Annotated in this window: 83 protein-coding genes and 1 tRNA gene (1 of these 84 cut by a window edge); 40 read left to right on the top strand and 44 right to left on the bottom strand. The window is 64.4% G+C overall.

Translation table 11 applies throughout. The features are described from left to right. The first annotated feature begins 191 nt into the window (after positions 1-191). From GXY01S_RS03755 to spt, 4 genes are all read left to right on the top strand, one after another. A complete protein-coding gene (locus GXY01S_RS03755) occupies positions 192-1325 on the top strand; it encodes a hypothetical protein (protein WP_061272039.1) in 1134 nt (377 codons plus the stop codon). A 53-nt stretch (positions 1326-1378) separates the two neighbouring features. Then, positions 1379-3121, top strand: a complete 1743-nt coding sequence (locus GXY01S_RS03750; RefSeq protein ID WP_174520904.1) for a fatty acyl-AMP ligase — start codon at positions 1379-1381, stop codon at positions 3119-3121. A gap of 198 nt (positions 3122-3319) precedes the next feature. Further along, positions 3320-3571: an acyl carrier protein gene (locus GXY01S_RS03745; RefSeq protein WP_007400085.1), complete on the top strand. Its 252-nt coding sequence runs from the start codon at positions 3320-3322 to the stop codon at positions 3569-3571. A 6-nt stretch (positions 3572-3577) separates the two neighbouring features. After that, positions 3578-4780 carry a serine palmitoyltransferase gene (gene spt / locus GXY01S_RS03740; RefSeq protein ID WP_061272037.1) on the top strand — a complete coding sequence of 401 codons (1203 nt, stop codon included), beginning with the start codon at positions 3578-3580 and terminating at the stop codon, positions 4778-4780. Here spt and GXY01S_RS03735 read toward each other — a convergent pair. Both GXY01S_RS03735 and GXY01S_RS03730 read right to left on the bottom strand, forming a co-directional pair. Further along, a complete protein-coding gene (locus tag GXY01S_RS03735; RefSeq protein ID WP_061272036.1) occupies positions 4764-5735 on the bottom strand; it encodes a hypothetical protein in 972 nt (323 codons plus the stop codon). The two genes, spt and GXY01S_RS03735, sit on opposite strands and share 17 nt — an antisense overlap. A 3-nt stretch (positions 5736-5738) precedes the next feature. Continuing rightward, positions 5739-6719 (bottom strand): diacylglycerol/lipid kinase family protein, encoded by a 981-nt coding sequence (locus GXY01S_RS03730; protein WP_061272059.1) that lies wholly within the window; start codon positions 6717-6719, stop codon positions 5739-5741. A gap of 78 nt (positions 6720-6797) precedes the next feature. On the opposite strand from GXY01S_RS03730, the gene GXY01S_RS03725 reads away from it, so the two are divergent. From GXY01S_RS03725 to GXY01S_RS03690, 8 genes are all read left to right on the top strand, one after another. Then, the gene (locus GXY01S_RS03725; protein WP_255210351.1) at positions 6798-7751 is read left to right on the top strand and encodes a metallophosphoesterase family protein; all 954 of its coding nucleotides are present in this window, start codon (positions 6798-6800) and stop codon (positions 7749-7751) included. A 44-nt stretch (positions 7752-7795) separates the two neighbouring features. Next, complete coding sequence (locus tag GXY01S_RS03720; protein WP_061272035.1) at positions 7796-9028, top strand: LptF/LptG family permease; 1233 nt, start codon at positions 7796-7798, stop codon at positions 9026-9028. Then, the gene (locus GXY01S_RS03715) at positions 9025-10131 is read left to right on the top strand and encodes an LptF/LptG family permease (RefSeq protein WP_061272034.1); all 1107 of its coding nucleotides are present in this window, start codon (positions 9025-9027) and stop codon (positions 10129-10131) included. The genes GXY01S_RS03720 and GXY01S_RS03715 overlap by 4 nt, the downstream gene beginning before the upstream one ends. Further along, the gene (locus GXY01S_RS03710; protein ID WP_061272033.1) at positions 10128-10910 is read left to right on the top strand and encodes a sterol desaturase family protein; all 783 of its coding nucleotides are present in this window, start codon (positions 10128-10130) and stop codon (positions 10908-10910) included. Before GXY01S_RS03715 ends, GXY01S_RS03710 begins: the two co-directional genes overlap by 4 nt. A gap of 8 nt (positions 10911-10918) precedes the next feature. Beyond that, positions 10919-11692 carry a nucleotidyltransferase family protein gene (locus tag GXY01S_RS03705; RefSeq protein ID WP_061272057.1) on the top strand — a complete coding sequence of 258 codons (774 nt, stop codon included), beginning with the start codon at positions 10919-10921 and terminating at the stop codon, positions 11690-11692. Positions 11693-11710: 18 nt separating this feature from the next. Next, positions 11711-12211: an MmcB family DNA repair protein gene (locus tag GXY01S_RS03700; protein WP_061272032.1), complete on the top strand. Its 501-nt coding sequence runs from the start codon at positions 11711-11713 to the stop codon at positions 12209-12211. 27 nt (positions 12212-12238) lie between these two features. Next, positions 12239-13027 carry an inositol monophosphatase family protein gene (locus GXY01S_RS03695; RefSeq protein ID WP_061272031.1) on the top strand — a complete coding sequence of 263 codons (789 nt, stop codon included), beginning with the start codon at positions 12239-12241 and terminating at the stop codon, positions 13025-13027. A 126-nt stretch (positions 13028-13153) separates the two neighbouring features. Further along, on the top strand, positions 13154-13969 hold the full coding sequence (locus GXY01S_RS03690; protein ID WP_174520903.1) for a lipid-binding SYLF domain-containing protein: 816 nt from the start codon (positions 13154-13156) through the stop codon (positions 13967-13969). A 101-nt stretch (positions 13970-14070) separates the two neighbouring features. Here GXY01S_RS03690 and mltG read toward each other — a convergent pair whose 3' ends face one another. The 10 genes from mltG to GXY01S_RS03640 all read right to left on the bottom strand — a co-directional run bounded on the left by mltG (position 14071) and on the right by GXY01S_RS03640 (position 23135). Beyond that, positions 14071-15075 carry an endolytic transglycosylase MltG gene (gene mltG, locus GXY01S_RS03685; protein ID WP_061272029.1) on the bottom strand — a complete coding sequence of 335 codons (1005 nt, stop codon included), beginning with the start codon at positions 15073-15075 and terminating at the stop codon, positions 14071-14073. Between the two features lie 57 nt (positions 15076-15132). After that, positions 15133-16416, bottom strand: a complete 1284-nt coding sequence (gene fabF, locus GXY01S_RS03680) for a beta-ketoacyl-ACP synthase II (protein WP_082770707.1) — start codon at positions 16414-16416, stop codon at positions 15133-15135. 74 nt (positions 16417-16490) lie between these two features. After that, a complete protein-coding gene (locus GXY01S_RS03675) occupies positions 16491-16730 on the bottom strand; it encodes an acyl carrier protein (protein ID WP_003618476.1) in 240 nt (79 codons plus the stop codon). Positions 16731-16986: 256 nt separating this feature from the next. Continuing rightward, a complete protein-coding gene (gene fabG, locus GXY01S_RS03670) occupies positions 16987-17742 on the bottom strand; it encodes a 3-oxoacyl-[acyl-carrier-protein] reductase (RefSeq protein ID WP_061272056.1) in 756 nt (251 codons plus the stop codon). A gap of 67 nt (positions 17743-17809) precedes the next feature. Then, the gene (fabD, locus tag GXY01S_RS03665) at positions 17810-18736 is read right to left on the bottom strand and encodes an ACP S-malonyltransferase (RefSeq protein ID WP_061272027.1); all 927 of its coding nucleotides are present in this window, start codon (positions 18734-18736) and stop codon (positions 17810-17812) included. 117 nt (positions 18737-18853) lie between these two features. Then, on the bottom strand, positions 18854-19381 hold the full coding sequence (locus GXY01S_RS03660; protein WP_061272026.1) for a YdcF family protein: 528 nt from the start codon (positions 19379-19381) through the stop codon (positions 18854-18856). Positions 19382-19387: 6 nt separating this feature from the next. Beyond that, positions 19388-20662, bottom strand: coding sequence for a class I SAM-dependent methyltransferase (locus GXY01S_RS03655; protein WP_061272025.1), 1275 nt, complete (start codon positions 20660-20662; stop codon positions 19388-19390). Positions 20663-20670: 8 nt separating this feature from the next. Further along, complete coding sequence (locus GXY01S_RS03650) at positions 20671-21429, bottom strand: glycine betaine ABC transporter substrate-binding protein (protein WP_061272024.1); 759 nt, start codon at positions 21427-21429, stop codon at positions 20671-20673. Positions 21430-21466: 37 nt separating this feature from the next. Next, positions 21467-22276: a Dabb family protein gene (locus GXY01S_RS17935; protein WP_370664422.1), complete on the bottom strand. Its 810-nt coding sequence runs from the start codon at positions 22274-22276 to the stop codon at positions 21467-21469. 34 nt (positions 22277-22310) lie between these two features. Further along, entirely contained in the window at positions 22311-23135 is an 825-nt protein-coding gene (locus GXY01S_RS03640) for an acyl-ACP desaturase (protein ID WP_061272022.1), read from the bottom strand. 185 nt (positions 23136-23320) lie between these two features. Between GXY01S_RS03640 and sucC the strand changes: the two genes are divergently transcribed. From sucC to GXY01S_RS03605, 7 genes are all read left to right on the top strand, one after another. Continuing rightward, the gene (gene sucC / locus GXY01S_RS03635) at positions 23321-24520 is read left to right on the top strand and encodes an ADP-forming succinate--CoA ligase subunit beta (protein ID WP_061272021.1); all 1200 of its coding nucleotides are present in this window, start codon (positions 23321-23323) and stop codon (positions 24518-24520) included. Positions 24521-24525: 5 nt separating this feature from the next. Next, entirely contained in the window at positions 24526-25398 is an 873-nt protein-coding gene (sucD, locus tag GXY01S_RS03630) for a succinate--CoA ligase subunit alpha (RefSeq protein WP_061272020.1), read from the top strand. A gap of 109 nt (positions 25399-25507) precedes the next feature. Continuing rightward, positions 25508-26518 carry a biotin synthase BioB gene (bioB, locus tag GXY01S_RS03625; RefSeq protein ID WP_061272019.1) on the top strand — a complete coding sequence of 337 codons (1011 nt, stop codon included), beginning with the start codon at positions 25508-25510 and terminating at the stop codon, positions 26516-26518. An 87-nt stretch (positions 26519-26605) separates the two neighbouring features. Further along, positions 26606-27241 (top strand): 7-carboxy-7-deazaguanine synthase, encoded by a 636-nt coding sequence (gene queE, locus GXY01S_RS03620; RefSeq protein WP_061272055.1) that lies wholly within the window; start codon positions 26606-26608, stop codon positions 27239-27241. A 2-nt stretch (positions 27242-27243) separates the two neighbouring features. After that, positions 27244-27984, top strand: coding sequence for a 7-cyano-7-deazaguanine synthase QueC (queC, locus tag GXY01S_RS03615; RefSeq protein ID WP_061272018.1), 741 nt, complete (start codon positions 27244-27246; stop codon positions 27982-27984). Then, entirely contained in the window at positions 27977-28504 is a 528-nt protein-coding gene (locus GXY01S_RS03610) for a 6-pyruvoyl trahydropterin synthase family protein (protein ID WP_061272017.1), read from the top strand. The genes queC and GXY01S_RS03610 overlap by 8 nt, the downstream gene beginning before the upstream one ends. A 32-nt stretch (positions 28505-28536) precedes the next feature. Beyond that, a complete protein-coding gene (locus GXY01S_RS03605; protein WP_061272016.1) occupies positions 28537-29997 on the top strand; it encodes a SulP family inorganic anion transporter in 1461 nt (486 codons plus the stop codon). A 255-nt stretch (positions 29998-30252) separates the two neighbouring features. Here the strand turns inward: GXY01S_RS03605 and GXY01S_RS03600 are convergent, their stop codons facing one another. The 10 genes from GXY01S_RS03600 to GXY01S_RS03555 form a co-directional block, all read right to left on the bottom strand. After that, complete coding sequence (locus GXY01S_RS03600; RefSeq protein ID WP_061272015.1) at positions 30253-30684, bottom strand: DUF4304 domain-containing protein; 432 nt, start codon at positions 30682-30684, stop codon at positions 30253-30255. Between the two features lie 50 nt (positions 30685-30734). Continuing rightward, positions 30735-31637 (bottom strand): hypothetical protein, encoded by a 903-nt coding sequence (locus tag GXY01S_RS03595; RefSeq protein ID WP_061272014.1) that lies wholly within the window; start codon positions 31635-31637, stop codon positions 30735-30737. After that, positions 31634-32584, bottom strand: coding sequence for an MlaD family protein (locus tag GXY01S_RS03590; RefSeq protein WP_061272013.1), 951 nt, complete (start codon positions 32582-32584; stop codon positions 31634-31636). The genes GXY01S_RS03595 and GXY01S_RS03590 overlap by 4 nt, the downstream gene beginning before the upstream one ends. Beyond that, the gene (locus GXY01S_RS03585) at positions 32584-33279 is read right to left on the bottom strand and encodes a P-loop NTPase family protein (RefSeq protein ID WP_061272012.1); all 696 of its coding nucleotides are present in this window, start codon (positions 33277-33279) and stop codon (positions 32584-32586) included. The genes GXY01S_RS03590 and GXY01S_RS03585 overlap by 1 nt, the downstream gene beginning before the upstream one ends. Before the next feature lie 2 nt (positions 33280-33281). Continuing rightward, the gene (locus GXY01S_RS03580) at positions 33282-34178 is read right to left on the bottom strand and encodes an MlaE family ABC transporter permease (protein WP_082770705.1); all 897 of its coding nucleotides are present in this window, start codon (positions 34176-34178) and stop codon (positions 33282-33284) included. Continuing rightward, positions 34175-36517, bottom strand: a complete 2343-nt coding sequence (locus tag GXY01S_RS03575) for an adenylate/guanylate cyclase domain-containing protein (protein ID WP_061272011.1) — start codon at positions 36515-36517, stop codon at positions 34175-34177. Before GXY01S_RS03575 ends, GXY01S_RS03580 begins: the two co-directional genes overlap by 4 nt. A gap of 96 nt (positions 36518-36613) precedes the next feature. After that, a complete protein-coding gene (gene dnaQ / locus GXY01S_RS03570; protein WP_061272010.1) occupies positions 36614-37294 on the bottom strand; it encodes a DNA polymerase III subunit epsilon in 681 nt (226 codons plus the stop codon). After that, a complete protein-coding gene (coaE, locus tag GXY01S_RS03565; protein ID WP_061272009.1) occupies positions 37291-37920 on the bottom strand; it encodes a dephospho-CoA kinase in 630 nt (209 codons plus the stop codon). Before coaE ends, dnaQ begins: the two co-directional genes overlap by 4 nt. Before the next feature lie 5 nt (positions 37921-37925). Further along, on the bottom strand, positions 37926-38795 hold the full coding sequence (locus GXY01S_RS03560) for a shikimate dehydrogenase (RefSeq protein WP_061272053.1): 870 nt from the start codon (positions 38793-38795) through the stop codon (positions 37926-37928). Positions 38796-38823: 28 nt separating this feature from the next. Further along, on the bottom strand, positions 38824-39642 hold the full coding sequence (locus tag GXY01S_RS03555) for an N-formylglutamate amidohydrolase (RefSeq protein ID WP_061272008.1): 819 nt from the start codon (positions 39640-39642) through the stop codon (positions 38824-38826). Positions 39643-39891: 249 nt separating this feature from the next. Between GXY01S_RS03555 and argH the strand changes: the two genes are divergently transcribed. Together argH and GXY01S_RS18485 are read left to right on the top strand one after the other, a co-directional pair. Continuing rightward, positions 39892-41322 (top strand): argininosuccinate lyase, encoded by a 1431-nt coding sequence (gene argH / locus GXY01S_RS03550; protein WP_061272007.1) that lies wholly within the window; start codon positions 39892-39894, stop codon positions 41320-41322. Continuing rightward, positions 41319-41480, top strand: a complete 162-nt coding sequence (locus tag GXY01S_RS18485) for a hypothetical protein (RefSeq protein ID WP_165165702.1) — start codon at positions 41319-41321, stop codon at positions 41478-41480. Before argH ends, GXY01S_RS18485 begins: the two co-directional genes overlap by 4 nt. A 12-nt stretch (positions 41481-41492) precedes the next feature. Here GXY01S_RS18485 and cdd read toward each other — a convergent pair whose 3' ends face one another. Beyond that, complete coding sequence (gene cdd, locus GXY01S_RS03545) at positions 41493-41891, bottom strand: cytidine deaminase (protein ID WP_061272052.1); 399 nt, start codon at positions 41889-41891, stop codon at positions 41493-41495. Between the two features lie 79 nt (positions 41892-41970). Here cdd and lysA point away from each other — a divergent pair, with 79 nt between their 5' ends. Together lysA and GXY01S_RS03535 are read left to right on the top strand one after the other, a co-directional pair. After that, on the top strand, positions 41971-43341 hold the full coding sequence (gene lysA / locus GXY01S_RS03540; RefSeq protein WP_061272006.1) for a diaminopimelate decarboxylase: 1371 nt from the start codon (positions 41971-41973) through the stop codon (positions 43339-43341). After that, complete coding sequence (locus tag GXY01S_RS03535) at positions 43338-46088, top strand: DUF4175 domain-containing protein (protein ID WP_061272005.1); 2751 nt, start codon at positions 43338-43340, stop codon at positions 46086-46088. The genes lysA and GXY01S_RS03535 overlap by 4 nt, the downstream gene beginning before the upstream one ends. Positions 46089-46191: 103 nt before the next feature. Here GXY01S_RS03535 and GXY01S_RS03530 read toward each other — a convergent pair whose 3' ends face one another. The 8 genes from GXY01S_RS03530 to GXY01S_RS17930 all read right to left on the bottom strand — a co-directional run bounded on the left by GXY01S_RS03530 (position 46192) and on the right by GXY01S_RS17930 (position 55145). Next, a complete protein-coding gene (locus GXY01S_RS03530; protein WP_061272004.1) occupies positions 46192-48813 on the bottom strand; it encodes a cation:proton antiporter in 2622 nt (873 codons plus the stop codon). A gap of 226 nt (positions 48814-49039) precedes the next feature. Further along, positions 49040-49663, bottom strand: a complete 624-nt coding sequence (locus GXY01S_RS03525) for a thiamine phosphate synthase (RefSeq protein ID WP_061272003.1) — start codon at positions 49661-49663, stop codon at positions 49040-49042. Beyond that, positions 49660-50436: a thiazole synthase gene (locus GXY01S_RS03520; RefSeq protein WP_174520901.1), complete on the bottom strand. Its 777-nt coding sequence runs from the start codon at positions 50434-50436 to the stop codon at positions 49660-49662. Before GXY01S_RS03520 ends, GXY01S_RS03525 begins: the two co-directional genes overlap by 4 nt. After that, positions 50436-50636 carry a sulfur carrier protein ThiS gene (gene thiS, locus GXY01S_RS03515; protein WP_061272002.1) on the bottom strand — a complete coding sequence of 67 codons (201 nt, stop codon included), beginning with the start codon at positions 50634-50636 and terminating at the stop codon, positions 50436-50438. Before thiS ends, GXY01S_RS03520 begins: the two co-directional genes overlap by 1 nt. A 21-nt stretch (positions 50637-50657) precedes the next feature. Then, positions 50658-51653 carry an FAD-dependent oxidoreductase gene (locus tag GXY01S_RS03510; RefSeq protein WP_061272001.1) on the bottom strand — a complete coding sequence of 332 codons (996 nt, stop codon included), beginning with the start codon at positions 51651-51653 and terminating at the stop codon, positions 50658-50660. Positions 51654-51721: 68 nt separating this feature from the next. After that, the gene (gene glmS / locus GXY01S_RS03505; RefSeq protein ID WP_061272000.1) at positions 51722-53545 is read right to left on the bottom strand and encodes a glutamine--fructose-6-phosphate transaminase (isomerizing); all 1824 of its coding nucleotides are present in this window, start codon (positions 53543-53545) and stop codon (positions 51722-51724) included. Further along, complete coding sequence (gene glmU / locus GXY01S_RS03500; protein WP_061271999.1) at positions 53545-54912, bottom strand: bifunctional UDP-N-acetylglucosamine diphosphorylase/glucosamine-1-phosphate N-acetyltransferase GlmU; 1368 nt, start codon at positions 54910-54912, stop codon at positions 53545-53547. The genes glmS and glmU overlap by 1 nt, the downstream gene beginning before the upstream one ends. A gap of 62 nt (positions 54913-54974) precedes the next feature. Then, positions 54975-55145: a hypothetical protein gene (locus GXY01S_RS17930; protein ID WP_156470287.1), complete on the bottom strand. Its 171-nt coding sequence runs from the start codon at positions 55143-55145 to the stop codon at positions 54975-54977. A gap of 132 nt (positions 55146-55277) precedes the next feature. On the opposite strand from GXY01S_RS17930, the gene gph reads away from it, so the two are divergent. Next, a complete protein-coding gene (gene gph / locus GXY01S_RS03495; protein ID WP_370664421.1) occupies positions 55278-55955 on the top strand; it encodes a phosphoglycolate phosphatase in 678 nt (225 codons plus the stop codon). 6 nt (positions 55956-55961) lie between these two features. Here gph and gyrB read toward each other — a convergent pair whose 3' ends face one another. From gyrB to mutM, 6 genes are all read right to left on the bottom strand, one after another. Continuing rightward, positions 55962-58430, bottom strand: a complete 2469-nt coding sequence (gyrB, locus tag GXY01S_RS03490; RefSeq protein WP_061271998.1) for a DNA topoisomerase (ATP-hydrolyzing) subunit B — start codon at positions 58428-58430, stop codon at positions 55962-55964. A gap of 90 nt (positions 58431-58520) precedes the next feature. Continuing rightward, the gene (recF, locus tag GXY01S_RS03485; RefSeq protein WP_061271997.1) at positions 58521-59645 is read right to left on the bottom strand and encodes a DNA replication/repair protein RecF; all 1125 of its coding nucleotides are present in this window, start codon (positions 59643-59645) and stop codon (positions 58521-58523) included. A gap of 22 nt (positions 59646-59667) precedes the next feature. Beyond that, on the bottom strand, positions 59668-60792 hold the full coding sequence (gene dnaN, locus GXY01S_RS03480; protein WP_061271996.1) for a DNA polymerase III subunit beta: 1125 nt from the start codon (positions 60790-60792) through the stop codon (positions 59668-59670). A gap of 108 nt (positions 60793-60900) precedes the next feature. Continuing rightward, positions 60901-62358 carry a chromosomal replication initiator protein DnaA gene (gene dnaA, locus GXY01S_RS03475; protein ID WP_061272049.1) on the bottom strand — a complete coding sequence of 486 codons (1458 nt, stop codon included), beginning with the start codon at positions 62356-62358 and terminating at the stop codon, positions 60901-60903. Positions 62359-62725: 367 nt separating this feature from the next. Continuing rightward, the gene (rpsT, locus tag GXY01S_RS03470; protein WP_061271995.1) at positions 62726-62995 is read right to left on the bottom strand and encodes a 30S ribosomal protein S20; all 270 of its coding nucleotides are present in this window, start codon (positions 62993-62995) and stop codon (positions 62726-62728) included. A 130-nt stretch (positions 62996-63125) separates the two neighbouring features. Beyond that, entirely contained in the window at positions 63126-63980 is an 855-nt protein-coding gene (mutM, locus tag GXY01S_RS03465; RefSeq protein WP_061271994.1) for a bifunctional DNA-formamidopyrimidine glycosylase/DNA-(apurinic or apyrimidinic site) lyase, read from the bottom strand. Positions 63981-64009: 29 nt separating this feature from the next. Between mutM and GXY01S_RS03460 the strand changes: the two genes are divergently transcribed. From GXY01S_RS03460 to GXY01S_RS03440, 5 genes are all read left to right on the top strand, one after another. After that, positions 64010-64807, top strand: a complete 798-nt coding sequence (locus GXY01S_RS03460; protein ID WP_061271993.1) for a class I SAM-dependent methyltransferase — start codon at positions 64010-64012, stop codon at positions 64805-64807. Further along, positions 64807-66036 (top strand): bifunctional phosphopantothenoylcysteine decarboxylase/phosphopantothenate--cysteine ligase CoaBC, encoded by a 1230-nt coding sequence (coaBC, locus tag GXY01S_RS03455; protein ID WP_061271992.1) that lies wholly within the window; start codon positions 64807-64809, stop codon positions 66034-66036. The genes GXY01S_RS03460 and coaBC overlap by 1 nt, the downstream gene beginning before the upstream one ends. Continuing rightward, positions 66033-66494 carry a dUTP diphosphatase gene (gene dut, locus GXY01S_RS03450; RefSeq protein WP_061271991.1) on the top strand — a complete coding sequence of 154 codons (462 nt, stop codon included), beginning with the start codon at positions 66033-66035 and terminating at the stop codon, positions 66492-66494. Before coaBC ends, dut begins: the two co-directional genes overlap by 4 nt. 71 nt (positions 66495-66565) lie before the next feature. Next, positions 66566-68209 (top strand): ABC transporter permease, encoded by a 1644-nt coding sequence (locus GXY01S_RS03445; RefSeq protein WP_165165727.1) that lies wholly within the window; start codon positions 66566-66568, stop codon positions 68207-68209. Between the two features lie 9 nt (positions 68210-68218). Beyond that, on the top strand, positions 68219-69580 hold the full coding sequence (locus tag GXY01S_RS03440) for an ABC transporter ATP-binding protein (RefSeq protein ID WP_061271989.1): 1362 nt from the start codon (positions 68219-68221) through the stop codon (positions 69578-69580). A gap of 89 nt (positions 69581-69669) precedes the next feature. Here GXY01S_RS03440 and msrA read toward each other — a convergent pair whose 3' ends face one another. The 3 genes from msrA to GXY01S_RS03425 all read right to left on the bottom strand — a co-directional run bounded on the left by msrA (position 69670) and on the right by GXY01S_RS03425 (position 73365). Beyond that, complete coding sequence (gene msrA / locus GXY01S_RS03435) at positions 69670-70224, bottom strand: peptide-methionine (S)-S-oxide reductase MsrA (RefSeq protein ID WP_061271988.1); 555 nt, start codon at positions 70222-70224, stop codon at positions 69670-69672. A 127-nt stretch (positions 70225-70351) separates the two neighbouring features. Further along, complete coding sequence (locus tag GXY01S_RS03430; protein ID WP_061272048.1) at positions 70352-73045, bottom strand: valine--tRNA ligase; 2694 nt, start codon at positions 73043-73045, stop codon at positions 70352-70354. A 246-nt stretch (positions 73046-73291) separates the two neighbouring features. After that, positions 73292-73365, bottom strand: a tRNA-Cys gene (locus tag GXY01S_RS03425). A gap of 181 nt (positions 73366-73546) precedes the next feature. Between GXY01S_RS03425 and GXY01S_RS03420 the strand changes: the two genes are divergently transcribed. Next, a complete protein-coding gene (locus tag GXY01S_RS03420; protein WP_061271987.1) occupies positions 73547-74233 on the top strand; it encodes a protein-L-isoaspartate O-methyltransferase family protein in 687 nt (228 codons plus the stop codon). Between the two features lie 93 nt (positions 74234-74326). Next, positions 74327-75748, top strand: coding sequence for a TolC family outer membrane protein (locus GXY01S_RS03415; RefSeq protein WP_061271986.1), 1422 nt, complete (start codon positions 74327-74329; stop codon positions 75746-75748). 156 nt (positions 75749-75904) lie between these two features. Here the strand turns inward: GXY01S_RS03415 and GXY01S_RS03410 are convergent, their stop codons facing one another. Beyond that, a complete protein-coding gene (locus tag GXY01S_RS03410) occupies positions 75905-76267 on the bottom strand; it encodes a hypothetical protein (RefSeq protein ID WP_110570347.1) in 363 nt (120 codons plus the stop codon). Positions 76268-76329: 62 nt separating this feature from the next. Then, positions 76330-76785 (bottom strand): hypothetical protein, encoded by a 456-nt coding sequence (locus GXY01S_RS17925; RefSeq protein WP_146222741.1) that lies wholly within the window; start codon positions 76783-76785, stop codon positions 76330-76332. Between the two features lie 58 nt (positions 76786-76843). Here GXY01S_RS17925 and GXY01S_RS17920 point away from each other — a divergent pair, with 58 nt between their 5' ends. From GXY01S_RS17920 to GXY01S_RS03390, 4 genes are all read left to right on the top strand, one after another. Beyond that, complete coding sequence (locus tag GXY01S_RS17920) at positions 76844-77257, top strand: hypothetical protein (RefSeq protein ID WP_129551792.1); 414 nt, start codon at positions 76844-76846, stop codon at positions 77255-77257. A gap of 303 nt (positions 77258-77560) precedes the next feature. Then, on the top strand, positions 77561-78154 hold the full coding sequence (locus tag GXY01S_RS03400) for a hypothetical protein (protein WP_061271983.1): 594 nt from the start codon (positions 77561-77563) through the stop codon (positions 78152-78154). A gap of 103 nt (positions 78155-78257) precedes the next feature. Further along, positions 78258-79610 carry a purine-cytosine permease family protein gene (locus tag GXY01S_RS03395; RefSeq protein WP_061271982.1) on the top strand — a complete coding sequence of 451 codons (1353 nt, stop codon included), beginning with the start codon at positions 78258-78260 and terminating at the stop codon, positions 79608-79610. Between the two features lie 257 nt (positions 79611-79867). Beyond that, positions 79868-81064, top strand: a complete 1197-nt coding sequence (locus GXY01S_RS03390; protein ID WP_061271981.1) for a pyridoxal phosphate-dependent aminotransferase — start codon at positions 79868-79870, stop codon at positions 81062-81064. Positions 81065-81128: 64 nt separating this feature from the next. Here GXY01S_RS03390 and GXY01S_RS03385 read toward each other — a convergent pair whose 3' ends face one another. Both GXY01S_RS03385 and GXY01S_RS03380 read right to left on the bottom strand, forming a co-directional pair. Further along, positions 81129-83264, bottom strand: coding sequence for a beta-N-acetylhexosaminidase (locus GXY01S_RS03385; protein ID WP_061272047.1), 2136 nt, complete (start codon positions 83262-83264; stop codon positions 81129-81131). Positions 83265-83307: 43 nt separating this feature from the next. After that, positions 83308-84597, bottom strand: coding sequence for an MFS transporter (locus tag GXY01S_RS03380; protein WP_242501249.1), 1290 nt, complete (start codon positions 84595-84597; stop codon positions 83308-83310). 166 nt (positions 84598-84763) lie between these two features. Between GXY01S_RS03380 and GXY01S_RS03375 the strand changes: the two genes are divergently transcribed. The 5 genes from GXY01S_RS03375 to GXY01S_RS03355 form a co-directional block, all read left to right on the top strand. Further along, entirely contained in the window at positions 84764-86131 is a 1368-nt protein-coding gene (locus tag GXY01S_RS03375; RefSeq protein WP_061271980.1) for an aminotransferase-like domain-containing protein, read from the top strand. A 78-nt stretch (positions 86132-86209) separates the two neighbouring features. Beyond that, positions 86210-86506, top strand: coding sequence for a putative quinol monooxygenase (locus tag GXY01S_RS03370; protein ID WP_061272044.1), 297 nt, complete (start codon positions 86210-86212; stop codon positions 86504-86506). A gap of 34 nt (positions 86507-86540) precedes the next feature. Continuing rightward, on the top strand, positions 86541-87671 hold the full coding sequence (locus GXY01S_RS03365; protein ID WP_061272045.1) for an arabinose transporter: 1131 nt from the start codon (positions 86541-86543) through the stop codon (positions 87669-87671). Then, positions 87668-88876 carry a Tm-1-like ATP-binding domain-containing protein gene (locus GXY01S_RS03360; protein ID WP_061271979.1) on the top strand — a complete coding sequence of 403 codons (1209 nt, stop codon included), beginning with the start codon at positions 87668-87670 and terminating at the stop codon, positions 88874-88876. Before GXY01S_RS03365 ends, GXY01S_RS03360 begins: the two co-directional genes overlap by 4 nt. After that, positions 88876-89393 carry the 5' portion of a phosphoenolpyruvate hydrolase family protein gene (locus GXY01S_RS03355; protein WP_061271978.1) on the top strand. The gene runs 313 nt beyond the window's last position, so 518 of the gene's 831 nt are visible here — the first part of the coding sequence; it begins with the start codon at positions 88876-88878; its stop codon lies off the right edge, out of view. Before GXY01S_RS03360 ends, GXY01S_RS03355 begins: the two co-directional genes overlap by 1 nt.

Raw genomic sequence — 89393 nt, 5'->3', positions numbered from 1 at the left:
GTTCTGTTATTCAAGACCTAACAGGCCCTAACTCCGCTTCGAATTGATTTATCGCAAGGCAGATTTCATTAAATGTCACACCCTTATAGGTGGCAGACTGTGCTACCCTGCAAAACCTTCCTTGTAGGGTTGGCAAACAGGGATAGAACTATGTCATCTTGTTTTTAAGCGCGCTGACAGGCTTACTTTAAGTGTATCATATCCTTTTCCCGTATATTGCCCAGCCGCACCAGGAGTTCCATTCACTCCCGGTCGCGCTGGAAATGGCGCGCCTGTATAAAGATGTCCGGGTTCACATTGCCAGCCTGACAGATGAACGCGCTGAACGCCTTCACCAGCTTTCGCGTCTCTATCCGGAGTCTTCCGTTACCTTTGATACGCTGGCCATGCCCCGGTGGATCCGCAACCACATAAAGCAGCATGGGCCGACCCCCCTGAGCAAAATGGCCGTGCTTTTTCTGAACAGGAATTATTTCAACAAGTTTCAGGCTATCGTCATTCCTGAGCGCACCTCGCTCTATTTACGCAAGATGGGGGTGCACAATCCCCGCCTTATCTGGACCCGACATGGCGCCGGAGACAGGGCCATCGGCTTTACCAATGATGTGCGGAAATTCGACTATATCCTGATGGCGGGCCATAAGGTTGAAGAGCGGCTGCTCCATGCGGGCACGTTGCGCAAGGGCCATTATACTACTGGAATCTATGCCAAATTCGACATGGTGCGCCGACTTCATGTTCAGGCGCGCCCGCTTTTTGATAATGGGCGCCCCACGGTCCTCTATAACCCGCATTTCAGTCGCAGCCTGTCTTCATGGCCACGATTTGGCATGAAATTGCTGGAATATTTTGCCCGGCAGGGAAAATATAATCTCATCTTTGCCCCGCATTACCGGCTTTTCGATACAAATCGTGAGAAAAGCATGGAAATCCTGGCGCCTTTTACCCGATCTCCCCACATGATCATTGACCTTGGCAGCGACAAAAGCGTCGACATGACCTATACCATGGCCGCTGATCTCTATTTGGGTGATGTCAGCAGTCAGGTCAGTGAATTTCTTATCAAACCGCGCCCGTGCCTGTTCCTTAACGCGCACCGGGCCGCATGGCGCGGCGACCCCAATTATGAGAGCTGGACCCTTGGCCCGGTCTTGGAAAACGTGGAAACAGCAGGCAATGACCTTGACAATGCTTTCCTGTCACATGCAAATTTCCTTGATCGGCAAAAAGAGTATATACACGACACATTCGGGTTTGAGCCGCCGGCAGATACGGCGGCCAAAGGCGCGAAATCGATTATTGACTTTTTGAGGGTAATTGGTTGAACACCGCCCATTCGCCGTTTCAAGATACGTCTGTGGAAGTCAAATTACCGGAAATGATAAGCCTCCCGACCCCCTCCGATTCTGGTCTGCCTCGTCGTTACGGCGATTTTTCGTCGTTCCCGGCTGCGCTGGACTATGCCGCCCAGGGCAAGAGCGGCTTCAACATCTATTCCGGCAAGGGCGTCCTGCTCGAAACGCTGCCTTACAGCACGTTGCGCGAACAGGCGATCGAGACCGGCAGGCGCCTGCTGTCACTCGGGCTGGAACCGGGCGACCGGGTGGCCATCGTGGCGGAAAGCGATGGTGACTTCGCCCGCATCTTCTTTGGTTGCCAGTATGCCGGGCTTGTGCCCGCCCCCCTGCCGCTGCCTGTCGCCTTTGGCGGGCGTGAAGGATATGTCGGCACCCTGCGCGGCATGATCGAGGGCGCCGCGGCATCAGCCGTGGTCATCGCCTCGATCATCGCATCATGGACAGACGAGATCACGACCGGGCTGGACCTGAAATTCTCCGGCACGCCAGCCGAACTGCTGCAAACGCCCATTACGGTCGAAACCCTGCCCACGGTCGGGCCGGATGACCTGTCCTACCTGCAGTTTTCCTCGGGTAGCACGCGCTTCCCCATGGGCATTGCCGTAACCCAGCGTTCGGGCATGGCCAATGCGCACGCGATTGCGCTCAACGGGCTCAAGGTACGCGAAACCGGCGATCGCTGCGTGTCGTGGCTGCCGCTCTATCATGACATGGGACTCGTTGGTTTTTTCTTAACGCCCATGACCTGCCAGCTCAGCGTTGACATGCTGCCCACGCGTGAGTTCGCCCGTCGCCCCCATGTGTGGCTGGACCTGATCAGCCGCAATCGCGGCACGATCTCCTACAGCCCGTCCTTTGGCTATGAGCTGTGCGCGCGCCGCGCAACCTCGATCGAGCTTGACCTCTCATCGTGGCGCGTGGCGGGCATTGGCGGCGACATGATCCGCTATCATATCCTTGAGGATTTTGCCCAACGCTTCGCTTCCGCCGGTTTTGACAGCGGTGCCTTTACCGCCAGCTACGGCATGGCCGAGGCAACGCTGGCCATCAGCTTTGCCCCGCTTGGCGCGGGCATCTGCACCGATACGATTGACCTGCGCGCGCTCGAAACACAGGGCAAGGCCGTACCCTCCAATGATCCGGCACGCGCACTGCGCACCTTCGTGCTGTGTGGCGAAGTGCTGCCGCAGCATGAACTTGAAGTCCGTGATGCGCAGGGCCATGTGCTCCGCGACCGCGAGATCGGCACCGTCTATGTGCGCGGCCCGAGCCTGATGCAGGGCTACTTCCGCCGCCCGCAGGAAACCGCCCGCGTGGTCGATGCCGAAGGCTGGCTCAATACTGGCGATCTTGGCTACATGCTCAACGGGCAGGTTGTCATTACCGGACGCGCCAAGGATCTGATCATCATCAACGGCCGCAACATCTGGCCGCAGGATCTGGAATGGTCAGCCGAGACCGAGATCAGCACCCTGCGCAGCCGTGACGTGGCCGTCTTCTCGGTTGATGAGGACGAAGGCGAGAAGATCGTGGCCCTCGTGCAGTGCCGCGCGACTTCGCCCGAAGCCCGTGAAACGCTGAAAACCGAAACGGCCAGCCTGTTCCGCCGGCAGCATGGGGTGGATGTGTCCATCATCCTGGTCCCGCCCCACACCCTGCCGCAGACCTCATCGGGCAAGCTGACGCGGGCGCGGGCACGGGCCATGCTGCTTTCGGGGGCGTTCCAGCCGCTGGAAGCATCATCTTCCGTTTCCGTGGTCTGACACTCTGGCGCACCCCCATCGCCGTTGCCACGTCAGTTCAGGGTAGAAAGCAGGACTGGTCAAAAACCTGTTTTTCGCGCATAAGGCTTTGCAATTAAGGGGACCGATTGCAGTCCCCGTCCCCGCCGCATGCGCGGGGCGACCATTCATGCTGATCCGCTGCCACGGGCAGGCTGGACATGCCATAAGGATGTAGGAATGAGTGAAACGGTAGCGAGCGTCTCCGCGCTGATCGTGAAGACGCTGCTGGCGAACCCCAAGGTTCCCCGTGATATCAATGGCAGCAGCAAGATCGTTGAAGATCTGGCCTTTGATTCACTGGCCGTCATGAATTTCGTCATGGAAATCGAGGATACCCTTGATGTTTCCGTGCCGCTTGACCGGCTGGCCGATATCCGCACCATTGATGACTTGGCTGCCTGCATTGTTTCCCTTAAGCAGGCTTCCTGACGCATCATGTCGATTTTTTCCAAATATGAAGGTCTGGCCTCCGCCCTTGCATCCGTAACCGCTGGCGGCGGCCGCAACCCCTTCGATGTCGTGATCGAAAAGCCCATTTCCTCAACGGTAGGGCTGATCGAAGGACGCGAGACGCTGCTGTTCGGCACCAATAACTACCTTGGGCTGAGCCAGTCACCCGCCGCGATCAATGCCGCGGTCGAGGCAGCAAAGGCCTATGGCGTGGGCACGACCGGCTCGCGCATTGCCAATGGCACGCAGGGCCTGCACCGCCAGTTGGAGGAACGGCTTTCCGCCTTCTTCCGGCGCAAGCACTGCATGGTATTCTCCACGGGCTATCAGGCCAATCTTGGCACCATTTCTGCCCTGGCGGGCAAGGATGACTACCTCCTGCTCGATGCCGACAGCCATGCCAGCATCTATGATGGCAGCCGCCTTGGCCATGCGCAGGTGATCCGCTTCCGCCATAATGATGCTGATGACCTGCACAAGCGCCTGCGCCGCCTTGAGGGCACGCCGGGGGCGAAGCTGGTTGTGGTTGAAGGCATCTATTCCATGATGGGCGATGTGGTGCCCATGGCGGAATTTGCTGCCGTCAAGCGCGAGACCGGGGCCTGGCTGCTGGCCGATGAGGCCCACTCCGTTGGCGTGATGGGCAAGCATGGACGCGGCGTGGCCGAAGCCGATGGCGTGGAAGACGATGTCGACTTCGTCGTCGGCACGTTCTCCAAAAGCCTGGGCACGGTGGGGGGCTACTGTGTCTCCAACCATGACGGGCTGGACCTGATCCGCCTGTGTTCACGGCCTTACATGTTCACGGCCTCGCTGCCGCCGGAAGTCATTGCCGCGACCATGGCGGCCCTGACCGAACTGGAAAACCACCCCGAGTTGCGCATCCGCCTGATGGACAATGCCCGCAGGCTGCATGCGGGCCTTCAGGCAGCAGGCCTGCGCACCGGCCCGCAGGCAAGCCCGGTCGTATCGGTCATTCTGGATGACGTGGCGGTTGCCGTGGCGTTCTGGAACCGGCTGCTTGACCTTGGGGTTTACGTCAACCTCAGCCTGCCGCCCGCCACGCCGGACCAGCACCCGCTGCTGCGCACCTCCGTCATGGCAACGCACACGCCAGCGGAAATTGACAAGGCTGTTAACGTCTTCGCAACAGTAGCGCGCGAGATGGGACTCAGCCACGCCGCCTGAAGAACCCTGCCTGCCGTAGCTTCCATAACAGGTATGGCAGGCAGATCAGCGGATGCCGCTCGGAAAATGGTCCAAGCGGCAGTTCAATGCCGGAATGCCGCCTGATTTTCCAGGCAATATAGCGCGCGCCCCCTTCAAACGTGAAGGCGCCCTTGAACAGGCGGCTGACATTGAGCACCCGCCCCAGCCGCCCGCGCAGCCACCAGCCTTCATGCATGCTGCGCCGCAGTTGTGGTGTCAGGCGCGGGGCAAGGCAATCTCCCTCTCGCGAGAACGGCAGCCCATCGGCCAGCCATATATCAGGTAGCAGCGCGCGATAACGCTCTTCGCGCCCCTCAAGCAGGGCAGATGGCCTGCGCCCGTTTTCCACCCGCAATTCCGCGCCATAGGTATGCGCGAACAGCGCCAGCCAGAATGCATCCGCCGTGCCCTGTTCAGGGCCAAGGGCAGCCGCCCAGCGCCCGGCCTGCCCCATGGCGCGCACCAGGCAGCCCAGTATGGCGTCGGCCGCCTCCGGCCCGCGCACCCAGACCAGCCTGACCGGCTGGCAGAACCGCGCCCAGATGGTGGTGTCAAGCGTGGCCCGCCCCGTCATGCGCCGGAACTGGGCAATCGACAGGATGGCAACCTTGGCGCGGATGATGCGCCCGCCCACCGGAATCTCATGATATTCAACATTGGGCGGCAGCAGGCGATTGGCCTCACGCGCGAAGTAACCAGAGGTCCAGTCCTCCAGCCGTTCCACGATGACATAAAAGTCCAGCACGCCATCGGGGTCGGGTTCGCGCAGCACGGAGCCGTAAAAAAGCACGCCCAGAGGCTGCGCTGGACCCAGCAGGTCGCATACAAACTGCGTGATAAAGGCAGGAACGGGCTGGACCAGTTCATTGGCCAGCGTATGGGCAATGCGCCCTGCCGCGGCAAGGCGGCTGGAAGAATCAGCCATGGTCAGCATTCCTCAGGCGTGGATGAAGTCGATGGGTGCCGTGGCGGACAGCACGATCCGCCCAGACGCGCCGGGGGAAAAGACTTCCCCATCCAGCACGAAATCGGATTCAAGCGCCATTTCGATCCGCTCTTCGCAACCGCTGCAGTAATCCGGGTTATGGCGCAGCCAGGCCGGGTGCCGCCCCCGCAGCAGCGCCCAGGCGGCAGCACCGAGGCGCGAGGGCTGGCCTGCCACATGCAGGTAATTGATTACATCAGTGCGCCCGCCCGCCACGTTCCAGAATGGCCATATGCCATGCGGCAGGCGCTGGAGCGTACTGGACAGGAACAGAAAGCAGTTTCCATGCCGCACTGACTTTTCACCCGCCCTGAGCGTAATCGGGTTGCCCTGCATCCATTCCCGCCGCGAGCGACGGGTGAACAGATGCGCCACCGAAGACAGGAACGAGACGACAACCGCCATTTCATGGAAATAATGGTTCAGGATGGCAGGCTGGTGGGCGAGTTCAATACCGCGCGTAAAAGCGGCGGCCCCATGGAACATGCCCACGACCGCAGGCTTTCCCTCGGCCTCGGGCCATTCCACGACAAGCCCGCACCGCCTGCGCACCTTCTGCCGCAGCTTGCCCGCATCCGCAAGGCTGACCAGCAGGTCAAGGGCCTTGCGCCCGCGCAGGCCAAAGCCCACATCACCCGCGATCAGGTTGGTATTGCCCGAAGGCAGGATGGCAAGGGCAGGAAAACGCGCGGGGTCGTAATGGCGATGGATGGCGGTCAGCACATCGCTGACCGTGCCATCCCCCCCATCAACCACGATACAGCCCATGTCGCGCGCGGCCAGTTGCGCGATTGCGGCATCGAGAAGGGAACGGTCGGCCGGATCAATGAAATTCTCTCCCAGAAGGCTACGGGCCATCGGGGCATACGAACTCTTGTCGCCCATGTTCCGCCGGCTGCGCGGGTTATAAACAAGCGCAAAACGTCCGGTCACTGATGATTCCATCCCTGTCTGAAATTTGACTTACAGGCCATAAGCAACCATCTGCCTTCTATTGCAAGGCACGAAACGATGGAACGCATCACCACACTGGCAGGCATAACACCGCCCGGCCCGGTTACTGACCGGCCTGATGCAGGGAAAGACACCAGCTTGAACACCATCACCATAGCCCATCTTTCTGACCCGCATCTGCCGACGGAAATGTCGCCTCCCCGCCTGCGCGAGAAGCTGAACAAGCGTATGTTCAGCGATCTTTCATGGAAGCGGCGCCGCCGTTTTTTGCACCGCCCGGAAATTCTGGCCCGCGTGATGGTCGATATCGGCAGCGCCCATGTGAACATGATCGCGCTGACCGGCGACCTGACCAATATGGGCCTGCCGGGAGAATGCCGCCACGCCCTGCGCTGGCTTGAACAGATGCCCGCGCCATGCACAGTCATACCGGGAAATCATGACACCCTTGTGCATGATAACTGGCAGCAGACCGTGGGCCTGTGGCAGCCATGGATGGGCGCACTGCCCTTTCCGTTCGTGCGCCGGGTGGGGCCGGTTGCGCTGATCGGGGTCAGTTCGGCGGTGCCGACGCCCTGGTTCAGGGCCACGGGCCGCATGGGCGCGCGTCAGGCCGCCCGTCTGGCCGAAATACTGCACGAAACAGGCAGGCAGGGGCTGTGCCGCATTGTCATGATTCACCATCCGCCCGTGCCGGGCCTCGCCATTGCCCGCAAGGCGCTCAAGGATCCCCAGCTTTTCGCCCATGGCATTGCACGCGAGGGTGCCGAGATGGTACTCCATGGCCATATCCATACCTCCACCCTGTCTTCCCTGCCCGGCCCGGCTGGCGCGGTGCCGGTGCTGGGCATTGCGTCTGCATCGGCACGATCACGTGATCCGCTGCGCGCGGCGGCGTGGAACCGGATTGCCATTACGCCACGCGACGACGGGGGGTATACGCTTGGTGTTACAAGGCGTTTCTTTCCGGCGGGGGAGCCCGCGGGTACAACGCAGGAAACTATTTTTTGAATGAGTCCTCCTCCGTATCGTTTTTCGGATATAAGCACGCCTAGATGAGCCGCATGTCTTTACAGCACGGGATTCTGGCCAAGCTGCGTCCCACAACCATGGACCGCTACCTGCTGCGGCAGGTCGTGCCGCCGTTTTCCATCGCACTGGGCGTGGTCATGTCCGCCCTGCTGCTGGAGCGGCTTCTGGTGCTGTTCAACATGCTGGCTGCCAATGGCAGCTCCATGAAGACATTCTTCGGCCTGCTCAGCGACCTGATCCCCCATTACCTGGGGCTCGCACTGCCGGCGGCCATGTGCGTGAGTGTGTTTTCCATTATCCGGCGCATGAGCGCCAACCATGAAATTGATGCCCTGACGGCCAGCGGGGTCTCGATCTTCCGCATCTGCCAGCCTTTCGTGCTGACGGGGGCGGTCTTTGGCGTGCTGGCCTTCTCGCTCTATGGCTTCATCCAGCCTTATGCGCGCTATGACTACCGCTCGGCCTTCTATTTCGCCAGCCACGCGGGCTGGACGCCGCACCTGCAATCCAAGATGTTCGCCATATCAGATGACATCACGCTCACGGCCGAGAGCGTGGATCATGCGGGATCGCGCCTGTTCCATGTCTTCATCCGTGACCATTCGGACAAGACGCACGTGCGCTACATTACTGCGCAGAAGGGTTACCTGTTCAATCCCGCCGATGGCTCGCGCATGCGGCTTGACCTCGTCGACGGCACCATCGTGACCGATACGCCCGACAAGCCCCCCACCATCACCGGCTTTACCCGCACCACGCGCCTCATTTCCGGCGAGGCCAAGCTTGATGATGAGGCCTACCGCAAACGCGGCGAGACGGAACGCGAACTGACCGTGCCCGAACTGTATCATGGCCTCCGCCACGGCTATCCCGGCATCAGCCGGTCCTACATGCTGGCCGAACTGCATTTCCGCCTTGCACGCACGGCCGCCATTCCGTTCATTCCCATCCTGGCCTGCGCGCTTGCGGGCGTGCGCAAGCGCCAGAAGGGCAATCCCGGCCTGGCCATTGCCGCCATTACGCTGGTCAGCTTTGACCACACGCTGCAGATGGGCATGAGCTTCGTCGCCAACATGCACATGTCGCCACTGCTGGTCATCTGGCTGCCTACGGTCATTTTCGCCGCAGTGTGCGTCGGCATGCTGATCCGGCAGGCTGGGGGGCTGCGCACCCTGCTCTCGCCGGGGCCGCGCCTGCCGCCACGCCAGCTTTCGGCGGATGGCCTGCCACGACGCATGCAGGAAAAAGAGGCATGAAGCGCCGCCTGCGCCTGGCCAGCGGCACGGTCCTGCTCGGGTATCTCTCGCGTGAGTTGCTGGCCAAGGTGTTCACCACGGCCATCATCGTCGTGGCGCTGATGGAAATCCTGGCCCTGCTGGAACAGGTGACCGAAATCATGCACCGCCACCTTGGCCTGTCCGGGGTGTTGTACTACGCGGTCATGCACCTGCCGCTCCTGTTCGGCAATGCCATGCCCATCGCCGTGCTGATTGGTGCGCTGCTCACCCTGCTGCAACTGACGACATCGAACGAAATCTCGATCATGCGGGCGGCTGGCCTGTCCACCCCGGGGCTGATCAAGCTGTGCCTGCCCACCATCATCGGCCTCGGCGTGCTGTGCGGGGTGGTCAATGACCAGATCACGCCACGCTCGGAGCAGCACCTCGCCGAGTGGTGGAACGCCTCGACACCCGACGCCGCGACGACATGGCACAACTACTGGCTGCGCACCCACGATGACCTGATCCGCTTCAACTACCTTTCCCATGGCGGGCAGGTGCTTGGCGGGGTCTCGGTCTATCACCGCGACCACCAGAGCCTGCTGCAGAAGGTCACCACCCTGAGCGACGTGCATTACGTGCATGGCCACTGGTATGGCACGCCCACGCGGGTGGTGAGCGTGATCAGCCCGACCCACGTCGAACTGCTCGACACACCCGAGCAGTCCGTGCGCCTTGACTGGCCCGATACGCTCACGCCGGGCTACGTGATGCAGATTACCGTCAGTTTAACCCAGTCCATCGGCACCATGCTGGCCGAGCAGAACGATACCATGCCCTCCAGCCAGTCGCCCTCGTTTTTCATAACCGAAATACTGGGACGCATCATGTTACCGGTCACGTTCGCGGTAATGCTGTTACTCGCCGTGCCGGTGGTCTATATCCCCCCCCGGGCTGGCACGCGCAGTTGGTTACCCATATGGTGCCTTGGCGCGGGCCTGCTGTTTGTCGTGTTCCAGGGGCTACTCCGCGCGCTTGGCAATGCGGGAACATTGCCCTCGCTTATGGCGATATTCGTCGGGATCCTGATTTTCATCCTTGGCGTCATCACCGTGCTACTGAGGATCGAAGAGCGATGATTACAAATACCCTGAAGAACAGTTCCATCCGCACAGGCCGTAGCTTCGACCTGGGCAAGATGAACCTGTCCCAGCTCTGGATTGCCTACCTCACCTACCCCACCATCATCCTGTATTTCGTGCTGGCCATCGCCAGCTACGCGGTCATGGTTTACGCCTACACGTCGTTCGTGCCGGTCGCCATCAGCATCGCGGCGGTGGTGCTGGTCTACCCGCTGGTCTGGTATGGCATCCATCGCTTCATCCTCCACGGGCGGTTCCTTTACCGCATGAAATGGAGCGCCACCCTGTGGAAGCGCATCCACTTCGATCACCATCAGGATCCCCACCTGCTTGACGTGCTGTTCGGCTCGCCGCTCAACACCGTTCCCACCATCGCCATCGTCACCATTCCCATCGGCTACGCCATTGGCGGGCTGGCGGGTTCGGGTGCCGCCTTTGGCGCGGGGCTGACCATTACGTGCATCTATGAATTCTTCCACTGCATCCAGCACCTGAACTACAAGCCGCGCATGCGCTGGATCCAGTTGATGAAGCAGCGCCACGTGCTGCATCACTTCCATAATGAGAACGGCAATTACGGCATCACCAGCTTCGTGGCCGACCGCATCTTCCACAGCTATTACCCCGATGCACGTGGCTGCCCGCGCAGCCCCACCGTGTTCAACCTTGGCTATGACATCGAGGAAGCCCATCGCTACCCCTGGGTGATGGAAGAGACCGGCTCCCCCCCGCGTGACCGCCCCGATGGCGCCAACACCACCCGGAACGCGGCGTGAGCACGGGCATGGCGTTGAATGTTCTCATCCTGGCGGGCAGCAGGCCGGGACGGCCCGACCCCATGGCGCAGGCGGCAGGTATTTCGCACAAGGCCCTGCTGCCGGTTGGCGGCAGCCCCATGATCAGCCGGGTCATAACGGCCCTCCAGTCGGTCGAGGCCATTGGCAAAATCGCCATCTGCATCGAGCGCCCCGAGGTGCTCGCGGGCATCGTGCCCGACAACGTGACCTTCATCCCCCCCGCCTCCGGGCCGAGTTCCAGCGTGATGAAGGCGCTGGACACGCTGGGCACGCCGCTGCTGGTCACCACCGCTGACCATGCCCTGCTCGAGCCCGCCTGGGTGCGCAGCTTTGTGCAAAAGGCGCAGGAGAGCGGGGCCGACGTGGCCGCAGGCATTGCGATGGAACGCGATATCCTGCGCGATGTGCCCGGCACCAAGCGCACCATGATCCGCCTAGCTGACGGCGCTTTCTCGGGCTGCAACATGTTCCTGTTCCGCACGCCTGCCGCGGCCGGCGTGATCCGGCTGTGGCAGAAGCTCGAGGCCGACCGCAAGAACCCGCTTAAAATGGCGCGCACGCTTGGCCTGGGCATCCTGCTGCGCTTTGTGCTGCGCCGCCTGACCCGCGCGGATGTGTGCCGCCGCATCGGCCAGCTTTCACACGCGCGGGTGGCCATGATCGAGCTGCCCAACGGGCGCGCCGCCGTGGATGTGGACAAGCCAGCCGACCTTGAACTGGTCACGCACCTGCTCGCATCCCACCCCCTGCCCGCGGCCTGATGCCCACGCCCTGACGCCATGCACCGTCCATCCGCGCCACAGCTTCAGTCCGCCATTCGCACGGGCGTCAGCCAGATGTGCCGGATGCATGGGTGGGCGGTCCTGCATGAATTCGTCCTGCCTGATCGCAGGCGGGCCGATATCATGGCCCTGACACCGCAGGGCGACATTCTGTGCATCGAGATCAAGTCCGGCCTGCCGGATTTTCGTGCCGACCATAAATGGCCCGATTACCTGCAATGGTGCGACCAACTCTATTTCGCGGTCAACCAGGACTTCCCCCAGCACATCCTGCCGCAGACCGCCGGGCTCGTGATCGCTGCCACCCGCCCTTTCGCCACGCAGGCGGCCACCTGCATCGACTGCGCCATCCTGCGCCACCCGCCGCGCAGCCCGCTTGCCGCCGCGCGCAGGCGCAAGCTCACGCTGCAATTTGCCATACAGGCCGCCGAACGGCTGGGCCGGGTGGACATGCCGCAGGTGGAACATGCGGTGAAAACGGCGTTACGTGTAGAATAGTAGAGTGTTCCACAAGAAAGGTTACCCATGTCACAGGCCATCCTGACCCGTTTTGAAGCCGCCCGCTCCGTCGTGCGCGATGCCGCAGCCCTCGCCATGAAAATGCGCCCCGCCCCTGGTGGCCCCAAGGGCACCCAGAAAAGCGCGCAGGACTGGCTGACCGAAACCGATGGCGCGGTAGAGGCCTTCATCTCCGGGCGAATCGGCACGCTGTTCCCCGAGGATGGCTTTCAGGGCGAGGAGGAAGGCCGCACCCGCACCGGCAGCCTGCGCTGGGTGGTGGACCCGATCGATGGCACCTCAAACTACGCGCGCGGCCGCAATCGCTGGTGCATCTCGCTCGGCCTGATGGATGGCGACACCCCCGTGGCCGGCATCATCGAGGCCCCGATGCTGGGCGAGACCTATACGGCGGTAAAGGGGCATGGCGCATTCCTTAACGGCGCGCGCATCCAGGCCTCCCCCGTGACCGACCCCGCCACCTCCCTGATCGAGATGGGCTGGAGCAACCGGGTGCCGCCGGGCGTGTTTCAGGAAAAGATCGACGCCATCCTGAACCTTGGCGCCATGCCGCGCTCGGGGGGCTCAGGCGCCATTGCCCTGGCTGAGGTCGCCTGCGGGCGGCAGGACGGCTATCTGGAAATTCGCATCAACCTGTGGGATGTGGCAGCCGCCCTCGTGCTGCTGGAAGAAGCAGGTGCTAAGGTTTCACCCTTCCTGCGCGATGGCGGGCTGGAGGATGGCATCCATATCCTAGCCGCGGCCCCCGGCATTGCCGATGCCCTGTCGCAGGCGGTGGGGGTCTCCCTTAAATAACGGCAATATAGGGCTGGATCATGCCACGCAGGCTTGCCTTGAGAGCCATGATTCAGCCATGAACACAGACCACTCCAGTGCACGGACCGTTTTGTTGGATCAGCCGTGACGAATCGGAAAGGGAGCATGGGTTTGCACAAATTTCATCTCATCAGGACGTCACTCGCCACGCTGGCCCTGATGATGCCGCTGCACGCCGCGATGGCCGCCAGCATGGAAGAAGAACAGAGCCTGGTGGACCGCGCCACGCTGACCGTGCGCGACATGTTCTCAGGCGCCACGGCGGGCAGCAAGGTTACCCGTTACCTGGCCGAATCGCGTGGCGTGATGGTCTGCCCCTCGGTGTTCCGCATGTCGATCGCCTTTGGTGGCGGCGGCGGCGGCTGCGTGTTCCTGACGCGTGATGCCCATGGCTCCTGGTCCGACCCCGCCTTCTACCGCATGTCATCGGCCAATTTTGGCCTGCAGCTCGGCATGCAGGATGTGCAGGTCATGCTGTTCGTTATGACGGATCAGGGCGTACAGTCGCTGCTCGATAGCCAGATGAAGCTGAGCGCGGATGTCGGCACGTCCTTCGCCTCATCAGGCTCGGGGCTTGAAGCGGGCACGGCGGGCGAGCACAACACGTCCATCAAGGGCGTGCAGAAATCCAAGGGCCTGTTTGCAGGAGCCGCCCTTGGTGGCTCCAAGATGCGGGTCAACAGTGCCGCCAACCGCGCCTATTACAACCAGATTGTAGGGCCCGAGGATATTGTGGTGTCCATGCGGGTGAACAATTCGGGGGCTGACCCGCTGCGCTCCGCCCTGACCGAAGTGCTGGCCACCGCGCAAAACCGCCCGGACAAGAATGGCCAGACCAGTAATACGACGACGCAGGTCCAGCAGCCGATTGCAACCGCGCCGTCTGGCTCGGTGAGCAGCCAGAGCCTGCCTGCTCAGTAAGAAATTGCCTGCAAATCAGGAGAGTGTTCGGGTGCCGCCTTTTTTAAAAGGCGGCATTTCTTTTGAAGCCTGTTGAAAAAAGCTTCATCAGACACTTTCAGTCACTGCTGCGCGGGCTGGCCCCCGGCTGCACGCCTGCTGGCCCGGAAGGCCGCGACGTGGCGATTATGGTCATCGAGCGTGCTGGTAAAATCATGTCCGCCCAGACCATTGGCCACGAAATAAAGCTGGTCGCCCTGAGCCGGATGGGCGGCGGCATAAAGGGCTGCCATGCCAGGCGAGCAGATAGGCCCCGGCGGCAGGCCAGCAATCACGTAGGTATTGTAAGCCGTAGGCTGCTGCAGGTCGGCATGCGAGAGCGCATGCCCCAATGGCCCTGCCCCCTTGTTCAGCCCATAAACCACGGTCGGGTCGGACTGAAGCCGCATGCCCTGGTGCAGGCGGTTGAGGAACACGCGCGCCACTACGGGGCGTTCGGAGGCGATGGCCGTTTCACGCTCGATCATGGAGGCCAGCACCAGCAGGTCGTGGCGGTTGACGATGGCCGGATCCACCACGCGGCCTTCCCATGCCTGATCAATGGCGCGATCCATGGCGTGCTGCATGCGCGCCAGCATCAGCGCGCGCGGCATGCCCCATTCGTAATCATAGGTCAGCGGCATGACCGACCCCTCATCTGGGAAGGGAAAGCTACCATCCATAAAGGGCGCGTGTTCCAGCAGGTTGGCGATCTGAATGGCGGAGAGTCCCTCCGGCACGGTCAGCCTGTGCACGACCGGTTTGCCATGTCGCAACACCAGCAGCACCTGATGGATGGAGGCATGGGCGGGAAAGACCAGTTCGGCGGCATGAAACGCGCCGTCTACCCGCGTCAGCACGGTAGCGGCCTCGAACACTTTCTGCGCAAGCCAGCCCTGCTCGATGATACCTGCGGCCTGCAGGCTGGTCAGGACCAGCCCGGTTCCGCCATGGGGCACGAGCTGCGTGCGCTGCTGTGCCAGCGGGCCGGGGGCATTGTACTGCCGCACCCCCATGAACAGGGTGCCAAGACCTGACAGCACCAGCACGAGAAATGCCAGCCCACATACCGCCAGAACCCTGCGCACGCCCGCTCCTTCGCCCTATGCCTGAAATAAAAAGGGGCGCCCTCAGGCGCCCCGGTCCTACACGCCGCGCAGGATGATGCTGGCGTTGGTGCCGCCAAAGCCGAAGCTGTTGGACAGGATGGTGTCGATCTTGCGCTCCTGCGCCGTGTGCGCAACCCGGTCGATCACGCTCTCGCGTGAGGGATTGTCGAGGTTGAGCGTGGGCGGGGCCACATTGTCACGAATGGCGAGGATGGAATAGATCGCCTCGACCGCGCCTGCGGCACCCAGCAGGTGACCCGTGGCCGATTTGGTGGATGACATGGCCAGCTTGCGCGCATCATCGCCAAACAGGCGCTCGACGGCATCAAGCTCAAGGTCATCGGCCATGGTGGAGGTGCCATGGGCGTTGACATACTGAATGTCGGCCGTGGTCAGGCCCGCGCTGCGCACGGCGTTCTGCATGGCGCGGAACGCGCCTTCATGGCCTGCGGCCGGAGCCGTGATGTGGTGCGCATCGCCCGACATGCCATAGCCAATCACCTCGGCATAGATTTTCGCACCGCGCGCTTTCGCGTGCTCGTATTCTTCGAGCACCACGATACCGGCACCCTCACCCATCACGAAACCATCGCGGTCACGGTCCCACGGGCGGGAAGCCTTTTCCGGTGCGTCGTTGAAGTGGGTGGACAGCGCCTTGGCGGAGCAGAACCCCGCAATGCCCAGCGGGCACACGGCGGCCTCGGCACCGCCAGCCACCATCACGTCGGCATCGCCGAGCATGATCATGCGCGCGGCATCGCCAATGGCGTGCACGCCGGTGGCGCAGGCGGTGACGACCGAATGGTTCGGCCCCTTGAATCCGTATTTGATCGAGACATGCCCGGAGACCAGGTTGATCAGGGCGGACGGAATGAAGAACGGCGAAAGCCTGCGGGCCCGGCCTTCCTTTACCGTCACGGATGCCTCGTAAATGGTCTGAAGACCGCCGATGCCAGCGCCGATCATGACACCGGTCCGGCAGCGATCCTCTTCCGATTCCGGCTTCCAGCCTGAATCCTCGACCGCCTCGGTGGCCGCGACAAGACCGAGATGGATGAATCGGTCCATCTTCTTCTGGTCCTTGACGGGCACCCAGTCCGAAAGGGTCAGGCCGCCACTTTCCGTAGGCCCTGCGGGCACTTCGCCCGCAACCTGCGCGGGCAGGTCAGAGGCATCGAACGATGAGATACGGCCAAAGCCGTTCTCTCCGGCCACGATACGCGACCAGTTGCGCTCAACACCCAGTCCGAGTGGGCTGACCATACCCATACCGGTTACGACAACGCGCCGCTGTCCAGACATTGATCCGGTAGACTGCATCAACCCGCCCTGCTTCCTGAAAGTAACGATACCTGACTGAATTCGTAATAACTATTGATCGACAAACGGGTCGATCAGGCAGCTTTCTGCTTCTCGATGTAGTCGATCGCGTCCTTCACGGTCGTGATCTTTTCAGCTGCATCCTCGGGGATCTCGACGCTGAACGCTTCCTCGAACGCCATGACCAGCTCGACCGTGTCGAGGCTGTCGGCGCCCAGATCGTCGATGAAGGAGGCATCCGGGGTAACCTTGCTTTCGTCAACACCAAGGTGCTCGACTACGATCTTCTTAACCTTATCGGCGATTTCGCTCATCTGTCTCTGCTTCCTGTCTGCCCCTGAAGAAACGGGCGGTTCGAAACGTGTTCGTCCTGTAACGTCCCTGCAAACCGATGACGTACACCGGCCCGCTTCGGACGAAGCTGCGGGCGATTAGCACGGTTTTGATGCAATAGCCAAGGCGGCGTTTGCATTTCCTGTCCGCACGCCCCGCAATTAAGGGGACAGCTGGGCTGTCAGGACTATCTTTTTTGTCACTTCAGGCCCGCTGTCCAGCAAAATATCACATTGCTCAGACCATCGCCATGCCACCATTGACATGAAGCGTCGCTCCCGTGACCCATCCGGCCTCGTCCGATGCCAGATAGACCACCGCGGGTGCAATGTCACCGGGCTGGCCCATGCGGCCAAGCGGAATGGCGCTGACGAGCTTTTCCTTCTGCGCTTCAGGCAGCACGTCGGTCATGGCGGTCTGGATGAAGCCCGGCGCCAGCGTGTTCACGGTCACGCCACGGCTGCCTGCCTCCTGCGCCAGCGACTTGCCCATGCCGATCATGCCCGCCTTGGCGGCGGCGTAGTTGGCCTGGCCTGCATTGCCCGTCACCCCCACCACCGAGGCGATGTTGATGATGCGCCCCGCCCTGCGGCGCAGCATGCCCTTGAGTGCCGCGCGGCACAGGCGGAAGGGGGCGGCGAGGTCCACGTCGAGCACGCGGCTCCAGTCCTCGTCCTTCATCCGAATCGCAAGCGTGTCGCGCGTCAGCCCCGCGTTGTTGACCAGAATGGCCAGCGGCGCACCTGCCTTTTCCTCGGCCGCGGCGACCAGCGCGTCGGCCGCCGTGGCATCCGACAGGTCAGCGGGGCAGACATGCAGGCGGTCAGCACCACCCTCGGCCCCGATACTGGCCGCAACCTCCTCCAGCACCGCCTGGCGCGTGCCTGACAGCACGACCGTGGCGCCCTGCGCATGCAGCGCGCGCACGATCTCGCGCCCGATTCCCCCCGATGCGCCGGTCACCAGCGCTACTTTTCCATCCAGCCTGAACATGAGCTGTCCGTTCCCTTCGGTATCCATCAATCAGAATGCCCCCGGCACGCGGGCCGGGGGCGTTGTTTCAGCGCGTGGCCAGATAGGCTTCGATATCAGTCGGCGTGCCGACCGAGCGGGTGGCGACATCGCCATTGATGCGCTTGACCAGCCCCGCCAGCACCTTGCCCGAGCCGATCTCGACAAAGCTGTCCACCCCCATGGCCACCATGGCGTCCACGCTTTCGCGCCAGCGCACGGTGCCGGTAATCTGGCGCACCAGCAGGTCGCGGATCGTGGCCGGGTCGGTCACCTTGGCTGCCGTCACGTTGGCCACCACGGGCACGACGGGAGCCTTGATCGTGGCCTCGTCCAGCGCCTCGCGCATGGCCTCGGCGGCGGGCTCCATCATCGAGCAGTGGAAGGGAGCGGAGACCGGCAGCTTGAGCGCGCGCTTGACGCCCTGCGCCTTGGCCAGGTCGATCACGCGGTCGATCGCCGCCATCTCGCCCGCCACGACCACCTGGCCGCCGCCATTGTCGTTGGCCACTTCGATGACCTGTTTGTGGGCCCTGCCCGCCTCATCGGTATAGGTCGCGGCCTCGGCGCACAGGCTGGCGGCGCGCGCCATGTCCATGCCCACGCCAATCAGCGCCGCCATGCCGCCCCTGCCCGGCGGCACTGCGGCCTGCATGGCGTTGCCGCGCAGGCGCAAAAGGCGGGCGGTCTGGGCAATGCCCAGCGCGCCGGCGGCGGCAAGGGCCGAATATTCGCCCAGCGAGTGGCCTGCCACCAGGGCTACGTCGCGCCTGAGGTCCACGCCGCCTTCGCGCTCGAGCACCCGCAGCACGGCCAGCGAGACGGCCATGAGCGCGGGCTGGGCGTTGTCGGTGCGGGTCAGGTCCTCCATCGGGCCTTCGAACATGAGTTTGGAGAGATGCTGGCCCAGCGCCTCATCAACTTCCTGAAACACTTCGCGCGCCGGGGCGAAGGCCTCGGCGAGATCACGCCCCATTCCAACTGACTGACTTCCCTGACCGGGGAAAACAAAGGCTTGCACAGGCATGACTTCCATCCAGACTAACTATGGTTCTTGGGTTCATCCGCGTGATGCGGGCTGGGGCGGGCAGTGTCAATCACCATCACGCCCGGCGCGGAGCCGGTGGATTGCCAGCAGCAGCACATCCCACGGCAGGGCCGCGACCTCGCGCAGGCGCCAGAACCACCGCTTGCGCCAGCGCCGTGCGGCAGGCACGGGTGGCGGCGGCACGCGCACCACCTGCCAGCCCATCATGCGCATGAGCACAAGGCAGCGTGGCAGGTGATAGGCGCTGCTGGCCACCGCGACCGGCCCTTTATACCCGCGCTGGCGCAGCAGCCGGGTGCAGGCGACGGCAGAGGCCAGCGTGTCAGGCGCCGTGCCTTCCACCTGCACGGCATCAGGGGGCACGCCCGCGGCTTCCAGCATGGTGGCCATGACATCCCCCTCCCGCAGGCCCGAAGGGCGCGAGAGGCCGCCAGTTGGCATGTACAGCACCGGCGCACGGGCCACGCCAAAGGCATGCGCGGCCGACATCCGCAGCCACAGGGTGCGGCCCGGCGTTCCATCAGGCTGGAGCCTTGCGCCGAATATGACGATGGGCAGCGGCGACTGTGGCATGGTCCCTCAGGCAGGCGCGCGCAGCAGCACCCGGTTGAGCGATTCCAGCGTGGTGAACATCTGCGCCCAGATCCTGGCAAAGCGGCTGGCCGAGACACCCCGCGTTTCCATGATGGCGGCAAGGTCGGCCACCGTGCGCTCGCCATCGATCAGCGGCAGGATGCCACGCGCCTGCGGCGGCAGGGCAATGGCGACCTGAAGCGTGCCGAACGCGAAGGGTAACCGGTCATCGCCCCCCATCATGCGGGCGAGTTCAAGGCCAGGAATCTCGCGCATGACGGGCACGGCATCTGGCGCAGACGGGTCGGCCCGCACAACCGGCTCGCTCCCACGGCGCACATAGGCGACATGGGTGGCCATGTTGCCTGCCACGTCCTCCGCCACGGCCTGGCGGGCGCGTTCGGGCAGGGCCGCGATCCGCTCGCGCAGGCGTGGGTCGGGCAGCAGCAGGGCCGGGTCGTAGCGGGCGGGTTCCATCAGGCAGCTCGCCGCAAGCCCCGCGCGGTCGAGCAGGGCGTGGAAGGCGGTTATGTCATAGGCCCTGTCACGCGGGTTGAGCAGCAGGTCATACAGCCCCGCGTCGCCCCCGGTCAGGTGATCGCCAAAATTGGTGTTCTGCCGCAGCCAGGCGGTGGCGGGCAGATGGCGCATGACGCGGCGGGCCACGTCCAGCCGCCCCTTCGGGGCCTCATCCACCGGGGCAAGGCGCTCAAGGGCATCTTGCAGCATGTACACGCCCGTGCGGCCATAAGGCGCATAGACCATCAGCCCCATGCCGCCACCAGGTGCCAGCACGCGTTCGAGGGCTGCAAGCCCCGCATCGGGGTCGGGCAGGTGATGCAGCACGCCGCAGCAGTCGATGTAGTCGAACGGGCCGGGGGCCACCTGCGCGATATCGGTCAGGTCGCCACGCACGAAGCGCATGTTCTCCAGCCCGCGCGCTGCCGCGCGTTTGCTGACAATGTCGAGTGCCGTGGGCGAACGGTCGAGGCACAGCACCTCGCCCGGGCGGCCGGCACGCGCCATGTGGGTGGCCAGCATGATCGCGCCATCACCCGTGCCGCACCCCGCCACCAGCACCCGCAACGGCTGCGAACGCGGGCGGGTGGCGCCAAACACCCAGTAATCGATCTCGCGCAGGTGGCTGGGGCTGCCGATCAGCAGCCTGCTCTTTTCCTCGCGCGGGTCGCGGGCGGGATAGGGGTAATGCTCGTACTGGGCCACAAGCCCGGCATCACGCCCGTCATGCGGGGCGGGAATGGCGCTTTCATCGCGGGTCATGACAGGCCTCAGCGCGGCAGCAGCTTGCCGCGCTGCCAGGCCTCGGCGGCGTCTTCAGCGCTCATACCTTCAAAGCGCATGGCATGGTCAAGCGCGCTGACCACCTTGTTGCCCAGCGTCAGCTCATCAAGCTCGTCGATCAGGTCGCTATCCATGTCGCCACGAATGGCGGAACGCAGCAGGATACGGGCATCCTGCTCCGCGCCATAGCTGCCCTTGGGGTCATCAAGTGCGAGCAGCTTCTGGCCGTAATGCACGAAGGAAGGCTGCCAGGCGGGAATGATCTCGGGCAGGCTGCCCTCGAGCACGTGGGCCGCGTGGTCATAAGCCTCCGTGTCGGGGCGCGCGGCGATGGTGTAGCCCGCCCCGGTCAGGTTATAGGCGGCCACAACCTGGCGCACCCGGTCGAGCAGCGATGCGGGGGTCACGATCTCGCGGCTGACGGGGCAGTCGGCCGCGGCAAGCCCGGCAACCGAAGTCACGCCCGTGGCGGCGGCCTCGGGCACGCCCCATCCAAAGACGGGACGATAAAGCTGCCCGAAGGCTTCCATGCCCAGTTCGGGGGCCAGGAAGGCTGCATCTACCTCAGGCAGCCAGGCCGAGACGAACAGGTCCACATCGCCACGGCGCATGTGCTCGATCATCTCCGCGCGCGGAGCAACGACGTATTCGATTTCCAGCTCATAGGCTTCAAGCACGCGAGCGACAGCGGCGGCAGAGGCCTGCTGCACGGTTTCATCAAGGTGCCCGAGGGTCACGGTGGTCATGTAGTTTCACTCCTTGGTGGCAAGTGTGCCCGGCCCGTCAGCCCTGCTGCTGGGGAACCTGCGCCGCGTGCCCGGTCTGGACCGGCGCCTGGCGCTGGGGGTGCGCGGGTGCAACGGCATAGTCAAATACGAGGGTGGTGACGATATAGGGTGCGGCGAATTTCTTGAAGGCTTCATGCGCGGGGTCGAAATAGGCCGGGTCGGTCACGACCGGGCGGCCCACGTAATAATTGCGATCCCCCTCCGAGCGGAAGGTGACCACGAAGCCCTGCTGCAGCCCGTCATCCACACCCTCGCCGCTGATCTGGGCGCCGGTCTCGATCGAGACCACCACGGGCGAGCCATCCTCGCGGCGCGACGTGCGGGCCAGCGCCATGAACCGGCGCACCACCTCGGCACGCTGGTCATCGGTAATGGTGGGCAGAAAGCGGAACAGCACGATATGGCGCACAAGGCCACGATGAAAACCCGCCGAGGTGAAGCGCAGCAGCCCCACCTGCGAGGCCATGAGCCGTTCGGCGCGCGTGGCATCGCTGACCGGTGGCTCAGCAGGCGCTTCCGCCGCGCTGGCCGGAGCGGAAACCGGGGCGGCGGCTGGGGCTGGAACCGGGGCCACAGGAGCGGCTGACGCCGGGGCCTGAGCCGGAACCGGGGCCGCAGGAGCGGTTGATGCCGGAGCCTGAGCCGGAACCGGTGCCACAGGAGCAGTTGATGCCGGAGCCGGGGCCACGGTAGCGTCCGGGGCGGGCGTTGCAGGCGCGTCATCGGCCCACGCGGCTCCTGTCATGAACAGGCAGCCCGCCGCGATGATGGCAGCCTGTCCCGCCCTGATGTCACGCACCTTCATTCAGTCTTCATTCCTTTCATGCGGCAGCCTGGGGTCAGGCGGCTGCGGTCATCCGCGCGAATTTGCGCTGGCGCATCATGAGCAGGTGATACACCGCACTGCTGATCAGCCCGCTCAGCCGCCCGTGGGGCGTCCAGCCAATGGTCTTGAGAATCATGGCCGTGACCCGCACGGCATGGCGTGGCTTGTACAGCCGCAGCGCGCGCGACATGTAGGCCGCAATGCAGCGACGGTGGTCATAGGGCATGGAGGCGGGCTCGTTGGTGGTGTGGAAGGCGGAGGCCAGTTCGTCATCCTCGCTTTCCGTCACCCGGCCCAGGGCGATGCGGGTGCGCTGCCATGCGCCCAGGCGCTCACGCCGCAGGTAGCGGTGCATGTGGTCATAGAACAGCTTGAAATGCCGGTATTCATCGGCTGCAATCTGCTTGCATATGGCCTTGAGCAACGGCTCGTGGGTGGCATCGGCCAGCGCGGTGTAGAAGGAGGACGTGCCCGTCTCGACCATGCAGCGCGCGATCAGCTCCCCCGTGCGTGAGCCGCGAATGGAGGCACCCACCTCAAGGTCGAGGCTGTAGGCTTGCCGGTAGCGGGTGAAGGCGGCCATGTAGTCCCAGCTCGGGTCGGCCAGCATGGCCCAGCGGCCCAGCGCATCACCGTGCTGCACTTCCTCCACCGCCCAGTTATCCGCCGCACGGGCAAAAGCGGGATCATCGGCAAAGACATTTTTCAGGTAGCGGGCATAATCAAGGCCATTACGCTCCACGACCGAGGCCGCCTTGATGACGGGTATCATGTCAGGGTCCACCCGTTGCGGGTCGAAACTGTTCCAGTTCATCTGTTCAATGCGCCAGTGTTTCATCGCAACCTGCTCTTGTGCTTTTTCTCCATGAAGGCCCGCCCAGCGCGCCATTGATGAAGAGGACATGACACATGTTTCATGTTTACGCCAATCCTGACACCATCCCACCCCTGTCATTGCGCTGCCAAATCATGCTAGTGGCCTAGCCCGACACCGCCAATAAGAACGACAGATTGGGTCGCCACATGAATATTCATGAATATCAGGCCAAGGCGCTCCTGCGCTCCTACGGCATGCCCGTGCCTGAAGGACATGCCGCCACCACCGCCGATGAGGCCACCGCCGCGGCAAAGGCGCTTGGCGCGCCGGTTACCGTGGTCAAGGCGCAGATCCACGCCGGTGGGCGCGGGGCCGGGCATTTCGCGGGCAAGCCCGAGGGCAAGGGCGGCGTGCGCCTCGCCCGCGCCCCCGCCGAGGTGGCGCAGGCCGCCAACGCCATGCTGGGCCAGGTGCTTGTGACCAAACAGACCGGGCCTGCAGGCCGCCTCGTGCGCACGCTGTATGTCGAATCCGGCTGCGACATCGCGCGCGAGCTGTATTTTTCCATGCTGGTCGACCGGGTGACCGGGCGCCTGGTCATTGTCGCATCCCCTGATGGCGGCATGGAGATCGAGGAGGTCGCGGCCCGCACGCCCGAGCGCATCTTCAAGGAATATATCGACCCCGCGAAGGGCCTGTGCGACTACCAGTCGCGCGAACTGGCCGTGCGCCTGGGCCTGAAGGGCCGCGAGATCCGCGCGTTCCAGAATGTGGTGCGCGCGGCCTATACCGCGTTCACCGGCCTCGATGCCGCCATTGTCGAGATCAACCCGCTGGTCGTGACCGGCGCGGGTGACCTGCTCGCCCTTGATGCCAAGATGTCCTTCGACGAGAACGCGCTCTACCGCCATCCCGAGATTGCAAAGCTGCGCGACGTGCACGAGGAAGACCCCCGTGAGCGCGAGGCGGCGGAATACGGCCTGGCCTATGTGGGGCTGGACGGCAATATCGGCTGCATGGTCAATGGCGCGGGCCTGGCCATGGCCACGATGGACATCATCAAGATGGAAGGCGAGGAGCCTGCCAACTTCCTCGATGTTGGCGGCGGCGCAACGAAAGAGCGCGTGGCTGCGGCCTTCCGCATTCTCATCGGCGACCCCAAGGTGCGCGGCATCCTGGTCAACATCTTTGGCGGCATCATGCGCTGCGACGTGATTGCCGAGGCCATCATCGCCGCCTCGCACGAGACCGGGCTGAACGTGCCGCTGGTGGTGCGCCTGGCGGGCACCAATGTCGATCGGGGCAAGGCGCTGCTGGCTGAATCCGGCCTGACCATCATCCCCGCCGATGATCTGGGCGATGCCGCCCGCAAGATCGTAGCCGCCGTCCGTAACGCGGGAGCCTGAAGCCCATGTCCATTCTCGTCAACAAATCCACCAAGGTGATCACGCAGGGCTTTACCGGCGCGCAGGGCACCTTCCACACCGAGCAGGCGCTGGCCTACGGCACCCACATGGTCGGCGGCGTGACCCCCGGCAAGGGCGGCAGCGTGCATCTTGGCCTGCCGGTGTTCGACACCGTGGCGCAGGCGCGGGCCGCAACCGGGGCTGATGCCTCGGTCATCTACGTGCCGCCCGCCGGTGCCGCCGATGCCATCCTTGAGGCCATCGCCGCTGGCATCGGGCTGATCGTGTGCATCACCGAGGGCATTCCCGTGCAGGACATGGTGCGCGTGCGCGCCGCCCTCGAGCAGTCGTCCAGCCTGCTCATCGGCCCCAACTGCCCCGGCATCATCACGCCTGATGAATGCAAGATCGGCATCATGCCCGGTCCCATCCACCGCCGTGGGCATGTGGGCATCGTCTCGCGCTCGGGCACACTGACCTATGAGGCCGTGGCCCAGACCACCGCCATCGGCCAGGGCCAGAGCACCTGCGTGGGCATTGGCGGCGATCCGGTCAAGGGCATGGACTTCACCGACGTGCTCGCCCGCATGATCGAAGACCCCGACACGCATTCCATCGTCATGATTGGCGAGATCGGCGGCACGTCGGAAATCGACGGGGCGGAACTGATCCGCGCGAGCGGCACGCACAAGCCGGTGGTGGGCTTCATTGCCGGCGCCACCGCCCCTCCCGGCCGCCGCATGGGCCATGCGGGCGCCGTGATTACCGGCGGGCACGAGACCGCAGGCGCCAAGATCGAGGCCTTGCGCGCGGCGGGCATTCATGTCGCCCCCAGCCCTGCCGAACTGGGCACGACACTGGCCCGCGTGCTCGGCTGACCCCCGCTTCCGGCGATGGCCCCATAGTAATAAAAGAGTGGCCATCGCCGGTTTTGTATGGCACAGCCGGAAGCGTTTTTTCCACCACCCGCCAGAGGACCAAAGCCCGATGCCCGATGGGAGCAGCCCGGATACCCTGCCCTTGCATGGCGCCGCCATGCCCCCCGTCCGCACGGACTGGACGCGCGATGAAGTCGCGGCCCTCATGGCCCTGCCCTTCCCCGACCTGATCTACCGTGCCCAGACCGTGCACCGCGCGCGCTTTGACCCCACGGAAATGCAGATCTCCACCCTCCTGTCAATCAAGACCGGCGGCTGCCCCGAGGACTGCGCCTACTGCCCGCAGAGCGCCATGCATGAAGATGGTGGCGTCAAGGCCAGCCGCCTCATGGCCGTTGAGGAAGTGCTGAAGGAAGCCCGCGCCGCCAAGGCCGCGGGTGCCGCGCGCTTCTGCATGGGGGCGGCATGGCGCAGCCCCAAGGAGCATGACCTCGAGACCGTGTGCGCCATGGTCGAGGGCGTGAAGGCGCTGGGGCTGGAAAGCTGCGTGACGCTGGGCATGCTCGACAACCGTCAGGCCCACAGGCTCAGGGATGCCGGGCTGGATTACTACAACCACAACATTGATACCTCGCCCGAATATTATGGCGACATCATCTCGACCCGCACCTTCCAGGACCGCCTCCATACGCTGGAGAACGTGCGTGACGCGGGCATCAATGTCTGCTGTGGCGGGATCGTGGGCATGGGCGAGGACAGCACCGACCGCGCGGGCATGATCGCCACCCTGGCCAGCCTGCCCCGCCACCCCGAGAGCGTGCCGATCAACATGCTCGTGCGCGTGGAAGGCACGCCCCTGGCCGATAAGGCCGAGGCGGTTGACCCGATCGAATTCGTGCGCACCATCGCCGCGGCCCGCATCACCATGCCCGCCAGCCGCGTGCGCCTTGCCGCAGGCCGCGAGGACATGACCGATGAAGCCCAGACCCTGTGCTTTCTGGCAGGGGCCAACTCCATTTTCTATGGCGAGCGCCTGCTGACCACGCCCAACCCCGCAGCCCTGCGCGACCGGCAGTTGCTGGACCGGCTGGGCATGCATACATCCCACAAACAGGGCTGAACCCGACGCGGCCGGGCGGGGACCGGCCGGGGCATTTTCCCATGCTGGCCCCTGTTATCTGGCCATGTGCATTACGAAATCTGGAACATGTCCTATACCGTAAAGGAAATCTTCCCCACCCTGCAGGGTGAGGGCGCACAGGCTGGCCGCACTGCCGTATTCTGCCGCTTTGCAGGGTGCAACCTGTGGAGCGGGCTGGAGCGCGACCGCGCAAAAGCCATCTGCCAGTTCTGTGATACGGATTTCATCGGCACGGATGGCGCAGGCGGTGGCCGCTTTGCCGATGCCGATGCCCTGGCGGACGCCATTGCCGCGCAGTGGCCCGGCCCGGATAGCGCGCGGGCCTTTGTGGTCTTTACCGGCGGCGAGCCGCTGCTCCAGCTTGATGCGGCGCTGATTACAGCCATCCATGCACGTGGCTTTGAAATCGCGGTGGAAACCAACGGCACCCTGCCCGCCCCCGCAGGCATTGACTGGCTGTGCGTCAGCCCCAAGGCCGGTGCGGCACTGGTGCAGAAATCGGGGCATGAACTCAAGCTGGTCTATCCCCAGCCCGACCTGCTGCCTGAGCAGGTGGCAGGGCTGGATTTCGGGCAGTTCTGGCTCCAGCCCATGGATAATGCGCACCGCAACCACAACACGGCGGCAGCGGTTGACTACTGCATGCGCCACCCGCAATGGCGGCTGTCGCTCCAGACCCACAAGCTGATCGGGATCCCCTGACCATGAGCGTTTCCCCTCCTCCCTCCTCAAGGCCCGAGAATGAAGCAGCCCTGGTCCTGTTTTCCGGCGGGCAGGATTCAGCCACCTGCCTGGCATGGGCGCTGGCGCGGTTTGGCCGGGTGGAAACGCTGGGTTTCGATTACGGGCAGCGCCACGCGGTGGAACTGGAATGTCGCGCCACGCTGCGCGATGGCATGGCGCGGCTCAACCCCACATGGGCACAGCGCCTCGGCGCCGACCACACGCTGGACCTCGCGGCCCTTGGCACCGTGTCAGACACGGCGCTGACGCGCGAGGCGGAAATTACGCTCACCGAGGGCGGACTGCCCAACACCTTCGTGCCCGGCCGCAATATTATTTTCCTCACCTTTGCCGCAGCCCTGGCCGCGCGCCGCAATATCCGCCACATCGTGACCGGCGTGTGCGAGACGGATTATTCCGGCTACCCCGACTGCCGCGATGACACGATCAAGTCCCTGCAGGTGACGCTCAACCTGGGCATGGCCAGTCATTACATCCTCCATACCCCGCTCATGTGGATCGACAAGGCGCAGACATGGGAGCTGGCCGCTCAACTCGGCGGCGATGCGCTGGTGCACCTGATCAACCGCGAGAGCCATAGCTGCTACCTCGGCACGCGCGGCGTGATGCATGAATGGGGACATGGGTGTGGCACATGCCCGGCCTGCCTGTTGCGCAAGGCGGGGTGGGAGCGGTTCATGGCACAGAAACACCATGTTTGAACTGGTTTTCAGCCGTCGCTTTTCCATGGCGCACCGGCTGCTGGCAGGTGGCAGCGAGCGCTGCGCCCTGCCGCATGGGCATAATGAATATGTGCGCGTGCACCTGCGCGCCACAAACCCCGCACCGCTTGATGGCCGGGCCAACATGGTCCTGCCCTTCGAACGCGCCAAGAAGGTATGGCACGCCTTCATAGACGGGCATGTCGATCACGCCCTGCAACTGGGCGACGATGATCCGCTGCTGCCATGGTTCCGCCAGCATGAACCCCGGCGCGCCGCCCGCATCCTGATCACACCGGGCGACCCTACGACCGAGATGCTGGCCTGCCTGCTCATGGCCAAGCTGAATGCCTTCCTTGCCGCCGACGGCGGAGCACTGACCTGCGCCGCCATCGAAATAGAAGAAACACCTACCAACACGGTCCGTTACACCGGCGATCCGCTTGCGGTCCTGCCTCAACCCCGCCCTGCTCCCCGGTGCTGGTGGCGGCGCGCGGATACGACCATAGCCGATACCTGACCCTCCCTACCCTGAAAGGCCCCGTTTTTTACATGTCAGCACTCGCCCGCTACCGCCACGAATGGTTCGGCAACATCACGCGCGACACTCTGGCCGGGATGGTCGGAACGTTCGCGCTGATCCCCGAAGTCATCGCGTTTTCCTTCGTAGCGGGGGTGGACCCGGCCGTTGGGCTTTATGCCTCCTTTGTCATCAGCGTGGTCATTGCGTTCACGGGCGGGCGGTCGGGCATGATCTCGGGGGCCGCGGGCTCGGTGGCGCTGGTCGCGGCGGCGCTGGTGCGCGGGCATGGCGTGCAGTACCTGCTGGCGGCCACCCTGCTGTGCGGCCTGTTGCAGGTTGTGTTCGGCATCCTCAAGCTTGACGTGCTCATGCGCTATGTCTCGCGCCCGGTGCGCACGGGGTTCGTCAACGCGCTGGCCATCCTGATCTTTTCAGCACAGCTACCGCACATGTTGCATGTCACGTGGCATACCTATGCCATGATCGCGCTGGGGCTTGCCATCATCTACACGGTGCCGCGCTTCTTTAGCGCCATCCCCTCGCCGCTCATCTGCATCGTGGTGCTGACGGTGGTGGCCGTGGCCTGCCCCATGCCGCTGCACACGGTGGCTGATCTTGGCCGCCTGCCTGACAGCCTGCCGCATCTGGTCCTGCCTGATGTGCCATTCTCGCTTGATACGCTGGGCATCATCGCACCCTACGCCCTGGCCATGGCCAGCGTGGGCATGCTCGAATCCATGATGACCGCCCGCGTGGTCGATGACCTGACCGATACCCACAGCAGCAAGAAACAGGAATGCATGGGCCTTGGCGTGGCCAATATTGCAGTCGGCCTGTTTGGCGGCATTGCAGGCTGCGGCATGATTGGCCAGACGGTGGGCAACCTGCGCTATGGCGGGCGGGGGCGGCTTTCCACCTTCGTGGCGGGTGCGTTCCTGCTGCTGCTGATGGTTGCCCTGCGCCCGTGGGTGGCGCAGGTGCCGGTGGCGGCCCTGGTTGCGATCATGATCATGGTTTCGGCCAGCACGTTCTCATGGGGCTCGCTGCGTGACCTGGCGCACCACCCGCGCACGACCAGCATCATCATGCTGGCCACCGTGGCAGTTGTGGTGGGCACGCATGACCTTGCCGCGGGTGTTGCCGTGGGCGTGCTGCTCAATGGCCTGTTCTTCGCCTTTCAGGTGTCGAACATGCTGTCGGTCACCAGCACCCTTTCACCCGATGGCCTCAGCCGCACCTATATCGTCAACGGGCAGGTGTTCTTTGCGTCATCCGACGGATTTACCGATGCATTCGACCTGCATGACGCGGCGCGCGACATCACCATCGACCTCACCCACGCCCATCTGTGGGACATGACCGCAGCTGGCGCGGTGGAAGAACTGGTGGGCCGGATGAAGGCGCAGGGCATGCAGGTGCGCCTGACCGGGCTGAACACGGCCAGCGCCACGCTGATCGAGCGTCATACCGGGCTTGAAAACCTGAACTGAAAAAGCGCTGGCAGGAGGGCATGGCCCCTCCTGCTACGCCAGATTCTGACCCGTTAGGCCCTGTGTCATGCAGGCGGGATGATGGCCGCCTGCGGCCACCGGTCACGGCAGGGAATGAGAGAGCCATACCTGCATGGGCCATGATCCGGATATCGCATGTTATCGCCACCCGGAGCCTTGCTGGTCCGATCAGTTCCTGCCTGATCTAAGGATTCACCGCCCTGCCGCCTCATGCCGCGCTGCGGGATGCGCGGTTCATTCCGGCCCGGAAGCTGCGCTGGGCGGCTGCGCAACGGGCAGCGATGGCCACAGGGCTGGATCGGACAATTTTTCGATCGTGACTGCCGCAAGTTCCTGCGGCGTATGCTGGTCAAACCTGAACCACTTCGCCTTGAGATACGTATCCTCCGGGGTAATACGCTCCCTTTCGCGCGTAATGTGCCACGCCGTCACCTTGCGCGGCGATATGAACTCCCCCCAGGCCATCGTATAGCCCTGTGTCGCGCATCGTGCCACCTCCAGCACATATCCGCCACCACGCAGATCGAACTGGAAGGTCAGCAGGTCGATTGCATCGGGACCGGGGCGCCGAAAGTGGGTCAGAGATCCCCTGAACCCCTGTTGGCGCAACCATGGTACAACGCTGGCCTTCAGTTCACGGTCCATATCCGCGCGGGTATAGGTCATCTGTCTACCCTCGTGCATAGAGGGTGTGCGCCCCGGTCGCCATCAAGTGGTTATTTCGTGCTTTTTGCTCTGCCCGTGGCCGAAGTCGTGGTGGGCACGGCAAAAGGATCAGCCACCGTAGCCGTGCCCGCAAGCTTGGCCCACTGGTCAGCCGCCGTCGTATCACCCGCCTGTCGCGCGCTCTGGCTGGCGCGGGCATAAAGCTCGGCCGCGGCCTGTGCATTGCCTGCCTTGGTCGCCGCACGGGCAGCCACGCCGAGGGCGCGGGCCATGTCACGGTAGTGCACCTGTGTCTGGCGGATGGTCGCGGCCTGCAGCGCATCCTGCCACGCGGTCTGGGCGCTGCCGCCGGTGGCGAGCAGGTTGCGGGCCGCCATCTCCTTGGCGTCGGCACTCCAGCTATCGGGCAGCTTGCCGGTCAGCGTCTCGAAATATGCCGCGACCGAGGCAAGTGTCGCGCTATCCCCGCTTTCATCGGCAATCAGCCCACGGATGAACTGGCCTTTCTCGGCAATGTCGGGGTCCTGCGCGCCTGCGGCAAGGGCAGCCTGTTGCGCGGCTTCCGCCTCGCGGCCCAGCCGGTGCAGCGCACCGGCCTGCACCAGGTCCAGCCCCGTATCATCCGTCGTCTGCCCGCGCAGCGCCACCGCAGCACGGGTTGAGGTGATGGTGGCCAGCGCATCCTGCGGCCTGTTTTCATCAAGCTGCACGGTGGCCAGATTGTAGCCTGCATCGCCTATGGCCGTAACGTCATCGCGCGCCACGGCACGTTGGCCTGCCGCGCGGTACTGCTGCTCGGCCACCGCAAGGCGGTCAAGCCCCACGGCATCGTGCCCGGTATCCATGTCCTGCGACAGGGTGCTGTCGGTCGGCGGCGCGGGCTTCTGTGCCCCACCGCAGGCGGCAAGGCCGATGACCAGCCCTAGTGCCGCGTAGTTTTTCTTCATCTTCATGGCTGCACCTTCTGCGCGGGGAGACGGGCATGGCTTTTCTTTACCTTGTTGCCGCTACCGCCCAGCAGCCACATGCCCCGCATCTGGTCAACCAGCTTCTGCAGGCTGGTGGCCGTGGTCTGGGCCTGCACCAGAAGGACCGGCAACTGCTGGCTGGCATCCTTCAGGTTGGCGGTAATGGCGGGCGAAGCGTTGCTCAGGTCGCCCGTTGCCTTCTGCACGTTGCTCATCGAGGCACTGGCCTTGTCCATCACGGTGCCAAGCTGCTTCTCGATCGGGGTCAGCTGGCTGACCGTGGCATCAAGGCTGGTGATCATCTGTTCCGCCTGGCGGATCAGATCATCATTGGTCATGAGCCGCCCGATGGAACCCTTGCCCGCATGCATGTCGGTAATGGTGGCATCGAGCGTTGCCATCATGTGCTGGGCGTTATCAAGAACCGGGATCACACGGTCGCGGATGTCGCTGAAGGTCTGGGTAATGGTATCAGCCGGGTTGGGCGCGTTGGTGGCGCTGAGCACGGCGTAGCTCCAGTCCAGCTTCTCGCCCGCGCCACGCGAGATGTCGATATAGCTCGCCCCCGCCACCACGAAGCGCTTGCGGATGATGGCCGTGCTGTCATGGCGGATATAGGGCTCGATGTCGGGGTCGATCTCGGCAACGGCGTACATGCCGCCCGAGGGATTGATGCGCACGCGGCGCACCGTGCCCGCATGGATGCCCATTACCTCAAGGTCATCGCCAACGGAAAGGCCGCTCACCCCATCTTCAGGCAGCACGATGCGCAGTCGGCCCGCGGGCGTAAGCCAGTCACGCAGTACGCCGGCCTCGATCACCGCGCCAAACAGGATGATCAGGGCGACCAGAACGAGGATACCCACCCATTCATCGGCGTAACGGACGCGCACAAGCTGCCGGATTCCGTCTGACTGTTGTTTCTGCACCATTACACCACCCGCAGGGAAAAAAGACCTTCGTCGAGAAGGCGCATGTGGATATTCACCGCCTTGCGATATTCATGCCACGCCGCAGTGGAGCGGACGAACCACAGCACCCCGCAGCCACGGTCGCGCGCGGCGGTCATCGTTTCAAAAAACGGCAGGACCGTCTCTTCTGGCAGCATGTCGGAAATATCTTCCAGTATCAGCAGGTCAGGCCGCCCCATGAAGGCGCGCACGCAGGCCGCCCGCGCCAGATCCGCGCCTGAAAGCCGGTCTGGCGCGGTAATGGGCAGGCCGGGAAAGCCGAAGGTATGCCCAAGCTCGGTCGCGCGCCGGACCACATGCTCGAACGGGTCGGTCGTATGGTACAGGTGTGGCAGCATGATGTTGAGATGCGTGCCGAACAGGCTCAGCCAGCTGCCATGGCGCGCGATACGGCCAATACGCCCACGCAACGCGTTGAGCTGGCGGTCATACAGCGTGCTCCAGTCCAGCCCCATGAACTTGATGCTGCCCTGCGTGAGCGGGATCATGCCCGTGCACATATCAGCGAACATGGCGGCGCGCTCGAAGTCACGGCAGTCGATCACCGCGCATTCACCCGGCATGATGCGCAGGTTGTAGGGCGCGGGCATGAGGCCGCTTTCCTCGAACGAGGGCACGGCGTCGCGTAGTTCCAGCAGGGGCGCGTTTGCTGCCATGGTCAGAAATCCAGCATGAAGAGGATATTGACCACCAGCACCAGCATGATCCCGCGGGCGAAGCCACGCGGCATGATGGTGGCCATCGTATCGTTACTGCTTACGGTCAGCCCTGAAATGCACGCCCCCAGCCCGACAAAGAAACCGACCAGCACGAATTTGAGCGGGATGATGAGGTAATCCCACGTGGTCATGGCCGCCAGCACGTTGAAGAAGAACGTCCAGACCGACGACGTGATCGCCCCGCTGGCATGCGCCACCACGAACCCCATGAGCAGCGACACCACCGCGAAGATCATGCCCAGCGTAAAGCCGCCCACCGTAAAGGCGAAGGTGCGCGGCATGACCAGCGCAAGGAAAGGGTCGATGCCACGCGCCTGCAGGCCGCGCACCTCGCCGCCAAGCACCATCATGCCGATCTCGGTCAGCGACAGCATGCCGCTGCGGCCCATCAGGATGATGCCCACGAGAATGGGCGCGATTTCACGCACCAGCACCGAGACCAGGATCGAGCCTGTCATCTGCGCCATGCCGGCATAACCCAGCCAGTACGCCGCCTGAGACACGACCATGAGGCCCGCGAGCGTCGCGGTAATGACAATGCTGAGGAAACCCCCGCCAATCACCTGCCGCAAGGTGGCACGGAACTCGTATATGACCGGCCTGCGCCATGAATTGGGGCGCAGGCTCTCGCGCAGCGTGCCCCACCCGGCCCCGATGAGCAGCAGCGTGAAGCGGACCTGATGGCGCGTCAGCCGCCCGATGGCGGCAAGCCATGGCGCAAAACGCCCTGCCAGCGCGGCGAAGCGGCCCGTGTCCCTGCTCTCCTCTGGCGGGGCCATCTGGGCCAGCACGCTTGATACCTCCTGTTCGGGCGGGGGGGGAGCGTTCTCTGTCATCGCCGCCCGGCCAGCACATAGGTGCGCGTCAGCCCTGCGCCGGGAATGAAGAACCGCCCGCGCTCACGGAACAGGAAGTTCTGGCGCAACTCGTGGTAGACATCCTCCGTCACCTGAATGGTGCCGACATCGGGCGCGCCCTGCGCCATCATCTCGGCCATGCCCATGGCATCACCCCACAGGTTGAAGGCCTGCGACGCCTTGCCAAGCATGCCGCCAAAGACGGGGCCGACATCAATGCCGATGCGGAAGACGGGGTCGAGGTCTTCCTTCGCCAGCACGGCCAGCGTGTTTTCACGCATCATCAGCGCCGCATTGGCCATGCGGAAGGCTGCCCCCATGTCGGGGGTGTGCGAGCAGCCGGCCACGCACACCACGCGGTGGCCGAGCATGCGGATGGAGAACAGCCCGCATTGCCGGGCGATGTCCTGCAGCATGCCCGCCATCGAATCGATCAGCCTGAGATTGGCCATCGGGTCGTTCTGGGCCGTCATGACCATGTCGGACAGGCTGATGACCATGATGGCCACGGCAGGGAAGAACCCTTCCATATTGGCCAGGTCCTGCGCCGAGGTCTGCCCGTTCATGCCCAGGCTGCCGGGCGCAAGCAGGAAGCCCTGGTTGGGATCATGCGCCACTTCGTCAGGCGAGGGCTCGGATTCCAGTTCCTCGCGCGCGGCAGCGACCGCCGTGTAATGCTGTGCCGAGAAGCGTGCCGCCGTAACGCCTGCCATCATTTCCACGAAATGGGAAACCACCTCCGCCCGCGGCGCATCCTCGAGCGTGATGACGCCCACGGGGCCGCTGCTGCCCAGAATGGGGCTGCAGAACAGCGCATGGCTGCCAAACGAGCGCATGTAGACACGGTAGAACGCCCCGACCCGCTCATCGGCTGCCGCATTTTCGGTTGTCAGCGCATCACCATGCGAGACGGAATCGAAGAAGGTCTTGAGGTCCGTGGTGGCCATCTCGAAGCCACCGGAATGCACATCCTGCTGCCGGTCGTAGGAATCGATGCACATCAGCGTGTGCCCGTCATGCAGGATGCGCCAGATGGCGGCCCGGCGGGCATGGGACTGATCGGCCAGGGTCTCGGTCAGCAGCAGGGCGTTATCTTCCGGGTTGAACAGGTCCGGGTAGGTCGCGACCGACTGGAGGGCATGGCTCTCGTAACTGGCCACGGCATGGGACTGGGCAATCTGCGCACGCATGCGGTCGGCCCGGCGCGCCTGCAGGAACAAAAGCAGCCCCAGCCCCGAGGCCAGGATCACGACAAGGACGATGAACAGCAGGTTCTGCCGCCCATCCGCCATGGCGAACTGCGAGAAATCATCCTCCGGCGCCACGAGCAGCAGCACCCAGCTATCGGTGCCAACGGGCAGGTTGGCGGTGATGGTGACGTAATTCTTGCCCTTGACCTTGACCGTGCGCGCGCCATCGCCATGAACGCGATATTCATCAAACGCCTTGGTCATGACAGGAAAGTGCTTCGGGTCGAGCTTCATCCTGTCGGGGTCGCCCCCGGCGGCGGCCTCGGCCTCCTGCATGCCATGGCCTGCGAGCACATGCCCGTCGCGGTCCATCAGGATGGCGTTGCCGCTTTCACCGATGCGCAGGGAATTGAGGAATTTGTTCAGATGCGCCAGCGACATGTTGATGGCATAGACATAGGTCTTGTCATCCTGCCCCTTATAGGGAATTGCCGCCGTAAGCGTGAGCTGGCGGGTCACTTCCACGATATAGGGGTGGGTCCAGTGCAACTGCCCTGCCTTGACCGTATCGGCAAACCAGGCATGGCCGCGGGGGTCGTAGGTGCCTGCCGGCGTCTGCCACTGCCGGAGCGTCTTGCCGTTGGCATCACGCAGTTCATGGGTGAAGACGGGCGGCTTGTTCGCCTCCCGCACCAGGGTGGTCAGAGCCACTTCCTGATTGTTCTCGCCATGCTCGAGCGTGCTGAAATTGCCATCGCCATCAGCAATGTAGAAAGACTGGATCTGCGGCACGTTGCGCAGCATGGTGCTGCTGTAGCCCATGAAGATCTTCTGTTCCACCGCGGGCGCGCCATGTTCGAGCATGTCACGCGCCACCACGCTACCAGACGAGGCCGGGGCGAGGAAGGAATTGACTTCCTTGGCGATGTAATCCTGCTGGCTGACCAGCAGTTCATGCGTCAGGGCCAGTGCGCCGGTGCGCACAGTACGGTAGGAGTGCCAGCCAAAGCCTGCGATGATGGCAATGATGCTCACCACGCCCGCCACGGGCACGCCCACATGCAGCAGGAAACGCTTGACCTGATCGGAAGGGGCAATCGTGGGATCGACAATCTCGTCCGTGGACAATGCTCTCTTCCTGTTCAACACATCAGGGCCAGTGGAGGGGCAAGCCTAGACCAAAGCCACCCGAACGGCCACTCCCTATTGTTACATACCGCCTATTCAGGTCAGCCACACGGGATCGGACAGGGCGGCCACAAAGGTCTGATGGGCCTCGATTTCCGCTGTATCGGGGCGCACGCGCACCGCCACATGCCCCGGCGGCCGCGCATAGGTATAGACGGCGATGCCCCCACCCCCTTCATCCACCGACAGGCCAAGCCCGCGCTGGCGGCCACCGGTCAGTTCAAGATAGACTTCGGCGAGCAGCTTGCAGTCGAGCAGGGCGTTATGGGTGGTGCGGGCCGAGAGGTCGATGCCAAAGCGGCGGCACAGTGCATCAAGGCTGTTGGGCATGCCGGGAAAACGCTCGCGCGCCATGTCCAGCGTATCGACCATGCGGCCCATATCAAGTTCAGGCAGGCGCGCGCGGGCGAGTTCCGCATTCAGGAAGCCGAAGTCGAACCGCGCATTATGGGCGACCAGCGGATCGCGACCCACGAATTCAAGGAAACCGGGGGCAATCTCGGCAAATTTCGGCTTTCCCTCAAGGTCGGCATAAGTAAAGCCATGCACGCGCGATGCCTCCTCGGGCACGTCGCGCTCGGGGTCGATCAGCACATGGAAATTATTGCCCGTGGGCAGGTCGCCCATCAGTTCCAGCGCTGCGATTTCAATCACGCGGTCGCCCTTGAGCGGGTCAAGCCCCGTGGTTTCCGTATCGAACAGGATGGAGCGTTTCATGCGGGTTTTCCCCTGTAGGCCGCCCAGGCGGCGGGGCTGGCGGCATGCATGGCGCGCAGCAGGCGCCTGACCTGCCGCAGCGTGTCATGCCGCGACAGCCCGGTTTCAATCACGATATCGGCCCTGCGCCGCCGGGCGGCATCGGCCATCTGGCGGGCCAGCACGGCGTCAAGCTGCGCGGGCATCATGGTGCCGCGCTTCAGCACGCGGGCGCGCTGGATGGCGGCGGGCGCGCTGACCACCACAACCCTGTCACAGATCCGCTCGGCCCCGGTCTCGAACAGGAGCGGTATGTCCAGCACCACCCACCGGCAGCCATCACGCCGCGCACGCTCAAGGAAGCGCGTGCGCGCGGCCCGCACCAGAGGGTGCAGAATGCCTTCCAGCCCGCGCATGATGGCGGGTTCGGCCAGTGCTGCACGCCGCAACACCGCCCGGTCCAGCACGCCATCACGCACGCAGCCGGGCACCAGCCTTTCAATGGCGGGCAGCGCGCGGCCATGCGGGGCCTGAAGCGCACGTACTTCGGCATCGGCATCGAACACGCGCAGGCCCGCGCGGCGCAGCAGGGCCGCCATGGTGGACTTACCCATGCCGATCCCGCCCGTAAGGCCGAGCACCCGCATGGCGTTCAGCCCCCCGCGTGGGCCGCGCGCAGGTCGGCATCAAGCAGGGCTTCGACCTCCGGGCCGATGCCAGGCTTCGCGCCAAACCATTTTTCAAACCCCAGTCCGGCCTGATGGATCAGCATGCCCAGCCCATCAACCGTGCGCAGGCCGTGGCGTGTAGCAAGTTGCAGCAGACCGGTCTGGCGCGGCACGTACACGATGTCACACACCACAAGCCCGGCATCGGCCTGCGCCAGATCGAGCGGGAAAGCGGCATCATCGGCTCCTTCCATCCCGATCGAGGTGGTGTTGACCAGCAGCGTGCAGCCCGCCAGCGCCTCACCGGCCCGCGCCCAGTCGATGACCTCGATTCCCTCAAGCAGGGCTGCCAAAGCCTCGGCGCGGGCGCGGGTGCGGTTGGCAATGACAACCTGCACGCCCCGGTCGAGCAGGCTTGCGGCAATGGCGCGCGCGGCCCCGCCCGCGCCGAGCAAAAGGGCGCGGCCATCACGCACCGCAACACCATGCGCCTCGACGTTGGCCACGAAGCCATCACCATCGGTGGAATAGCCCTCGATCTGGCCATCGGCGGCAAAGACCAGCGTATTGACCGAGCCTGAACGCCGGGCCGAGCGGTCAAGGCGGTTCACGATGCGATAGGCGGATTCCTTGTGCGGGATGGTCACGTTCACCCCCCGGAAGCCCGCCGCCTGCAACCCTTTCACCGCCACGTCAAACGCGCCGGGCCGCACGGGCAGCGGCACGTACGCGCCATTGATGCCGCCCTGCGCCAGCCAGAAATTATGCATGAGCGGCGAGCGTGAATGCGCCACCGGCCAGCCGATCACCCCCGCAAGCATGGTGTGCCCGTCAATGCGGGGGCTGCGTTCCATCGTGTTGTTCATGAACGGCGTATCCTGCTCAGTGGCGGTATTCTTCCCAGGCCTGGGGCAGGACGCGCGCAAGCCGCGCGGCCCATTCGGCCTGCCCCACGGGGGTTGCGATCAGGTCCTGCCTGATCTCGATTTCCAGATACGGCAGGCCGCGCCCTTCGGCATGGACCGGCACGGTGTAGTCATTCACATCCGTCAGCGCATAAGGCTCGTTGCTGCCCACCACCAGCCCGTCTTCCGCCGCCAGCAGGTCGCGCACGCGCAGGCCGAAGGCGGGGTTGCGGTTGTGCAGCACGCCCGTATGCCACGGCCGCGCCTGGCCATTCATGCAATCGGCAAAGCTGTGCAGCGAGACCAGCACCACGGGCAGCCCGGCCTCGAGCCGCGTGGAAATCTCGCCGCGGATCTTCTGGTGATAGGGCAGGAAGATTTCCTCCACCCGCCAGCCTTCCGCATCGGCGCTGAGGTCGGCATTGGCGGGCACCGGCGTGCCGTCGCTTTCACGCACGATGGAGGTGGGGTGCCCCGGCGCGCGGTTGCAGTCGATCACGAGACGGGAATAGGCCTGCTCGATCAGCACGCAGCCGAGCTTTTCAGCCAGAAGGCGGCCGGTTTCGGCCATGCCCAGGTCACAGGCGATATGGCGCGCCCGGTCCTGGGCACTCACCCCCATGTCGCCCAGTGCGACGGGAATGGCCTGGCCCGCATGGTCGCTGACCAGCACGAAGGGCAGCCCGCCCGCCGTGGCCACGCCATCGAGCGCCGACGGGCCGAACTGGATGACCGGCGACGGGTCGGCCGGGGTCAGCAAACGTGACGGCTCCTGTGCAAGGGCTGCATGGTGCATTGTGGCGTAACGTCCTCTGCCATGGGCGGGTTGGGGGCCGACATTACAGCCCTGACCCGCCAAGTGAAAGACCCCGCCGGAGCCACACGCCGCAACCCCGCTCCGCACCACGGCCCCATGCCCGCAGGATTGCGGCGCGCCACGATTGTATCTGCCGCGCCGCGCCGGTAGGGTGCGCTGCGCGCATTGGCATTGTGCCATGAAGGCGCGCCATAATCCTTTTCACACTTGGGGTAGCTGGAACACAGGATGCCGGGGAACGCAAAAACGCTGACGGATCAGGACGCGCACGAGGCGAACGCACAATGGGGCGGTCGCTTTGCCGGGGGGCCTGCGGCCATCATGCAGGACATCAATGCCTCAATCGGCTTTGACAAAGCACTGTGGCGGCAGGACATCGCGGGATCAAAGGCCCATGCCGCCATGCTCGCCAAAACCGGCATCATTTCCGGCGAGGACGCCAGGGCCATTACCGAGGGGCTGGACCAGATCGGCCACGAGATCGCGGCGGGCATGTTTGAATTCAGCACCGCCCTTGAAGATATTCACATGAATATCGAGGCCCGCCTGTCCGATCGCATTGGCGAGGCGGGCAAGCGCCTGCACACCGCACGCTCGCGCAACGACCAGGTGGCGACCGATTTCCGCCTGTGGGTGCGCGATGCGATTGACGGGCTGGAGCAGCAGGCCGCAGCCCTCATGCGCGCCCTCGCCCGCCGCGCGCTCGAGCACGCCGCCACCCCCATGCCCGGCTTCACCCACCTGCAGACCGCCCAGCCCGTGACCTTCGGCCATCACCTCATGGCCTATGTCGAGATGCTGGCGCGCGACCGGGGCCGCCTGAACGACGCCCGGCGCAGGCTCAACGAATCCCCGCTCGGCTCGGCAGCGCTTGCGGGCACGTCCTTCCCCATCGACCGCGAGATGACGGCCCGGGCGCTGGGCTTCGACCGGCCCACCGCCAATTCGCTCGATGCCGTATCGGACCGCGATTTCGCGCTGGAATATCTTTCGGCCCTGTCCATCATGGCGATGCACCTCTCACGCCTGGCGGAAGAAATCGTGATCTGGTGCTCGGCCCCCTTCTCGTTCATCCGCCTGTCCGATGCGTTCACCACCGGCTCGTCCATCATGCCGCAAAAGCGCAACCCCGACGCCGCCGAACTGGTGCGCGCCAAGGGCGGGCGCATTACCGGCGCGCTGGTCGGCCTGCTTACGGTCATGAAGGGCCTGCCGCTGGCCTATGCCAAGGACATGCAGGAAGACAAGGAACCCGTCTTCGCCGCCACCGATGCCGCCACCCTGTGCCTTGCGGCCATGGATGGCATGGTGCGCGACCTCACGGTCAATGAAGCACAGATGCGCGCCTATGCCGGGTCCGGCTTCTCCACCGCCACCGACCTGGCCGACTGGCTGGTGCGCGTGCTCAAGGTGCCCTTCCGCACCGCGCACCACGTGACCGGCCGCCTCGTGGGCAAGGCGGAAGCAAAAGGCGTGGGACTGGCCGAGCTGAGCCTTGCGGAAATGCAGGAGGAGGAAGCCGGCATCACGCAGGACATCTTCTCGGTGCTGAGCGTCGATTCCTCCATCGCCTCGCGCACCAGCCCTGGCGGCACCGCGGCCGACAACGTGCGGGCACAGGCCACGCACTGGCTTGACACACTGGGAGCACAGAAATGAACATCCTGACCAGCCTGCGCCGGGGCGCGCCCCGCTTCATGCTCATGCTCGCCATGCTGGCGGCCATGAGTGCCACGCTCGAGGCCTGCGGGCGCATTGGCAACCCGCACAGCCCCAGCAGGGCGATCTACAACAATTACCCCAACAAGGACCGCTAGGGCACACGCCGGTCAGGCCAGGTTGCCCGGCCCGAAACTGTCGGGCAGCAGGTCAGCCAGCGTGTGAACCACCAGCACCGTGCCCTGGGGCGAGATCATGGCGATCTCGGCCTCGGGCGGCGCGAATTCGCGTATCTTCTGGCGGCAGCCCCCGCATGGCGTGCAGGCGGTACCCGTGCCGCCACACACCACCACGCGCCGGATGTGGCGCGCGCCTGCCGCCACCATGGCCGCAATGGCGCCCGCCTCGGCGCAGGTTCCCTCGGGGTAGGCCGCATTTTCAACATTGCAGCCCGCAAAAACCCGGCCATCCACGGTCTCGACCGCGGCGCCCACCGCAAAGCGGGAATAGGGCGCATAGGCATGGGCCCGCACGGCCATTGCCGCCCGCGCCACGGGGTCGTGATCCATCATGGGGCTGTCCTTACCTGTTCTTTCCTGCGTCAACCACCTTGGAAGGGATGCGGCAAGGCGGTATCGTGCAGGCATCATGGCTGATACTCCCCTCCCCTGTCCCGGACAGGACCCTTCCGTCGCCGACCTTCTGGCCGTCCGTCCCGCGCTGTCAATGCACGCCATGGACGGGCTCGTGCTTGAAGACGTGCCGCTCAACGCCATAGCCGATGCGCTGGGCACGCCCACATGGGTCATGAGCGCCGGCACGCTGCGCGCGCGCTACCGCAGGCTGGCCAATGCCTTTGCGGCGACGGGCCACCCGGTTTCCATCCATTTCGCGGTCAAGGCCAACGACCATCTGGCCGTGCTGCGCGTGCTGGCGGCGCAGGGTGCCGGGGCGGACGTGGTCAGTGGCGGCGAGTTGCGCCGCGCCATGGCGGCGGGCATCCCGGCGGGCAGGATCGTGTTCTCGGGCGTGGGCAAGACCGTTGACGAGATGCGACTGGCGCTGCGCGCGGGCATTCTGCAGATCAATGTGGAAAGTGCGGAGGAACTCGAACTCCTCTCCGCCACGGCGCAGGCCGAAGGGCTTGAGGCGGCGGTTGCCCTGCGCATCAACCCCGACGTCGATGCAGGAACGCACGCCAAGATCACCACGGGGCTGGCCAACAACAAATTCGGCATTCCCTATAACCGCGCGGTCGAACTCTATGCCCATGCCGCAGCACTTCCCGGCATCCGCCCCGTGGGGCTGGCCATGCATATCGGCAGCCAGATCGTGCGCATGCAGCCCTACCGTACCGCCTATGCCCGGCTGGCCGCACTCGTGCATGCCATCCGCGCGCGCGGGCTGGTGGTCGACGCGCTGGACTGCGGCGGCGGCCTTGGCATTTCCTACCGCGATGAGAGCGAGGGCGCGCCCGAAGCACTGGCCGCAGCCATTCATGCCGAACTCGGCGGGCTGGGCACGCGCCTCGCCATCGAGCCGGGCCGCTGGCTGGCCGGGCCTGCGGGCGTGCTGCTGAGCACCGTCATTTTGCGCAAGCGCGGCTATGATGGCATGCCCCCCTTCCTGGTGCTCGATGCGGCGATGAACGATCTCATGCGCCCCAGCCTGTATGATGCCTGGCACGGCATCCTCCCGCTTTCGGCCAGGGATGCGAACGCCCCGGCCGAGGCGGTGCATGTGGTCGGCCCCGTGTGCGAAAGTGGCGATACCTTCGGCAATGACCGCACCCTGCCCCACATGGAGGCAGGCGCGCGCGTGGCCCTGCTCGACTGCGGCGCCTATGGCATGGTGATGAGCTCCACCTATAACGACCGCCCACTGGCGGCGCAGGTGATGGTCGATGGCAATCGCTGGGCTGTCATCCGCCCGCGCCAGCCCGTTGAGGAACTCTGGGCCGCCGACCATGTTCCCCAATGGGTGGACCAGACCCTTACCCCCGCTGGCGGAGGCCTATGACCGTCGGGCAGGACAGTATCCGGACGAACGGCGACCTGCCGCAACGCCTTGCGCGCGCGCGCGGCCAGGCCCGCCGCGCCCTGTGGGCCGAGCGCCTGTGGCCACTCATGCTGCCTGCCGCAGGTGCTGCCATGGGCGTGGCCCTGCTTGGGCTGGCGCGCGTGCCGCAGCGCCTGCCTGACAGCGTGCACGCGCTGGCACTCCTGGGGCTGGCTGGTGCCGTATCGTGGCGCACCTGGCGGCTGTGGCAGGCCGTAAGCCCGCCCACCGCCACCGAGACCGACCGCCGCGTGGAGCAGGCCTCCGGCCTGACGGGGCAGCCACTGCGCACATTGCATGACCAGCCCGCCAATACCCGCACCCCGGCCCTACATGAACTGTGGCAGCTCCACCTGCACCGCACCATGGCGGCCCTCGACCACCTGCACGGTGGCTGGCCGCATCTGCGCCTGCCCGCTTCAGGCTGGGTACGCGCGGCCCCCGTGCTTGCGGTGCTGCTGGCCGGAGGACTCGCCTGGACCGGGCCCCATGCCGCAAGCCGCATCACGGCTGCGTTCCTGCCCGGCATGGATGATGCCGATACTCCTGCCCCACAGGTCAATGCCTGGATCACCCTGCCCGACTACGCGCCCGGCGCTCCGGTCTTTCTTGATGCCACCCATGCCACCGCCACCATTCCCGCAGGGGCCGTGCTCAGTGTTACGCTGAACGGGCTGGATGGCACGCCCGCCCTGCGCATGCAGGCCAGCCAGTCTGGTCCCGCCATCGGCCCCCACCCCTTTCATCCGCTGGGCAAGGCAAGCTGGAGCGCGCAGGCCACCCTTCTGGCCAGCGGCACGCTGCGCCTGCGTGGCCGGGGGCGCACGCTGGCGCAATGGAGCCTGCACGTTACTCCCAACCCGCCACCCGATGTGGCCTGGGGGCCAAACCCCGGCAGCGGCGAGGGGGAATGGCGCACGCGCCTGCCCTACCATGTGGCCCAGCCTTACGGCATTGCCAGCCTGCACGCCGAACTGGTCATGCCCGACGGCCCGAACGATACCCTGCGCGTGCCGCTGCCGCTCAACGGCCAGCCCCGCACGGCTGATGGCGTGGCAACGCCCGACCTGTCAGACAGCCCATGGGCGGGCGAGGACGTGACCGCCCGGCTTGTGGCCACCGGCCATAGCGGCACCACCGCAACATCCGCCCCCATAAAGCTGCGCATTGGCGCGCGCGCATTCAACAACCCGGTCGCCAAGGCCATTCTGGACATCCGCAAGCGTCTCGCCCTACACCGCGAGAACCGGGCACAGGCCGCGCGTGAGCTGGTGGGGCTGGGGCAGGCCGATACCGTGCTGACCCACCATGTCGGCCTGCTGCTGGCCCTGACCAGCACCGCCGCCCTGCTGGGCAGCGAGGATGTGAGCGATGAGGCCGCCATTGCCCAGGCCACCGCGCGACTGTGGTTTCTGGCCCTTGATGTGGAGCACAACCGCCGCGACATTGATAACGAACAGGCGGATTTTGGCGTAAAGGCCGCGCAGCAGGCGGTGCGCCAGCAGCTTGAGCATATGCACGAAATGGGCCCCAAGGGGCAGGATGCCGAGCAGCAGGCCGAACTCCAGCACCGCATGCAGGCGCTCAAGGATGCGATCTCGCGCAAGATGCAGGCCCTGGGCCAGCAGGCCATGCGCGAGCATTCGGCCATTCCCGCCCTGCCGGAAATGACCCAGCAGGGCGAGCAGAATCTGGGCCAGATGATGCAGCAGTTGCAGGATGACGCCGCATCGGGCCGCGATGCCGACGCCATGCAGAAACTCCAGCAGATGGAGGACATGGCCGACGGCATCCGCAACGCAACCCCGCAGGACATGATGCAGTTGGCCCAGCAGATGCAGGCCCGCCAGCAGGCCCGCGAACTGCGCCGTGATCTGCGCGATCTGGTCACCCGCCAGTCGCAACTGCTCGATCATGCCCAGTCACGCCTTGATCAGGACCAGCACCAGCGTGAACGCGAGGCCGCCAGCCGCCAGACCGACATGGATGAGGATGATGGCGACCTGTCCTCCATGTCCACCACCGACCTTTTGCGCCAGCTTGGCATAACGTCCCAGGGCGGCACTGCCGCTCCTGCCGCCCCGCAGGCAGGGCCGCCCCCGCCACCCAGCCTGACGCCCGAGGCCCGTACGGCCCAGCAGCATGCCGACCGCGCCATGCAGCATGCCCTTGCCCGCGCCCTGCATGAACTCCAGCGCGAGTTCAGGCAGGCCATGGGCAAGGACATGCCCGCCCTCGACAAGGCCCAGGCCGACATGAAAGCGGTGCGCACAGCCCTTGGCGCGGGCAAGGACCCGGAGGCTGCGGCGGCGGAGAAAAAAGTGCTGGCCGACCTGCAGCAGGGCAACCAGCAGATGCGCCAGTCCATGCGCAGCCAGAGCAGCAAGGGCACCATCAGCGTGCTGCTGCCCATGCTGTCTGATGATGGAAAGGGCAAGGGTTCGCACGGCAGTGGCGGCAACCAGGCCGGCGACCCGGATGATGAGGATGACGAACAGCAGCAGGCCGGTGACAAGGGCGATCGTGACCCGCTTGGCCGCAAGAGCGGTGGCACCCATAGCGGGATGGATAACGACACCCATCTGCCCGACAATGCCAGCCGGGAACGCGCGCGCGAGATCGAGCAGGAACTGCGCCGCCGCGATGCCGATCGCACCCGGCCGCCAGAGGAACTGGAATATCTCGACCGCCTGCTCCGCCCGTTCTGAGCAACCAAAAGCTTCTAGGCGCCACCTTTTTTTAAAAAAGCGGCGTTCTTAGAAGCTTTCTGAAAAAAGCTTCACCAAAAATTTTTGTCTGTTTCCTGCGGCTTCAGGCGTTGCCTGCGTCGCTCTGACGCACCGGTATGGCCTGTGTCACCGGGGCGGTGGCAAGATCGATTGCATCATAGGAGGGCGCGCGGCCCGCCATTTCCGCGCCATCGCCGGGCAGAAGCTGGGCATCGGGCAATTCGCCCTTGGCGCGGGCCTGTAACAGGCGCTCGAGATTTTCACCGATATGGGGATAATCCTCGACCAGCTTGCGAAAGTCGCGCGCGCTCATGGTCATGAAATGCCCGAACTGCAACGACCGGCTGGTCGCCGCCACGCGCCCGTCCTTCAGCGCTTCCTCGCCGCCAAGCACGGCCCCGGCCCCGAAGCGCACGTCATGCTTGGGGTAATGCGTCTCGGCAAGGCCCGCGCTGATGAAATAGACCGTGCGCACCTTCTGCCCCTTGCGGTACAGCCGCTCGCCGGGCGTGGAGAAATGGATCGACATCTTCATGGCAATGTCATGCAGCACGCCATCGGCCACGCCCTCGAAGAGAGGGAAATTGTGGATACGACTTTCAATACCCGCGCGGATGTTGAACTTGAGCCGGAAATCAAGCTGCTCGCGGCGGTGTTCCACATCGCGGTGCAGTTCACGGTGCAGTTCCTCGCTCAGCAGCGATTCCGACATCAGGGTATCGTATTTTTCCTCTTCAAGCCTGAGCGCGATCTGGCGCAGCATCCGGTTTTCCAGCGCCTCGGAATACCCATGATAATGCAGCCGCAGGGTCTGTAGCGCCTCATCAAGCAGCTTGCACTGCCGGCCAAGCACCTCGCCCACGATCTCGCTGATACGCACGCCAAGCGTCGGCTCCATGCGCTGGCGCATGAAGCGCGTGAGCGACAGCGAGACGAAATAGCCGATCATCAGCATCTCGAAACGCTCCATCATGCAGTACATGAGGGGGGTGTCGAAATTGAAGCGATGGTGGATGAACTGCGCCACGCGAAAGCGCAGCGAGGGCCGCAGCCTGCGCCGCAAGGCGCGCACATAGCCAAAGCGGCCTTCGAGGCGCGCGCCATCCACCATGGCCTCGGCCGAGCGCAGCAATGTTTCCATCACCCGGCGCGACAGGCCCTGAATGCGGAACAGGTCGAGCAGGATGGAACGCTCGCGGTTGGCGACCACGATCAGTGCCAGCGTCACGCGCTGGCGGTCGCCGAGTGCGGTATCGAACGTATTGGCCTGCTCCTCGGAATGGACGCGCCGGTCGAGCACATCGACCACCGTGCTGGTCACGTTGGGCGAAAAGCCAAGCTCGCCCGCCACGTCGCGCGTCTGGTCACGCACTTCGCCAAGGCCGATGGCCAGGATCTGGTGGCGCAGTGCCTGATCGATCAGCGGCAACTGGTCAAGCTTGAGGAACAGCACGAGGTAGCGCAGCGACAGCCCGTTGACGAACAGCGTGATCAGCACGAACCCCGTGGCGATAATGCCGATGAAGTGCGCGATGCTGCTCGAGACATGCTCGTTTTCCGTCACGGCCAGCGCCAGCGCCAGCGTAATCGCCCCGCGCAGGCCGCCCCACACCATCGTCACCTTGAACGGCGTGGGCACCGGCGGCGAGAGCTTGGTGGCGGCAAGAACAGGCAGCATGCCAAACACCACCGCCCCGCGCGCGAGCAGTCCGGCACCGGCAGCCACAAGGATCAGCACGCAGTCCCACTTCGTCATGCCCACCAGCAGGCGCGGCACGAGCATCGATGCCAACACGAACACCAGCGACCCCGCCCAGAACACAAGCTGCTGCCACAACTCGTTGAGGAAGCGCCAGGTCTGGGGCCGGAAGGTGGACGGGCCATAGATGGAGATGGTCAGCCCCGAGGCCGCCGTGGCCACCACGCCCGAAAAACCAAGGAATTCATCACATACGATATAGGACAGGTAGGGCAGCGCCACCGTCAGCGTGACCTCGGCCGCGGGAGCGGCGCCCAGGGCCGGGATCATCATGAGCACCAGCCGCCCGAACAAGATGCCAATGATGAGCGCGCCAATGAACGAGACCAGGAACTCCAGCACCGCCCCGCCCAGCATGATCTTGTGGTGCGACGTAATCGAGCCGAGCAGGATGGTGAAGATGGAAATGGCCGCCGCGTCATTGAGCAGCGCCTCGCCCTCCACCAGGCGGGTCAGGCGGCTTGCCGCCCCGATTTCCTTGAAGATGCCCGCCACCGCCGACGGGTCGGTCGTGGCCACGATGGAGCCGAGCAGCAGGCATACCGCAAGCGGCATGCCCGCCAGCGGATAAAGCGCGAAACCGATGGCGGCGGTGGACACGGCAACCGCCACTACGGCCAGCAGAAGCACGGTGGCGGTTTCATGCGCCAGCCTGCGCACATCAATGCCAAGTGCGCCCTGAAACACCAGTATGGGCAGGAAGATGAGCAGGAACGCTTCGCTGTTAAGCGGAAAATCCAGCAGCGTTTCCGCAGCGCCATTGAATATTTCCAGATGGCTGTTGCGCAGCACGAGATCGGCCGCACCGCCGATCACGATGCCCACGATGGCAAGCAGCACGGTCTCGGACAGTTCGAGGCGGCGGGCAAGCGGCTGGACCGCGCTGACCACGACAAGCAGCACGGCAATCGCCATCAAGATTGCTGCCAGACCCGCTATCTCCATTCAAAATCCCCGCCTTCCGGCCACATCAATATATAATAGGCCAACCCTAGCGACCGACCATGAACAGATTATGTTCATTGCGTATCGGTACTGCAGAATCCGGCGTGGTGAACTCAATATCTGGCCGCAAGAGGTGTTCCTTCAAGGACCAGAAGCGCCAGTACCAATAATGCCACAGAAGCGTTGCATGAACAACACAACAGCGATCACATTATGTTCCACTTTTTCACAAGGGCTGTCGCGTGCGGGTCGCGGCAAGCCAGGCCTTTACCTGCCCCGCCGGGTCAGGCATGCGAATGAAATCCGACACTGCCGAGACACAGTCCGCTCCCGCCGCAATGCATGAGGGCGCGCGCTCGAGCGTAATGCCGCCAATCGCCACGAGCGGCAGATCACCGATGCGCTGCTTCCACGCCGTCAGTTTTGCCGTGCCCTGCGGCCCCCATGGCATCTTTTTCAGCCTGGTGGGCCAGACCGGGCCAAGGGCCACGTAATCAGGCCTGATAGAGAGCGCGCGCTCGAGTTCCGCCTCGCTATGGGTGCTGACACCCAGCCTGATCCCGGCCGCACGGATGGCGGGCAGGTCTGCCGTATCAAGGTCTTCCTGCCCGAGATGGATGTAATCCACCCCCTCATCAATCGCGATGCGCCAGTAATCATTGAGCACGAGGCACACGCCATGCTGGCGTGCCTGCGCCATACCTGCGCGGATTTCGCGCAGCAGGGCCTCGGGGGCCATATCCTTGAGGCGCAACTGGATCAGCTTCGCACCTGCCTGGCCAAGCTGGCCCACCCAGCGGGCTTCATCAACAACCGGGTAAATGCGCGAGGGCAGCGGTGCGGCGCTCATAGCACCGCCTGCCCGATAACGGGCGTGGAAGGCACGGCCATGTCGCGTTCCTCCATCGGGTCGGCAATATAGGCCATGCGCCCGGCCTCGACCGCCATGGCGAAGGCGCGCGCCATTTCAGCCGGATCGCCCGCCTTGGCCACCGCCGTGTTGATCAGCACCGCGTCATAGCCCAGTTCCATGGCCTGTGCGGCATGCGAGGGCACGCCAATGCCTGCATCCACCACCATCGGCACGTCGGGGAAGTGCGCGCGCAGCGCGCGCAGGCCAAACAGGTTGTTCAGCCCCTTGCCCGAACCGATCGGGGCACCCCAGGGCATCAGCACCTCGCAGCCCGCGCGCAGCAGGCGCTCGGCCCCCACCAGATCCTCGGTCATGTAGGGGAAGACCTTGAAGCCGTCCTCGGTCAGGATTCGTGCTGCTTCGACAAGGGCGAACATGTCGGGCTGCAATGTGTCGGATTCGCCAATCACCTCGAGCTTGATCCAGTCGGTGCCGAATACCTCGCGCGCCATCTGCGCCGTGGTCACGGCCTCGCGCACGGTGTGGCAGCCCGCCGTGTTGGGCAGCACGGGCACGTCAAGCCCGCGGATCAGTTCCCAGAACGCCTGGCCCGCGCGCGCGCCTGCCGCCTCGCGCCGCAGCGATACGGTCACCACCCCGGCCCCGGCCCGGCGCACGGCATCCGCCAGGATTTCAGGCGAGGGATACTGCGCCGTGCCCAGCATCAGGCGCGAGGCGAGTTCGGTGCCATAAAAAAGGGTCATTGCCATTATCCTCCCTGCATGGGGGCCAGAATTTCCACCTGCGCGCCCGCGTGCAGCGCAAGGGCCGGACGCTTACTGGCCGCGACAAAGCAGCCATCCACCGCCGTGGCGATGCGGGTGGTGGCGTCATAGCCCATCTCGGCAAGCAGGGCGCTCAGGGTTGTGGCCTGCACGTCGTGGCGTTCGCCATTTACCGTTATCTGCATGGAACGCTCCTGTAGGGCTGCTCACGCCGCGCCGAACACGATATCGGCCGCCTCCGCCGCCCGCACGGGCGAGAGCAGGAAGCCGTGGCGATACATGCCGTTGATATGGATGCGCCGCCCCTCGTGGCGCACGGCGGGCATGTTGTCTGGGTAGGAGGGGCGCAGGCCGGTGCCGGTTTCGAGAATCTCGGCCTCGCCAAAGGCGGGGTGCAGGGCATAGACCGCGCCCAGCATTTCCACCATCGAGCGCAGGGTCATCGGGCCTGCGTTCTCGCTCTCGATCATGGTGGCCCCCACCATGTACACATGGTCGGCACGCGGCACGATGTAAATGGGAATGCGTGGATGCAACATGCGCACCGGGCGGCGCAGCGTTACATCCGGGCAGCGCAGCAACAGCATCTCGCCGCGCACCCCGCGCATATCGGTCAACTCGTCGCGGGCGGCGATGCCGGTGCAGTCCACTACCCAATCAAAGCCCGCAGGCTGTTCATCCACCGGCACGTTGAACCGGATTTCACCCCCCAGCTCGACCACGCGCGCGGCCAGGACCGCCAGCGCATCACGCGGGTTGACGTGGCCCTCGCCCGCAAAGAACAGCGCACGCGAGAAGCGATCGGCCAGGTCCGGCTCAAGCTGCGTGATCTCGGCCTCGCCAATGGTCTCGTAATGTGAGGTGCGGCGGCCAAAGCGCATGATCTCGCGCACGTCGCGCGCAGGCGCGAGCACCAGCGTGCCGTTGCGGTCCACGCCGGGCACGTGCGCATCCCACCAGTCGAGCGAGGCGAGGGACTGGGCGGTGACCTCTGGCGTTGCAGATTCGGCCTCGCACCACGGGGCCAGCATGCCGCCTGCCTTCCATGAGGCGCCCCAGCCTACGCGCGGGCCACATTCATGCACCACCACCCGCGCGCCCCGTTCGGCCAGGGTCACCGCCGCCGTCAGCCCCGAAACCCCGGCACCGCGCACCAGAACGCGCGGACCCGGACCGTGGGGGAATGCCGTTGGTGCTGTCATGTGCCTGCCGTGCCCCTGTGCTGGTTCAGTCGTGCTGGCGGCGAGTGTGCCAGCGTGCCTGCGCGTGTCTATTCAACAGTAACGGATTTGGCCAGATTGCGCGGCTGGTCCACATCCGTGCCTTTGATCAGCGCCACCTCATAGGCCAGGATCTGCACCGGAATGGTCTGCAGGATGGGGGCCACAAACTCATCCACCGTCGGGATCGCCACCACGCATTCCGCAATCTCGCGCAGGCGGGGCGCGCCCGCCATGTCGGTAAACACCAGCAGGCGGCCGCCACGGGCCTTGGCTTCCTGCAGGTTGGACAGCGTTTTTTCAAACAGAGGCCCCGACGGCACGGTGGCCACGACCGGCACGGTGCTGTCGATCAGCGATATGGGGCCATGCTTCATCTCGCCCGCGGCATAGGCCTCGGCGTGGATGTACGTGATTTCCTTGAGCTTGAGCGCCCCTTCAAGCGCTACGGGGAACATGGCCCCGCGGCCCAGATACAGCACATCACGCGCGCCCGCCACAATGGCGGCCATGCGGCGGATCTCGTCATGGCGCTCGAACACCTCGGTGGCCTTGCTTGGCAGGTCGAGCAGGCTGGTCACCATGCGTTCTTCCTGTGCCGCGTCAATCGCGGCGCGCGCGCGGGCGAAGGCGATGGTCAGGCACGCCAGCACCGAAAGCTGGGCTGTAAACGCCTTGGTGCTGGCCACCGAGATTTCAGGGCCCGCCACGGTGCCGAGCACGGCATCGCTTTCGCGCGCCATGGTGCTCTGCTCCACATTGAGCACCGAGACGATATGCTGCCCCGCCGCCCGCATGCCCCGCAGGGCGGCCAGCGTATCCGCCGTCTCGCCCGACTGCGAGATGAGCAGCCCCAGCCCACCATTGGCCAGCGGCGGGTTGCGGTAACGCATCTCGCTCGCCACGTCGATATCGACTGGCAGGCGGGCATACTGCTCGATCCAGTAGCGCCCGATCATGCCCGCATAAAAGGCCGAGCCGCAGGCGGTAATCACGGCGCGGGGAATGGCGGCGAGGTCAAACGGCAGGTCAGGCATCACCACACGGCGGGTGGCGGGGTCGATCAGGCGCTGGAGCGTCTGGCCAATCACCACCGGGTGCTCGTGCAGTTCCTTCTCCATGTAATGCCGGTAGCCATCCTTGCCGACCGAGGCCGCGATCAGCGCCGTCATCCTGACCGGGCGTTCGACCGGGTTGCCCGCCATGTCAAAGAACGTGGCGCCAGCGGGTGTGATCACCGTCCAGTCGCCATCATCGAGATAGGCGATGCGGCGGGTGAGCGGCGCCAGGGCCAGGCTGTCGGAGCCGAGGAACATCTCGTTATCGCCAAAGCCCACCACCAGCGGCGCGCCATGCCGTGCGCCGATGACCATGTCGTCATGGCCGGCAAAGATCATGGCCAGCGCATAGGCGCCTTCCAGCCGCCTGAGGCATTCATGCGCAGCCTCACGCGGGGAGAGGCCACGCTGCAGGTGGTAGTCAACCAGTTGGGCGATGGTCTCGCTATCGGTATCGGTCGAGAAGACCTGGCCTGCCGCCTCAAGCTCGCGGCGCAGTTCCTCAAAGTTTTCGATAATGCCGTTATGCACCACCGACACGCGCTCCGTGCCATGCGGGTGGGCATTGTTCTCGGTGGGCGCGCCATGGGTGGCCCAGCGCGTGTGGCCTATGCCGGTCACACCCGGCAGCGGCACGCGCGCGAGCAGCGAGGCAAGATGGTCGAGCTTGCCTGCCGCCCGGCGGCGCTCGACATGGCCGTGCTCAAGCGTTGCGATACCGGCGGAATCATAGCCCCGATATTCCAGCCGCCGCAGGGCATCGAGAATGACCGGCGTGGCCTGATTGCTGCCCACAACCCCTACAATGCCACACATCAGCCCTGTTCCTTCCTGTTCTTCAGCCGCTGGCGGAACGCACGGGCATAGCCCGCCTTGTTCGCCTGCCGCGCCCGGCCAACGGCCAGGGCATCATCGGGCACGTCATGCGTAATCACGCTGCCTGCTGCCGTAATCACCCCTTTACCCAACCGCACGGGGGCGACAAGCACCGAATCCGACCCGATAAAGCTTTCGGCCCCGATTTCCGTGCGGTGCTTGAACACGCCATCATAATTGCACGTAATGGTGCCCGCGCCGATATTGGCCTTCGCCCCCACGGTGGTATTGCCCAGATAGGTCAGGTGGTTGGCCTTGGCGCCCGCGCCGAGCGTGGTGGCCTTGAGTTCGACGAAGTTGCCCACGCGCGCGCCCTGCCCCACATCGGTGCCCGGCCGCAGGCGGGCATAGGGGCCGATCTGGGCATCGGGGCCGACCGTTGCCCCCTCGATGTGCGAGAAGGCATGGATTTCCGTGCCGCGCCTGACATGCACCCCCGGCCCGAACACCACATGGGGGTGGACGACCGTATCAGGCTCGAACACCGTATCGGCGCACAGGAACACGGTATCGGGTGCCACGAGGGTCGTGCCGCCCGCCATGGCGGCAAGGCGCAGGCGGGCCTGCACGCAGGCTTCGGCCTGAGCGAGTTCGGCGCGGGAATTGATGCCGCGCAGTTCATCCTCGGGGGCCACGACAGCGCGCACGCTGCGCCCTTCGGCCGCGGCACGCGCCACCACATCGCCCAGATAGTATTCACCCTGCGCGTTGTCGTTATCAATCTCGGCCAGCCAGCGGCGGAAATCGGCGGCCGCGGCGCACAGCACGCCCGCGTTGCACAGGCCGATGGCGCGCTCGGCAGGTGTTGCATCCGCCCATTCCACGATCCGCTGCACCAGCCCGTCGCGCGTGACCACACGGCCATAGCGCGCGGGATCGGCGGGCTCCATGGCCAGCAGGGCAAGGCCCGTGTCATCGCTGCGGCGCTGGGCCAGCAGGGCACGCATGGTGCCCGGCGTGATCAGCGGGTTATCGCCATACAGCACCGCGACATCACCGGTGCCAAAGGTGGCCTCGGCCTGACGGGCGGCATGGCCCGTGCCCAGGCGATCGTGCTGCACAACGACCGTGTGCGGGGCGGCAAGGGCCGCCACATCGTCCATGCCCGGCCCGGCGACGACAATAATACGGTCAAACACTTCGGCCGCATTATCAATCAGGTAGCGCAGCATGGGCTGGCCCGCGAGCGGATGCATGACCTTTGGCCGCTCCGATTTCATGCGCGTGCCGCGCCCTGCCGCCAGAATAACAGCGGTTGACAGGGGCGCGGCGGAGGCGGGCTGGTCGGTCTCTGTGTCGGTGTTCATGGCAGTGTGCGGGTACTCCGCACCTGACTGCCCTGTCAAACCCTTATCCGCACGCAGGCGCATCACTTCGGATGTCTGCATGCTACGGGATGGCGAACAAAAAATAACATACTGACAAAAAATGAAATTTTTCGGTCCATCATTTTTTCCACAACCACCCCTGATGAGGTTTCCGGGTGCCGCCCTTTTTCAAAAAGACGGCGCTCTTTGAAGCATTTCGAAAAAAGCTTCACCAAAAACCTCCTTATGATTTCTGGATGTTTTCCGGGCTGACTTTTCAGACAGTCTCTCGGACAATCTCTTATGACTTGCAGGGCAGCCCGCAGTGAGGCTTGCTGAACGCCAGACAGTCAAAGGCGTTCATAATGACATCCTCCCCTCCCCGTCTGGCGGTTTTTGATATGGATGGCACGCTGATCGACAGCCTGCCCGACCTTGCGGCCTGCGCCGACTGGCTGCTGGCGCAATACGGCCTGCCGCCCGTAACACCCGAGGCCGTGCGCCCGATGATTGGCGATGGCGTGGCCGTGCTGGTCAGCCGCCTGCTCGAGCATGCCGGCCCCGCAGCCGCCCGCATCAACCGCGCCGAGGCCACGGCCCGCTACATGGAACGCTACACGCCCCACTCAACTGACCTTTCCCGCCCCTTTCCCGGCACGGTCGAGACGCTGGCGGCCCTGCACGCGGCAGGCTGGCGCATGGCGGTATGCACCAACAAGCCCGTGGCGGCGGCACGGCATATCCTTCAGGTCATGGATCTGGAAAAATGGTTCGTCGCCGTGGGCGGGGGTGACAGCTTTGGCGTGCGCAAGCCCGACCCGCGCCACCTGCTGGGCACCATTGAACAGGCAGGCAGCACCCCGGCCCGCGCCCTCATGACAGGCGACCACCATAACGACGTAGCCTGCGCAACAGGCGCCCATGTGCCGGTCATTTTTGCCCGCTGGGGCTACGGGCAGCCGGAAATGGAGGCCGGGGCCACGGTGGGCGCCGATTCCATTTCCGAATTACCGCATCTGGCAGGCGAGTTACGGCCTGCCTGAGCCGCCTCACACGTCGAGATTGGCGACCTTGAGCGCATTGCCCACGATGAAGTCACGACGCGGCTCGACCACATCGCCCATCAGGGTGGAGAACACCTGCGCCGCGTTTTCAATATCGCCCACCTTGACCTGCAGCAGCGTACGCATGGCGGGGTCAAGCGTGGTCTCCCACAACTGCTCGTCATTCATCTCGCCAAGCCCCTTGAAGCGGTTGATCGACAGGCCCTTGCGGCCCTGCGCCAGAATCCGCTCATACAGCGAGGCCGGGCCGTGGAAGGGATGCGGCACCCCATCGAGCACAAGGCTGACAGGCCCGGCAAAATCCTTCACCAGCCGCTCATGGCGCTCGGCCAGCCAGCGCACTTCCGCGCTGCGCAGGGTGGTGGCCTCAAGCCGGTAGACCTCGCCCACGCCGCGCACGCTGCGCGCCATCTCCAGCCCGCTTTCGCTTACGGCCACTTTCCACCCGCGCTCGGTGGGCGGCGAGATGACGTCAAGCCGCGCCTGTAGGTCTACAATGCGCTCGGGCACCGTGTTCAGGTCCGGCCGCAGCACGCCCGCAATGGCCGCCTGTTCCAGAATCCACACCGGCACGCGGGCCGACAGGCGCGAGAGCGCGCGCGTTACGTCACGGATAAAGTGCACGTCAGCCCGCATGGCCTCGCCCTGCACCTCGCGCCCATCGGCATAATGCAGCGCCGCATTGGCCAGCGCCTTGTCGAGCAGATAGGCTTCAAGGGCGGCATCATCCTTGAGGTAACGCTCGTCATTGCCGCGCTTGGCGCGATACAGCGGCGGCTGCGCAATGTAGAGGTAGCCGTTCTCGATCAGCTCGGGCATCTGGCGGAAGAAGAAGGTCAGCAGCAGCGTGCGGATGTGCGAGCCATCCACGTCGGCGTCGGTCATGATGACAATGCGGTGATAGCGCAGTTTCTGGATCGAGAAGCCGCCATGCTCCACATCGCCGCGCCCGATTCCGGTGCCGAGTGCCGTGATCAGCGTGCCAATTTCAGCCGAGCCGAGCATGCGGTCAAAGCGCGCGCGCTCCACGTTGAGGATCTTGCCCTTGAGCGGCAGGATCGCCTGAAAGCGGCGGTCGCGCCCCTGCTTGGCCGTGCCACCTGCCGAGTCACCCTCGACGATGAACAGTTCGGACCTGGCCGGGTCGCGCTCCTGGCAGTCCGCGAGTTTTCCGGGAAGCGAGGAAATATCAAGCACGCCCTTGCGCCGGGTGAGTTCACGCGCGCGGCGGGCGGCCTCACGGGCGGCTGCGGCATCCATCACCTTGGCCACGATGTGCCGGGCTTCCTTGGGGTGGGTCTCGAACCAGTGGGAGATCATGTCGGCAGCAGCCGCATGCACCACGGGCTGCACCTCGGACGAGACGAGCTTGTCCTTGGTCTGCGATGAGAATTTGGGGTCGGGCACCTTGACCGAGAGCACGGCGGTCAGCCCCTCGCGCATGTCCTCGCCGTTCAGCGCATGGCTGTCCTTCTTGGTGGCATTGGCCTCGGCGTAGCGGCCCACCACGCGGGTCAGCGCCTGGCGGAAGCCCGCAAGGTGCGAGCCGCCATCGCGCTGCGGAATGTTGTTGGTGAAGCACAGCATGGTTTCATGGAAGCTGTCGTTCCATGTCAGCGCGAACTCGACCTTGATCCCGTTTTCCTCGTTCTGGAGGCTGCCGGTAATGGGCGGGTTCACGATGGCGGTCTTGCCCTGGTCAAGCCATTCCACAAAGGCGCACAGGCCGCCCTCGTAATAGAATTTCTCCTCGCGCGCGGGTTCGTGCCGCTCATCGCGCAGCACGATCCTGAGCCCGGAATTGAGGAAGGCCAGTTCGCGCAGGCGGCGCTCGAGAATCGGGAACTCGAACTCCACCTTGGCGAAGGTCTTGGCACTGGGCTTGAATGTGACCTGCGTGCCGCGCGGCTCAGCACTTTCGCCCACCACGCGCAGCGCCTCATCACGCTCGCCGCCCTGAAAGCGGATCACATGCTCCTTGCCATCGCGCCAGATGCGCACTTCCATCCATTCGGACAAAGCATTGACCACCGCAGCGCCCACGCCATGCAGGCCACCGGAAACCTTGTAGGAATTCTGGTTGAACTTGCCGCCCGCATGCAGCTTGGTCAGCACGACTTCCGCCGCACTCACCCCTTCCTCATGGTGCATGCCGGTGGGAATGCCGCGCCCGTCATCGCGCACGGTCACGCTGCCATCGCCATTGAGGGTGACGACGCAGCCGGTGGCGAAACCGGCCTGCGCCTCATCCACCGCGTTATCAATGATTTCGAAGGCCATGTGGTGCAGGCCCGAGCCGTCATCGGTATCGCCAATATACATGCCGGGGCGCTTGCGCACCGCATCCAGCCCCCGCAGCACCGAGATGGATGCCTCATCATAATCAGGCGCGGGCGCTACTGTGCCCTTGGCCTCGGCATCGTGTTTCTGATCGGGACTGGATTGATCGGACATGCCGGCAGATGCTCCACAGCGGATAACAACAAAATATCAGAATGCATTATAGCCCCAACCGCCCGTCGGAACCAGCATTCCCCACGCAAATCAGGCCTCATGGGCAAGATTACCCGCCCCTGGCGCCTCGAATGCGGCATGGCCCCGCAGGGGGGCGAACTGTTCGGCGTCCGTTCCGGTCAGGAACACGCCCGTGCGCATGCGGCCCACGGCGCGGAACAGGGCCTGCCTGCGGGCTTCGTCCAGATGCACCAGCGGCTCATCGAGCAGGAGCATGGGCACCTGCCCCCGGCATGCCGCGAGTATGCGCGCATGCGACAGCACGATGCCCAGCAGCAGCGCCTTCTGCTGCCCCGTGCTGGACAGGGCGGCTGCGCGCCCGCTCACCCGGTCAGCCAGCGCAAGTCCGGTGCGGTGGGCGCCAAAACGGCTGCCGCCGCGCTGGCGGTCAATGCAGCGCGTGCCCGCGATCTGCCCGGCCAGCCAGTCCTCCACGGCTAACGCAGGCCGGGTGGCGAGGTGGGCGGCAATGTCGCATTCCAGTTCCAGCTGGGCGGCCGGAAAGCCATCGGCCAGCGCCTGCTCATCGGTATTGAGGCGGCTGACCATGTCCATCCGCGCGGCAACGGTGGCTACCGCATGGCGGGCCATGGTGTGCTCAAGGGCGGTAAGCCAGGCAGGGTCGGGGTTGCGCTGGGCCAGAAGGCGGCTGCGCTGGGCCATGGCGCGGTCATGGGCGGCAAGTTCACGCGCATGGCCGGGTTCAAGCGCCTGCACCAGCCGGTCAAGAAAGCGCCGCTTTCCCCCTGCCCCTTCAAGGAACAGGCGATCCATCTGCGGCGTGATCCATACAGCCGAGAAATATTCGCCAATACCATCGCGGTTGCGCAGGGCCTGCCCATCCACCCGGAACACGCGGCGCTCGGGCCGCAGCGGGTCAGCCCCGGTGGCCAGTTGCACGGACAGGGCTTCATCCCCGTCCATTCCCTCCACCTGCGCCGTAACGCCCCACAGGCCCGCACCATGCCGGGGCAGTTCATCCATGCGCGCGCAGCGCAGGCCACGACCAGGCACGAGCAGCGATACGGCCTCGAGCAGGTTGGTCTTGCCGCTGCCATTCGGCCCGGTAATGACCGTGACCGGCTGCGTCGGCTGCCACGACAGGCGGCGGTAGTTGCGGAAATCCGTCAGCGTCAGCCGGGTTATGCAGGCCATGCTGCCGTAATGGGAGGCGCGCTCAAACGCGCATGGGCATCAGCACGTACAGCGCCGAGGGGCTGTCCACATCGCGCACGATGGTCGGGGCGGAACTGTCGGAAAATGCGAACTCCACTTCCCTTTCCACCTGGTCGGTAATGTCGTTGAGGTAGCGGGCCTGAAAGCCGATCTCGATGGGAGGCGCATCGTAGGAGACGTGGTTTTCGTCGAGTTCCTCGGTGGCCGAGCCCTGATCCTGGCTGGCGGCTGACAGCGTGAGCAGGTTATGCGCCATGCTCAGCTTGACCGGGCGCGAACGCTCCTGGCTGATGGCCGCGACACGGGCCACTGCATCGGAAAAGATTTTCTTGCCCACGCGCAGGATGCGGTCATTGCCGTGCGGGATCACGCGCTCATATTCGGGGAACGTGCCATCGATCAGCTTGGAGGTCAGCGTGATGTTGCCGATGGTGAACTGGATGCGGGTATCGGACAGGGCAACGTCAACCTGCTCCGGCCCTTCATCAAGCAGCTTGCGCAGTTCGCCCACGGTCTTGCGTGGCACGATCACGCCGGGCATGCCCTCGCTGCCCGGTGGTAGTTCGGTCTCGACACGGGCCAAGCGGTGGCCGTCGGTCGCCACCGCGCGCAGCACCTGCCCGGCCTCGCCTTCGGCCACATGCAGGAAAATGCCGTTGAGGTAGTAGCGCGTCTCCTCGGTGGAGATGGCAAAGCGGGTGCGGTCGATCAGGCCACGCAGCACCTGGGCCGGAATGCTGAATTCATGCGGCAGGCTGCCTGCCATCATGGAGGGGAAGTCATCCACATCGAGCACGTTGAGGCTGGTGGCAAAACGCCCCGCCCGCAGGCCAAGCGGCGCATCGCCCCCGGCATGGTCGAATTCGACCTGCGCGCCATCGGGCAGCTTGCGCACGATTTCGTACAGCACCGCAGCCGGCGCCGTGACCGCGCCATCACGCAGCGTTTCCGCCGCCATGCCCTCGACCACGGCAATTTCCATGTCGGTGGCGGTCAGCGTCATGGCGCCATCGGTGACATTGATCAGCACGTTGGCCAGGATGGGGATGGTATTGCGCTTCTCGGCAACGCTCTGGATATGGGCCAGTGCCTTGAGCAGCGTTACGCGGTCAGCCTTCAACTTCATCGGTACGATATCCTCCACATCCCGCAGCGCCCGAAAAAGCACAAAACGGGGGAGACCTGTCTAGCAGCCCGAAGCAACAGCGGTAAAGGGGCGCAGGCCCGAAATGCGTCAGGTCTCGAGCATGCGGCGCAGCAGTTCCACGTCCTCGGCAAAGGCGGGGTCCTGCGCCATCAACTGCTCCACCTTGGTTACGCCATACATGACGGTGGTGTGATCGCGGTTGCCGAACTTGCGGCCGATCTCGGGGTAGGAGCGGCTGGTCAGCTGCTTGGCCAGATACATCGCCACCTGCCTTGGCCGCGCCACGGCCCGGCCCCGGCGGGCGGAGAACATGTCGGTCAGGCGCGTATTCCAGTGCTCGGCCACCTTGCGCTGGATTTCCTCGATGGTGACGCGCCGGTCATGCGCCTTGAGGATATCGTGCAGCACATCCTGCGTTGCCTCCAGCGTAACGGGGCGGCCAAACAGGTTGGCATGCGCGATCAGCCGGTTGAGCGCGCCCTCAAGCTCGCGCACGTTCGACGTGATCTTGTGGGCAAGAAATTCCAGCACCTTGGCTGGCACCACCACGCCGGAGGCCGCGGCCTTGGCCTCGAGGATGGAAATGCGCAACTCGAACGTGGTGGCGTGGATATCGGCCACCATGCCGCAGCCAAGGCGGGTGCGCAGCCGGTCCTCAAGCCCCGACAGGTCGGAGGGCGACTTGTCGGCCGAGACCACGATCTGCCGCCCGGCATCGACGAGCGCGTTGAAGGTGTGGAAGAATTCGTCCTGCGTGTTGTCCTTGCCAATGAGAAACTGCAGGTCATCGATCATCAGCACATCGACGGAGCGCAACTGGTCCTTGAACTCGAGCGTGGACTGCGAGCGGATGGCCCCGATGAAGCGGTACATGAACTTCTCGGCCGACATGTAGGCCACCGAGACCTTGCCGCCGCGCAGCAGTTCCGCGCCAATGGCGTGCATGAGGTGGGTCTTGCCCAGGCCCACGCCGCCATACAGGAACAGGGGGTTGAAGCCGGGGCTGGACGGGCGCTCGGCCACGCGGCGGGCGCAGGCATAGGCGAACTCGTTGGGCTTGCCCACGATGAAGGTGTCAAACGTAAAGCGTGGCTCAAGCGGGGCCGCAAGGTCGCTGCGCACCTCGGCTTGGCGCGGACTCTCCACCACGACGGGCGCTGCCGCGGGGGCTGCCGGTTCAACCGGGGGCGTGGCGGACTCCGGTGCGGGCGTAGCATCCTGCGCCCCGGGGGCGGACTGGGCTGCGGGGCGGGCCACCTGCAGCTCGACCCGGCGGATGGCGGGCACTTCGGCATGCCACAGCGCGCCAAGCCGGTCGCCGTACTGGCCGCGCACCCAGTCCCGCAAAAAGCGCGTGGGCAGGTAGAGGGTGATCTCGTCCTCCTCCACCGGGCCGACCGTGATCTGGCGCAGCCAGGTGCGGTATTCGACTTCGCCCACCTCGGCCTTCAGCCGCTCGCAGATGCGCGACCAGTGGATGGCGAGCACACTCTTCTGCGCGTTGGCTTCCGCCACTGCGTCGTAGCCTTCCAGTCCGCCCGTCATATCCGCTCCCCGCCACATGGGGCACGAAAAGGACACCGCCTGCGCGCATGTCCCTGCCGTAACCCCGCTCCATTCCACCACCCCGCGCCACCGGCCCTTATCCCACAGGACAGGCCACAAGCCGTGCCACTGGCACGACCCACGGCCCGGCCCTTGCTGCCAGGACAACCGATGACGCTGGAATTATCCTCGTAATTTAGAGCACGGAATCGGGCGAAGCAACGGGAATCTGCCCCGCCCCTGCCAAAACCCGTTCACACCATGAAGATGCTGATAATAAAAAAAGGCCGCCATCGCCAATAATGGCGACAGACGACCTCCTTTATTACTTCCAGCTTTCTTTCAGATGAAAGAAACCAGCCGTATCTTACGCAGCAGCGAGAGACTTGATACGGGCGGACAGGCGGGAAATACGACGGGCAACCGTGTTGGCGTGAAGAACGCCCTTGCCAACGGCGCGCTGCATTTCGGGCTGTGCCTCACGCAGGGCCACCACGGCGTCGTCCTTCTTGCCGGTGGCGATCGCGGTTTCAATCTTCTTCACGAAGGTGCGTACGCGCGACAGACGTGCGGTGTTGCGGGCGTTGCGGCGTTCGTTCTGACGGATGCGCTTGCGCGCGGATGCTGTATTGGCCATTGCTCTCAGTTCATCTGCATAAATCAGGTTACGGCGGTCCGCCACCCGATCGTGCGGACATCCCATATCAGGCTGGCGATCTAGTCCACCCTGACCGTATTCGTCAAGACAAGTCTTTGCCTAAATCGTCTCAGGCCTCCTGCAATCGGGGGCAGAAGAAGCTCGAACGCCCCGATTGGGTGATGCGTTCCACCCCGTCACACGCAGGCGGGCCGGGGCAATCGGGGCACCCCAGCCCCTCGCGCCCGTAAACGCGCCAGGCATGCTGGAAATAGCCCAGTTCCCCATCGGGTTGCACATAATCACGCAGGCTTGAGCCGCCTGCGGCAATCGCCTCGTCGAGCACGGCGCGGACCTGGGCTGCCAGTTCGTCATATTCCCCGGCACTGATCGCGCCCGCCGCCCGCGTGGGGTGAATGCGCGCGCGGAACAGCGCCTCGGACACATAAATATTGCCAAGCCCCGCCACCACGCGCTGGTCGAGCAGGAGCGCCTTGATGCTCGTGCGCCGCCCACGGCCCTTTGCCGCAAGCCACGGACCACCAAAGCGGTTGCCCAGCGGCTCGGGGCCCATGCCTGCCAGCAGGCGATGGCGCTCCACCTCCACTGCCGGCACCAGATCGACCATGCCAAAGCGCCTGGGGTCCACCAGCCCGCAGCGCGCGCCCTCCGCGGTCTCGATCACCAGATGCTCGTGCAGGGCGGGCGGGGCCGCACGCCCGGCTGCCGTGGGGCGCGAGAGCAGCACGCGCCCGGACATGCCCAGATGCAGCACCACCACCATCCCGCCTGAAAGGGTCATGAGGATATATTTTCCCCGCCGGGCGAATCCATCAATCCGCTGGCCTTCCAGCGCACGGGCCAGACCGGGCGGAAACGGCCAGCGCAGCCCCGTATGGTGCGTGCTGGCGCGGGAAATAGTGTGACCTTCAAGATGCACTCGCATCCCGCGCATCACAGTTTCAACTTCAGGGAGTTCCGGCATGGCCTCATCTGGGGTTATACCTGTGCATCATGACCGACAATAGCCAGCCATACCATCCCTCCCCTTCCGCCGGCCGTCCCGATGACCGCCATGCGGATACCACCGATTTCGGCTTCCGCGATGTGCCATTGCGCGAGAAGAAATCCATGGTGCGCGAAGTCTTTGACAGCGTGGCCTCCAAATACGACATCATGAATGACGTGATGTCGCTGGGCATTCACCGCGCATGGAAAAAGATTTTCGTCAACGAACTCGCCCCCCACCCCGACCTGTCGCTGCTCGACCTGGCTGGCGGCACGGGGGACATCTCGTTCGGCTGGCTGCGCGGCGGGGGCGGGCCTGCCATCCTGTCCGACATCAATGTGAGCATGCTTACCGTGGGCCGCAACCGCGCGATGGAACGCGGGCTGGTGTCGGGCCTCAACTTCCTGGCCGTCGATGCCGAGGCCATTCCGCTGGCCAATAACTCGGTGGACCGCGTCTCCATCGCCTTCGGCCTGCGCAACTGCACCGACAAGCTGCAGGTGCTGCGCGAGGCGCATCGCATCCTGCGCCCCGGCGGGCGGTTCCTGTGCCTTGAGTTCTCACGCGTGCAGGTCGCGGCCTTTGCGCCTGTGTATGATGCCTGGTCCTTTCACGTGCTGCCGCGCATGGGGGCGGCCATTGCAGGCGACCGCGAGAGCTACCAGTACCTCGCCGAGAGCATCCGCATGTTCCCCGATCAGGAAACCCTGGCCGACATGATGCGCGAGGCGGGGCTTGAACGCGTGTCCTACCAGAACCTCTCGGGCGGGATCGCGGCCATCCATTCCGGCTGGAAGATCTGATGGGGGCACGGGCAGACCGTTCTGTCCTGCTGGTGGTGTGTGGGGGAATCGCCGCCTACAAGGCGCTCGAACTCATCCGCAGGCTCAGGGAAAACGGCATCCGTGTCCGCACGGTGCTGACCGAAGGTGGCGCGCGATTCGTAACGCCGCTGTCGCTTCAGGCCCTGAGTGGCGAGCGCGTGTTCAGCGACCTGTTCTCCCTGACCGATGAAAGCGAGATGGGCCATATCGCCCTTTCGCGCAGCAGTGACCTGATCGTGGTCTGCCCCGCCACCGCCGATATTCTGGCCCGCATGAGCGCGGGCCTGGCCGATGACCTCGCCACCACCGTGCTGCTGGCCACCGACACCCCGGTGCTGGCGGCCCCTGCCATGAACGCGCGGATGTGGCAGCACCCCGCCACACAGGCCAATATCGCAACGCTTGCGGCCCGTGGCGTGGCGTTCGTCGGCCCTGAAACCGGACTGATGGCATGCAACGAGCACGGGCCGGGCCGCCTGGCCGAGCCCGACTCCATCCTTGCCGCCATTCTGGCCCGGCTGGACGGCGCGCAGCCACTTGCAGGCCGCCGCGCGCTGGTCACCGCAGGCCCCACGCATGAGCCGATCGACCCGGTGCGCTATCTGGCCAACCGCTCATCGGGCACGCAGGGCTATGCCATTGCGCGCGCGCTGGCGGCAGCCGGGGCTGACGTAACGCTGGTCAGCGGGCCCACCACCCTGCCCGACCCGCAGGGCGTGCATATTGTGCGCGTCGAGACGGCACGCGCCATGCTGGCGGCGTGCATGCAGGCCCTGCCGTGCGATATTGCCGTGTGCACCGCCGCCGTGGCGGACTGGCATGTGGATGAAGCCCCCCAGAAGATCAAGAAAACCGCAGGCCAGCCCCCGCCTGCGCTCCGCCTTGTGCCCAACCCGGATATTCTGGCCACGCTGAGCCAGCCTTCGCCTGCGCGGCCACGGTTGGTGGTGGGTTTTGCCGCCGAGACCGAGCATGTGGTTGAACACGCCACCGCCAAGCGCCTGCGCAAGGGCTGCGACTGGATTGTGGCCAATGATGTCAGCCCTGAAAGCGGCATCATGGGCGGGGCTGAAAATGAGATCGACCTGATCGACGCGGCAGGCTGCACCCACTGGCCCCGGCTGGACAAGACGCAGGTGGCGCAGCGCCTGGTGGCGCGCATCACAGCCTTTTTCAACGCACCACATGTTGACGGACACACCCCATGAGCCTTTCCCCCCTGCCCATTCAGGTCCGGCGCCTGGCGCACGCGCATGACCTGCCCCTGCCCGCCTACGCCACCGAGGGCGCCGCCGGCATGGACCTGCTCGCCGCCGTGACCGAACCCATGACCATTGCGCCGGGCGGCCGCGCGCTGGTGCCCACCGGGCTGTGCGTGGCGCTGCCGCGTGGCTATGAACTCCAGATCCGCCCCCGCTCGGGGCTTGCGCTCAGGCATGGCGTGATGCTGCCCAACGCGCCGGGCACGATTGATGAGGATTATCGCGGCGAGATCGGCATTATCGTGATGAATGCAGGCGATGCGCCCTTCGTGATTGAACGCGGCATGCGCATCGCCCAGGGCGTGCTCGCCCCCGTGGTGCGCGGCGCGTGGGTGGAATATGCCGAGCTTGATGAAACCACCCGTGGCGCGGGCGGCTTTGGCAGCACGGGCACGGCAGGGTGAGCACAGGCGGCCAACCGGGTAACCTGCGCGTCCGCCCCAATATAGCGGACCTGCTCGGCCTGCTTGCCATCATGGCGGGCGCGGTCGTGGTGGCCACGGCGGGCCGCCACATGCTTGTACCCATTCCCGCAAGCGAGGCCGGGACCATCCACCTCAGCCCGGCCTACCTGCCCGGCTATGCCGTGCGCACCACGCTGCGCATGTTCGCAGCCCTTGCCGCCTCGCTGGTGTTCACCTTCACCTATGCCGTGTGGGCCGCCAAGAGCAGGCGGGCGGGGCAGGTTCTGGTGCCGCTGCTTGATATCCTGCAGTCAGTGCCCATTCTGGGCTTTCTCACCTTTACGGTCATTTTCTTCCTCGGGCTGTTTCCGGGGCGGATGATGGGGGCGGAACTCGCCGCCATCTTCACCATTTTCACCAGCCAGGCATGGAACATGGCCTTTGCCATGTACCAGTCGCTGCGCACCGTGCCGCCTGACCTTGAGGAAGCCGCCCGCTGCTTTGGCCTCACCCCCTGGCAGCGCTTCTGGCGGCTCGAGGTGCCGTTCGCCATCCCCGCCCTGGTGTGGAACACCATGATATCGATGTCTGGCGGGTGGTTCATGGTCGTCTATTCCGAGACGATCACGGTGGGCAATACCGATATCGCCCTGCCCGGCATCGGCTCATATGTGGGCGTTGCGATCGAGCAGCGGAACCTTGCCGCCATTTTCTACGCCATCCTCACCATGCTGGCCGTGATCCTGGCCTATGACCAGCTTCTGTTCCGCCCGCTGGTGGCATGGTCCGCGCGCTTCCAGACCGATGACGGCGCGACCTTGGCGACCCCCGACCCGTGGGTGCTGGTACTGCTGCGTCGCACGCACCTGCTGCGCCGTTTCTGCCTGCGCGTGGGCGAGAGCATGACCCGCATTGGCTGGCTGGCGCTTGGCCCGCGCCCGTCTACCCCCGTGCGCACGCTCATCCCCCCCCGCCTGATGGATGCAGCCTGGATTGCGGGCATTGCCCTGTGCGCCCTCACACTGGGCTGGAAGACATGGACCTTTGCCCTTGCGCATTACAGCATGGGGCAGGTTGTGCATGTCATGGCGCTGGGCGGCCTGACGCTGCTGCGCGTCATGATCACGGTGCTGGTGGCCTCCGTGATCTGGGTGCCTGCGGGGATCTGGCTGGGCCTGTCGCCCCGGCGGGCGCGGCATGCGCAGATGGCGGCGCAGTTCATGGCCGCCTTCCCCGCCAACCTGTTCTTTCCGCTTGTCGTGGTGGCCATCGTGCACTGGCACCTCAACAGCAATATCTGGCTCACTCCGCTCATGCTGCTGGGCACGCAGTGGTATATCCTGTTCAATATCGTGGCCGGTGCCTCATCCTATCCCGGTGACCTGCTTGAGGCGGCGCGCAACTTCCACGTCAAGGGATGGCTGTGGTGGCGGCGGGTGATGCTACCGGGCATAACACCCTATTTCATCACCGGCGCACTGACCGCATCGGGCGGGGCATGGAACGCCGCCATCGCCACCGAAGTGGCCAGTTGGGGCGACACCACCCTGAGCGCGCAGGGGCTGGGCGCCTATATTGCCCACGCCACCGTGGCGGGGGCAACCGACCAGGTGGGGCTGGGCATGGCGGTCATGGCGGCCTTCGTGCTGCTGCTCAATCGCGCCGTGTGGCGCCCGTTATCCAATTATGCCGCCCGGCATTACACTTTTGACTGAGAGCGCCTGATGCCGCAGCAAGCCCCTCCCACCACCCCGAAGCCGACCGGCGCCGAACTCGTCCGGATCGTCAATTGCAGGCAGGCCTACCCCAAGGAAAGTTCGACTGACCTTGTGGTGCTCGATGGCGTGAACCTGAGCATCCGCAGTGGCGAGATCGTGGGGCTGCTGGGCCGCTCGGGATCGGGCAAATCGACCCTGCTGCGCATTATCGCGGGGCTTTTGCCACCTACCGCAGGTGAAGTGATCTGGAAAGGCAGGCAGCTGGAGGGGCCGGCTGCGGGCATTTCCATGGTGTTCCAGTCCTTTGCGCTGTTCCCGTGGCTGACGGTGCAGAAAAACGTGGAGCTGGGGCTGGAAGCGCAGGGCGTGGCACCCGCCGAGCGCGAAAAGCTGGCGGAAGATGCGATCCACCTGATCGGGCTGGGCGGGTATGAGAATGCCTACCCCAAGGAGCTTTCGGGCGGCATGCGCCAGCGCGTGGGGCTGGCGCGCGCCCTTGTGGTTCACCCCGACCTGCTGCTGATGGACGAGCCGTTCTCGGCACTCGACGTATTGACGGCGGAAAACCTGCGCACCGATCTTGTGGAACTATGGGCGGAGAAGAAGCTGCCCATCCAGTCGATCCTGCTGGTCACCCACAATATCGAGGAAGCGGTGCTGATGTGCGACCGCATCCTGATTTTCTCCTCCAACCCCGGCCGGGTGGCCTATGAGCTTCAGGTGCCCTTCGAGCACCCCCGCAACCGCGAGGACATGGCCTTCCGCCAGTTCGTGGACCGTATCTACGCGCTGATGACGCGCCGCGCGCCGGTCGTATCAGAAGCGGACATGACCGACCCGGACATGAAGCATGTCCAGATCACGGCCGATGCCGTGGCGCTGCCCGCCCTGCCCATGAACACAATCGTGGGCATGATGGAAACCCTGGCCGCCGACCCGCTGCACGGCCGGGCCGACCTGCCGCTGCTCGCCAGCCGCCTGCAGCTTGAGCTTGATGACCTGTTCCCCCTTGGCGAATCGCTGCAACTGCTGGGCTTTGCCGAGCTTGAGGATGGCGATATCCTGCTCACGCCCGAGGGCATGCGCTTTGTGCAGAGCGAGCACGACATCCGCAAGCACATCCTGTGGCAGAGCATGCTGCACAACATCCCGATGGTGCGCACCATCCGCGCCGTGCTGGACGAGCGCCCCAACCACCGGGCCAGCGCCGAGCGCTTCCGTGATGAACTGGAGGACAGTATGTCCCCCAACTACGCCCGCCAGACGCTCCAGACGCTGATCGGCTGGGCGCGCTATGCGGAACTGTTTGATTTTGACGAGGAAGCCGACCAGCTTTTTCTTGATGATGACCCGATGGACCGTAGCTAGCGGATAAAGGCTTCCGGGCGCTGCCTGTTCTCGAAAAGGCAGTGCTCCTCGAAGCTTTTTGAAAAAAGCTTCACCAAAGACTTTTCTCCTTAACCGACGGAATCCACCAGCCGGTCACGGAACAGGCGGCGCATCTTGGCGATCTTGGGCGGGATGACCGCGCTGCAGTACGGGTTGCCGGGGTTACGGGCAAAATAGTCGCGGTGGTAATCCTCGGCAGGCCAGAAATGGTCCAGCTTCGCAATTTCGGTCACGATCGGGTCGGGCCAGACATGCTGTGCCGCAATTTCGTCCCGTATGGCGTAAGCCATCTTTTCCTGCGCGGCATCCTGCCAGAAAATGGCCGAGCGATACTGCGTGCCCACGTCATTGCCCTGCCGGTTAAGTGTAGTGGGGTCATGCATGACAAAGAATATGCGCAGCAGGTCGGCACATGAAAGCTCAGCGGGGTCGAAGGTTACGCGCACGACCTCGGTATGCCCGGTGCGACCCGTGCAGACCTGCTCGTAGGTCGGGTCGGGGGCATGACCACCGGCGTAACCCGGCTCGATCGCCTGCACGCCGCGCAGTTCCTTGAACGGCGCTTCAATGCACCAGAAGCAGCCCCCACCGAGCACCAGTGTCTCCAATGCGTTTGCGGTCATGGTGGCGTCCTTCCCCAAGTTAGCGTGAAGAGAATATTCCAGAAGTTTTTGGTGAAGCTTTTTTCAAAAAGCTTTGAAAGAAAGCTGCTTTTTTGAAAAAAGGCAGCCCCCAAAAACTTTTCTTCCTTTAAGCAATCCGCGCCAGGGCCGCCTTGAGCCGCACGCGCTCTGCCTGGAACGCCTCCAGCCGCTCGCGGTTTTCGGCCACGACTTCGGGCTTGGCGCGGGCAACGAAATCGGCATTGCCCAGCTTGCGCTCGACCTTGGCAATCTCGCCATCCACCTTGGTGCATTCCTTTTCCAGCCGCTGGCGCTCAACTGACAGGTCAATGATCCCGGCCAGCGGAATGACCAGCGTTGCTTCATCCACCACAAGCTGGGCTGCTCCCTGCGGCATCTCGCCTGCAAGCGGCTGCACTTCGGACACGCGGGCCATGCGGCCAATCGCTTCCGCCCATTTGGCGGCACGCGCCACGGTAGTGGCGGATGCATCACGCAACAGCACGGGTGCCAGGCGCGAGGGCGGCACGTTCATTTCCGAACGCACGGTGCGAATGGCAGAAATGAAACGGATGAGCCACTCCATTTCCTCACGCGCGTCCTTCGCCCCTTCCAGATGTTCGGGCTGCGGCCACGGCGCGGTGATGAGCGAACCTTCACCGCCAAAGCCGAAATGCTGCCACAGCCGGTCGGTCATGAACGGGGTCACGGGCTGGAGCAGGCGCACGATGGTACCCAGAACATGGGCGGCCACCGCACGGGTTTCGACCGCTTCCGCCGTGTCGCCCGCGGCAAAGACCGGCTTGGCCAGCTCAAGGAACCAGTCACAGAAGCAGTTCCACACAAAGCGGTAGCACGCGCCCGCATATTCATCGAAGCGGAAGGCTTCCAGTGCCTTCGTCGCCTCTTCCACCGCCTGCGCCAGTTCGGCCAGGATCCAGCGGCCCAGCGGAGACTGCACGGAGGCCGGGTTGAATCCTGCAACCGGGGCCACACCGTTCATCTCGCAAAAGCGCGCGGCATTCCAGATCTTGGTGATGAAGGAGCGGTATTCCTCCACCTTTTTCGGTCCAAGCTTCACGTCACGGCCAAGGCCGGTGAGCGAGCAAATGCAAAAGCGCATGGCATCCGCGCCATAGCTGTCGATCATCTCCAGCGGGTCGATGCCGTTGCCCTTGGACTTGGACATCTTCTGCCCGCGCTCGTCACGCACCAGCCCGTGGATGAACACCTGCCGGAAGGGCACGTCCTTCATGAAGTGCAGGCCCATCATCATCATCCGCGCAACCCAGAAGAAGATGATGTCAAAGCCCGTGACCAGCACATCGGTGGGGTAGTAGCGCGCGAGTTCCGGTGTCTGCTGCGGCCAGCCCAGCGTGGAGAACGGCCACAGGGCGGAGGAGAACCATGTGTCGAGCACGTCCTCGTCACGCGTCAGCACCGTGTCCTGCCCGTAATGGGCGCGGGCCTGACTGGCGGCATCCGCCTCGTCACCGGCGACGAACACATGCCCATCGGGGCCATACCAGGCAGGAATGCGGTGCCCCCACCAGAGCTGGCGGCTGATGCACCAGGGCTGGATGTCACGCATCCAGGCGTAGAAGGTATTTTCCCACTGCCGGGGTACGAATTCGATCTTGCCGCTCTCTACCGCCTCGATGGCGGGACCGGCGAGGGTCTTGGCATCGCAGTACCACTGCGTGGTCAGGCGCGGCTCGACCACCGCGCCACTGCGCTCGGCATGCGGCACCTGATTGGTGTGCGGCTCGATCTTTTCCAGCCATTCCAGCCGTTCAAGCTCGGCCACCATGGCCTTGCGCGCCTCATCGCGCGGCATGCCTGCCAGCGTGCGCACGAAGGCGGGATCAGCCAGCCCTTCCTCCGCGCGGAGTTCGCCCTCGATCTCGGCAAGGGTGATGCGGGCTTCCTCATCAAGCACGCTGGGCATGTCGAGCTTATGGCGACGGCCGACCTCAAAGTCGTTGAAGTCATGCGCGGGCGTGATCTTGACCGCGCCGCTGCCCTTGGTGGGATCGGAATGCTCATCCGCCACGACGGGAATGCGGCGGCCGGTCAGCGGCAGGATGACGTTTTTGCCCACCAGGTCGGCAAAGCGTTCATCATCGGGGTGCACGGCCACGGCCATGTCGCCCAGCATGGTCTCGGGGCGGGTGGTGGCAACCGTGATGGTGCGGCCCGGCTGGCCTTCAACAGGGTAGCGGATATACCACAGGCTGCCCCGGCTCTCGCGGTTATCGACCTCAAGGTCGGAGATGGCGGAGCGGAAGGCGGGGTCCCAGTTGACGAGGCGGCGGTCGCGATAGATCAGCCCTTCGCGGTAGAGGGTGACGAACACCTCTTTCACCGCATCCGACAGGCCATCATCCATGGTGAAGCGCTCGCGCTGCCAGTCGAGCGAACCGCCAAGACGGCGGAGCTGCTTTGTAATACCGCCGCCGGACTCGGCCTTCCATTCCCATACGCGCTCGACAAAGGCGTCGCGGCCCATTTCCTGGCGCGATGTGCCTTCCTTTTGCAGCATGCGTTCGACCACAAGCTGGGTGGCGATGCCCGCATGATCGGTGCCCGGCTGCCACAGCGTGTCGCGCCCCTGCATGCGGCGCCAGCGGATGAGCGTGTCCTGCAACGTCATGGTCAGGGCGTGGCCGATATGCAGCGTGCCCGTCACGTTGGGCGGCGGAATCATGATGGTATAGGGTTTTGCCGTGCTGTCAGGCTGTGCGCTGAACGCGCCACTGGCCTCCCACAGGGCATAGAGGGAGGTTTCTGTCCCGGCGGGGGAGAACGACTTGTCAAGCATCACGAAAAACCAGATCCACCATAATCAGACGCAGGGCAGGACAACGCGCCCGGCCACGGGCAGATATACCCCAAACCGGCGCGAAGGGAACGCCTTGGCCCGTAATCTTTATGCCAGAATGTAAGGTGACCCGGGTGGATGACGGGCTGATGGAGACCCGGCCAGACCTTAAAGCCCAGACCCTGTCCATTTGACACTGCGCGATACCGGCAGTGTGCAATTGACCATGTGTTTTTTGGGAAAGCGTGGAGGTCTGGGCGGGAATCGAACCCACATTCGCGGATTTGCAGTCCGCTGCATCACCATTCTGCCACCAGACCTTAACGGTGCAGGGGGTATATCTGCTGAAATGCATCTCAGGTCAAGCCGTTGTGTGCAGCGTTCCAGTTGTTTCCCGACCAAAGCGGCGCATAAATACAAAAAAGCCGGAAAAAATTTTCGCCCGTCCGGCCGGGTCGCAGCTTCAGCACCCTGCGGGGCAACGTGTTTCAAGGAAACGTTATGGACAGGACAGACCCCGATTACGCGCCACTCGATTTTGTTGCCGCCCGGCAGCGCATGGTCGATGCCCAGATTCGCCCCTCGCAGGTCGGCAATGCCACTATTATCGCCGCCATGCGCACTGTGCCACGTGAACGCGCCGTGCCCGATGCGCTGCGGGCCTTTGCCTACTCCGACCAGAACCTGCCGCTGGGCGAGGGACGCTACCTGACCGAGCCACGGGTGACGGGGCGCATGCTGCAGGTGGCCGACCTGCGGCACGGCGAGCGGGTGCTGGTGGTTGCGGCGGGTACGGGCTACCTCGCGTCCCTGCTGGGTGCGATGGCGCTTGAACTGCATGTCACCGCCCTCGAATCCGACCCGCGACTGGCCACCATGGGCAAGGCCCTGTGCGCTGCCTGCGCGCCCGGCGTGCAGTGGTGCGACGGGCCGCTGGTCAAGGGGGCTCCGGCCTCGGCGCCGTATGACCTGATCTTCATTGATGGCGCGGTGCGCGCCGTGCCGCAGGCCATTGTGGAGCAGCTTGCACAGGGCGGGCGCATCATTGCTCCCATCGCGCCCGCATCGGGCGTGACATCGGTCAGCCGCATTGCCGCGACAGCGCAGGGCAGCGCGGTGCAGCCATTGTTCGAGGCCGCCGTGCCCGTGCTGCCTGAACTGGCTCCTGCCCCCGCCTTCGTGTTCTAGCCGGTTAACCCGCACGCAACATCCTGCCGCTAGGACTGGACAGGGGCGGGCTGTCATGGTGCCGCCCGGCATATCAGGCTGGCAGGGGCGGACATGAAGGGAAACTGGGCAATCGGGGCGGGCAGCGCCGCACTCCTGTGTAGCGGCACCGCACTGGGGCGCGTGCCGCAGGCGACCGAGGAACCGCGCACGCTGGATGCGGCCCTTGCCGCGGCCTATCTGGGCAACCCGGTGCTGCGGCAGGAACGCGCAACCCTGCGCGCGACCGATGAACAGGTGCCGCAGGCCCTGGGCGGCTGGCGGCCCACGATTACGGGCACGGCGAGCATGTCCTATTATTCCGGCCTGATGCGCATGGAACCCTCATCGGGGGAAAGCGGCTATGCCCGCCGCTATGACAGCCCCGGCTATTCCGGCGGGGTGAGCATTTCGCAGCCCATCTATACCGGCGGCAAGACCACGGCTGGCACGCACAAGGCCCGCCATGCGGTCATGGCCGAGCGCGCGCGGCTGATCGCGGCGGAGGAGCAGGTCTTCTCCGATGTGGTCAGCGCCTACGTCAATGTGGTGGAGGACGAGCAGATCCTGCGCATCGACATCAACAACGAGCAGGTTTACGCAGCCCAGCTTCATGCCACCGAACTGCGCGCGCATGGTGGCGAGATTACCCAGACCGACGTGGCGCAGGCGGCAGGCGCGCTGGCCAATGCGCGCGCAGCAAGGCAACTGGCCGAAGGTACCCTGCAGGCCGATCGCGCCACATACCGGCAGGTGGTGGGTGTTGACGCGCCCGATGACCTTGCCCTGCCCCAGCCGCTTGTCCTGCCGCTTCATACCGAGCAGGACGCCATGACGCAGGCCGTGCAGAACAACCCCGACGTAATTGGCGCCCTGTTTGACGAGGCGGCCAAAAAAGATGCAGTAGGCGTGGCCTTTGCCGCCCTCATGCCCACGGTCAGCGCGCAGGCGGCCTATATGCATGGCATCAACCAGGATGAGGGCCGCTCGCTCAACAATAACAAATATGCCCTCGTCAATGCGTCCATGCCGCTTTATCAGGGCGGGGGCGAATATGCCGCCGTGCGCATGGCCCGCCAGCAGGCCAATGAGGCCACCCATACGGTAGATGTAAAGCGCCGCGCCGCCGTGCAACTCGCGGCAGCAAGCTGGCAGCGCATGCAGGCCAACCGCGCCGCGATTGAAAGCAACCGCGCCGCCGTCGAAGCCGATGCCACTGCCCTGCACGGCATGCAGCGGCAGGTGATGGTGGGCACCACCTCAACGCTTTCCGTGCTCCAGCAGCAGGAGACCCTGCTCCAGGCCCAGATTGCGCTGGTGCGCAGCGCGGGCAATCTTGTCATCTCGTCCTATCAGGCCACCGCCGCCATTGGCCGCCTGACCGCGCGTGACCTGAACCTTGACGTGCAGCTTTATGATGAACGCGCCTATTACCGCGCCGTACATGACCGGCTGTGGGGCATCAGCGATTATGCCACCAGCCAGCCGGGGCGCTAGGCGCAAGGGCCAGTGCGCCATTTGCATCAATGTTTATGGAGGCAGCGTTATTTGAAGCTTTTTGAAAAAAGCTTCATCAAAAACTTTTCCATTATGGCTAGCTTCGTATCCGGGCATCATTTTTTACGTGGATGACAGGCATATACCCCATTGCGCTTATGCAATCTGCTCAATGCGGCACCGGGCGCAAAGGGGATCGGACGGGATGGGGGCTGCCCTGCCCGGCAGGCGCAGTTCCGACCCCTTGGGCGCGCCAAGCTGGTCAAGGGCCTGCATGACCTGTTTCAGCACGGTTTGTGATACATCCTTGACCGCAATCTCGATATCACAGGCGGAAATGCCGACCAGATCGGGCGCAAGGGTCGTGCCCCCGCCCACAACTTCGCCAATGCCCATTTCATGCAGCATGACATCGAGCGGATCTTCAAAAACACTGCCCCGCTGAACCGGCTGGAGGCGGGCGTTGAGATGGGCCACCACAACGATGGGTGTGGGGGCAGCGGGGAGAGTATCGGGCACTGTCTGTTTTTCTGTTATGCGGTGTAAAACACAGTTTTATATTCTATGTGGTTTATTTTCAATCACCACAGCCATTTTTCAGGGCGCCATTCATCTTCTATCATTTCTTTCAAAAATTGATAATTCATGATCCATTTTATGGGCAGTTTACGCTGTTCATCAGTAATGTTTTCAACAGCCCACTCTTTTTCACCATCCCAGAAGCACCAGACGGAAACCTTTCCTGTTCTGAGGTTGGGTATGCCGTACCGAAATATCGGTATTTTCTGACTTTCCGCATCGAGTGGGACGTGCCCGACTTTATGGGCCAGCTTCTGTCTGACTGCCGAAAATATTGGATAGAACGTTAAAAATGCTACGGGAGATTTTGATATTTCTGCAGCATCAGGATAATTTTCGGTATAAAAACCCGAAAAAACCCTGATCATCCATCCAAATTTCTCAACGCGTTTTATGTATTGCAGATACGCTCTCCCCTTATTGGTATCCATATAAAAAACATCACCAACCTTGACCAAACCTTTTCTCCCTCATCTTCAATATAGAAAATTTACTTTTCAATTAAGAACATTCATCATGATCAAATATCAAACAGTAAAAGTAATTTCAGAAAATCGGGATGAAAAGGATATTTTTCTCGAAATTCCTACACAATATCCATGGTTTATAAATATCATCCATCCAAAAAAATGGGCCAGGCGGTATGAAGCCCCCGATCTTTTTGCAGCCTTCCAGACCATACGTCTTGAATTTGAAAAAGCGGGAATACGGTTTCTCTGCATCGGCGCCCGCCCCGACATCATGGCATCGGGCATGTCCAGAAACATGTGTGGCGGCAGGAAAGTGTATGTCATCAGGCATGGGGAACAGGCTGATCGCAGTAATATGGTCGATATATTCGATCATGCCCCGCCCGACAGGATTGGAACGGTGCAGCAGCAACGCGATTTTGCAACACGCTGGCTGGCATCGGCGATACATCGCCGGTGATGCTCCCTGAAAAAACCCTCGGCATGCGCAAGGCAGTTTTTGGTGAAGCTTTTTTCAAAAAGCTTTGAAGAACGCCGCTTTTTTGAAAAAAGGCAGCACCAAAAACTTTTATCATTTTTTATCAATGAGTTGCTTTAAAACAGTTTCTTAACACAGCCCAACCCACGCCATCTCTCCGTCCTGTTAACGCCAAAAAAATGGAGCAGGTCCTATCTTCATGCGTTATCGGCGGACAGGCCCCGGCAGCGACAGCCACCCGGAACCTGTTCCATGATTTAATATTGATCGAGTGACAGGAACCCCATGAAAAAAACTCTCCTGTGCCTGAGTATTCTAAGTATGGCCGGATGCGCTGCCAATCCATCGGATGCCAGCGCACACTATATCAATCCCGAACCCTTCATGCGCTACAGTTGCGCCCAACTGGCCGGACTGGACCAGACAGATGCGCAAAACCTCGCCACAGCCAGGGAGCGACAGCAGGTCAGTCAGTTGAAGGGCGAGCTTGAAGCCGTTCACACCGCCGAGCGGGGCAAGAACTGCGTCGGTCGCTATTCCGCCAGTGATTATGACGCCACCGGGGCCATTACCACCCCTGCCGGCCGCCTGCCGTCAGGCGGCGATCCGGCCTATGACTACCGTGGCACGGGCGTTGCACTCCCTTCAGCCACAACCCGGCCCCTGCAGACCACGCCGATGGATATCAGCACAGGCACAGGCACAGGCACAGGCACAGGCACAGGCATCACAAGCGGCTCCATGCCCGCGCAGGAAGGTCTTTCCGCCCCCGGGGCACTCAGCACTCCCGGCCATGGCGCTTCCTATAGTGCGCCGCATTACGTGGTGCCGCCCGCAGGCTATACCGCACCGTCCTATTCGGGCAATCCGTTCCAGTAACGACCCGCCGGGCAGAGGCGGCAGGGACTGATCGTAACGCAAACCGATCAATATCGTGGCGGACATATATCCATAAGGCCGTTCATCAGGCATAACGCGTCTGATGAGCACGGCGTTTGAAACCCACACCATACACCAGATTCCACCCGACCAGCGCCATGGCCGCGCGCGCGACCTGTTCGCGGTCTGGTTCAGCACCAACCTGACCCTGCTCACGGTGGTGACCGGAGCACTCGGGCCGGGGCTGTTCGGCCTGTCGTTTACGTGGTCGGCCATTGCCGTCATACTCGGCAACCTGGCGGGGGCCGTGTTCATGGCGCTGCATGCAGCCCAGGGGCCGATGCTGGGCGTGCCGCAGATGGTGCAGAGCCGGGGACAGTTCGGCTTTTATGGCGCGGTGCCCATCATCGGCCTTGTCGTGCTCATGTATATCGGCTTCGTGGCCTCGAATTTCGTGGTGGGGGGCGAAGCACTCCATGCCGCCCTGCCCATGGCCGGGCGGCGTAACGCAATCCTGATCATTGCCGTGCTGAGCCTTGTGCCATGCTGCATGGGCTACCACACCATCCATGCCTGGTCGAAGGTGGTGAGCTGGGTGGCGGGCGCGGTTATCCTATACTGCCTGTGGCTGGGCTATGAAGCCTTTCCCCCCGGCACGCTGCGCGACATGCATGGCTCGGCAGCCGGTTTTTTCAGCACCTTTTCCACCGCGGCGCTATGGCAGATCGCCTATGCGCCCTATGTATCGGATTCATCGCGCTACCTGCCCGCTGATGAAGCCGGTCGCCGCACCGCTTTTCTCACCACCTATATTGGCACGGTCGCGGGCACGGCGCTGCCCATGATGCTGGGCTGCATGATTGCACTGCATGGGCCGGGCGTATCGGTCGCCACCACGCTGGCGCAACTGGCGGGGCGGCAGGCAACGCCGGTCATGATCGTGCTTTCGCTTTCCATTGCCCTTGGCAACGCCATGAGCCTGTACGGCGGCGCGCTCTCGGCCATAACCGTGCTCCAGACCTTCATGCCGGACTGGCGGGCCGCTTTGCGCGAACGCCTGCTTGTTACCTGCACGCTGGTGGCGATTGCGCTGGGCATGGCGCTGGGCATGGCCGACAGCTTCATGAAATCCTATGCCGCCTTCCTCGACCTGCTCATGGCCATCATGGTGCCGTGGACCGCCATCAACCTGACCGATTATTACCTACTGCGCCGGGGGCGTTATGATGTGGCCTCATTTTTCCGCCGCGATGGCGGGGCCTATGGCTACTGCAACATCCCCGCCCTGTGCGCCTATGGCATTGGCATCGCGATTGAAATACCCTTCATGCAGAACGGGTTTCATACCGGCAGCCTCGCCCGCCGCCTGCATGGGGTGGACATATCGTGGGTGGTGGGGCTGCTTGTAACCGCCGCCTTCTATATCCGCGCCACAACCACGCGCAGGCGCACGTAATGGCGCTCCCTGTGGCGACGGTTGCGGCGAACAGCACGTCCTGATGACTGCACGGGCTTTCTTCACGCCAGGGATGAAATTTACGGGTTCTGTATAAAAAAAACGTTCTTTTGGAGGTTTTTTAAAAATATTCATGAAATTTCGTTGCATTATATGCAATGTCGTTCCTACAAAGAAATCATTGACGCGCCCCTGAAGTCTGTGTCTGCTTGCAAATGGTTTGATTGCACTGCGGCACGAGCGCAAGGGATACGTTCATGGGTGATCTGTTTTCAAAAGAAGCACGCGAAGACCTGCTGGAGCGGGGCTATTCCCGTCGGCAGTTCGGGCGCATTTCCGCCCTGCTCGGGCTGGGTTCCGCGGCAATCGCCGCCTCCCCGCTCATCAGCGGCACTGCAGCGGCCAAGGGCACGCCCACCAGGGCACCGATAGAAGAAGTGCAGAGCAAGGTTGGCATGGTCCGCCTTGGCAGCAACGAATGCTGGACCGGCCCCTTCCCCGATGCCGCGCAGGCGGGTGCCGCGATGGTGCAGTACGGCAACCGTTACGAACCCACGAACCTGCGCGCGCAGTTGATAGAGACCGTCTCGCAGGTCGAGAAGGTGCCCCAGACCCATATCCTGCCCTGGCCGGGATCAAGCGATCCGCTTTCACGCACGGTCGTCACCTTCTGCTCGCCCACGCGCGGCCTGGTCACGGCCGACCCCACGTTCGAGAACGCCTGGCGCACCGCCGCGTGGCTGGGCGTAAAGGTGACCAAGGTGCCATTGCGGGCGGAGAACAGATACGCAACCGATGTCAGGGCCATGCTGGCGGCCGACCCAAATGCCGGCATCTACTATGTCTGCTCGCCCAACAACCCGACCGGCACCGTCACACCGCTGGCCGACATCAAATGGCTTGTCGCCCACAAGCCCGCAGGCTCGATCGTGCTGGTCGATGAAGCCTATATCCACTTTGCAGGCACCCCGAGCGCCGCGAAACTCGTGGCGGATAACAAAGATGTCGTTGTGCTGCGTACCTTCTCCAAGCTGTTCGGCATGGCAGGGCTGCGGCTGGGCCTGAGCATGGCGCGGCCTGACCTGCATGCCAAAATGATGCGCTATGATGGCGCCAGCCAGTCAGGCACCCTGTCCATCGTGGCGCTGGCCACCGGCACCGCCAGCCTGACCCAGAGTGCTGCGATTGTCGAACGCCGCAACCAGATGATTGCCGCGCGGGAAGAAACCTTCGCCCACCTGAAAAAATACGGCCTGACCTACCTGCCCAGCAACGCCAACATGTTCATGGTGGACTGGAAGCAGCCCGCCCAGACCATGCGCGACGCCTTTGCCAGAAGCAAGGTCGATATCGGCCGCAGTTGGCCTATCTGGCCCACCATGTCACGCGTAACGGTTGGCTCGGCGCAGGACATGCAGGCCTTCTGCACGGCTCTTGACCAGATCATGGCCTGACAGTTTTCCGGGCGCCGTCTTTTCAAAAGATGGCGCCCTGACCCTGCCCCAGAAACTGCCGTGCCTACATATGTCCCTGCACAAGGCCCGCAATACCGGGCGTAATGGCCTGGAGCAGGTCACCCGCTGGCTGCGGGCTGGTGCGCACCGCCAGCATCGATGCCGAGGCCGCGAACTGGGCCTGCGCTGTCTGTAACACTGCATCCACCTGCGCCTGATGCACCGCCAGCGTGCCATCGAGCGCGTACAGCCCCACTGTAGCCAGTTCCGCCAACTGCCCCGATGCAGGCAGGACCTCGCGCAGGGTCGGGCGGGTGGCCACGATCTGGCGCAGGCGCATATCGTTATCGCGCCAGGTTTCCAGCCGGGCGCGCAGGCTGGCGGCAAGGTCACGCTGGCCACCAACATAGGCCGCGACATCGCGCGTGAAGGCTGCGGCCTGAAAACTGTCAGGTGTCGCGATATCAGCCACCCGGTCCAGCGCAGGGGGAATGGATGAAGCCGCCACATGGCCCGGGCCAAAAACATGGTTGAGCGCGTAATTGCGCACCGGAGTGGTCACGGCCAGCAGGGTGGCAAGCGGGGCAATGCCATCAGGGGCAAGCCGTGCCATCATGCGGTGACGATCGGCTGAGGCGCGGTTGCCCAGCACTTCGAGTTCCGCCTGCACCACGGGCAGGCGGCGGGCCAATGCGGCCTCATCACGCACGGCGGCGGGCGACCAGAAGCGCTCGGCCAGGGCTGCCGCGCGCGGCCACAGGCGGGCATCAAGCATCTCCTCGCTCACGATCTCGGTCCATAACGCCACCTCCGCCCCCAGCACCAGCCCGTCCTGCGCCGTGGTCATTGAGGCGGCGGGGTCAAGGGCAAAGGGTACAAGGGCAGGTGCATGGGCTGCGGCGACCTGATCGGGCGGCAGGCCATTGCCCACCGGGTCCAGCGGGTCAACACGGTAATGATCGGCCGCAGGCAGCAGCAGATCAAGATAATACCCTGCCGAGACCACGACCGGGTGCCCCGCCGCCGTGGCCTGCGCCGTATAGCGCGAGCCACGCCACGGCTCGATCACGATGCCGGGGGGCACTGGCGCATCAAGCAGTTCATCCCAGCCCATCATGGTCCTGCCCTCATGCGCAACTATGCCCTGCACCCGGCGGGTAAAGGCCGCCTGCAGGGCCGTGGCGCTGGCATAGCCATGCTGCTGCATATAGGCGCTGATGCGGGGGTTGGCCGTCCATTCATCGGGCCGCACCTCATCGCCACCCACATGGAAATAGGCATCAGGGAACAGGCCCGCCATTTCATGATAGAGCCGGGCCAGGAATACGTATGTATCAGGGTTTGTGGGGTCGAATGCGGCGCGTACCACCCGTTTGGGGTCGAGCGGGGCTGTAACAGGCTGGGCGGCATATTGCGGATAGGCCAGCAGCATGGCGTAGCTGTGGCCCGGCGCATCGAATTCCGGCACGATGCGGATGCCGCGATCAGCAGCAAGCGCCACAAGGTCGCGCACCTGCTGCTGGGTATAGTATTCGCCGTGTGACGCCACCTGCTGCAGGCGCGGATAGACCCTGCTTTCCACCCGGAAGCCCTGCCCGTCAGACAGATGCAGGTGCAGCACGTTGAGCTTGGTCAGTTCCATCATGTCCAGCTGCCGCTCAAGCGCTGCAACCGACATGAAATGACGGCTGACATCCACCAGCATGCCGCGCCATGCAAAACGCGGGCTGTCATCAATCTCGGCCCCATCCAGCACGGGGCCTGCCTCACCGGGCTCAATGAGTTGCAGCAGCGTGGCCAGCCCGCGCAGCACGCCCGCCGGGCCATCAGCCACCAGTGTTGCGCCATCAGCCCCCGTGCGGAGTTGGTAGTGTTCGCGCATGTGAACCGACAGCATATCCGGGTCGGCATGCTGGCAGTTGATGCGCAGCACCAGCCCCGCAGGCGCGCCCGCCACCGCCGGGCGCGCGCTCAGGGCAGCCAGGCGCTGCCCGAAACGCGCCACCGCGCGCTCCAACAGGGGGGAGCGCACGCCCTGCCACTGCACCTGCACCCCGCCCGCAAGCGGCAGGGCGCTGCCCTTGGGCTGGTACTGCACGGGCTGCGGCATCAGGGCCGGGGCGGCCAGAGCAGGCGTGCAGGCCGTCCCTACGCAGAGCATGGCCATGGCAAAGGAGCGAAAACGACGGGCAAAAGGCATGATGGACATAATTCCGTTAAAGGCGTCGCTCCATGGTGCCTCATCACGCGGCACGACCCAACCCCCGCGCGCGCCACCATACCACCAGCGCAAAAAGTCCGATCACCCCATAACCGGGCATGACCAGCCCCATGAAGGCCGGTTTCATGCCCCACGGCCCCTGCAGCAGGGCAAAACACTGCGGCATGACAGCGCCGCCGCAAAACGCCATGACCAGCAGCGCATTCGCCCGCTGCCGCCACGCCCCCGCCATGTGCAGCACCAGCGGAAACAGGATTGGCATCATCATGGCATTGGCCACTCCCAGTAGGGCGATGCACAGCACCGAGCCCATGCCGTGGGCCATGATGGCCCCGGTGCACAACGCGCCTCCCACAAGCGCGGACAGGCCCAGATAGGGCGCGGACCGGATCACGGCAGGCACCATGAAACTGCCCAGCACATACCCGCCCAGCATGCCCGCAAGCGTGAACGCGGTGAGAAACCGCGTCTGCCCGACCAGAAGCCCCATGCCGCGCGCATATAGGCCAATGCCATCGCCCGCCATCACCTCCACCCCTACATACACGAACACCACGGCAATCCCGACCCAGGCCATGCCCGCCATGCGCCCGCCGGGCGGGGCTGCATCCCGGCAGGCCAGACGCAGATCGGGCAGTCCCGCATGCCGCAGCCCCAGCGCCACAAGCAGCAGCACAACCGCCATGCCCCGGTAGGGCAGCACCACCGCATGGGCGAAACCGGCCAGAACCTGTGCGTGCATGCGGGCATTGCCGCTGGCCGCGAGACGGGCCACCACGCCGCCAATATCATGCATGACCAGAAGAGAAAATATTATAGGTGCGATAATTCCTGAAAGCTTATTGGCAATGCCCATCCCTGCAATGCGCCGCGCCGCCTGTGCCGCAGGGCCAAGCAGCGTCACATACGGATTGACCGCCACCTGCAGCAGCGTCAGCCCCGCGCCCAGCACCGACAGGCCCGCAAGCGCACCAGCATACCAGCCGCGCCCCACACATTCGCCAAACCCAAGCGTGCCTGCCGCCATGACACCAAGCGCCAGCCTGATGCCACCACGCAGCCCCGTGCGCCGCGCAAGCGCCATGGCAGGAAACGCGCAGAAAAAATAAGCGAGGTAAAAACACATCGGCACCAGAAACGCCCCAACCGGCCCCACGCCAAAGGCAACCTGCACGAACGTGATCAGTGGCCCGTTGAGCCATGTGACAAACCCGATGATGAAAAACAGCCCGGCCATGACCAACAGTGGCCGCGTGCCATAAGCCCCGCCTGGCCCGCCCCCTCCGTCCTGGCCTGAATTCGCTTTTTCCATGCATTCCCCCCGCTGCCCATTCCCATCGTCGCCACGCAAAGGCAGGACACCACCGCCCATCATACCGATATCGTAATATAGGCAACAAAAAAGCGGCAATCTTCCGCCCCCTGCCCCAAGCTGCTATGGCTGGGCCACCCCAACAGGATTACAGGTCTGTCACGCCATGCGCCTGCGCTCCCCATGGCAGCCGTGCCTGCCCGCAGGCGACGGCCCGCCCGCCGAACGACTGGCCGATGCCCTGGCCGGTGACATACTCGGCGGCAGGCTGCAATCCGGCGACCGCCTGCCCGCGCACCGCCCGCTTGCCTGGCAGCTTGGCATCGGCATTGGCAGCGTCACGCGCGCTTATGCCACGCTGGAGCGGCGCGGGCTGGTGCGCAGCGTGCGCGGGCGGGGCACATTTGTGGCAACCAGCCCCAATGGCACGGGGCAGATGCTTGACCTTTCGGCCAACATGCCGCCGCCCATGTTCAGCGACCGCGCGCTGGCCCGCACGCTGGCCCGCCTTGCCCGCACGGTCGATCCGGCGCTGTTCAATGTCTATCCGCCCGTGGCGGGCCATATCGAACACCGGCGCATCATGGCCCACTGGCTGGCCGAACTCGGCGTGGCGTTATCACCCGAGCAGCTTCTGCTGACCAGCGGGGCGCAGCAGGCCCTTGGCGTGGCCCTGACAGCCGCACGAAAAAGCGCCCCCGTGATGCTGACCGAGGCCCTGACCTACCCCGGCATGCTGATCCTCGCCCGGCAGGCGGGCATGCAGGTGCAGGGCCTGCCAATGGATACGCAGGGCCTGCTGCCCGAAGCCCTCGCCCACGCCCTGGCCCAGCATGCCCCGCAGCGCTGCGTGCTCTATGTCACGCCCACCATGCACAACCCAACCACCGCCACCATGGGCACGGAGCGCAGGCACGCTATCGGCCGCCTGTGCCGCCACCATGATGCGCTGATTATTGAAGATGATGTCTATGACTGCGTGCATGATGCGGCCCTGCCCCCGCTGGTAACGCTGGCGCCGGAACGGACCTTTTATGTCAGCAGCCTGTCAAAGACCCTCAGCCCCGGCCTGCGCATTGGCGCACTGGCCCCGCCACAGGGGTTCATGCAGGCGGCGCGTGATGCGTTGCTCAGCGCATCGCTCATGATCGCGCCACTCTCCTATGCCATGATGGCGCAGTGGATGCTTGATGGCACGGCCGCCTCCGTACGGCAGTCGCTGCGTGGCGAGGCAGGGCGACGCCGCGCGCTGGCGCAGTCCGTACTTGGCCCGCACCTTGCGCCACCGCCCTATGATGCCTTTCATGCATGGATGCCCATGAAGCTGGCCCGCGCACAGCATCTGGCGGCGGAGGCGGCCAGACAGGGCGTTAAAGTCACCCTGCCCCAGCCCTTCATGGCCTGCCCGGACGCAGCGGCCGATGCACCCGCGGGCATTCGCCTGTGCCTTGGCCCGACACCGCTGCCCGACCTGCGCGAGGCCCTGCACCGGCTGCGCCATGTGCTTGATGGCATGGACAATAGTGTCACGTGACACTTTCTTCGTGGCAGGAAAGTGTCACACACCCCTATGCTCGCCACACCATGCAACACATCTGGCGAGGATATTGTCATGACAGCGCAGCCCATCACGGTCATTGCATCACTCCGCGTCCTGCCGGGGCACGAAACGGCGGCGCTTGGGGCCATCCGCCAGTGCGTGGCGCTATCGCGGCAGGAAGCCACCAACCTGTCCTACCAGTGCCACCGCGACATCAACGACCCGGCCATTTTCGTGTTCGTCGAGCGCTGGACCAGCCCTGAAGCGCTGGCCGCCCATGAAGAAACACCGCACTTCCAGGCCATGAAAGCCGCGTTTGCCACGGCACTGGCCGCACCGCTTCAGGTTCACATCACCCGTGAACTCTGAGGCCGCATCGCTGCGCCATCTTGGCCGCCTCGCCATGGCGCTGTTCCTGGCCTACATGGCCGTGGCCCTGCCGCTGGCTGCCATTCCGGTGGCCGTGCTGCACTGGTCGGGTTATGGCAACGGACTGGCGGGGCTTGCTGTGGGCATTGCCTTCTTCTCCACCATTCTCAGCCGCAACCATGCAGGCCAGATGGCGGATACGAAAGGCGGCAGGCCCTGCATGCGCACGGGGCTGATGGTGTATGTGGCCGCCAGCCTGATCTGCGTGCTCGCAGCCCTGCCCGGCCTGGGCGATGGTTCGCGCTACGCCATCCTGATCATGGGCAGGCTCCTGCTGGGCGTGGGCGAAAGCCTGACCATTGTGGGCATGCTGGGCTGGGGCATCGGCCTTGTGGGGCAGGCACGCGCGGGGCGCGTTCTGGCCTGGACGGGGGCGGCCATGTACGGCGCCTTTGCCGTGGGTGGCCCGATCGGGCTGGCGCTATACCAGCAGGCGGGATTGGGCGTGCTCATGGGCGCATCCGCCCTGCTGCCGCTGGTGGGGCTGGCGCTGGTGCAGACCATACCCGCCTCCCCGACGCATGCGGGTGGCAGGCCGCCATTCTGGCACGTTCTGGGCACCATCCGCTGGCAGGGCATGGCGGTCGCGCTTCAGGGCGTGGGCTTTGCCGCACTGGGCGCGTTCCTGCCGCTACGCTTCATCCACGCCCACTGGCCCGGCGCCGGGCTGGGGCTGACCTGTTTCGGCGCAGCCTTCGTGGCCGGGCGCTTTGTGTGCGGGCACCTGCCTGACCGGATTGGCGGGCTACGGGTGGCGCTGCTCTCGCTGGTGGTCGAGGCCGCAGGGCAATACCTGCTGTGGATCGCCCCCTCGCCCGTGCTGGCGCTGGCGGGCGCGTTGCTGACCGGGGCGGGGTGCTCCATGGTGTTCCCCGCCCTTGGGGTCGAGGTGGTGCGGCTGGTGGCACCTGCCATGCGGGCCACGGCGCTGGGCGGCTTCGCGGCGTTTCAGGACCTGGCCTATGGGGCCACCGGCCCGCTGGCGGGGCTGCTGGCCGACCGGTGTGGCTACGCGGTCGTGTTCGGGCTGGGCGGGGCGTGCGCCACGCTGGGCGCGGGCATCGTGCTTGCCTTGCTGGCCCGCCAGCGCGGAGGCATGACATGAATTCAGGCCATGTTTACATTCTGGGCACCTGCGACACCAAGCAGGCCGAACTGAGCTATCTGCGCCAGACCCTGCGCGAAAGCGGGATTGCCGCGCTGATTGTCGATATCGGCACGCGGCATGCGGGGCGCGCGGCCGATATCAGCGCCCGCGCGGTTGCGCGCTGCCACCCCCAGGGCGAGGAGGCCGTTTTCTGTGGTGATCGGGGGCGGGCCATTGCGGCCATGGCCGAGGCGCTGCGCGTGTTTTTGCGCGCGCGCACCGACATGCTCGGCGTGCTGGCCATTGGCGGCTCGGGCGGCACGGCGCTGGTGTCGCCTGCCCTGCAGGCGCTGCCCATTGGCCTGCCAAAGCTGGTGGTCTCGACCGTGGCCTCGGGCAATACCGCGCCCTATGTGGGGGGCGCAGACATTGCCATGCTCTATCCGGTGACGGACATGGAGGGGCTCAACCGCATCTCACGCGTGGTGCTGGGCAATGCGGCCCACGCCATGGCGGGCATGGCGCGCAATCCCTGCCACCCTGCGCCCGACCCGCGCCCCGCCATCGGCCTGACCATGTTTGGCGTGACCACGCCATGCGTGGAGCAGGTGGTGCACCAGCTTTCCAGCCGGTTTGACTGCCTTGTGTTCCACGCCACGGGCACTGGAGGCCGCGCCATGGAGCGGCTGGCCGATGACGGGATAATCAGCGGCTTCATCGACACGACGCTGACCGAGTTCTGTGATTACGTGGCAGGTGGCATCTTTGCGTGCGATGCCGACCGGCTTGGCGCCGTCATCCGTACCGGCCTGCCTTACGTGGGCAGTTGCGGCGGGCTGGACATGGTCAATTTCGGCGCCCGCGCCAGTGTGCCCGCCCACTACGAAAGCCGCGTGTTTGTCGAGCACAACCCCCAGATCACGCTGATGCGCACGAATGAAGCAGAATGCCGGGCGATGGGCCACATGATCGGCCACCAGCTCAACCGCTGCACGGGCGAAGTGCGCTTTCTCTACCCCGAGGGCGGGTTTTCCCTGCTCGACCAGCCCGGCGGCCCGTTTCATGACCCTGAAGCTGATGAAGCATTTTACACCGCCCTGGCCGAGACACTGGAGCAGACCCCGCAGCGCAGGCTGATCCGCCTTCCCCATGCGATCAATGACCCGGCTTTTGCCGCGGCGCTGGCGCATGAATTTTCGCATCTTTATGGAGACCAACCCTGATGCCCCGTATTCCCCGTAGTGAAATCCTCGCCCGCTTCCGCAGCATGATCGCCGCGCGCACGCCCATCGTGGGTGGCGGGGCGGGCACCGGCCTATCCGCCAAATGCGAGGCGGCGGGCGGCATCGACCTGATCGTCATCTACAATTCCGGGCGTTACCGCATGGCGGGCCGTGGCTCGCTGGCGGGCCTGCTGGCCTATGGCAACGCCAACCAGATCGTGATGGACATGGCGCGCGAGGTGCTGCCCGTGGTGCCCACCACCCCCGTGCTGGCCGGGGTGAATGGCACCGACCCGTTCGTTGACTTTGATGTGTTTCTTGATGACGTGAAGCGGGTCGGGTTTTCGGGCATCCAGAACTTCCCCACCGTGGGGCTGATTGACGGCAATTTCCGCAAGAACCTTGAGGAAACCGGCATGAGCTACAGCCTTGAGGTGGATGTGGTGGCCCGCGCCCACAAAAAAGACCTGCTGACCACGCCCTACGTGTTCGACCCTGCCCAGGCGGTGGACATGGC

This window comes from Komagataeibacter xylinus NBRC 15237, assembly GCF_001571345.1.
Classification (GTDB): Bacteria; Pseudomonadota; Alphaproteobacteria; order Acetobacterales; family Acetobacteraceae; genus Komagataeibacter; species Komagataeibacter xylinus.
This window is presented reverse-complemented; position numbering and strand designations above follow the sequence as displayed.

What these genes read in the sequence shown, in the direction of transcription:
- GXY01S_RS03750 (WP_174520904.1), top strand. Translation starts at nt 1,379, where the DNA reads ATGATAAGCCTCCCGACCCCCTCCGATTCTGGTCTGCCTCGTCGTTAC.
- GXY01S_RS03745 (WP_007400085.1), top strand. Translation starts at nt 3,320, where the DNA reads ATGAGTGAAACGGTAGCGAGCGTCTCCGCGCTGATCGTGAAGACGCTG.
- spt (WP_061272037.1), top strand. Translation starts at nt 3,578, where the DNA reads ATGTCGATTTTTTCCAAATATGAAGGTCTGGCCTCCGCCCTTGCATCC.
- GXY01S_RS03735 (WP_061272036.1), bottom strand. Translation starts at nt 5,735, where the DNA reads ATGCTGACCATGGCTGATTCTTCCAGCCGCCTTGCCGCGGCAGGGCGC.
- GXY01S_RS03725 (WP_255210351.1), top strand. Translation starts at nt 6,798, where the DNA reads ATGGAACGCATCACCACACTGGCAGGCATAACACCGCCCGGCCCGGTT.
- GXY01S_RS03720 (WP_061272035.1), top strand. Translation starts at nt 7,796, where the DNA reads ATGAGCCGCATGTCTTTACAGCACGGGATTCTGGCCAAGCTGCGTCCC.
- GXY01S_RS03715 (WP_061272034.1), top strand. Translation starts at nt 9,025, where the DNA reads ATGAAGCGCCGCCTGCGCCTGGCCAGCGGCACGGTCCTGCTCGGGTAT.
- GXY01S_RS03710 (WP_061272033.1), top strand. Translation starts at nt 10,128, where the DNA reads ATGATTACAAATACCCTGAAGAACAGTTCCATCCGCACAGGCCGTAGC.
- GXY01S_RS03705 (WP_061272057.1), top strand. Translation starts at nt 10,919, where the DNA reads ATGGCGTTGAATGTTCTCATCCTGGCGGGCAGCAGGCCGGGACGGCCC.
- GXY01S_RS03700 (WP_061272032.1), top strand. Translation starts at nt 11,711, where the DNA reads ATGCACCGTCCATCCGCGCCACAGCTTCAGTCCGCCATTCGCACGGGC.
- GXY01S_RS03695 (WP_061272031.1), top strand. Translation starts at nt 12,239, where the DNA reads ATGTCACAGGCCATCCTGACCCGTTTTGAAGCCGCCCGCTCCGTCGTG.
- GXY01S_RS03690 (WP_174520903.1), top strand. Translation starts at nt 13,154, where the DNA reads ATGGGTTTGCACAAATTTCATCTCATCAGGACGTCACTCGCCACGCTG.
- fabF (WP_082770707.1), bottom strand. Translation starts at nt 16,416, where the DNA reads ATGCAGTCTACCGGATCAATGTCTGGACAGCGGCGCGTTGTCGTAACC.
- GXY01S_RS03675 (WP_003618476.1), bottom strand. Translation starts at nt 16,730, where the DNA reads ATGAGCGAAATCGCCGATAAGGTTAAGAAGATCGTAGTCGAGCACCTT.
- fabG (WP_061272056.1), bottom strand. Translation starts at nt 17,742, where the DNA reads ATGTTCAGGCTGGATGGAAAAGTAGCGCTGGTGACCGGCGCATCGGGG.
- fabD (WP_061272027.1), bottom strand. Translation starts at nt 18,736, where the DNA reads ATGGGGCGTGATCTCGCCGAGGCCTTCGCCCCGGCGCGCGAAGTGTTT.
- GXY01S_RS03660 (WP_061272026.1), bottom strand. Translation starts at nt 19,381, where the DNA reads ATGCCACAGTCGCCGCTGCCCATCGTCATATTCGGCGCAAGGCTCCAG.
- GXY01S_RS03655 (WP_061272025.1), bottom strand. Translation starts at nt 20,662, where the DNA reads ATGACCCGCGATGAAAGCGCCATTCCCGCCCCGCATGACGGGCGTGAT.
- GXY01S_RS03650 (WP_061272024.1), bottom strand. Translation starts at nt 21,429, where the DNA reads ATGACCACCGTGACCCTCGGGCACCTTGATGAAACCGTGCAGCAGGCC.
- GXY01S_RS17935 (WP_370664422.1), bottom strand. Translation starts at nt 22,276, where the DNA reads ATGAAGGTGCGTGACATCAGGGCGGGACAGGCTGCCATCATCGCGGCG.
- GXY01S_RS03640 (WP_061272022.1), bottom strand. Translation starts at nt 23,135, where the DNA reads ATGAAACACTGGCGCATTGAACAGATGAACTGGAACAGTTTCGACCCG.
- sucC (WP_061272021.1), top strand. Translation starts at nt 23,321, where the DNA reads ATGAATATTCATGAATATCAGGCCAAGGCGCTCCTGCGCTCCTACGGC.
- sucD (WP_061272020.1), top strand. Translation starts at nt 24,526, where the DNA reads ATGTCCATTCTCGTCAACAAATCCACCAAGGTGATCACGCAGGGCTTT.
- bioB (WP_061272019.1), top strand. Translation starts at nt 25,508, where the DNA reads ATGCCCGATGGGAGCAGCCCGGATACCCTGCCCTTGCATGGCGCCGCC.
- queE (WP_061272055.1), top strand. Translation starts at nt 26,606, where the DNA reads ATGTCCTATACCGTAAAGGAAATCTTCCCCACCCTGCAGGGTGAGGGC.
- queC (WP_061272018.1), top strand. Translation starts at nt 27,244, where the DNA reads ATGAGCGTTTCCCCTCCTCCCTCCTCAAGGCCCGAGAATGAAGCAGCC.
- GXY01S_RS03610 (WP_061272017.1), top strand. Translation starts at nt 27,977, where the DNA reads ATGTTTGAACTGGTTTTCAGCCGTCGCTTTTCCATGGCGCACCGGCTG.
- GXY01S_RS03605 (WP_061272016.1), top strand. Translation starts at nt 28,537, where the DNA reads ATGTCAGCACTCGCCCGCTACCGCCACGAATGGTTCGGCAACATCACG.
- GXY01S_RS03600 (WP_061272015.1), bottom strand. Translation starts at nt 30,684, where the DNA reads ATGACCTATACCCGCGCGGATATGGACCGTGAACTGAAGGCCAGCGTT.
- GXY01S_RS03595 (WP_061272014.1), bottom strand. Translation starts at nt 31,637, where the DNA reads ATGAAGATGAAGAAAAACTACGCGGCACTAGGGCTGGTCATCGGCCTT.
- GXY01S_RS03590 (WP_061272013.1), bottom strand. Translation starts at nt 32,584, where the DNA reads ATGGTGCAGAAACAACAGTCAGACGGAATCCGGCAGCTTGTGCGCGTC.
- GXY01S_RS03585 (WP_061272012.1), bottom strand. Translation starts at nt 33,279, where the DNA reads ATGGCAGCAAACGCGCCCCTGCTGGAACTACGCGACGCCGTGCCCTCG.
- GXY01S_RS03580 (WP_082770705.1), bottom strand. Translation starts at nt 34,178, where the DNA reads ATGACAGAGAACGCTCCCCCCCCGCCCGAACAGGAGGTATCAAGCGTG.
- dnaQ (WP_061272010.1), bottom strand. Translation starts at nt 37,294, where the DNA reads ATGAAACGCTCCATCCTGTTCGATACGGAAACCACGGGGCTTGACCCG.
- coaE (WP_061272009.1), bottom strand. Translation starts at nt 37,920, where the DNA reads ATGCGGGTGCTCGGCCTTACGGGCGGGATCGGCATGGGTAAGTCCACC.
- GXY01S_RS03560 (WP_061272053.1), bottom strand. Translation starts at nt 38,795, where the DNA reads ATGGAACGCAGCCCCCGCATTGACGGGCACACCATGCTTGCGGGGGTG.
- GXY01S_RS03555 (WP_061272008.1), bottom strand. Translation starts at nt 39,642, where the DNA reads ATGCACCATGCAGCCCTTGCACAGGAGCCGTCACGTTTGCTGACCCCG.
- argH (WP_061272007.1), top strand. Translation starts at nt 39,892, where the DNA reads ATGCCGGGGAACGCAAAAACGCTGACGGATCAGGACGCGCACGAGGCG.
- GXY01S_RS18485 (WP_165165702.1), top strand. Translation starts at nt 41,319, where the DNA reads ATGAACATCCTGACCAGCCTGCGCCGGGGCGCGCCCCGCTTCATGCTC.
- cdd (WP_061272052.1), bottom strand. Translation starts at nt 41,891, where the DNA reads ATGGATCACGACCCCGTGGCGCGGGCGGCAATGGCCGTGCGGGCCCAT.
- lysA (WP_061272006.1), top strand. Translation starts at nt 41,971, where the DNA reads ATGGCTGATACTCCCCTCCCCTGTCCCGGACAGGACCCTTCCGTCGCC.
- GXY01S_RS03535 (WP_061272005.1), top strand. Translation starts at nt 43,338, where the DNA reads ATGACCGTCGGGCAGGACAGTATCCGGACGAACGGCGACCTGCCGCAA.
- GXY01S_RS03530 (WP_061272004.1), bottom strand. Translation starts at nt 48,813, where the DNA reads ATGGAGATAGCGGGTCTGGCAGCAATCTTGATGGCGATTGCCGTGCTG.
- GXY01S_RS03525 (WP_061272003.1), bottom strand. Translation starts at nt 49,663, where the DNA reads ATGAGCGCCGCACCGCTGCCCTCGCGCATTTACCCGGTTGTTGATGAA.
- GXY01S_RS03520 (WP_174520901.1), bottom strand. Translation starts at nt 50,436, where the DNA reads ATGGCAATGACCCTTTTTTATGGCACCGAACTCGCCTCGCGCCTGATG.
- thiS (WP_061272002.1), bottom strand. Translation starts at nt 50,636, where the DNA reads ATGCAGATAACGGTAAATGGCGAACGCCACGACGTGCAGGCCACAACC.
- GXY01S_RS03510 (WP_061272001.1), bottom strand. Translation starts at nt 51,653, where the DNA reads ATGACAGCACCAACGGCATTCCCCCACGGTCCGGGTCCGCGCGTTCTG.
- glmS (WP_061272000.1), bottom strand. Translation starts at nt 53,545, where the DNA reads ATGTGTGGCATTGTAGGGGTTGTGGGCAGCAATCAGGCCACGCCGGTC.
- glmU (WP_061271999.1), bottom strand. Translation starts at nt 54,912, where the DNA reads ATGAACACCGACACAGAGACCGACCAGCCCGCCTCCGCCGCGCCCCTG.
- gph (WP_370664421.1), top strand. Translation starts at nt 55,278, where the DNA reads ATGACATCCTCCCCTCCCCGTCTGGCGGTTTTTGATATGGATGGCACG.
- gyrB (WP_061271998.1), bottom strand. Translation starts at nt 58,430, where the DNA reads ATGTCCGATCAATCCAGTCCCGATCAGAAACACGATGCCGAGGCCAAG.
- recF (WP_061271997.1), bottom strand. Translation starts at nt 59,645, where the DNA reads ATGGCCTGCATAACCCGGCTGACGCTGACGGATTTCCGCAACTACCGC.
- dnaN (WP_061271996.1), bottom strand. Translation starts at nt 60,792, where the DNA reads ATGAAGTTGAAGGCTGACCGCGTAACGCTGCTCAAGGCACTGGCCCAT.
- dnaA (WP_061272049.1), bottom strand. Translation starts at nt 62,358, where the DNA reads ATGACGGGCGGACTGGAAGGCTACGACGCAGTGGCGGAAGCCAACGCG.
- rpsT (WP_061271995.1), bottom strand. Translation starts at nt 62,995, where the DNA reads ATGGCCAATACAGCATCCGCGCGCAAGCGCATCCGTCAGAACGAACGC.
- mutM (WP_061271994.1), bottom strand. Translation starts at nt 63,980, where the DNA reads ATGCCGGAACTCCCTGAAGTTGAAACTGTGATGCGCGGGATGCGAGTG.
- GXY01S_RS03460 (WP_061271993.1), top strand. Translation starts at nt 64,010, where the DNA reads ATGACCGACAATAGCCAGCCATACCATCCCTCCCCTTCCGCCGGCCGT.
- coaBC (WP_061271992.1), top strand. Translation starts at nt 64,807, where the DNA reads ATGGGGGCACGGGCAGACCGTTCTGTCCTGCTGGTGGTGTGTGGGGGA.
- dut (WP_061271991.1), top strand. Translation starts at nt 66,033, where the DNA reads ATGAGCCTTTCCCCCCTGCCCATTCAGGTCCGGCGCCTGGCGCACGCG.
- GXY01S_RS03445 (WP_165165727.1), top strand. Translation starts at nt 66,566, where the DNA reads ATGGCGGGCGCGGTCGTGGTGGCCACGGCGGGCCGCCACATGCTTGTA.
- GXY01S_RS03440 (WP_061271989.1), top strand. Translation starts at nt 68,219, where the DNA reads ATGCCGCAGCAAGCCCCTCCCACCACCCCGAAGCCGACCGGCGCCGAA.
- msrA (WP_061271988.1), bottom strand. Translation starts at nt 70,224, where the DNA reads ATGACCGCAAACGCATTGGAGACACTGGTGCTCGGTGGGGGCTGCTTC.
- GXY01S_RS03430 (WP_061272048.1), bottom strand. Translation starts at nt 73,045, where the DNA reads ATGCTTGACAAGTCGTTCTCCCCCGCCGGGACAGAAACCTCCCTCTAT.
- GXY01S_RS03420 (WP_061271987.1), top strand. Translation starts at nt 73,547, where the DNA reads ATGGACAGGACAGACCCCGATTACGCGCCACTCGATTTTGTTGCCGCC.
- GXY01S_RS03415 (WP_061271986.1), top strand. Translation starts at nt 74,327, where the DNA reads ATGAAGGGAAACTGGGCAATCGGGGCGGGCAGCGCCGCACTCCTGTGT.
- GXY01S_RS17920 (WP_129551792.1), top strand. Translation starts at nt 76,844, where the DNA reads ATGATCAAATATCAAACAGTAAAAGTAATTTCAGAAAATCGGGATGAA.
- GXY01S_RS03400 (WP_061271983.1), top strand. Translation starts at nt 77,561, where the DNA reads ATGAAAAAAACTCTCCTGTGCCTGAGTATTCTAAGTATGGCCGGATGC.
- GXY01S_RS03395 (WP_061271982.1), top strand. Translation starts at nt 78,258, where the DNA reads ATGAGCACGGCGTTTGAAACCCACACCATACACCAGATTCCACCCGAC.
- GXY01S_RS03390 (WP_061271981.1), top strand. Translation starts at nt 79,868, where the DNA reads ATGGGTGATCTGTTTTCAAAAGAAGCACGCGAAGACCTGCTGGAGCGG.
- GXY01S_RS03385 (WP_061272047.1), bottom strand. Translation starts at nt 83,264, where the DNA reads ATGCCTTTTGCCCGTCGTTTTCGCTCCTTTGCCATGGCCATGCTCTGC.
- GXY01S_RS03380 (WP_242501249.1), bottom strand. Translation starts at nt 84,597, where the DNA reads ATGGAAAAAGCGAATTCAGGCCAGGACGGAGGGGGCGGGCCAGGCGGG.
- GXY01S_RS03375 (WP_061271980.1), top strand. Translation starts at nt 84,764, where the DNA reads ATGCGCCTGCGCTCCCCATGGCAGCCGTGCCTGCCCGCAGGCGACGGC.
- GXY01S_RS03370 (WP_061272044.1), top strand. Translation starts at nt 86,210, where the DNA reads ATGACAGCGCAGCCCATCACGGTCATTGCATCACTCCGCGTCCTGCCG.
- GXY01S_RS03365 (WP_061272045.1), top strand. Translation starts at nt 86,541, where the DNA reads ATGGCGCTGTTCCTGGCCTACATGGCCGTGGCCCTGCCGCTGGCTGCC.
- GXY01S_RS03360 (WP_061271979.1), top strand. Translation starts at nt 87,668, where the DNA reads ATGAATTCAGGCCATGTTTACATTCTGGGCACCTGCGACACCAAGCAG.